Below are 115,343 nucleotides of genomic sequence, written 5' to 3'. Positions count from 1 at the left end.
ATAGGAATAACCGCACGCCGCGATAGACCATCCAACCCACTAATCCTACTAAGAGCAAGGTCGCGAACAACCCTGTCTCTGCCATCAACATCAACGGCAAACTGTGAGGATGGCCCATGAAAACTTGCCACTTGGCTTGATACAGCGGAGTAAAGTTGCGTAAGCCCCAACCTGTGAAGGGCCGCTGCTCAGCTAGAGACCAAGCAAACTGCCACTGGGTTGCTCGGAGAGTGGCGACAGGGCGATTGGGATACAACTCATCCGACAGTCTTGCCCAGAGAAACGCTGGAACAATCCGCCTGAGTGGAGCCTTGATGACCGTAGGGCCAAAAGCCGCTCCGCCAATGCCAGCAACAGCTATACCAACCGCAATCACTAGCCAGCGCCAACCGAGATACAAAGCGTAAGTTAGGCAAGCCAAGCCTGCTAAGACCCAAGCATTGCGGGAATTCGTGAGGAGTAGCGCGATCGCATTTCCCAGCACAACGGCAGCTAAAAAGCACCAACGTCCCCAAGCGATACTCGATGAAGTGGAAGCGTTTAGGGCAGGATATGGCTCCTCGGATAGTGCCGCGATCGCAGGTTCCGCAATTGATTGTAACTGGCTCCTACGGCTTGGAAACGTATCGAGCCACAGTCCAACTGCCAAAATAAACGCAATCACCAAGTAATTGGCCAAGACATTGGCATAGGCAAAAATCGAAGACATGCGACCCAAAGGATTGCCGCCTCGTTCCACACCCAGATCAACGATAATTCCCAGCAAATGTAAATGTCCTGCCCAGCCCCAAAACTGCTGCCCCAAACCAATAATGACCACGGGCACTGAGGTTAAGACCAAGACCCAAGCGATCTGTCGTAGTTGAGCAGGCGTTTGAATCAGCGTACTAAGGGCTGTAAACAAAAAGAATAGCGGCAGAAAATTGGCTAAGCCCAAGAATGCCGCAGTGCGATCGTAAGCAAAAATTGCTGCCACCACAAACCACAAGCTCAGAACCGCCAAACCCTGATTAAAAGGACGGCGTTTGATCCAAGCAGCTTGCTTAATCCAGGTAGCGATCGCGGCTCCCAACAAGCTCAAGCCACCCAACAAAGGGCTAAAAGGAAACAGGAGCAAACCAATTTGAACCCAGTGCCAAGGCATTTGCAGATGCCGTTGCGGATGAGTCTGTAAGTGGAATAACTTGTTCAAGGTTGCTTCCTACACTGGTTCCCAAGCCGCTTCAAGGCAATCGGCGCGAGTCAAGCGAATTTGCGCCAAAGCAAACACAGTGGGAATCACCCGCCCATAGTTAGTTGCGATCGCCCGCCAGCCTAAATCCGCAAAAAACAAAGCCCACATCGCTGGTCCCACAAAAGCTAAAACGCTGCGAGTCACGCCATAGCGAGCCGCACTGAGAGCCATCCCTTGTTTTGCGGTTTGTAGCGCTACATAACTTTCAAACTGAGCGGCTGCCACAGCGCCACCTTTGGCGATCGCCTGCTGGGCTACTTGGTAAGTTGCAAAGTGGTAGGCGAACTGTTTTGCGATCAATTGCATCAACATAGGACGCACAATTGAGCTAATCGCTAAAGCACTACCTCCCTTGACCAGCAATCCCATTGGATCTTGCTGCACCGCCACAGGTAGCTGATCTCGAATTTCAGAGCGAGCTAGCGATTGTTGTACCCGCAGCGTCAAAGCTCCTTTTTCTTTGGTCGATAGTTGTTTCCAGGCACGACTCAGCAGATTGAGGAACACTTCCGCTTCTAAGTCAGTGGTGGACAATTCTTCGGAGTAAGGAATTCTGAGGTAGCGGCAAACTTGAATTAAACATTGGCGATAAGTGATGCGATCGGCATGACCTTGGAGCACTGTCATGCCATCTGCTGCTAAAAACCGAAAGCGCTGCTCTAAGGCATCTAGCCAAGCTTGCCGCCCTTGGCTTTGCACATCCATCGGGTCCGGGGTATACAAGTAGTCAATTGGGTTAAACTTACGGCGAAACAAAATCTCAGTTAGCTCACCTAATTCTTCTTCAGTCGCTAACTCCAAGGCTGCTCTTAGCTCGTCCGCCATAAATTCCTCCACAACTGCACTGTTAACCCCGCTGTCCCATATTCTACTCTTAGCGATTGGCTGTTCGCTGTTGGCTGTTGGCTTGTTCCCTATTGGCCCGATGCACATTCTATTCTCTAGGAGACTCAACATTCGTGTTTGATGTTGCTGTGGTTGGAGCTGGCATTGCAGGCATTAGTTGCGCTCAGCAGTTGCGGCAATTGGGCTATCGCGTTGTCGTAGTAGAAAAGTCGCGGGGGTTGGGTGGCCGCATTGCCACTCGTCGGGTACAGGACACTTGGGCGGATCATGGAGCCCGCTATCTCAGTGCTCAAGGAGAGCATCTGGCCCAACTCATTCCAGTTTTGTGCGAAAACCAAATTCTAAGAACTTGGACAGATACTGTTTATGAACTAGGGAGCGATCGCCACCTGCATGCACCGCAACCTCAAGACATCTATCCTCGCTATACTGCCCCCGCTGGCATGAGCACGATCGCCAAATTCTTAGCAACTGGATTAGACATTCAGCGGAGCCAGCGAGTAGAAGCGATCGCCTTGACCCCAGAAAATACTTGGCAACTGACTTTGACAAACACCAGTGATCCTGCTGCAACTCTTAAAACGTTGGCTGCTCAGGCAGTGGTTGTAGCGATTCCTGCCCCGCAAGCCCTGACCTTGCTCAAGCCTTTGGAAGAAACAATACCTGCTGATGAGTTCTTCAAAACTCTACGCGCGGTCCAATATCATCCTTGCATCACTGCGATCGCAGGTTATGCTCGCGATCGCCAAGCTGATTTAGCTACTCACAACCTAGCTTGGCAAGCTGTCACCTGTCCTGATGATTCAATGATTGATTGGATTAGCCTGGAGAACAGTAAGCGCCCCACTCAAGGCTCAGAACCACAGCCGCCCACTTTTGTCATCCAAAGTAGTGCTGCCTTCGCCCAAAAAAACTTAGAAACTTCTGATTTACCAGCAGTAGGGTGTCAACTCTTAGACTATGCCGCCCAAGTTCTCTTCTCTTGGCTCGACGCCCCTGACTGGTTACAAGTTCACCGCTGGCGCTATGCCTTTCCTGATCAATTTTGGCCCGCTCCTTTCCTAGCCGCTCCAGACGCTTTACCACTCGTTTGTAGTGGCGATTGGTGTGGGGGGAGGCAGATTGAAAGTGCTTTAGAATCTGGACTGGCAGCAGCAGCCGAAATTAATCGTCAGCTTCGGAATCTACCCCTGCCAGAAACCAGCTTTTGGCATACCATTCCCAGTCACTCTGTCGATTCCACGGGCTGAAGCAAATTCAAGCAATGACCCGGAATTTCTTGCTATTGCCTTTCATACTTAGGCCCTTAGCAAGCTTGACTGCATCTCAATGGGAAACCCTGGGAGACTAGTCTGTCGCTTCAGCGCCGTCTCTTGCGCCCTCTTGATCTGTTTCAGTTTCTTCAGCCCGGTTGTCATTACCGAAGCGTCTCTTGCCAAAGCGGCCTTTGTTGGTGCGCTTACGGAATTTGCGAGCGTAAGCTTCATTACGGAGAGCTTTTTCTTTCTTTAAGTTGCGGCGTTTAGCCATGTTTACCTCTTTGAATCTATCTGCCACGCGAAAAGCGATCGCTTTTCCAAACTTTTGCGAGAAGCGATCTCAAGCCAGCGCTCTAAAAACCAGAACGCCTAAAAAAATCGGTCAGATGTTTACTCTAACCTAATCTGTGACTCTCACCCAAACAGCTCAGCCTTTAATTTTAGCTGAATTGCGGTTGACAGAGCAGTTGGCAAAGCTGTTAACCGAAAAAGGCCAAGCTTTCAAAGCCAATCAGAGTTACAGTTTGGTCATTTTGGCAGCCAATTCTAGGGCATTGGCTGGAGTAGTGATTAGTCCCTCAGCTCGTGCCAACTGAATCTCAGCTAAAAGTTGCCCAATTTGCGGGCCAGCAGCCAGCTTCAAATGCGTCATCAGGTCTTGACCACTGACAAGAGGCATAGGATGCGCGACTGGATCGTCAGGAGTTAGAAAACGCTCAATCAGCCCCAACAGCACTGATATCGGTACACCTACAGCTAAAGCCCGCACCATCAGCGCTGGGAATACAGGGCCGACCGATTGAAACAGAAAATACTGCTCTCGACAAGACAAACCATCTGTGACGCTAACTGCTTGTAACTGAGGCAAAAACTTAATAATAGTTAGGGCCGCTTGAATCTCGGCTCGGCTGTATTTCAAGTTCAATAACTCTACCTCAGCCTGCGCTAGGTCTAGAGACAGCAAACTAGCTAGCTTAGCCACCGTAATCCAAGTGCGATGATCGCCTGCAAGCTTGGCTTTAGCAGCTCCCGACTCAACACCAGAGTTGCTATTAGCAGACTTGTTGCCCGTGGCGCTAGATGAATTTTTAGTGCCTTTACGACTAGCTTTAGTTGTGTGGCGTAGGGAGGCATAAAGTTCAGCTTTGAAGCTAGGACAAGCGGCCACCAAACTAATTGCTGAGCGATCGATCGCCGCAATTTGAGCCAGACTTTGAGCAGTGGCTTGAGGAAGCCAAGCTTGGAGCAAGCCATCTTGCCAGGCGGCGGTCAACCACGGAGTTCCCTGAACGCTGCCAAATAAATAGTTGAGTTCCGACTGGATGCGCTCGGCGGCAACCTGGCTTAAGTAAGGAGAAAACTGACGAATCACAGCCCGCGTTTCCGCGTCTAGGCTAAAGCCCAACTGAGCTGCTTGGCGATAAGCCCGCAACAGACGTAGGGGGTCTTCGCGCAAGTTTTCCGAAGCTACCATGCGGATCGAGCTTTGCTTCAAATCCACAAAGCCTTCCAGTGGATCAATCAACTCTTCAGTATGCGGGTTGTAGGCGATCGCATTCACCGTAAAGTCCCGCCGCTGGAGGTCAATTTCGAGGCTAGACCCCATTTGTTGCGCGAAATCTGCGGTAGCTTGCTCAAACACCACCCGGGCAATTTGCCGCTCTGCGTCTAATAAAACAAAGCCAGCCTTGTGATGATGCGCGATCGCTTGAGCCGTTTCCACTGCCTTTTCTGGCATGACAAAGTCGAGGTCTAGGTAATCGGCATGACGACCGAGCAACGCATCACGCACCACACCTCCCACCAAATAGGCAGGCTGAGGCAACCATTGCAAACCAAAAGGCCAAGTTTGAGGCGATAAAACAGATAAAGAAATTGAAGAAGTAGCGTACATGGAAACAAAAATCAATCGAGCGGCTAGCCAAGAATTGACTCGCCTAAGCTAGAGTAACAGAAAGACATGCGGGGTCTGGTAAACCCATCTTGTCAACCTACGGAGAGGTTCTGATCATGTGCATTTGTGTGAACTGCCACTACGTAGATCGCTGCACCACGTATCATGCAGTCGAAGGGCAGCATCAACAGCCTCACCTCACAAATACACCAGATTTTGAAGCGGTTGAACCCACTATTAATGTCAATATCCGTTCCTCAGAGGATGAAATCCAAATGGAATGGGATGTAGTTGGCTGTCAGAGCTTCAAGCAAGAAACAGGTAAGTGGGCTAACTTGCGCCCAGGTGAGTTAGTTCCAACTTAACCTGGTTGCGATGTTTCCAGCCAATTTCTTGGAGTTTCTCAGGATTGCAGCTGCGATCGCCAGATAAAGCGCATTTAGCTACCTGGAAATCTGGAGGAACGGCGTAGGATAAACTCAGTGAACTTGGGTTCCTAGGGTATGCGCTACTGCCTCAATCCGGTTTGTCGAAATCCGCACCACGCAGAGCCAGCTAAGTTCTGTGAAACTTGTGGCTTTAAGCTTGTTTTGGGCGATCGCTACTGCGCCCTCGAACCCATTGGGCAGGGGGGTTTTGGCAGAACTTTTTTGGCTTTAGATGACTACAAGCCTTCCAAGCCGCGCTGTGTGATCAAGCAGTGCTTTCCCCTGCCCCAAAGCATTCGTAACCCGATTAAAGCAGCCGAGCTATTTCGGCTAGAAGCCGTTCGGCTAGAAGAATTAGGCCACCACCCTCAGATTCCAGAGCTACTGGCGTACTTTCAGCAAGACCAGTTTCAGTATCTGATTCAAGAATTTATTGACGGAGCCACGCTAGAGCAAGAAGTGGCTCAAAATGGTGTTTTTAACGAAACCCAAATTCGCCAATTGCTGAGCGATCTGCTGCCAGTGCTGCAATTTGTCCACGAACACCATGTGATTCATCGCGACATTAAACCCACAAATATTATTCGCCGCCGCACTGACCAGCAATTGGTCCTAGTGGATTTTGGCGCAGCAAAGTCGGCCAGCAGCGCCGATCTCTCTCGTACGGGCACTAGCATTGGCAGCCCCGCATTTGTATCTCCCGAGCAAGCAATGGGGAAAGCCATCTTTGCCAGCGATCTCTACAGCTTAGGAGTCACTTGTATTTACTTGTTGACTCACACCCATCCCTCAGATTTATTCGATAGCGAAGAAGGCACTTGGCTGTGGCAGCCTCACCTCAAACAACCCATTAGTGGTGATTTGGGTCAGATTCTCGATCGCCTGTTGCAAAGCGCAACGAAGAAACGCTATCAATCCGCGATCGCAGCATTACAAGATTTACAGGCTCCCGCATTATCACTCACACCAGCTTCAAACAGAGCAACCGCAGCTGATCAGGCAGATTCGGTATTACCTTCAATCTCAGAAGCTACGCCCAGTGATTTAACATCCCCAACTTGGCGTTGCGTGCGAACTTTGACTGGGCATTCTCGCTGGGTGCGATCGCTTGCCATTAGCCCAGACAGTCGAGTACTGGTGAGTGGCAGCGGCGATCGGACTGTAAAAATTTGGGATCTCACAACCGGACAGTTGTCACAAACTCTATTAGGTCATGAGCATTGGGTGCGATCGGTAGCAATTAGCCCAGATGGAGAGTTAGTCGCCAGCGCCAGCAATGACAAAACAGTAAAAATCTGGCAACTCAGTACCGGAAAGCTATTACAAACGCTGAGCGGCCACAGCGACTGGGTTCGAGCCGTAACTTTCAGCCCCGATAGTCAGTACCTGGCCAGTGGTAGTCAAGATAAAAGCATCAAGCTCTGGCAAGTGGCAACAGGTCAACTGCTCCAAACGCTGGTAGGGCATGAGCATTGGGTGTTAGCGATCGCCCTAGCCACAGGAACAGTAAATGCGTCAACTACTAAGCAACCCCTACTGGTGAGTGGTAGCCGCGACACCAGCATCAAAATTTGGCAACTAAATACCCAACGCCTGCTCCACACCCTGACAGGGCATGATGAACCCGTCACTTCCCTGGTGCTTAGTTCCAATGGACAACTACTGGTGAGCGGTAGCCAAGACAAAACTATTAAAGTTTGGCAACTCGAAAACCAAATCCTGCTCCGGACTCTAACAGGTCATGCAGACGCAGTGAATGCTGTCACTCTCAGCCCAGATGGACAGCTATTGGTGAGCGGTAGCCAAGACAAAACCATTAAAGTTTGGCAATTCGATACCGGAACCCTGCTGGAAACATTAGTAGGGCATGTTGCTTGGATTTGGTCAGTTGCGATTAGTGCCGATGGCCAAACCATCGCTAGTGCTGGTGATGATGGCAGCATCAAGATCTGGCAACGTGATTAAATGACTATTGATATTTGTGATTTCTGAATTAACTTTGACTCCTGATCCTTCCTCTTCTGCCGCCCAATACGGCTTATCGCTACATACCAGCACTCCCGAACTTGGCTTAGCTTTGGGTAACTTTGCAGGCGATCGCCGCCATCAAGTTTGGAGCTTGGATCGGGGGTTGTCTACCCATCTGCACCACTATTTGGGTGAGTTCATGGCACCTCAAACTTGGTCAGACCTCGCCTTTATCGCAGTAGCGCGAGGACCCGGCGGCTTTACGGGCACACGTATCGGCATGGTCACGGCTCGCACCCTAGCACAACAGCTAGAAATTCCTCTCTTCGCCATTTCTTCGCTAGCTGCCTACGCTTGGATTTCTGTCTCCCAGCAATCTCAACCTGTCCTTGAGCCACAGGTGATTGCGGTGCAGATGCCAGCTCAACGAGGGGAAGTGTATGGCGCTATTTACCAAGTAGGCTCGGAGACTGGTTTAACGCCTCTCTTGGCAGATACCATCCAGCCCCTAGCCAATTGGGAAGCAACTTTAGCTAGTTGGCCCACTGCCTATGAGTTGGTGAAAGCGGAAGGCGGATTGGGTAGCTCAGTTTTGGGGGTTTTAGCTTTGGCTGAACAGCATTGGCATCGAGGGGAGCGATCGCATTGGTCAGAAGCGTTGCCCTTCTATGGTCAACATCCAGTCACCAAGTAGGAATCCTAAGTGTTTGTGAGAAGTGTATCTAAGTACACCTCTCACAAATCATAAAGAAGGCATAAAAAAAGACAGGAAGTGCCTGCTTCCTGTCTTGGTTGTTCACCCAGTATTTGCCCTATCAGTCAGCTCACGAGCGTTGCAGCAATTCGTAAGGGTAGAGAGCACCAATGCTTACACAGCAGTTGTTTTTCCCACGTTACTTTTCTACTGAAGCGCTGATCTAGAGTCCTGAGGTTTTGCAACCAAATCAGTGTTATCTCCAGGAGCGTTTTGCATGACCGATACAGTCACATAGAGAATATACTGAGCTAATTCTAGGGGAACCGGGAAAGGAAATGGTAGAAATGTGACAAAAATCAAGAATGTGACGGGTCTCACCAGAGCTGCTTTTAGTCTTGATGGCTGGAAGCACTGCATACCAAAGTTTGCAGTGCTTCCAGCCATTGCCAATGCTACATTTAGTCTTTACGTAGTTCTGCTAAACTTCGCTCAGGGAAATTACTTAATCCCGTTTCTCACTAACTATCGTTGTAGGCTCCGGGGGTCCAGTGCATCTCGCAGGCCATCACCCAGCACGTTAAAAGACAGCACCGTGAGAATAATCAACAAAGCTGGAGGCCATACCAGCCAAGGTTGTAGTACCAGAATGGAGGCGTTGGTCGCCAGAGATAGCATATTGCCCCATGAGGGATCGGGCTGTTGAATGCCCAAGCCAATCAAGCTCAACACCGACTCCGCCACAATAAAGCTCGGAATGGATAGGGTAGCCGAAATAATCACATAGGTTGCGGTCTGGGGCAAGATGTGGCGCACAATAATGTAGAACGGCTGACCGCCCATCGCTGTCGCAGCTTGAACAAATTCCCGCTGTTTGATGGACAGTACTTGCCCGCGAATTACCCGCGCTAAGCCTGCCCAGCTAATAAACGACGTAATCAACACAATTAGAAGAAATCGTTGGGCACTCGTTAGCCCCGGTGGTAACACTGCCGCTAGAGCTACCAACAAATAAATGCTGGGAATCGTCATCAAAACTTCTACCAAACGCATTAAAAAGCTATCGGTGAAGCCACCAAAAAATCCCGAAATACCACCGACCAGCATACCCAGAGGAAAGGAAATGGCCACCCCCACCAAGCCAATGCTAAGGCTGATGCGTCCACCATATAGCAATCGACTAAACTGATCTCGCGCTTGCTCATCGGTACCTAGCAAGTTAAATCTAGCTGACCCAGCCGCACCGAAGAGATGCCGTTTAAACTCCAACCCCAAGATTTTGTAAGGATGCCTTGCTACAAAGAGGCGAAGTGGTGAAGGTTGGCTGCGATCAATGATTAGCTTGCGATCGCCCGTGTTGATGTCAACCGGACCTTGAATCGTGGGATAGACATGAGGCCCAATAAATTGACCCGCTTGATTGCGCCAGTAGATTTGCGTCGGGGGTAGCAGCCCGCCATCTGGCTGTGAGGCGTAGGGGTCATAGGGGGCCACAAAATCAGCAGCGAGCACTGCCAGGTAGAAAATTATCAGCACCAACGCCCCAAATCGGGCCAAAGGATTCTTTTTAAGTTTCTGCCACCAATCCATAACACTGCTACCTAATGCGAACTGACGAAAACTCTCGTACTTAGCGATCGTGCTGTGGGCCTGTACTTAGCGATCGCGCTGTGTGCCTGTGGAACTCACCATAACAGGAGGCACTTCCTCAGATCCATCTTTCAAGCCATCTCTAGAATCTGAGTTGACCAATTCTAGGGTTGTTGTATCCAGCGCCTCTGGGTTAAGAGGATTGTAGAAGAAGGAACCCGTTTGCGGAGGCAAAGTTGGGTCTAGAACAACTTCGGCAATACTTTTCACGACACCAGTTAGAGGAATTGCCAAAATCACGCCGAGTAAGCCCGCCACTTTAGCCCCAAGCAGCAACGACGTAAAAATAATCACTGGGCTAAGACCCGTCAGGTTACCCATGAGTCGGGGAGCCAACAAGTTGTCTTTGATCTGTTGGGTCGCGATCGCCACTCCTAAAACTTGCAGCGCTAACCACCAGTCGATAAATGCCACCACGACACTCACCGTGGCAATCCCCAAGGTCGCCCCAATAAATGGAATCACTTCCATCACACCGATAAACACGGCAAACAATAAGAAAAACGGCACTCGCAACCATAAAAACGCCAAAGACAGCACCACGGCCATAAATAGCCCTAGCAATAATTGGCCCGCAAAGAACTGTCGGAGATTGCGCCGTAAAGAATCCGTTAAACAAGTCCGAATTTGGGGCGAAAAAATATTGACCAGTCCCCGCCAGACACGCTCCCCATCCAGGAGCATGTAAAACGAAATCACCAAGATCAAAACCAGATCCAGTGTCCAGTTGACCGTTCCCAGGACCAAGCCAAATCCTTGAGCCGCGATCGCCTGTGCCCGTTCCCGCACCTCCGCCGATAACTGCTGCTCCAAAAGCTGCACATCAAAGGGTAGGTTGTGCGCCTCGCTCCAAAGCTGAAAATCTGCTAACTGATTCCGCCCAGACTCCATCAAACTAGGGAAATTCGTAGCTAACTGACGAGCTTGCTCTGAAACTGGAGGTGCGATCGTCAAACCAATCACTACCCCTCCCAGCCCTGCGGCCAAGTACACCAGAGCGGCTGCAACCCCACGAGGTAAAAAAGTCTGTAGCTTAGCCACTGCATAATTCAGCAGAAAGGCAATCAAACCTGCCGTCACCAAGATGCTAATGAGATCGCCAAAGTAGTTGAGGGCGTTCAGGGTCAACCAGCCCGCAACCAGCACCAGTAACCAGGTGATTAAAAGTTGTTGAACAGGAGAAAAAACACGGTTCATGAGTGTTAGCGCTATGCCGTTTTGCTAAGCAACGGGAATTGGATCTTCGTGTTCTACCACAAAAACATTAGAGTACAAGTTGGCAATAATCTGCTTACCCTGCTGAGTTAAAGACAAATAATGCAAGGCATCTTTAACGTAGGGGTGAACGCCATGCCAATAAAACTTGGGATAGTTCTTCCGCAGGTCGGCAGGGTTACGGTAACCTAACGCTTTGTTCACGCCTGTTTCTTCAAATTCATAGTACAGAGCACAGATTTTCTTTAAGTAGCGGGGGTCGCTCAGTTGACCGATTAAGTCAGAGGCTCGGATCAGCCCCGGATAGTCAACCGTATCCTGATGGTCTTCTACCGAAGGCACCGGAAAGCGAGTTAGCTCAATGTTGTACTTAATTACATCGGCATCGATCAGCTTATGTCCGCCAAAACGCTCATCAATAAAGAGCTTGGCGCGATCGACGTGGTAGGGAGTCAGGCTCGCATCAGAAGACCCAGCCGCTAAAGGCACCATTGCTCCATCTTTACCTGTGGCATAGTAACCGTCTTTGTCTTGGCGGCAAACACCTTTTACGTAGCCAATATCGTGGCAGACGAGGGAGATAATGAAGTGCAGCCAATCTTCACAGGAAACGCCGCCTTCCCGAATATGTCTGCCTCGCAAGATTTCTTGTCCTACCAAAGTGACGAGGATGGTGTGTTCGACGTTGTGGTAGAGCGCATCACTGTTCGCAATGTTCTCTAGTGCCATGCTGCCTGCCCAACCAATAATGTCTTCGTAGTCTGGCTTCCACCCGCCATAGGTACGCCGATAACCTTCTTTGAGTCTCTGAACAAAGTTATCAATCAGAATTTCCGTGGCATTAAACATGCTAAATACTCGCTTTTATGGGCTTGCAGGATAGGAATGGTGAAGGCGGGCGATCGCAGCATTACGAATGCTTATTTGTTCTAGAGAAACACAGGCAAACCAGTCATGTAACTGGGCCAAATTTTTTGTCTGATTATCACTTGAGCAGAGAAATCTAGAGAGGGGTGGCGTCAAATCACAAAATCTTGAGCGAGCGTCTAGCTGCATAAATATCTACATCTGCTAGGCATCAACCTTTAGTTTTCCCGGTTATGGTGGTGGCAGGTGAGTCTTGCTACAGACTTTCTCAATTAATTTCCCTTCAGGAGTAGGTAATCCCCATGAGGCACGCCCCAGTTCGTTACGCTAGGCAACTGCTCACCCTGGGGATGATGGGTCTAATTGGGGCTACAGTTGTAGAGCCAACTTTGGCTGCCCAAAAAAGCTCTACACCCAATCCAAACCAACAGAAGGTCCAACTGGATTCTAACAATGCTGCATCGTACTATCAGCAGGGTAATGAACTTTATCACCAAGAGAAGTTAACTGAAGCGATCGCGGCTTACCGCAAAGCGATTGAGCTTGATGGGAAGTATGTGGAAGCTTACGTCGGTCTAGGCAATGCCCTGGATGATAATGGGAACACGGATCAAGCGATCGCCGCCTATCAACAAGCGATTCGTCTCCGCCCTAATGATGCGATCGCCTACTACAACTTGGGGGTGACTCATTACCGCCTCAACAAGTACGCCGAGGCTGTAGCCGCCTTTGAGCAAACTACTAAGCTTGATCCTAAGTTTGTCTCAGGCTTTATCAGCTTAGGCAATGCCTTAGATGATATGGGAAAATTTCAGCCCGCTCTTCAAGCTTATCAACAAGCCATTCAATTAGAGCCTGACAATGCCAGTGCCTACCTGAATATGGGCATTGCTTACGCTCGCCAAAAACAAACCAAAGCCGCGATCGCTGCGCTGCAAAAGGCCAAAACTCTCCTGCAAACTGAAGGCAGCTCGGACGCAATTCAGCAAATTGAGCAAATGTTGCAGCAACTCACGACTTCCTAGCCTCTAGCGTCTCCTCTCGCGATCGGTCTATAATAAGCGTTCAGCTATTGGCTAGCTGAGCCTGCTGCGGGTGTAGTTCAGTGGTAGAACGTTAGCTTCCCAAGCTAAATGTCGTGGGTTCGAGTCCCATCACCCGCTTAAAACATAAATCCCCTAAAGTCGATATTTATAGGGGGTTTCAGTTTCTAAGAAGTTTAAAGAAAAAGCTAAATTCAGTACATAAGAACTAAAACTGGGTATTTTTGGGGTAGCTTTGGTAAATAACTGGGGTAAAATTGAGGTAGACACTTAGCTCTTACCCCAGAAAAATCATGTACTCAAAAACCACTAATCGCAAGGCTTCTAAAGGTTCTGTTCAGATCAAAAGCTCTAATGGTCGCTTACAGCTAGTCTTTAGTTTTGGGGGTAGACGGCACTATCTTTCATTAGGATTCGACGATAGTTCCCAAAATCGCAAATTAGCTGAAAAGAAGGCCAGAGAGATTGAACTAGATATACTCTCTGGTCACTTTGAAGGCGTGGAGAAGTACAAACCTAAATCAGTGCTCAGTGCCGTTGAAGCTGTTACCCCAATTTCTACCCCACAGCCGAGCCTAGCGGAGATGTGGGATAAGTTTGTTGAGTACAAACGCCCTCAATGTTCTCCAAACACAATGAAGTACGTGTACGGAGTTTATACGCGCTATCTTCAAAAGATCCCGACTCAAGAGTTAAGCCAAGCCAATGAAATGAGAGATTACGTCCTCAAAAGTTTTCCTATCGACTCAGGAAAACGTTTCATCACTCGCTTATCTGCTTGCTGCCAATGGGCTGTACAGTCTGGCATGATTTCTGAAAATCCATTCAATGGTATGGCAGCAGAAATCCAACTTCCTAAATCAAATAAAGGTGAAGGAATCCCTGAGATTAACCCGTTCACGCTAGAAGAACGAGATGCAATCATTGCAGCAATTGAAACTGATCAATTTTGTCCACTTAAATCGGGTTTCAAGCATAGCCGCTATGCCCCTCTAATTAAATTCCTGTTTATGACAGGATGTAGACCTTCAGAAGCGATCGCCTTGGAGTGGCAGCATATCTCTCCCGACTTTAGACAAATTACTTTTGAACAGGTTGTGATCAACACTGACTCAGGTAGACAGGTGAGAACAGGGCTGAAAACTCAGGAGCGGAGAAGATTTCCATGCAATAACTCACTCCAAGAAATCTTGCAATCAATTAAGCCTGAATACGCTACTCCAGATTCATTGGTATTTCCTTCACCGGAGGGCAAACCAGTTGACTTGAATAATTTTCGCAATCGGATCTGGAAAACTGTTCTTAAAGGGTTAGGAATTGAATATCGCAAGCTCTATCAAACTCGACACACCTTTATTACCCATGCCCTTGAGACAGGCAAGCTGGATGCTAAAGATGTAGGCTGTTTAGTAGGCAATTCTCCGGAAGTCATCTACAGGCATTACGCAGGCAATAAGCTCGAGTTGTTCGTCCCTGAGTTTTAGATAAGTTGCCATTTACTGTAGGGCACCTTTACCACTCAAAATTCCCTATCTACCCTATTAAACTCCATTCCTATCGAGCGATCGCCCCTTAACCACTTAAAGAGGGCGTGAGGTGCGTTCGCAAAGTTACCGCTATACGAAATGAGTCGATGAGTTGTGTAGTTCTTATTAGCGACTAACAGCTCTAGCTAATTTCCCTGCAAGCCAGTGGGGGTAAGCCATGAGCTGATGTTTTGTCGCTCAATCTTACACTTCAGCATTGCCATCAAGGACTCACTCTCACTATGCAAAAAAAGCTTGCAACCATTACGCTCTCTCTGACCTGCGCTCTAATAGGCTTAGGCACTAACTTTGCCTTGGCCATCCCTACAACCAACCAGCAAGGAGACTACCCAGCCCCACCTCCAGGGCAGCGAGGTGGTAGGCAGGTCAACTGGCAAGTTGTTGATTCAGACCCCAAGGGGCTCAACTGCCGAATGGCTAGACAATTCCAGGGTATCTCGGTAGACAGCATTGATGCACCACCCGATTTGTCTGCGCGAAACAAACACAATATCTCTCAGTGGCCTGTGGTGTTTGCCTTCAAGCGAGGGCAACGTTTACGCGCAGAGACTGGCAATTGGGATAATCAAATTATGTTGACTGATCGGCAAGGAAAACCCTGGTTGCCTGTCTCTACTAGCAAGGGTAATTGCTTTGTCCGTGCCAACAGCAATTTCATTCGACCTGTTCGAGAAGATGCCGTGACTCTAAAGCCATTGGAGTAATCCTACGCGTTGGGTTCCAATCGCTTCACAAGCTAACAATCATAAAGCTTCAAGCCCTACAGATTTTTGAAATCCATAGGGCTAATTAGCAATTCTGAGCTTTTTAGATTTATGCAATTTCGTCTGGGTTTACTCCTCGCTTTCGCAATGAGGCTAGCATTTGCTGCCTGACCTGGGCAGCCCAGGATTCAAAGCCGATCTTCTCTACATTTCTATCTACCACTACCTCATCTGGAGGAGTTTGTGGTTTCTTAGTTTTGGTTTCCATAACCGTCGGTACCTGGAGAACTGGGGAAGAGCGTGCAGCGAACTACTCACCCTGCTCACATCTTAAAAGGGTTAGCTAGGAAGCTCCACTCGGAAATGCGCTAAGTACATTGAATGCTTGCAGTTTCTGAATCGCAACCCTAAAGCTGATACATAGACAACAATTGAGCCACTTGAACCGTAACGGATCGCCCCTTGTCACTTCTGAGGCGATCGCACTCACAATCCGAGAACAATCAATATTCACCAATTTTCCTGCTTTGTCTACCAGCTCCGTTATAGAAGACATAGTTGTAGACATATGTGGACATAATTTAAACAGGCGCTTCAGGGTGTAGCCGCTTTAACCAAAGGGAACTTTATAGTAATTAAGTTACAGAGCTTCCCACACTTCTTCGTAGAGAACGAAAAAGTTATTACACAAACTTGCTTGAAGCACCATGAATCATGGCATGACTGGCAGCTATAGCCTCAGCCTAGTTGCGCTTTCGTTTGCGATCGCCGTCTTTGCTTCCTACACAGCCCTGGATTTATCTGGACGGGTGCGGCCAACCGAAAGATCAACGCGCTACCTTTGGCTGTTGGGTGGAGCTGTGGCAATGGGGACTGGCATTTGGTCGATGCACTTCGTGGCCATGTTGGCTTTTCACCTCTCCGTGCCCGTTGAATACGACCTGTTAACCACTCTGCTTTCGCTGCTCTATGCCATTATTGCCTCTGGCATTGCCCTGTGGATCTGGAGCCGTCCTAATTCAAAATTTCTGCCACTCCTTTCTGGCGGTGTCTGCATGGGTGTTGCCATTGCCTGGATGCACTACACGGGGATGGCTGCCATGCGCCTTCCTGCGAGGATTGAGTATCGCTTTGGCTTAGTGGCCCTGTCGGTGGCGATCGCCATTGCCGCCTCACTCACAGCTCTTTGGCTAGCCTTTCGACTGCAAGATAAGTCACTCAGAGCACCCTTTTGGCAGAAGTTAGGCAGTGCTTTTGTGATGGGAGTTGGCATTAGTGGCATGCACTACATGGGCATGGCAGCCAGCCGATTTGTGTCCGAACCCGTACTTGCCAACTCTTCGCCTACAGTTCACGCCCCCTTCATGGCGATCGCGGTCGCTGCTGGCGCTCTACTGCTTCTCAGCTTGATCTTGATTGCGTCTTTGATTGATCAACAATTTACGATGCAACTAAGCCGACAACAAACGTTGCTAGAAAGCGAAAAGCGGTTTCGGACCTTGATTCGTGAGATGCAGGTTGGGGTGCTGTTTCTAAATGCTGACGCAGAAATCGTCATTAGTAATCAAGCCGCGATCGCACTATTGCAGTTGGATCAAACCGAGGGTATCCGGTCTATATTTGGGACCAACCAACGTTGGCTCCGCGAAGACGGCACTTACTTTGCCACAACAGACTTACCTGTGCAGCGGGCGATCGCCCAACGCCAACCAATCCGAAATGTGGTGATGGGCATTGAGCAGACCAACAGCTCTGAGCGCACCTGGATGCTGGTCAATGCTGATCCGCAGTTTACAGAAAATGGAGTTTTAGAGCGGATTGTTTGTACCTTTAGCGATATCACTCAGCAGAAGCAAACAGAAGAAGACTTTCAACAAAGCCAAGATCAATTTGCCAAAGCTTTTCATTCCAATCCAGTCGCGAGTTGCATCACTACTGTTGCTGAAGGCCGCTTTGTCGATGCCAATAACAGTTTCCTCAAGTTGTTTGGCTACCCACGCGAACATTTGATTGGCTGTACTTCGAGAGAGCTACAAATTTGGGCCGATCTCAAAGATCGCGATCGCGTGATTCGAATGCTGCAACGCGATCGCTCAGCTCAAATGGTAGATGCCCCTTTTCGCACCAGTGCCGGTGAAATTCGAGAAGGACTCTGTTCTTTTGAAATGATTGAGGTCAGGGGGGAACCTTGTCTCCTCAGCATTGTGAATGACATTACCGAGCGCAAGCGGGCAGAGCAAGCTTTACAACAAGCAAAAGAAACAGCAGATGCCGCAAATCGCGCCAAGAGTGAATTTCTGGCCAACATGAGCCATGAGCTGCGTACGCCTCTAAATGCCATTCTTGGCTTCACGCAACTCATGAGTGGCGATAATTCTCTCTCAGCTCAAAATAAGGAGTATCTCAGCATTATTAATCGCAGCGGTGAGCATCTGTTGCGGCTGATCAACGACATTCTGGAGATGTCCAAAATTGAAGCGGGGCGATCGACACTCAATGCCAATGATTTTGATCTCCATCGTCTGCTGCAAAACCTCGAAGAGATGTTGCAACTTGCCGCGACTGCTAAAAACTTAAAACTGATTTACGACTATGACCCTCAAGTTCCGCAATGCATTAGAGCAGATGAAAGCAAACTACGTCAGGTCTTGATTAATCTCTTGGGCAATGCCATCAAGTTTACTCAGCAAGGCAGTGTGACATTGCAGGTCAAGCGAGCAGAGATCGGGCAGGAGTTAGCAGGGAAGAGACAGGAATCAGTAGCTAGCGGTCAGAAGGTTGAGGTTGCTTCCGACCTAAAATTGCTCTACGGAAATGTAGTCAGCGAGCAACTCCTAGCGCTCTCTTTTGAAATTGCCGATACAGGCCCTGGGATTGAAGCCAATGAACTGAATAATTTGTTTACAGCTTTTGCCCAAACAACTAGTGGCTTAAAATCGCAGCAAGGAACGGGCCTAGGCTTAGCCATTAGCCAGAAGTTTGTGCAACTCATGGGTGGAGAAATTGCCGTTAGTAGCACGATCGGGCAGGGTTCTCAGTTCCGCTTTACCTTACCCGTTTACCCAGTGCGAACCGCTCAGGTAGCCATCTCTCTGCCAATCCGCCATAAAGTCATTGGCATAGCACCTAATCAGCCTACTTATCGCATTTTGGTTGCCGAAGACCAACGCACCAATCGCCTTCTGCTCACCAGGCTCCTCAGTTCTGTAGGGTTTGAGGTTAGAGAAGCCACCAATGGCCAAGAAGCGATCGCTCTATGGGAAAGCTGGGCTCCACATCTGATCTGGATGGATATGCGGATGCCCGTGATGAATGGTTACGAAGCAACTCAATGTATCCGGGCTTCGCTGAAAGGAGAAGCCACGGTGATTATTGCTTTAACGGCCAGTGCCTTTGAAGAACAACGTCAGTCCATCTTATTGGCTGGATGCGATGACTTTATGGGCAAACCTTTCAACCGAGAGGAATTGTTAGGGAAAATCAGCCAGTATTTGGGCGTGCAGTACATCTACAGCGAACTAGAGGATAGCCACTCTGCAAAAATCTTTCCTCGCACTACGCAGGCAGATGGATCGCTCATTCACCGAAGTTCTCCCGAACCACTGAGTCCCAATAGCCTCAAGGTGATGCCGCCCGATTGGATAGAACAGTTGCATTTAGCGGCTTTACAAGGAAGTGATCTCCTAATCCTCAAGCTCATTCAACAAATTCCTGGAGAGCATGCTGCCCTTAGCTGTGCTTTGGTTGAACTGGTGGCAAATTTCCGCTTCGACCAGATTGTTGTTTTAGCGCGATCGCTACAAAGCGAAATTAGCTAGGGGTAACAGGGATAACAATTACTCTCCTGACTGATGCATCACCTTACCCCCTGCAGTAAGTTGATCAGTAATCAGTTCAGCAGGCTTCTCCATGTCGGTGCCATTACTTGTCGTTGATGTACAGCAAGGCTTTATCAACGAGTTTACCCATCATATTCCTCGGCGCGTGGTTCGCTTAATTCAGCAAGGAGATTATGGGCCAATTTTGTTCACTCGGTTTGTGAATCAAGATGATGGGCCTTATTGTCAGCTGCTAAATTGGCATAATTGCGATCGCGAACCCGAAACCAGCCTGGTTCCAGAACTGGAACCGTATGCCAAGCCAGAATGTGTCTATACAAAACCAGGGCTTTGTGGCTTACCCAATACTTTGATTCAATCCTTAGGTGAGCACCAAATCAAACGGATCAATGTGGTGGGTATCGACACCGATATGTGTGTGCTGAAGATTGCGATGGATTTGTTCGATCGCGGTATTGAACCAATCGTCCTTACCGACTGTTGCGCCAGTACCGCTGGACTGCAAGCTCATCTAGCAGGCTTAGCTGTGCTGAGCCGTAATATTGGAGCGCAGCGGCTCTGTGATGCGGGTCTGAGCGAGGGCATGTTAGCCGCCCCCTCAGTTTAGAGTGTGGGGTGCTCAGCCACAAACGTCTTACAGAGTTGACGAAAATGATCGCCGCGTTGCTCAAAATTGGCGTATTGATCAAAGCTGGCACAGGCAGGCGAGAGCAGCACTACTTTTGCTTGGTGCTTTTGAGCTAGTTCTGCCCCACTTATCACGGCTCGCTCCATTGTTTCCACAATCTCAAACTGGGTGTAGCCGACTTGCTTGAGGCGCTGAGCAAATGTAGGCGCAGCATTGCCAATTAGCAACACTGCCGCCGCTTTCGCGTGGATTACTTGCAACCAACCTTTGTCGTCACCTTCTTTAGCTTCGCCACCCGCAATCAAAATCGCCGGACTCTCTACCGAAGCCAATCCGACCTCTGCCGCATCATAGTTCGTGGCTTTACTGTCATTAATGAACTCAATGCCTTGCCAATCGCAGATATGTTCTAAGCGGTGAGGAACTCCAGGGAAATTCGCGATCGCCTGAGTAATGGCCTCTTTGCTAATCTTTGCTAGCCGAGCTGCTGCCACCGCCAGCAAGAGATTTTGTTGATTGTGACTTCCAGGCATCCGTAGGGTATTCGCCGGGAGGATCGCTTCTCCTTGAGCAATCACCCAACCATCCTCGATATACGTGCCCAACGTTGGATCGCCAATTAACCCAGCTTTTCCAGTCACACTTGTCCAGCCTGCATTGGGCCACTGGCTAGGCCCAATCTGTCTCAGAAAAGGATCGTCTCCGTTAAACACTTGATGCTGAGACTGACGTAGCAAGTGAGCTTTGATGTTGTAGTAGTTTTCTAAAGTCTTGTGACGCGCTAAATGGTCGGGGGTGAAGGTCGTCCAAACGCCAATCCGAGGAGCCACCCTAGGAGAAGACTCAATTTGATAACTGCTCAATTCTGCGATCGCCCAATCAGGCTGAGGCTCAGCGATCGCCACCTCACAGGCCGCATAGCCAATATTACCAAAAGCAGGCGCATCAAACCCAGCCGCTTGAAAAATAGCCGCAATCAGAGCCGTAGTGGTCGTTTTGCCATTGGTGCCCGTGACACAGACCCAAGGCTGCTTTTGCAAATATCGCCAGGCCAGCTCAATCTCGCCAATCGTGTCAATTCCTAGCTCTCGCGATCGCACCAAGCTAGGCACATCCCAAGGCACCCCAGGACTAACCACCACTAATTCAGGAGCTGCCACCTCTGGATTAAAGCTGTCTCCCAACTCAACCGCAATACCTGCACTCAGAAGCGATTGGCGCTGTTTTTGCAACTCCTCAGAATTGCCGCGATCGCTTACCGTTACTTGCCAACCTTCACGCTGTAGAAGTTTTGCTGAAGCAATTCCTGATTTTCCCAAACCAATCACATAAGCGTTAGGCATATTGGCAGTCGGTAGGCATTCCTAAAAGAGCAACCCTTATGTTACTGCGGAACGGAGTCGCACAGGCAGATTTAGCAGACCGGGAGACATAGGATATGCCGCTCAATCCTCTGGTTCTCTTCCAGGGAAAACGTCCGGAGATGAAGAGTAATATCGGCGCACCTGATACAGGCATAAGCCGAACAGCGCTCCTACCAAAACCGCTTTAGAATTCGTCAACGCGATCGCCGTCGGCACCAACACCCCGCTACTCACGATCAACACCCACAACCGCCACCGCGATCGCCTTTTACCATCCAAGCCAGAACCATCCATAAACCTACCCCACAACTCACTCCATCATTCACCACCAACCCTCAAAACCCTTTTGGAGGAGGTCTGGAGGACGCAACCGTCCTTCAGCAGGGGTTTGGGGGCGAGTGCCCCCAAGTCTCGGTTCCAGGCAAAGTAGAACCTAACCCTTCACAATCGCCCCAAAATCCGCCAGCACCCGCGCATGATTCCGCAGCAAACCCAATAGATTCAGCCGATTCCGCTTAATCTCCGGGTCAGAATCCATCACCAAAACGCTCTCCGGACCATCAAAGAAGCTGCTAACCGTCGGCGCAATCTGACTCAACCCAGCCACTAGCTTTTGGTAATCTCGCTCCGCCTGAGCCGCTTGAGTTTGAGGCACCAACTGCACCAACGCATCATAAAACGCCTGTTCAGAGGGCTGCTTAAACAAACCAGAATTAACCAAAGCTGCTGGGTCTAACGACTTCGTATCCAGATCTCCCTGAGCCGCCAACCGCGACGCTCGATTCACCGTTTCATAGATTTTCGCTAGCGTGCCATCGTTGCGAAGAGATTGCAGAAAGAGAGCGCGATCGCGAACATCCAGCAAGTCTTTCAAAGCTCGCTCTGTATACTCTGGGTCGTTTTCTCCCAGCACTGCATTCACCAAGTCGTAATCGATGTGGCGGTCTTCTTGTAGCAGCGTCCGAATTCGCTGTAAGAAAAAGTCCTTCAACTGTTGCAACAGTTCTGACACGCTCATTTTCAAAACTGCTGGATGACTGGCCGCAAAGTCAGCCGTCACTTGTCCCAGTAGTTGCAACAAGTTCAGAGGTAAGCTAGCCACCCAAGTAACGTTCACCACCGCATTCGCAGCCCGACGTAGAGCAAAGGGGTCAGAGGAACCGCTGGGCACCATGCCCAAGCTAAAAATGCCAACCAGGGTATCTAAGCGATCCGCCAAGCCCACCACCTGACCCACCAAAGTTTGCGGTAAGCGATCGCCTGCGCCCTTCGGTAAGTAATGCTCCACAATTGCTGTCGCCACAGCTTCGGGTTCACCACTAGCCAGAGCGTACTTTTGGCCCATCACTCCTTGCAGTTCCGGGAACTCACCCACCATCTGCGTCACCAAATCCGCCTTACACAGCAGCGCTGCCCGTTGGATTTGGCTGCGATCGCGCTCTGACACCTGCAACTGGTCAGCAATGCGATCGGCAATTTGACCAATTCGTGTGACTTTATCTCGCACTGACCCTAAGGCTTCTTGGAAGGTGACGGTTTCCAGACGCGGCAGATAACTCTCTAGAGAATTGGCGCGATCGGCATCAAAGAAAAACTTGCCATCGGAGAGTCGCGCTCGAATCACCCGCTGATTCCCCGCAGCAATAATGTCAGCCTTGGCAGGGTCACCATTAGAAGCAGTAATGAAATAGGGCAGGAGTTCCGCAGAGCCTTCACTTTGAAACACCGGGAAGTAGCGCTGATGGCTCTCCATTTCGGTGATGCTGACTTCCGAGGGTAGCTCCAAAAACTCCGCATCAAACTGACCGACGACAGCAGAGGGCCACTCCACCAAATTCGTCACTTCTGTCAACAAGGTGGGCGAGATTAAAGCGTAACCTCCAACCTTTTGCGCCGCCGCCTGCACCTGTGATTGAATCGTAGTTCGGCGCTGCTCTGGGTCAGGCTCTACCGAGGCTGCCCGCATGGTTGCTAAATAGTCTCCAGGCTGCTGAATGGTGACAGGTTGAGGATGCAACACCCGATGACCGCGCGAAACGCGATCGCTCGTCACCACTTCCGAACCACTCACGATTTTGAGGGGTAAAACAGTCTCGTCTAGCAAAGTCACGAGCCAACGAATTGGGCGAGGAAACTTCAGGTCGCCATCTCCCCAGCGCATAAACCGCTTTCCTTCCAAGCTGTTGATCCACTGCGGCACCAGCTCTGTGAGCAGCTCAGCCGTGGGGCGACCAGCAATCACCTTCTGAACAAAAACAAACTCTCCTTTCTCCGTCGCCCGGATTTCTAGCGCTTCCAGAGTCACACCCTGCTTCTGAGCAAATCCTTCTGCGGCTTTGGTAGGCTTCCCATCCTTAAAAGCTGCCTGAACCGGAGGGCCTTTCACCTCTTCTGTTTGGTCCGGTTGTTGAGTGGGCAAACCTTTAATCAGTACAGCTAAGCGCCGGGGGGTGCCATAGACCTCAACCGCTTCAGTCGCTCGATTTTCAGGCAATAAGTAGCGCTCAGTCAGGCTTTGAGGAATCCGCGATCGCCACTGCTCCAAAGCTGAATCCACAAAACTTGCAGGCAGTTCTTCCGTGCCTACTTCTAACAAAAACGTCGCCATAGCGCCCCATCTCAAACGTCAAGCGGCCAAGTAACAGCCAATTTCACCAGTTTACCCTGGGAAGAATCCTGGCGGACGTGTCCCCCAATGGATTTGAGGAAATCCCAACTTTGCCGCTATAGCGATCGCTGCCCCTGTCTACATCCTCAACTACATAAAGAAATCTCTTTAAAGTGCATTTAAACATCAACTTTTCATCTATAACAGTGCGGATTAGCTCTTACCATTGCGGAATCTAAAGATAGAGATTTTGTTTCGATTCCTTTGGAGCGATTCATGAAATAAAGCCCCCACGACATGACTACAGCCAGCTCATTTGGCGCAGTTCAACAGCATTACCCACTACCGATATTTCAGTACTGTCGCGTTCTTTACCTCGTGAAAATACGGAGCCTGAAAAAATAGCCTCTAAGATTCCGCAATCCTCACTAGGAAATTTAGTAGTGACTTCTGGCATGTTAATAACAACACCAAACAGCGCGGCAGAATAAAACGTTGGTATCTTCTGACACCTGCTTCATTGCCTCCGCCCTACACCTCAAGAGCACAACCCCATGAACATGAGCTTCCCCTTCTGGCAATTCCTCAATCAACCTGTTTTCTCCTCCAGCCATAAAGTGATTTTGAATCCCCAGCGCTTCTGGCACGTGCACAAAGTTGAAGTGTTAGAGCGTTGCTGGTCGAGAGCCTATGAACCCGAAGGACGCCGCTAGAAGGATTTGCTCTGAGGAATTATCCTTATTTCTGAGCAGCCATAAATTTTTACCTATGATTAAAATCACCGCATCTGCCAGATTTTGATTGTCATCATCCATACACTCCCTAGACAATGGATGCGGTTATAGATAACAACAATGCGAGCCCTGAGTCTTTAATGATCTCAAGGCTCGCATTTTGCTAGGTCGCGATCGCCAAATCTTATAGCCAAATCTCACGATAGATAATAATCTCAAGGCTTGTCCGGAATTAGTACCAGCTGAGCGAAGAAATGATTGGATAGAGGGTCGATGTACTGACACCTGTGACTGATTGAATAAACCTTTTTCAATATCACTTGTTGCCCTACAAATACCTTTTGAAAAAAGTTTAATCAACAGGACCAAGACACGGGGGCTGAGTCCCTTGCTGCATCCTGATCGCTTAGTCAGTTCAGCCCTATCTCTAGTTAAGCAAGGAGATTCGAGACATCGTGGTACTAAAACCTGTGTATTGCTCAGACGCTACTGGAAACATCGCAATTGAGATTTCCCAAGAAGAATTGCGAACCATCCTAGGCCAAATAGAGTCCGAACTCTATCACAGTGAAGTCTATCGCCGAGTGTTGGCTGGCCTACAAACCATGCTGGGCGAAACTGCTGGGGGAGCTCAGACCCTCGTCAAAGCAGTGAGCAGAGAAGCCATCCGACTCGCATTTCGGCAATTTTTTAAGCAATATCGAGCTATTTCTGCTTCGCTCAAGCAAGAGGCTGGTCAGGATGAAACTGTAGAGGCAGCAGAAGAGCTACCAGCCGCAGTTAGCTCCGCTACTCTTGACAGCCCCATCGAAACTTCAACCCCAACAACTTCTGCCTTTACCGACGAAGACACCACTAACGAAAACATGGTTGTGGTCGTAGAGGATGCTCCCTTGGAAGCAACGGCGGTTGAAGGTGTCAAATCAACTCCTGTAGAAGAGCAGCCCTTCCTTTTAGGCATGATGGGCAAGCCAACCAAGAAACTCACAAAGGCAGAGCTAGCCGCGCAGAAGTTTGCTCAAGAAAGAGAGGAAAGCCTGCGTCAAGTTGGCCAAGATATTCGGGCAGCTCGACAGGCGCGATCGCTCTCGTTGCATCAACTCCACAGCCTAACGCTGGTGCCGATTCATCAACTCCAGGCCCTCGAAGCAGGCCGCATTGAACAATTGCCAGAAGATGTCTATGTCCGGGGCTTTATCCGGCGCATTGGCAACGCTTTGGGCTTAGATGGTAATAATCTCGTGGCGGGAATCCCAGCGCCCGATCCAGTCAAATCAGTTTTACCATCCTGGTATCATCCCGAAGCTGAGTCCGGCGGATTATGCCTGCGGCCTGTCCATTTATATGTTGGTTATGCGGCTCTCATGGCGGGTGCCGTAGGTGGTTTAACCTGGCTATCACATCAACATGCACCCGAAGCTGCTACTGACACCACTCAGGTCTTTCCAGAGCAAGCCTCAATTACTCCTTCGTCACGTCAGCAAACGCCTAAGACGACCCCAGGGCTGAAAGCCAGCAAGATTGGAGCTGTAGCTGGGCCAGATATTGCCCCACCAGAGGCATTTTCTAACTAACAACTCAATCAACATTCACGACAGGGTTATGCAGGGGCGAACGGTAATTCGCCCTGATCCAGATCTCGCCTAGATGTCTTAACGGCTAAAGGGGAATATCCGGTTCTTCGACCATCACCCTGAGCGAAGGGGAGTTGGGGCTGGGTTGCCCACTCAGCACCAAATTATCTCGATGCACCACAGTCTCTGGCGCGGCATAACCCAAAATGCTAGGAATTGCTTCAGAACGGCAGCCCCGGATCCGCTGTAGTTGTGCACTGTTGTAGTTGACCAGTCCTCTGGCAATTTCGCGACCATTGCGATCGCAGAGTTGCACCGCGTCTTGGCTCTGAAACTCCCCTTCCACTTCCACAATCCCAGCTGCGAGTAAAGATTTGCCTGACTGACAAATCACTTTAACAGCACCGTCATCTAGATACAGTTTGCCAGCGGGCAGCAAACCGTGAGCAATCCAACGCTTACGAGCACTAGCCGCTTGGGGCTGAGGCTCAAAGTGAGTCCCAATTGGTTCGCCTTGCACAATTTTAAGTAGATTCTGAGGCGATCGCCCTTCCGTAATCACCGTCCGCACCCCTGCGCCTGTAGCAATGCGGGCTGCTGTAATTTTGGTGACCATGCCACCCGTGCCCCAACGGGAACCGCGATCGCCAACTTGTACTTGTAGCGATTCCAACTGTTCGATCGATTGCACTAAACTAATGGGTTGGGCGTCTGGATTACTGCGGGGATCAGCCGAGTACAGGCGATCGACATCGGTCAACAAAAATAGCCAATCTGCTTCTACCAAGCTGGCGACCAAAGCCGATAAGGTGTCGTTATCGCCAAACTTCAACTCGTCCACAGCGACGGTGTCATTTTCGTTGACAATCGGGATCACACCCAACCGCAGCAATTCCTGGAAGGTACCGTAAGCATTCAGGTAGCGACTGCGCTGCACTAAGTCAGTCCGAGTTAGTAGAACTTGAGCGATTGGCTGTTGTAGCGACGTAAAAAAGTCATCATAAACCCGCATCAATCGGCCCTGACCCACAGCAGCCACAGCTTGCTTCAGGGCGATCGTGCGGGGTCGCTCGGTCATACCTAAGCGGGCACAGCCAACCCCAACGGCTCCCGAAGACACCAAGATTACGGAATGGCCCATTTGCCTTAATTGGCTTAACGTTTCGACCAAAGCCGCGATCGTGGATAGAGCCAAATACCCAGTACTGGGATTCGTCAAGCTCGAAGTTCCAATCTTGATAACTAGGGTTTGAGGCATTGAAAACAGGCTGAATTTCGCGAGTGTCACTAGAGAAAGTGTAAAGCGCCAGACCCTCTATTGATGAGGCTGGCGCTTTACATAAGTATTCACAGCGATTTATGCGTTAGGGTCTTTATCTTCGCTGACCCCAATTGAACTTTATATAGAATGCCAGAAATTTTTAGCAGAGCTCGGATCTCATAATGCTTTCTTTATATTTTTGATTTGTTAGATTTATCACGCTCTGCGAAGACTTGTTAAGCCTATTGCTTGGAGGTTAAAGAAGCACCCAAAGCTTGGGATAGCCAAACTTCAAACGTACGGACAGGATGGCGACGGGCGACTTGAGTGGGGTCTACCATTGGTTCTACCAAAATGGTAAACATGCCAAATCGGTTCCCTGCTAGAACATCCGTGAAGAGGCGATCGCCCACCATTGCCACTTTTTCCACGGGCAGATCCATCGCAGTCACAGCTTGTCTTAATTTGCGGCGAGAGGGTTTGCCTGCTCCAAATAGGTAGGGTAAATTCAAAGACTGAGCAATGCCCCGAATGCGACTCTCGCTCAGGTTATTACTCACCAACCAGAGCGTCGCAACTTGTTTAATGTCTTCTACCCAATACAGCAATTCCGTTGAGGCTTGCGTCGTTCTAAAGGGTACTAGGGTTTCATCCACATCTAAAATCAACCCCTTCAAGTCATACTGCTGCACAATCTCTGGTGTCAGCGTTAGGATCGAGCCTTCCAAATTCAAATCAGGCTGTAATAGGGAACCCCAAGACATAAATCAAAACAGGATAGCGCTAACAAAGAGAGAAATTAACAAGGGAAAGTAGGCTGATAAAACCAGACCAGCAACTCACTCGGTCAAACCTTTACCAACCACAGGTCAGAGGTTACTCACGTTTTTGAGGAGTTTTTGAGGCATTCTCTGCTTCAGCATTACGTACAGCCGCACGCCCGTCCTGAATTTGAGCTTGGGCAGCTTCATGCTCTGCTAAGGTACGGCTGAACACATGCGTGCCATCATAGCGAGCGACAAAATAAAGGTACTCCGTTTTTTCAGGCTTCAGAGCTGCCTCTAGACTCGCTAAGCCAGGACTACCGATGGGTGTAGGGGGTAGACCTGCATTGAGATAGGTATTGTAAGGCGAGGCTGTATTGACTTGAGCCAGAGTCAAAGGTTGGTCAGGCGTTTGTTGAATTCCCAAGCCATATTCCACGGTTGGATCAGCGCCTAGGGGAATGCCTTGTTGCAGACGCTGAGTAAACACCCCAGAAATTCGGGGTCGTTCGGCAGAAATTACTGCTTCCCGCTCCACAATACTGGCTAAGGTCACCCACTCCAGCAAACTCAGTTTGGTTTGTTGCTGATTCTGTTGGTAGAGCGGTAAGGCAACTTGCTCAAAGCGGTTGAGCATTTGCTCTAACACTGCTTGAGGCGTAATTTGGCCGTCTGACAACTGATAAGTATCGGGGTACAAAAAGCCTTCCAAGTGGGGTAGCCCTGGCGGCAACCAAGCATATTGATTTTGGGGAATTTGGCTGGCAGCGGTGAGAAATTCTTGAGCTTTGAAAAAGCCCTGCGACTCAAAATAAGCCGCCATTTGTTGCAGGGACCAGCCCTCCGGAATGGTAAAGCTAGCCTGTACTACCTCTCCAGCCCAAATTTTGTCGGCGATCGCAGGCAAAGGTTGTGCGGGCGACAACTCATAAGTTCCAGCTTGAAAGCCACCCTGTCGATTCTGCAAAGATAGCCAGCGGGTCCAGAGATCCCAAGCCGTGGCCGAACGAATTAATCCCGCCCCTTCCAAATCGCGACCAATTTGCTGGGCAGGCGTGCCAGGAGGAATTTGAATCCGTACTGCTTTACTCGTAGCCGCCGCCGGTGCTGAGTTTGAGGTTGACGAAGTTACCGTCAGGGGAGGGGCACTTGCCCAACTCCACCAAGCCCAACCTTGCCAGGCCGATAGGCCCAGAGCTGCGGGTAAGAGTAATAAGTAGAACGACCACTTGGAAATACGTTGAACAGCTTTCATGGTTTAGTTGAGTGAATCACGTTTCCCGGCAGGTGCGTGCAAGGCTCAACTCAGCCTTATTCCATTTCATCAAAGAGTTGATCTTCAATCATCGGCAGCATCGGTTCAATCTTGCTCAGTTCTTCGGGTGAGAGCAATTTAGGCTGTCCATCGGCATCTAGCCTAGCCAAAATGAAGAATGGATCTAGAGGCGCATAGATAGCGTATTCTTGCTCTTCGTCGTAGAAGCTGGCGAGCAATTGCAACTCTTCATGCTCTTCCGAATCACCATCGTTGGCGACTTCTAAGTCTTCCTCGCTAACTTCTGGCAGATCACCCTCCACTGTAAGAGTGACCGCAGTCCGTTTGAGTTCCAAATTTTGCTCTTGCAGAACGGCGCGGGCGATCGGAAAAATCCGTTCAATTTCTGCTTCGTCCTCGACGGGAATGGCTTCTTCCTCATCTCCTTCTTCTTGCCAAGCAAAAATTTCGACGGGAGAGTCAACCGGGAGCAGGAATACGTAGTCTTGGCCCTCGATATCAATGGAATGCTCGATATAGCAGCTCAGCGATCGCCCTGTCTCATCGGTTAGTACTACCGTTGGGGCATCAAAATCTTCTTCGTGCATGCCTGCGCCTTCTCGATCCATATTTGACTCAGTCATCGGATTTCTCCTGCATTATTCAAGCGCTTTCCTCTGAAAAGTATCTCCTACATAGACACTTTGCGGCCTAGTTGACTGCATTTGATTCAAGCAATCTTTTGAATTCAACCTGACCAATGAGTGGATCAACGGTTGAATCAGCAAAATATCGCAACGTAGAAGCGGCGAAGCCAGCATACTACATCAATGCAGAGTTTGGGGTTGTCATGGTAGAATCCTGCATTTTTTGAGAGCGGCGCTGATCTAACCATTGTTGCAGAATTAGGGCCGCAGCTTTGCGATCGATTAACGCCTTATTCCGCGATGGGGAAATATTTTCAGCCTGCAACAACTGCTCTGCTTGGAACGAAGTAAGTCGTTCATCCATATATTCCACGGGCAGTTGCAGGGCTGCTGTTAGCCGTTTGGCGAATTTTTGTACCTGCTTAGCTTGAAAACCCAAGCTCCCATCCATCGAATAAGGCAAACCGACTACCAAAACTTGCACCTGACGCTGCTGAATCAAGTCTTTAAGTTGGTCTACTACCTGGACAAAGGATTTGTACTCAATCGTCGTTAGCCCAGTCGCAATCAGCCCAGTGCCATCACAACCCGCCACGCCGATGCGTTTTCTGCCGACATCTAAACCTAGAGCTGAAATCCTCGCCATGCTGGGTTAATTCCTATGGCAGCCGTAGCAGTGAGGCTGAGTGAACTGCATTAACTCAGCCAGCTTAGCACCAGGAATCATTTTGATGTCCCTGAGGAAAATGAATTTCTGGCACAGGGTTGAGCTTTAGCTCTTTCTTGCTGGTGAAGATGCGGCGTTTACCCCAAAAGTTACGCCCAATGGAAAAGCCTAACTTGCGGACAGGTGCTTCCGAAACAGTTGGAGATGGAGGTGTGGCGGCAGATGACTCTGGTGTGGAAAGCGATCCCGCTACTGTTTCAGCGTCGGAAGCCTCGCTATAAGCTAAAGGAGCTTCGGTTGAATCAGGAGTTTTGTCGCCTTGCCATAGGTTGGGGAGAGACATCCGACCAGGCACAGGCTTACGCGCAGGTTGGAAGCCTTGCAAAACATCGGATAGCTGCAAGCCTTCTAGTGAGACGGGCTTGGCTTCTCGCAATTTGTGCCAGACCGATCGCGACATCATTAGCGTATGCTCGGTGCGGGTTGCGCCAATGCGCTCTAAATATTCTTCTCGCTCTGGTTGATAATCTGCCGAAGACAAAAGCAGCGCCTGCGCCGGAAAATCTTGGGCAATCCGGGCCATCTGAGATAGTAGTTCTGGGTACAGCCAAGTGTAGGCAGGATGAACAGTCAACTGAGCAACATGATTTTGGGAACTATCGCGACAGAGTTGAATCTGGAAGTAACCAATCGCAGCTTTGCGTTGAGGTTCAAACACATAGCCACTAACCACTTCAGTCTGATTAACCCACTGCTTTACACCTTCTAGTAGTGCCCCAAACAAGCTGGTTTTGAAGTCGTGTAGGTGGCGATCGAATACTTGCCGTACCAAAGGGGGCATCGCTGCCGTGTCGAGCTGGTACAACAATTGTGCATCCGCATTACTCACAGGCAGCAAGTTAGGCAAATCCGGTTCGCGCTCGGCTAGTTCTTGCAGCAACTCTGGCGCGATCGCCCAGTGAGTCAGTTGGGCTAACGGCTGAAATCCATTTTGACGATAGAGGGCTAAAGCCGTTTTATTATTGACGTTGACTTCTAACAGCCAAGTTCGGGCTTCCCAAATCGCCTCAAAACAAGAGCGCAGTAACTGGGAGCCTGTGCCCTGATTTTGCGATTCAGCCTCAACCACCCCAACTCGCTCGACCCGCCAAGTACTGCGAGTGCGATTAAACGGGGAAACTTGAATTGCGCCCCGCACTTGATGATCTTGCTCTGCCACATAGGTACAGAAGCGGTATTGAAACGGATTGGGGAACAAGCTGAGAAATTTGAACAGCCCATACCAATGCCGTACTTGCTGTAAGCGTCGCTGCACGGCATCTAAGTTGCTGTGATTGTCTGCGATCGCAGCCTCCACAAACAACGGCTCAACAATGTCCAGGTCTTGGTGCTGGACTGGACGAATCACAGAGTTGGAGTTTTGGGAGACTGAAGTCATGACAGGTAAGGCTACAGTTAAGCCTAGGGTAACAGTTAAGGCCCGAAGTCTTCATCTACCCCTGTAGAGCTTTTTTATCAACCCAAACTCACGGCTCCAAGTCGTCGAGGCAACCAGACTGAACGCATAGAAGCAGTCAAAAAACCATCAATTTACTCAGCTAACTGCTGGCTTGACGCTCCCGTTGGCATCAGTGGGTCGAATCAAAACGATTGGCGTTTGTTCGTCAGAATTTCCAGCAGGATTACTGATTAATGCCTGCTCTAAAAAGGTTTGAGTTAGGCCAGGGGATGCTGCCAATATCTTAACTGCTTTTAAATCGTTCACGTCTACGATCGCAGCCAGTAACCCTGTTTCTCGATAGATCTGGTCCACCACTTGCTGCGGGTTTTCTGGCCCCATAACAATAAATTGGTCGTAAGGCGGCAGAGTGCCCGTTACATCATCAATCAGGCGAGCTTGCTCCCCAGCTAACTGGTAAAACATCCCCGGTTTACCAAAGATCTTGGCGATCGCGCCCACCACAAATGCAAAGACCACTCGCCCAGGCCCCACAATATCTACCAAGGCTTGCAAACCACAAGCGGTCGCCAAGCTGGAAGTAGGCAAGAAGAAGTAACACAATCGCTTCGCCACCCAACCAGGCTTAACTTGCGTGGGGTGCCGAAATCGCCCTTGCATAATTGCTACTGGGCTTTCTCCCAGCGTGACTACATCTCCGGGCTGCGAGTAAGGAGCCACATAGCGCTTGATCACCTCAACCGGATCATCTAAATGAGTCAGAAGATGCGTGCGGATGGGTAATACATCGGCATTGGTAGCAGGTCGCCAGCGCGAGGGAGCGGTTTCAGGGGTCGGGAATTGCAGCGGCACAATCACATGCCGCACTTTGGGAATGCGTCCCTCCGGACCATAGGTGACGTAGCGAATTTGAATCCAGGCAACCTGAAGCGGTGTTAGGTCTTCACCTTGCATCTCCACAACAACTTGCAAGCGTGTGGACTTACCAATTTTGACGATGTAGCCAAACCAGTAGTCATCAGGTCTAGCTGGGGTATCTGCATGATTAGGAATCACTCTGGTGGTGTGGGTTACACCCTCCAAGCTCGCCTTGGATAGCAGTTTTACCTGAGCCTGAACTTCTGGCACCATAATTTCCAAGCTGCGAGTACGATTGCACAGCTCTAGCTCACCGACCAGGACATACCGTTGCGGTTCGTACACCTCCAGTTGCCAGTTACCTGAGGTCAACTCCAGGTCGTTTCCCGGACGGCGACGATATTGACTCTCTAGCGCTAAGCCCCCCAGCCCGACGAGTAGCGCCGCTGCTCCCAAACCAATTCCGATACTCCCCACAGTCGCCCAACCCTCGATCAATTAACTAAAGCAATTACCTAGTGCAAATTGGTTGCAATCAAACCACTTTAAGGCAGTGTGATCTCTAACCAAGTCCAGGTACTCAAAACAATGCGTCTTTAAGTCTATAGAAGAAACGGGTGCTTGGCAGCGAGGAAAATCATGGTTTTTGTCAAGTTTCCCTCTGGGCTCAAGCGTCCAGCTAATAGCCTTATTATTCAAGCCAGTGCCAGATGTTCCGAAACGAACAGCTTTTTTCTCGCTTCAAGTTTACAAAACTTATTATGATAAGTGAATCAAGTTTGAGCGGCTGGAGATTGCTATAGCTGTCAGGGCTTGGAGTTGATCCAAATCTGTCAATATAGCTGCTCAGCTCGATCGAACCTGGCTGAACTGAGTCGGTAGATTTTTCTTAAACGTTTGTAAACTTTTAGGATGCACTCACAGAGTGCTTTGGTTTCTGAGGAGTCTGTATGAAGCAACTTTTGACTGCTGAGCGCTTCAGTTTAATTGGCCATGTGGTAGCAATGGCCTTTGGACTAGCTGGATTGCTGTTAGTTTTACCCCACCCAGAGTTTGTTCTGATGTTACCTCCAGCGGGGCAAACCCTGTTTCAGTGGAGTATGGCTGGGGGCGGCGTGGTTTACATTCTGCTAGGAGCGATCGCCGTTGCCATCTACACCTATCGGACTTTAGGCTGGCAGCGTTGGCTGGCGTTTATGGTGCCCTCTGTCTGCATTTCTCTTTCCAGCGAACTTTCGGGCACTAGCACTGGTTTCCCCTTTGGTAACTACGATTATCTGAGCGGTTTGGGTTACAAGATTGCGGGCTTGGTGCCATTCACAATTCCTTTGTCTTGGTTTTACCTCGGTTGCGCTTCTTATCTATTGGCCCGCGTGGGTCTGGAAGCTAGCCAGCAGAACAAGTTACCAGGATGGGTCCGGGGTGGCTTAGCGATCGCCTTGGGTGCTCTGCTTCTCACTTCCTGGGATTTTGTGCTAGATCCTGCCATGAGCCAAACGGCAGTTCCTTTTTGGGAGTGGAAACAACCAGGCGCTTTCTTCGGCATGCCTTACCAAAACTTTGCAGGTTGGTGGGGCACTGGTGCAGTGTTTATGAGCGTGGCCGCTTTGCTATGGGGTAAAGCGCCCATCCAACTCACTCGTCAGCAGTTGCAATTGCCTTTGGCGATTTACCTCAGCAATTTCGCCTTCGCGATGATCATGAGCTTGGCCGCAGGCATCTGGATTCCAGTGCTCTTAGGCTTGGCACTTGGCGTGGCTCCAGCGTTGATTCTGTGGCGCATGGCCCCCGCTACTAGCATTGCCTACCAAACTGGCGATACGACAGAGGCTGTGTTGCCTTTTGTGGGCGAAGTTAGTGAACCAGCAATTAATCTGGCGAGTGAACTGTCTGTTGCGCCTATGGAACTCGGCTCGAAGTGAATCTCAGTTTCGTCTTGTTGCATGAGTTCGCTCTGACTCCAGTAGCGTTCAGTGGACAAGGAGATAGTTCTGTAACAGGAGCGATCGCCCTTGTCCTACTGCTGCTACAAATTCCCGCTGTCGCGATTTTGCTGTCCCGTTTGCTGCGCGGTCCTACTCGTCACCCTCCTTTACAGCCTCAGAAACCTAGCCCAGAACTGCTGGGAAAGGTCAGTATCGTTGTACCTACGCTCAACGAAGCAGAACGAATTGGGCCTTGTCTCGCCAGTTTGAGCCAGCAAAGCTACGAAGTGCGAGAAGTTTTGGTGGTGGACAGCCGTTCCCAAGATGGCACGCCAGATCTAGTGAAACGAGCGGGACAAGCTGATCCGCGCTTCCGGTTGCTCACAGATGATCCGTTACCTCCCGGTTGGGTGGGACGGCCTTGGGCTTTACATACAGGCTTCGTCGAAAGCTCGGAGCAAAGCGACTGGGTGCTGGGCGTAGACGCTGATACTTATCTAAACCCTGGCTTAGTTAGCAGTTTGGTGAAGACTGCGATCGCGGAAGGCTACGACATTCTTTCGTTGGCCCCCCAATTCATCCTCAAGTATCCGGGAGAGCTGTGGCTACAACCCGCTCTGCTGATGACGTTGGTGTATCGCTTCGGTCCCGCTGGCGAAACTAACAACTCAGCAGAGCGGGTGATGGCGAATGGACAATGCTTCCTCAGTCGGCGCTCGGTTTTAGCGACCCTAGGCGGTTATAGTAGTGCTCGCAACTCCTTCTGTGATGATGTCACCCTGGCTCGGTATGCGGCTGCCCAAGGAGCCAAAGTGGGCTTCTTTGATGGCTCGAAGTTGCTAAAGGTACGAATGTACGAAGGAGCAGCTGAGACTTGGCGCGAATGGGGGCGATCGCTCGACCTTAAAGATGCGGCAGCCCGTGGTCAAATTTGGGGTGACCTCTGGCTACTCACTGCGGTACAAGGGCTACCAGTGCCCCTAACGCTAGTCTTGTTGAGCTGGATCGGTCTGGGGCTTGGTTCTTTGCCTGTGGTTGCAGCTTTGGGCTTAAACCTAGCCTTGCTAGCCATGCGGGTTGGGTTGCTGTGGGCGATCGCGCCGTCTTATGACCTCACTCAAGCGAAAGCGGCTTGGCTTTTCTGGCTCTCTCCTTTAGCCGATCCCTTGGCTGTACTCCGCATCTTTCTCTCGTCTACTCAAACCTCTATTCAGTGGCGAGGACGGAGCTACACCCAGGCTTAGCCCATCTCGTTAATCTTTTCTGGCTTTACCCCATGCTCCACAGCTTTGCTCAACTACCAGTGTTTTATCTGGGATTGCTCGGCAGTCTGCTCGCAGGATTGGCTACAGGAGTCGGAGCTTTACCTATTCTGTTCTTGAGCAAAGTCACCCAGAAGTTTCAGGGGGCTTTGATGGGGTTTGGAGCAGGGGTGATGCTAGCTGCGACTTCATTTTCCTTGGTAATTCCAGGGATTGAAGCTGCAACGGAGCAGACAGGTAGCGAAGTGGTAGCAGCCTCGATCGTTACCGTGGGGATGATTCTAGGTGGATTGTTTCTCTGTCTCAGCCATCGCTATTCTCCTCACGAGCATTTTATTAAGGGCCCAGAAGGTGCCAATCCGGCGAGCTTAAAGCGGATTTGGCTCTTTATTATTGCGATTACGATTCATAACTTCCCCGAAGGATTAGCGGTAGGAGTGGGTTTTGGTGGCGAAACTCTAGCCAACGGCATCACCCTCGCTACCGGAATTGGGCTGCAAAATATGCCCGAAGGCTTCGTCGTTGCCTTAGCCTTAGTTGGTGAGAAATATTCCAAATGGACGGCCCTGCTAGTGGCTCTGATGACTGGTTTAGTTGAACCTGTGGGTGGCGCGATCGGCGCGGGCCTAGTTTCTTTAGCCAAACCGATTTTGCCTTGGGCAATGGCCTTTGCCGCGGGAACCATGCTGTTTGTAATCAGCGATGAAATTATTCCAGAATCCCACCGCCTCGGCTACGAAAAAGGCGCAACCTTTGGGGTCATCCTCGGCTTCGTTTCCATGATGTTTCTAGATGTCACCTTGAGCTAACTGCTTAGGTAAAAGTCGTTAGGGCTACCTTAGCTTGGTGTTGCAGTAGCAGCCCGTACTCCAAACCTTCCACCACAGCTTGGTAAGACGCTTGCAGAATGTTGGTTGAAACGCCAACCGTAGTCCAGCGTTGGTAGCCGTTGCTAGATTCAATCAGCACGCGAGTTTTAGCAGAGGTGCCCGACCCACCATCCAAAATTCGCACCTTGTAGTCGGTGAGATAGAAACTCTCAATTTCTGGATAGAAGTTGACTAAGGCTTTACGCAGAGCTGTATCCAGTGCGGAAACTGGGCCGTTACCCTCCGCTGCTTCGAGAATGTCTTGGCCATCTACTGCCAGTTTCACCGTCGCCAAAGACAAACTCTGCGATGGGTCGGTGTCGGGCATCATGTGGTAGTGAACTTGCCAGCTTTTGAGCTCAAATGGTGGTTGCCGCTGACCCAATGCTTCGCGCATCAGCAACTCAAAGCTGGCTTCTGCCGCCTCAAATTGATAGCCTTCATGCTCCAGATTTTTCAGGTGTTGCAGAATTTGGCGATAGGTGGGGTCTTGCGGGTCGAGTTCGATACCGAGACTCCGCGCCTTTGCCAGAATATTGCTCAGACCTGCTTGGTCAGAAATCACAATTCGGCGGTTGTTGCCGACTAGCTCTGGCTGGATGTGCTCGTACGTGATGGGATTGCGTTCCACAGCGCTGACATGCAAGCCCCCTTTATGAGCAAAGGCCGAAAGTCCCACATAAGGAGCATGGTCGTCGGGAGCCAGGTTTACTACTTCACTGACATAACGGCTGAGTTGCGTTAACGTCGTCAGTTTTTCGGGAGGTAGGCAGGAGTAACCCAGCTTCAATTGCAAGTTGGGAATCAAAGAGCAAAGATTGGCATTACCACAGCGTTCGCCATAGCCGTTGATCGTGCCCTGCACCATCTGCGCCCCTTCCATTACTGCCGCGATCGCATTGGCCACCGCCATTTCTGTGTCGTTGTGGGTGTGAATACCCAAGGGGGGTAAGGGAGCGTGGAAATCCGCGTTTTGAGCGACTCGACGCTCCCTTAAGCGCTGCTTGACCTCTCGCACAATCTGACTAATTTCGTGCGGCAAGGTTCCGCCGTTGGTGTCACACAAAACTAACCACTCCGATCCTGCCGCGATCGCGGTTTCTAGCGTCTCGATCGCGTAGTCAGGGTTGTGCTTGTAGCCATCAAACCAATGCTCTGCATCGTATATCACCCGTCGCTCCTGGCTGCGAAGGTAGGCGATCGTGTCCTGAATCATCGCTAGATTTTCGGCCAGCGTGGTTTTCAGTCCTTCAGTCACATGCAAATCCCAAGATTTTCCGACGATCGTGACCCAATGGGTACCTGCGGCTAGTAAGGGTTGCAACATGGGATCAGTCGCAGCGGTTCTTCCGGGACGGCGGGTAAAACAAAACGCCACCACTTCTGCCTGAGCCAGTGGTGCTTCTCTGATTTGCCAAAAGAACTGCACATCCTTAGGATTCGCTCCGGGCCAGCCTCCCTCAATAAACGGTACTCCCAGTTGGTCGAGTTGCCGAGCAATGCGGAGTTTATCTTCTAGGGATAGAGATAACCCTTCGCGTTGGGCACCGTCCCGCAGGGTAGTGTCATAAATCCAGAGTTGGGGAGAAGGTTGTGAGGTCATGGAAGCAGCCAAAGCAGAGGAAGGATGGAATAAAAGCGTTTCAAAAAGCGTAAAGAAATTTAAACTTTAAAGCTGTAAGACAATCCGTTGGTTCGCACAGCTTAAAATCATGCCGCAGGTTACAGCTCAAGGAAAAACTTTTATCTGCGATCGCGGAGCCAATCTCCGTCAGGTTTTGCTTCAAAATAGCGTTGCTTTGCATAATGGCAACGCCAGCTTCATCAACTGTCATGGTTTAGGGAGCTGTGGTACTTGTGCCGTTGAGGTCGAGGAGGAAGTCTCAGAAGCTAACTGGCGCGATCGCACTCGGCGGTCTTTGCCACCCCATAACACTAACCAAAATCGCCGACTAGCTTGTCAAACCAAAGTGCTAGGGGATGTGCGAGTCACTAAGTTTGATGGATTTTGGGGCCAAGGCACTCAACCGCTCTGGACTCCAGAGGGATAGACTGAAGAGAGGTTTGGGGAAGAAAAACACCAATGAATGACTTACTAAAAGCTGTGATTGGACTGATAGTTTTCGCTATCTTGCTGGGAGCATTCATTGCCTTGCGCGCTCGTGACTCGACTCAACAGATTGGCGGGTCAGCAAGTCCTAGCCCCAGTGCTTCTCCTGCTACTCAGGTGCGAAGTGTGGGCCAAACCACTCAACGCTCGACCAATCAGCCTGTCACTTCTGCTCCTGCTAGCCAAACTGGTACCGCTGGCACCACAACCACCACAACCACCCAACCCAGTGGCACTTCCGTTACAGGCACCGCCGGATCGAGTGCTGGTAGCGGCACCACAACCACCGCTCCTAGCGCTACGGGCGCAGGTAGTAAGCCAGTTCCAGCGCTTTGGTAATCACGACTTAGTAATTGTGACTCAATTTCAGCTTGCATGAATACAACCAGTGACGTTCTCATCATTGGCGGCGGTATCGTCGGCCTTGCGATCGCGATTGAGCTGAAATTGCGAGGAGCTACGGTAACCATTCTCAGCCGTGATTTTAAGCAAGCCGCCGCTCACGCCGCCGCCGGGATGTTAGCGCCTCAAGCCGAAGGCATCCCCCTAGGCCCGATGCTGGAACTGTGCTTGCGATCGCGCCAACTGTATCCCAACTGGATTCGCAAGCTGGAGGAACTAACCGGAGCTTCAACAGGTTATTGGCCCTGTGGCATTTTGGCTCCAGTCTACGTAGCAGACGCTGAACGGACAGATTTAAGGGAGGCAGCCGCGATCGCTCAAGCCTCCGGAACCGAAGCTCAATGGCTAGATCAAGCTGTAATTCACCAATATCAGGCGGGGCTAGGCTCAGATGTGGTGGGTGGTTGGTGGTTTCCAGAGGATGCTCAAGTGGATAACCGCGCCCTCACCCAAACGCTATGGATTGCTGCCCAAACCCTCGGCGTGAATATTCAGGATGGCGTCAGCGTCCAAGCAATTCAGCAGCAGCAACGCCAAGTCGCCAGCGTTCAAACTTCGGTGGGAGATTGGCAAGCCAAGCATTATGTTTTAGCCATAGGGGCTTGGTCGAATGAACTGTTGCCAATTCCAGTGCAGCCTCGCAAGGGCCAAATGTTAGCTGTTCAGTCACCCGACTCAGCCTCAGGGTTACCTTTACGACGAGTTTTGTTTGGCTCCGATTTGTATATCGTGCCGCGCCAAGATGGTCGGATTATTATTGGAGCCACCAGTGAGGAGGTTGGTTTTACCCCCAACAACACCCCCGCAGGCGTTCAAGAGTTACTGGCACGAGCGATCCGGCTGTATCCAGCCCTACAAGATTTTGCTTTACAAGAGTTGTGGTGGGGCTTTCGGCCTGCAACTCTAGATGAATTGCCGATTCTAGGGGCGAGTGCTTGCGCTAACCTGCTACTCGCTACCGGGCACTACCGCAACGGCATTTTACTGGCACCAATTACAGCTCAACTGATTGCCGATGCGATCGCCCAACAACCCGATCCACTGTTGGAGCATTTTAGTTGGCAGCGCTTTCATCAAACGAAACCCTCAACTCCCCCTGCTTCGTTGGCAGCTTCCTCAACTCCTGCTGCCCTTAGTTCTTCCACCCACGTTCTCCCAAGGTCTAATTCTGTGTTGACTCACGCTGTTCCTGCCTTAGCTCAAGCCGATATCACGACGCTAGATAGCCCCTTAGTGATTGCTGGGCGATCCTTTCGCTCCCGCTTGATGACGGGGACTGGCAAATATCGCAGCATTGCCGACATGCAGCAGAGTGTCGTGGCGAGTGGTTGTGAAATTGTGACGGTGGCGGTGCGACGAGTACAAACCAAAGCCCCAGGCCATGAAGGTTTAGCTGAAGCACTGGACTGGAGCAAAATCTGGATGTTGCCCAACACCGCAGGCTGCAAAACCGCAGAAGAAGCGATCCGAGTTGCCCGCTTAGGGCGAGAAATGGCAAAACTCTTGGGCCAGGAAGATAATAATTTTGTCAAATTGGAAGTAATTCCAGACACCAAATACCTGCTACCCGACCCCATCGGCACTCTAGAAGCGGCCGAGCAACTGGTTAAAGAAGGGTTTGCCGTGTTGCCCTACATCAATGCTGACCCACTGCTAGCCAAGCGATTAGAAGAAGTAGGATGTGCGACGGTGATGCCTTTGGGTTCGCCGATTGGCTCTGGGCAGGGCATCAAAAATGCTGCCAATATCCAAATCATTATTGAGAATGCCCAAGTGCCTGTCGTCGTAGATGCAGGTTTAGGCGCACCCAGTGAAGCCGCCCAAGCAATGGAAATGGGGGCTTCAGCTTTACTAATTAATACCGCGATCGCCGAAGCGCAGAATCCGGTAGCAATGGCCAAAGCTATGGGCTTAGCAGCAGAGGCAGGTCGTCTAGCTTACCTAGCAGGTCGTATTCCGGTGAAAAGCCACGCTAGCGCTAGCTCACCCCTCACGGGCACCATTACTCAGTAAATCTAAAGTAAATTTGAGCATTTTTTAGTTTCTAACTTAGGAGCGAGAGTATCTTCCTAATTTTTGTTACAGTTAGTTAATACAAAAACTGAGGGTTTTGTTCATGCGTTATACGACCGAGGAAGGTGGACGCTTAAATAACTTCGCTGTTGAGCCGAAGATGTATCAAGCAGAACCACCCACTAAATCCCAACAAAGAAACTCCCTTATCTTGGGAGCTTTAGGAATGGTTTTAGTCGGTGGGCTCGTTTTTGTCGCCTTCTCCGTATCCAACCTAGGCTAGAAAAAATCAGCTTTAAACTTTCAAAATATAAACCTGAGTCAGGTGCTGCTTATTTTATGAGCAACCTGGCTTTTTGCTATGGTTGGCTGCGATAGGAAGACGTTTAGCGCGATCGCTCTACATTAAAAGTTCGTCAAAATCAAGCTTTAGTCCTGAATCGAGCTTGAGGAATTTGAAGAGTGTTATACCTCCAGATTTCCTCGCCACGATTAAGGGTATTGTTGGTGCAACTAGCTGATCGCCACTCCCCATTGCTCCGCATGACTGGGCCGAATCAAACCAGTTCACATTTGAATCGGCAAAGTTACCAGCGTTTAAAACGAGCGCTGAGTTTACACTTACGCCGTCAAATTTTTGTGGCGGTCTGCGATGATCTAGCCCTACGAAATCGCTTGGCGGCTCGGCTCCATGCGGAACTCGCCTATCCCGCTGCTTCGACAACCACGCGTAACCCTGAAGAGGCTGGGCTTGCTTCAGATTATCCCCGACTGGTTACACTCAACCTCAATCTCAACGATCCTAATCCGATCGCTCAAGTGACTCAGTGGTTAGCTCGTCATCCTTTACCCAAGGGATCAGGAACAGAGCCACTGACCCCTAGCTTCCAAATCTTGGGGACTGAGCGACTGACGCGACAATCGGCTGCGGTACAGCGGTTGTTTCTCAGCTATTTACAAGGGTGCGATCGCAGCTTGCCCACGTTAGAAGCAAGCTTGTTGCTGTGGGTGCCGCATCCTTGGTTTCGGGCCATTCAACAGTCTGCCCCTGAGTTTTGGGGTTGGCGCACTGGCGTGTTTGAGTTTGTCGGAGAACCTACACCACTTTCAGTCGTTTCTGAGCAACCCAAGCGCCGTCATTCAGACCAAGTAGCCTCCACCCATCAGCCAACGAAGAAGCGTCCCCAGCCAGCGATCGCGTCTACTTCTGACGTTGCCCATCCTCCAGTTACGCCTGCCAATCAGAAACCTGTAGATGTGCCCATTAGTTTACGGGATTTATTGGCTGATGAGTTGGCCTTTGGAGACTTGGTGGATGACTTAGAAACCACAGCAGCTCCAGCAGGAACAACAGAAAGTACAGGCGATCGCTTGACTGCCGACCCAGTTTCTCCTCCGCCCAACTCCTGGAGCGTTCACGTTCCGACTGCTGCCGCGCCAACCAACCAGGTTACAGCCAACAGCCTGCATGCCCGCTCTGGATTTCACTCAGAATCACCCGCCTCAGAACCGCAGCCTCTGCGTACGGTTGCTACAGAGCCTCAATCCCCATCGATTACCGCTCCAGCAGCAAACTCATCAGAGTTAGACAAGGCACCTACAGAAGCTCCTCTTCCATCAATTGCGCCGGAACTTGTCAATTTAGTTCTGACAGCGGCAATTCAAGAGGTTGGGGGGGCAACAGCGCTACGAGCCAATGCTCCGGTTCCGTCTCTCTCTCGTCTTAGTGCTACCTTGCCTGCCCCTGTAGTGGCTGCTCTGGAGGACTTTCCGCCTTTGCGGATGTTGCGGCATCTAGAGCAGTTACATCAACAGCAAGCAGAAACTACAGGGTTAGCTGTCACCTACCGAACTCTTGGTAATTTTTATCGCGATCGCATTGAGCAAGGACACAACTCTCCTCAACAATTGGCGATCGCCATTCAAGCTTATGAGCAAGCCTTAATTCACCTAGAAGAGTCTTCGGCTTTAGTTCCAGATATTCTCAATGACTTAGGCAATCTCTACTGGATGTTGTCCCGGTTTCCGCCCAACCCGGAACAACGGTTGCCTTATTTAGAGCAAGGCATCGCGGCCTATCACCTGGCGCTGACTCATGTAAGTTCTGAGCAGCAACCGCAATCCTACGCCATGATTCAGAATAATTTGGGAGCCGCCTATGGAGATTTAGCTCGTTACCGAGAGCCGATCGAGAACCTACAATGCTCGATCACAGCTTACGAGGAAGCGTTGCGACATCGCAAACGGGACGTAGAACCTTTGAAGTATGCTTCCACTCAAAATAACCTGGGTACGGCTTACTGGCACTTGGCACAACACCATCAACCTGCTCTACATCTGAAGCAAGCCATCGTTGCTTACACCGAGTCACTCAGCTTCTACAACCCAGAGCAGGAGCCGTTGCATTACGCCATGCTCCAAAACAATTTGGGCACGGCTTATTGGAATTTAGCCCAGCATGAGCAACCGGAAGAGTTTCTCAATTTGGCGATTAGTTGCTACCGCATCGCCTTGATTTACCGCACCGTAGAAGTTAATCCTGCTGCCTATGCAGCGACTCAAAACAATTTGGGCACCGCTTATTGGCACCTGGCTAGCCGTTCCAAAGAACAACCAGAAGCCCAACAACAAGCTTTACAGTGCGCGATCGCAGCCTACGAAGCAGCTTTAGCCATTGTTGAACAAATAAACCAAACGCCTAATGGTGCTGGCGCTAAACTGACCTTTGACGTGTTCGCAACTCACAACAACCTAGGTTTAGCCCACTACCAAGTAGCGACCGATCAGGCGGGCGCTATTCCGGTGCCTGCTAAGTCTGCTCATTTAGAAGCGTCTCTGCGTCACCATCTGCAAGCATTACAAGGATGGCAGCACCAACCTGATTTTCATCAAACAGCGCTAGGCTATGTCCTGCAAACGGTACGGGCTTTTTACAGCGAGTGTGGTCTGCAAGGCCAGAACTTAGCGCTATCTCTATTACCAGGTCATTTATTACCTGAAATTTTGCCACGGCTCTAAGGACAACCGCTCTAGGCCCAAGCAGGACTTAGGCATCAAAGTAGCGATCGGGATGGAGAGAAGAGGGTACGCCCAAGACGGGACAAGGGCTATTAGCGCTCAAGGTTCGGACAATGGAGTTCTTGGGAGAGTCACAACCCAACCACAACAGCACTGCCGATTCTGCTTTAGCAACACTCCGCAATTCCTGAGCGACTTGCCCAAATCGTAGGTGCGTTTTCAGGGAACCACGCCACTCGTTAGCTAGACAGCGGGCTTGCCACAAAATTCGGTCTGCCTGCTCAAATTGGTCTACTTGGCAAAGGGGATAATTGCCGAATGGTAGCCCGGTATCTTCTAGGGTTGGTTCAGCTAGAGTTGCGATCGCGCCTTCCCGCTCCGAAGTGGCATTAGAGGTTGCGCTAGAGGCCGCACTATAAGTATCAGGTGCCACCAGTGCCTTAGCTAGCTGCGCCTGGCGCTGAGAAGATTTCTTGCCAGTTCTGACTGGGCGAAAATCGGTTGTAGTGGGAATGCTATCTAGACAGTCAGTGGGATTGATGACATAGACCACCTGCACGGTCACTTGGCGACGAGTCGCTAAACGAGTTTGGTGAGCAATCCACAGGGTCAAATCCAAAGCGGTCTGACTCTTCGGGGAGCTGTTGTAGCCCACCACCAAATTAATTTCAGCATCAGCTCCAGACGCTGCTTCTGGACGGTTAGCCTGGAGGTGCCGTTTAGTAGCCCGCCGAGCCTGGCCTGGCAAATGCAATTTACCGGAAGAGCGATCGCCCTTGGGCCGCTGAGGCAACAGCAGAATTTGCTCGATTAAGTCAGTTGAACCCAGTGCGCCCTGTAGCCGCACCAACATTGGCATAATATTCACGATAAAAACCTCTCCAGACTACTTGTTTCGAGAGGTGGGCCAGGAAACAGACATCATCAACTCTGAGAGAAATCTCTTAGGGGAATCTGATATCTGCTAGGAGACCGCAATGACCGTTGCTATCAAAAGCCTGCGTCCTAGGTACTCCTCCCACTGCCGACGGAGTTAGCTGACGGGCTAAGACTGGAAGGTGTCTCTCTCAAATTAATCTTTGAGATTAGCCCCAAAAATCGGTTCCTCCGTTCCAGACGAAACAGCATTCAAGTTTTCACCTTGATGCCTATTAATCCGGATTAGGCTACCCACTGAATGTTTTAATGAACGCCTTTTTGATGTAAGAAATGCCATCAAAAGACGGTTCTATTTCAGAGCAAAGATTGTGCTCAGATGTGATTTAAATAACGTTAAGAAATCCTTCACCAACACGGTTGTATGAGGAATTCCTTATCCGAGGTTGATTGAACCCTTCATCCTTGAGACAATATAGCTCACGTTAAACCGCATGGTCATCTACCTAAAAGCAGTAGCCAAGTTTACGATCAATCAGATATTTGCCGCTGTATCCTCGGTTGCTATTCGCCAGAAATGTATGTATAAAGTGGCGATCGCGGTCTGATTGGCCCTAGATTAAGCTGAAAAATAGTCAAGCTTTAATCACAATCAATTATTAAGATTCTTGAATGCAATAACTGACTTGGCTCAACCTCCTCGTAAGGTGACGAGGTTGATCTTAGCAAACAGCTTTAGTAGCTGCGGTTTACAATTGAAAAGATGAATTGTAGGCCAATTTCTCGCGAAATTTTGCCTCTTGAGTATAGATCTCAACCTGATTGGAACTTAGTGCGTGAACGTTTCCTCTACTCTGCCAGAACTAAATTTACGAGAGCTGTTTCCCTTTGAATTAGATGCGTTTCAGTATCAAGCGATCGCGGCTCTGAATGCGGGGCGATCGGTCGTAGTCTGTGCGCCAACGGGGTCAGGCAAAACGTTAATTGGCGAGTATGCCATCTATCGCGCTCTGGCTCAGGGGCGACGAGTGTTCTACACCACTCCGCTCAAAGCATTATCCAATCAAAAGTTACGAGATTTTCGCGATCGCTTTGGCTCTGAGCAAGTCGGGCTGCTGACAGGAGATGTATCGATCAACCGGGAAGCACCCATTTTGGTCATGACGACCGAAATCTTCCGCAACATGCTTTACGGCACCCCGATCGGTGAAGTTGGCACCTCAATGGTTGGTGTAGAAGCGGTGGTTTTAGACGAATGCCACTACATGAACGATCGCCAGCGGGGCACCGTTTGGGAAGAATCGATTATCTACTGCCCACCAGATGTGCAGCTAGTCGCGCTGTCAGCCACCGTTGCCAACAGCGATCAGCTTACGGATTGGATCGGTCGAGTTCATGGCCCCACAGAGCTGATCTATTCAGATTTCCGACCCGTTCCTTTGCGCTTTCACTTCTGTAACCCCAAAGGCTTATTTCCTCTACTCAGCCAAGATCAAAAAAAGATCAACGCCCGCCTCAAACCTAAAGGAGGCCGAGGCCAACGCAAGCGGGAAGACGAGCCTGGGCTGGCTTATGTGGTCAGCCAGTTGCAGCAACGGGATATGCTCCCAGCCATTTATTTCATCTTCAGCCGTCGTAATTGCGATCGCGCCATTACCCAAGTCGAGCATTTATCCTTGGTCAACGAGGCGGAAGCGGCAAAGCTGAAACACCTGATTGATGAGTTTTTGATGCGACACCCTGACGCTGGGCGGGCTGGGCAGATTGAGCCGCTCTACCGGGGTATTGCCGCCCACCACGCTGGAATTTTGCCTGCCTGGAAAGGCTTAGTTGAAGAACTCTTTCAGCAAGGGCTGATCAAGGTGGTCTTTGCCACTGAAACCTTGGCCGCTGGCATCAACATGCCTGCCCGGACCACAGTGGTTTCTAGCCTCTCCAAGCGCACCGATTTGGGACATCGCCTCCTCAATCCCTCAGAATTTCTCCAGATGTCGGGTCGAGCGGGCCGACGAGGAATGGATGAGTTAGGGCATGTCGTCACGGTGCAAACTCCCTTTGAGGGGGCCAAAGAAGCCGCATACTTAGCCACAGTCGGAGCTGATCCGTTGATCAGCCAATTTACTCCCAGCTATGGCATGGTCCTAAACTTGCTGCAAACTCACACCTTAGAAGAAGCGCAAGAGCTGGTTGAGCGCAGTTTTGGGCAATATCTCGCCACGCTGTCTTTGCGGCCCCAACAGCAGGCGATCGCTGATCTAACTAAAGAGCTTGAGCAACTTCAAGCTCAGCTCGAACTGGTTGATCCACAACTATTTTCGAGTTACGAAAAGCTACAAGAGCGCCTGAAAGAAGAACGCCGCCTACTGAAAATTTTGCAGCACCAAGCCCAGGAGATGCAGTCGGGTGACATTGCTGTAGCACTCTCATTTGCGATCGCGGGCACCGTACTGGGGCTGAAGGGAGAGAACGTCCCTACCGCCGACCCAATCCCAGCGGCTCTGGTGATGAAAACTCCAGGTTCTGGCCAATTTCCTTATCTCGTTTGCTTGGGTCAAGATAATCGCTGGTATGTCGTAGCGGTGGGAGATGTCGTCAGCTTGCGAGCCGAGATTCCTCGCATTAAGGCAGTAGACAACCTCACCCCCCCGGCTGAGATGCCCCTGAAACCAGGACAATGCCGCAAAGGCAGCGAAGAAACAGGAGCGATCGCCCGACAAATTCCTCCTGTGCCTTCGCTCCTCGAAACTGCCCCAGAAGTCCAAGCCCAACTCGAACGCTTGCAAGCGGTGCAAACCCAACTAGAGGCGCATCCCCTACATCAATGGGGCAATTCTGCCACGCTCTTAAAGCGGCAGCGCCGAGTCCAGAATTTGCAAGAAGATATTGCTCAACGCCAAGCCAAGTTAGAGCAGCTATCCCACCAGCATTGGGAAGAGTTTGTTCACTTGATTGAGATTTTGCAGACGTTTGGCGGCTTGGATGGCTTAACTCCGACTGTTCTGGGCCAAGCAGCAGCAGCCATTCGTGGAGATAACGAGTTATGGCTGGGCATCTCCCTCATGTCGGGAGAACTCGATGATCTGGACCCGCACCATTTGGCCGCCGCTTGTGCTGCTTTGGTCACAGAGGTCTCGCGTCCTGACAGTTGGACTCGCTACCAAGCTTCCTCGGCAGTTGAAGAAGCGCTGGGTGGTTTACGGGGTTTACGACGGCAGTTATTCCAGGTGCAACGACGGCATCAAGTGGCTTTACCCGTTTGGCTAGAAGACGAGCTGATTGCTTTAGTCGAGCAGTGGGCTCTGGGAGTGGAATGGGCGGAACTGGGAGAAAACACCAGTTTGGATGAAGGAGACGTAGTACGAATTTTGCGGCGGACTTTAGATTTCCTTTCGCAAATTCCCCATGTCCCACATCTGCCAAATTCGCTGCGCCAGAATGCCTACCGAGCTATCCAGTTAATCGATCGCTTCCCAGTCAATGAGGCGGTTGAGTAGGAGATACTGCAACCCTGAGTGTTGGATGTCAAGGTCTACTTGAGCGATGCCACGGTTTGCACTCAGGAACTAGCAAGGGTAGGATGAACAACGGGGTAAAGCTCTACACAGAATTTAATCGGGCAGGGGTGCAGAGATCGTTGAGCTTTTGAGCCTATTTAGGGAACCCTTCAAATTGAAATAAGTCTTAAAGTCTTGCTCCTAGAAGGCTCCAGTTTCTCCCTGGCAATAGCTGTGGGAAGTCGCTTGTGGCTGTTATAGCCGCTTTAGGAGCTGGTTTTTTCGCATGCATGGTTTTCATAGCAATTTGCAACAGAAGCTGTGGCCCTGGTTCCAGCGATCGCTTTGCTCTCAGTCAGTTATTTTGGATGTTGCCGATCTAGTGATGCATCAAAGGCGCTCAACTCGTTCAACTCGTTTACTTTTGAATCTGATGAGCAAGAGTCGGCTAGCGACTAGTGTTTGTTTAGGCTTGTTGCTGCAATGTCTCGTGTTGCTCTCCCCAGCAGTTGCCGAGCGGGTATCCCTAGGAGTGGCACGCAGCTCAGATAATGCGGCTGACTGGGAAAGTATTACCACTCGGCTGCAAGCTGCTAAAGTCGGTTATCGCGTGATTGATTTCCAACAGGTACAGCGAGCCGCTGACCTCAACGGCATCAGCGTGCTATTTCTGCCCAATGTGGAAACAGTTACAGAAGCGCAAGCGATCGCCTTAGAAGAGTGGATGAGTCGAGGCGGACGGGTGGTCGTTAGTGGCCCGGTCGGTCGGTTGTCGCCTTTAGGGGTACGGCAAGCCCTGCGATCGCTCTTGGGTGCTTACTGGGCCTATCCTCTTTCGGAACCCACGGGTTTGCAAACCATCACGAGGCAACCCCAGTCTTGGGCGCGCAAAGGTCAAGCGGCCAGTAGCCTCTGGGGAGGTGTGATTATGCCTTCTAGCCTCAGCAGCCAAACGATTGCGACTTGGAAAAGTGCTACAGGAGTTAATCCTGCTGTCACTGCCACTGGAGCGCCCAGTGACAACCCACCTGCGATCGTGACCACGGAGCGATCCACTTTCTTTGGTTGGAATTGGGGTCGGCGCTCTTCAGGCTCTGCTGAGTTTGATGGTACTTGGCTCCGGGCCGCTTTGAGCCGCTATGGTGAGGTGCCAGTCGTTATAGTTCCTATCGCAGCAGCGCCACCGCCTGCAACTCCAACTAACAGCACAGCCCCACAACCCACGGTAGGTAACAGCACTCTCAGCCTTCCTCTCACCTCCACACCACCAACAGGCTCCACGGCGTTGCGTCAGGCACCTACCCAGTCAGGCAACGACCCCGCCGAGCAGGTAGCGCCCCCAGGTATAGAAGTTGAGCCAGGGGCACTCCCCATCGCCACGCTCGAAGCGATCGCAATGCGCCAAGAGCTAGAGAATTTGATCGGCAGAGTGGCAAGCGCTCTCCTCACTGCCAATGCCGCTAACAGCTCTGCTCAGACAGCTAGCTCAATCTCTACATCCAATAACACAACCGCATCCAGCTTAGTTGCCAGTAGCAAGGAGTTTGTTGCCGCTACGCCTACTGAAACTTCAGCCACGGCTGCTTCCTCTGACCCGGTTCAAGTTGTAGCCACGGCTCGCCAAGGGCTGCAAAAATTTTCTCAATTAGTAGCACAAGGAGATTACCGCAAAGCTCGTAGCCAGTGGATTCAAACTCGACGATTCCTTTGGGATAACTATCCCACTGAACGGTTACGGGCTCAACCGGAAATTCGTGCTATATGGCTGGACCGAGGCACCATTGTCCGAGCGGGCTCCGAGCAAGGACTCGCAGCTTTATTCGATCGCTTGGCAGCATCGGGCATTAACACAGTTTTCTTTGAAACCGTTAATGCAGGCTATACCATTTATCCCAGCCAAGTAGCACCACAACAGAACCCGCTCACCCGTGGCTGGGACCCGCTAGCCGCTGCCGTCAAGCTGGCTCATGCTAGAGGCATGGAGCTCCATGCCTGGGTTTGGGCCTTTGCTGCTGGCAACGAGCGCCACAACTTGCTGCTAAATCTTCCTAAGGATTACCCAGGGCCAGTCATTTCAGCCCATCCAGACTGGGCCAACTACGACAACCGGGGTCGCATCATCCCAGCGGGCCAAGAGAAACCATTTCTTGATCCAGCTAATCCTGAAGTACGGCGTTATTTGCAGCAACTCCTCAACGAGATTGCTAGCCGCTATCAAGTTGATGGCATTCAGTTAGACTACATTCGCTATCCTTTCCAAGATCCAGCGGCTGGTCGCACTTACGGTTATGGCAAAGCCGCTCGTCAGCAATTTCAGCAATTTGCTGGCGCTGACCCTCTCAAAATCTCTCCTAGCGATCGCAACCTATGGCAGCGCTGGACTAACTTCCGCACCCAACAAATCGACAGCTTTGTAGCCGAAACCTCACAGCAATTACGTCGAGCAAAACCTAATTTGGTCATGTCAGTCGCGGTGTTTCCCCTACCGCAGCACGAACGCATCCAGAAGCTGCAACAGCATTGGGAAACTTGGGCAGAGCGGGGAGATATTGATTTGGTCGTGCCGATGGCGTACGCAATGGATACCAATCGCTTCCAACGCTTAGTCCAGCCTTACCTAACTTCCAGCAAGCTCAATTCAACCTTGATCATGCCAGGAATCCGGCTGTTGAACCTGCCCGAAGCGGTGGCGATCGATCAAATTCAGGCGCTACGAGACTTGCCCTCTGGGGGTTATGCTCTATTTGCAGCTGAGAACTTCAACGATCGCTTGCAAACCATCTTTCAAAAAACTCAAGGACCCATTCAACGAACTCCCAAAGAGCCTGTCCCTTATCGTCAACCTTTTGCGGCGGCAGCGGTACGTTACACAGCTCTGCAACGTGAGTGGAATTTCCTTCAAGGGCAAAAGCAACTTTGGATGCGGGAACCTGCTTTAAGCCGTTGGCAAAATCAATCAAAAGCCTTAGACCAAGCGCTCCAAGCTCTAGCCGAACGTCCCGGACGCGATCGCTTAAAAACTGCCAAACGAGAATTGACTAACTTCCGGGCTCAATTTAGCAGTTGGATGAACTTATACGCCCTAGAGCATCGTTACCAAGTAGACGCTTGGGAACACCGTCTAGACACCATCGACACCCTATTGAACTACGGCGATCGCGTGACGCTTAACTCAACGCCCAACCGCTCTGCTAATAGGTAAACCCATTACTACTCCTTGAGTCGGCTGAGAAGCAAAAGCTTGGTTTCAACTGAGGGGCAAGGCGATCGCAAACTTCGTTCCTTGACCAGGTTCAGAGGTGAAACTCAAATGGCCTGCGTGTTTTTCCTCGACAATTTGTCGAGCGATCGACAATCCTAAGCCTGTACCCTTACCCACGGCTTTGGTCGTGAAAAATGTCTGAAAAGCTCTTGGCTGCAACTCTGACGGCATCCCCGCTCCGTTGTCAGAGATATAAACAACAATCTGCTGATCAACCAGAACGGTTTGAATCAAGATCTGAGGTGTAGCAGGCAGCGCTTCCTCCAAAGCATCAATTGCATTGGCCAGAATGTTCATAAACACTTGGTTAAGTAGCCCTAGATAACATTCCACCGGAGGTAATTCACCATAGTGCTTAACCACCTCAATGGCAGGACGGTGCTGCTCCTTACCCGCTACTCGCACACTCCCAGCCTTCAAGCGGTGGCGCAAAATCGTTAAGGTGCTCTCTAAGCCATCATGTAAATCAGCTCGCATTTTCACGGTGGCATCCGAGCGAGAAAAAGTTCTCAAAGAAATTGAGATGTCTTTAATTCTCTCTGTACTCAATTTCATAGAATGGAGCAGCTTCGGCAAATCCTCTAATGCAAACTCAACGTCAATATCGCCTAAGGTTTGCTTCAACTGCAAAGCCGCTTCAGGACAAGCCTGCTGATAAAACTCAATAACCTTCGTGATCTCAGTGACATACTCAAACGCTGGTGCCAAGTTGCTGACAATACAGCCGATGGGGTTGTTCAGTTCGTGAGCAATACCCGCAACTAGTTGTCCCAAGGCAGACATTTTTTCGCTCTGCACCAGTTGCACTTGGGAGCGTTGCAAATCTTGTAAAGCATTAGAGAGTTCAGCAGTCCGCTCTGTTACTCGCTCTTCTAGGACTGCCGCCGAGTGCTGAAGTTGAGCATTTTTCTCTTCTAAAGCTTTCGTCAGTTGCCGCAGTTGTAAATGAATATTGACCCTAGCCATCACCTCCTGCTCTTCAAAGGGTTTGGTGATGTAGTCTACTGCTCCTAATGACAAACCTTTCACCTTGCTTTCACTATCCGCCAGAGCCGTCATAAAAATCACGGGAATCGCTTGGGTGGATGAATCAGCTTTCAAGCGAGTACAAGTTTCAAAGCCGTCTATCCCTGGCATTTGAATATCTAGCAAAATGAGTTCGGGTAATTGTTGCTGAGCAATATTAATGGCGCTGACTCCATCCATTGCTACCCGCACTTTTAGACCTACTTGTTTGAGTGCTTGAGACAACACCGACAAGTTGGTGGAGTTGTCATCCACAATCAAAATAAATCCGGTCGATTGGTCATACATAGCTGATAAGCAGTGTTTGTTAAAAGTGAAGCTGTTAAAGCGGCAAAATAGATTTAAGTCAGCAGTCTGGGGCATCACTCTGGCATGGACTGCTTGAGCAAAGTCGTAAGTGCGTTTAGTTCACAGCCTTCAGCTAGCTCCGTTACTTTGCGGGCAAAGGGAACCAGTTGAGGATCGGCCTGTTCTAGTCGCTGAGCTGTCTCTATAATGCCGTCCAGATCTCCCATCGCTAACAGTTGGTGTAGGTGTTGCAATTCTTCTGCGGCTGGGAGTTTCCAGGTTGAATCTATACTCTCAGCTGGATCGACGGTTGCACCTAGCTGATCCAGCTTATGGTCATAAATCCATTCCAGTTGTAGGTAGTGTTGCATCCATTGCAATAAGGTTTCAGTCTGAATCGGCTTGGGTAAAAATTCATTGGCACCCGCTGTCATGCTCCTATATTCGTCTGTCTCAAAAGCACTCGCGGAAGAAGCAATCACAGCCGTATTTCTGAACTGAGAGAGCTGCCGTAAATGTCTAAGCATTTCAAAGCCATCCATGACTGGCATGACTAAGTCGGTGACGATCAGGTCAGGGCGTATAGCAACTGCTGTATCTAATCCTTCTTGGCCATTGTTTGCTTCAATCACCTCGAAACCGATTGGTTCTAGTAGGCTCGCTAAAACAGAACGATTTTCCCAGCGATCGTCAATGACTAAGATTTTGCGTCTGGCTCCCTGATAACCTACAATCGTGCCTTGCTGAGCTGTCCTAGCGGCAGCAGCCCAATTTTCCGCTTCTGGCAGATCTGCATCGAACCAAAATTTGCTGCCTCGGCCAAAGTTGCTTTGTACTTCCAGGCTGCTACCCATCAATCCCACAATTTTTTGGCTGATTGCCAAGCCTAGTCCAGTTCCTTCAGATTGCCTTCTGACATCTCCCACTTGCTCGAAGGGTAGGAAGATTTTCTTCACTTGCTCTAGTGTCATTCCTACGCCTGTGTCTTCTACGAGGAAGCGAATTCGCCAAGGAGAGGCATCTGTCTCGAGTTTGGCCTTCTGGCTATTGGTTCCTGGTACGGCTTGCACTTCCACCCGAAAAGTCACCTTGCCGCTATCAGTAAACTTGATGGCATTTCCCAACAGGTTGATCAGTACTTGGCGCAGTCGCTTTTCATCAGCTCGAATCCCAGTTGGCAACTCTGCATCTGGCTGATAAACAAAAGTGATCTGTTTCTGCTCTGCTCGAATTCGACAAATTTCGGCAATGCTTTGGAGGAAGGACGGAAAATGGAATTCGCTATGACTCAAATCCATTTTTCGAGCTTCAATTTTGGCTAAATCGAGGATGTCGTTGATTAGCATCAACAAGTGAGAGCCACACTGATGAATGATGCTGATGCCTTTGCGCCCCTTATCGGTCATGGATTCGGTGCGCTGGAGGATCTGGGTGTAGCCGAGAATGCCATTGAGAGGAGTGCGTAACTCGTGGCTCATGTTGGTGAGGAACTCGCTCTTGGCTTTGTTGGCGCTATCGGCGACTTCTTTGGCATTTTTAAGTTCTGCGGTGCGCTCTTCCACTCGCTGTTCTAAGGCTTGGTTGGTATTTTCTAGCGCTGTAAAGGAGTCTCGTAGTTGTTGGGCCATGCGATTGAAAGATTGAGCCAGAACAGTAAGTTCTTTGACTCCAGAAACCTCGATTTTTTGGTCAAGTTCACCCTGGGCGATCGCCTCTGAAGCCTGACTGAGCCGCAAAATCGGTCGGGTGATCCAGCGAGAGGTGTAGATCCCCAGGAGCGTAGCCAACCCCAACGCACCAAGGCAAAGCCAAATCGTGTTGATGGTATTGGCGTTAATCTGGCCCATGAAATCTGATTCGGGCATGGCAACTACGACGAGCCAATCTAAGCCCCACTCATCCTGCCAGCGGTTCACCTGGACAAACTGACGCTGGCCGTTTAGTCGGAAGTCTAGCTGATGCTGATTTTGAATTGTTTTCAGGTCACCAAAGCGATCGCCTAAATATTTAGAGGTGGCTTGAATTAAAGCATCTTGGCTTTCTACCCCTCGGAGTCTTTGCGGCTTCTCATTTACCACGGAGAAGACTGGGCGATCGCTGGAACTCGCAACCAAAAAGCCATCACGCTCCAAGATAAAAATTTTGCTGGACTGGCTGACTTGGATTTGTCGTAGGAAATCTCCAATTTGAGATAACCTCTGCTCTACGCCAACACTGCCAATCAGCTGGCCTGTTTTGTCATAAATCGGACGACTGGTCGCGATCGACAGGGGATACGAGTTAGTTTCCCATTGGTAAATTTCACTCCATCCTGGCTTACCCGTTTCAACGCCTTTGGCATACCAGCCTTCTTTTTGATATTGGTAATCTTTAGTGCCCGGAAAGGATTGGACTGGTTGACCCTGGTCATTCGTCGCATAGTTATACAGGTCTGTGCTGCCGTAGCGCTTTGGCAAAACTAGACTGATATCGGGGTTGCCATGCTTCGGAATTGAAGACTCGCGATAGTAACCAGAGGCGATGAATTCTCCTGTTTTAGAACCGTACAGAATGTAGCCAACGTTATAGATTTTTACCTGTTTAGAGAAAAATTGCGCCAAGCGGTCAGCGTCTGCTGGATTCAGCAAACCTAAATCAATTTGCTCGCCATCGATTTGGGTCAGATACCGAGTGGTGGCCGCATAATTATCGAGGTGCTGATTGACGCGATTACTTACCTCTGTTTCTAATCGGGTTGCCAACTCATTCACCGCTTTTTGTCCGTTTCGCAGTGATAAGTAGCCTGTCAGCCCCACCGCTACAAAAATCTGTAGGATGAATGGAACTACTAAAACTGTCCTGAGCGGAACTTTTCCAGAGGCTTTAACTACGGCACTCGGTATAGAATTAGACAACATAGCTCAGCGATCACTGAAGTCAGGATATGTTTCTATAGTTCCCACCCTGTCAAAAAACACCCTCACCATTAAGAAAATCTGTATTTATTGTTACTTTCTAGTTTTGAAAAAACCTGTGTCCTAACCGTTTTACCCAAAGCTTAGACTTCCTTTCATAACCATGGCCGATCAAGCTGATATCCGAATTTGTTTTGTCGGAGACTCCTTCGTCAATGGCACTGGCGACCCAGAATGCCTAGGTTGGACGGGTAGAATCTGCGCTGCGGCTAGTCATAATAACTACAACGTCACTTACTACAACCTAGGGATTCGGCGTGAGACTAGTGCGGATATTCGCGATCGCTGGCAGCAAGAAGTAGAGCGTCGTCTTCCAGCAAGTTGCGATCGCCGAGTTGTGTTTTCGTTCGGGGTGAACGATACCACGATCGAAGATGGCAAGCCGCGCGTTGACCCCAAGGATTCGATCAAAAATGCGCGTCAGATTTTGGCTGAAGCACGGCGATCGCTGCCTGTGTTGATGGTAGGGCCACCCCCTGTGGCTGATGCTGAGCAAAATCAAAGAATTATTGATCTGTCAGGGCAGTTAGGTGCGCTTTGTCAGGGGCTTGAGGTGCCGTTTTTGGAAATTGCGGGTCCACTGCGAAATTCTGAGGTTTGGATTTCAGAGGCGATCGTCAATGATGGGGCACATCCGAGAGCGGCGGGTTATGCGGAGTTGGCGGAGTTGGTGCAGAGTTGGTCGGCTTGGCGGGGTTGGTTTCCTGATCGGGGCTAAACATTGGTTTATGACACGATTCTCTGTGACACGCTCAGGATCTCTGAAACCGACCCTTGGGAGATTCTCCCCCAAACCCCCAATTGAGGGACAGCTGCGTCCCCCAAACCCCCTCCAGAGTGCAAGGCTGTCTCAAGCTAGACTTAGTTCTCTGAGCTTGAGCCGAAGCGGTAGCCTCGACCGTAGACGGTGTGGATGAGGGGGGTTTCGTTTTCGGCTTCGATTTTGCGGCGGAGGAGGCGAATCTGAGCGGCTAGGACGTTGCTGCCTGGTTTTTGGTCGGTGTCACCCCAGAGATATTCGTGGATTTGTTGGTGGGTGAGCAATTGGCCTGGATGCCGCATCAGGTATTCCAACAATTGGCTTTCCTTTTCGGAGAGATCGATCGAGCGACCTTGGCGGTACGCTAACTGGTTTTCGCGATCGAGTTCTAAATCTTCGACTCGCAGGCGGGAGGGTGCGGTGGTGGGTTCTAGGGTGGCGGGGCGACGGAGTAGAGCCCGTACGCGAGCTAGCAGTTCTCGCAGTTCAAAGGGTTTGATTAGATAGTCATCGGCTCCTGCATCTAAGCCTTGAACGCGATCGTCTAGGGTGTCTTTAGCCGTGAGAAACAAAACTGGGGTGGTGTCGCCTTGCGATCGCAACTTCTGGCAAATCTCTAAGCCCGTTTGCTGTGGCAACATCCAGTCCAGAATCAGCAAATCGTAGTGCCCCTGCGTTGCCAAATTTCCTCCTGCGGCTCCGTCATAGGCTACATCAACACCGTATCCTTCTCGTCGCAAAACATGGCTCAGCGGATCGGTAAGTTCTACTTCATCATCTACTAATAGAATTCGCATGAGCAACCAACAGCAATTCGCGATCAGCTTTCAGCTATTATTATCCTGCTGACCGCTGCACGCTGAACGTTTCTATGATTACCGTCGCATTACCCAAAGGTGCCCTGCTCAAGGATGCTATCCGTCTGCTGCAATCGGTTGGACTCGACTTTAGTGCTTTTCTGGACTCGGCCAATCGCCAATTGCAAATTTCAGACCCAACAAACACCGCCAAAGCATTATTGGTCCGGGCGCAGGATGTTCCGGTGTATGTGGAGTATGGGCAGGCACACTTAGGCATTGTGGGTTATGACGTGCTACGTGAGAAAAAGCCGCAGGTGGCTCAACTAATTGACTTGAAGTTTGGCTATTGCCGCCTCTCGGTAGCGGTGAAAGCATCGAGTCCTTACCGTTCGGCTTTGGAGTTGTCACCTAACAGCCGGGTTGCGTCTAAGTTTGTCCACTGCGCCCACGATTATTTCCAAAGTTTAGATTTGCCCGTAGAGATCATTCCGCTGTACGGTTCGGTAGAGCTAGGACCGATTACAGGCATGTCTGAGGCGATCGTAGATTTGGTTTCTAGTGGCAAGACGCTGCGCGAAAACGGCTTGATTGAAACCAATATTTTGTTTGAGAGTACCGCCCGACTGATCGCCCATCCTCTCAGCTACCGCACCAATACAGGCAACCTCCACGATTGGATTGAGAAGTTGCGGGCTGCCAGCTTAGTTAGCGCTTAGCCTCTGGGTTCATTGCCTCGGCTAAATTTGTGGCAGGCTCGACCGCGCTACATTGGAGGGACTTGCCCTTTTCTGGAACTTAACGTTTAGGTCTTAGCATGGCTGGTTCATTGCCTCGGACGGAACAGCGGCGATCGCGCGAAAATGACTGGCGGCTGTTTCTCAGATTAGTGCCTTATGCTCGGCGCAGCGGTCGGTTGCTCGCCACCTCTACGGTACTTTTGGTGCCGCTGGCGATCGCGGGAGCCATTCAACCCATCATTATTGGGCAGGCTATTTCCTTTATTAAGCAAGAACCAGCCACTTTTGATTTTCTACAGAAACAGCCACTTCTCGATGGCATCAATATCCTGGCGGGTTTGCTGCTCCTGACGATTGTGGTGCGGCTGGTTTTGGACTCGATCCAAGGCTATTTAGTGCAGAACTTGGGCCAGCAGATTACGGCTGATATCCGGAATGACCTGTTCGATCATGTCACATCGTTAGCGGTGCGCTTCTTTGATCGCACTCCCGTAGGTCGCTTAATCACCCGCCTGACCAGCGACGTGGAAGCCTTGGGCGACGTGTTCGCCACCGGTGCGGTGGGGATTGTCAGCGATCTGTTCAATATGGTCGCGATCGCGATCGCCATGTTCAGCTTGCAGTGGCAACTAGCATCAATTTTGGTGGTGATGCTGTTGCCCGTGACGGGACTGATTATTTACTTTCAGAAAGAGTATCGCCAAGCCAACTACAAAGCCCGGGAAGAACTCTCAGCCCTCAACTCCACCCTACAAGAAAATATTGTCGGTATCGGCGTGGTGCAACTGTTCCGCCGGGAAAAATTCAACTCGGAATTGTTCCGCAATATTAACCAACGATATGTCAAAGAAGTCGATCGCACCATTTTTTACGACTCGGCAGTTTCGGCCACCTTGGAATGGGTCTCACTGGTGGCGATCGCGGCAGTGCTTTGGTTGGGTGGCACCTTGATTCTGCAAGGCAATTTAGCCCTAGGTACGCTTTCGGCTTTCGTGATCTTTGCCCAGCGCCTCTTCGACCCACTACGACAATTTGCCGAAAAATTCACAGCAATTCAATCGGGTTTTACTGCAGTTGAACGGATTAGCGACATCTTGAATGAACCCATCGAGATTCGTGATCCTGTCGGAGTCACACCCAAACTCCCCGATGCTGCCACTAGAGGGGAAATTCGTTTCGAGCACGTCTGGTTTGCTTACAAAAACGATGAGTACGTGCTCAAAGACCTGGACTTCACGATTCGTCCTGGAGAGAAAATTGCTCTAGTCGGCCCAACTGGAGCCGGAAAAAGCTCGATTATTCGGCTGCTGTGCCGCTTATATGAACCCACTCAAGGCCGCATCTTAGTCGATGGCATTGACGTCCGAAATTTGCCCCAACACGAGTTGCGTCAGCACATTGGCGTGATTCTGCAAGACGGCTTCCTCTTCGCCGGAGATGTCAAAGGCAATATTTCTCTGGGCGAAGATTATCCTTTTGCAGATATCCAAGATGCCGCCGAGCGAACCAATGTCGCCAAACTAATTGAGCAATTGCCTCAAGGCTACGACACCATTTTGAGAGAACGGGGCACCAACTTATCGGGAGGCCAGAAACAGCTCCTAGCCTTTGCCCGCGTGGCTATTCGGAGCCCTCAAATCTTGGTGCTAGACGAAGCGACTGCTAGTTTAGATGTCAGCACCGAAGCTTTGATTCAAGAAGCACTAGACCGTTTGCTCGTAGGCCGTACCGCCATTATCATCGCTCACCGACTCTCCACCATTCGCAACGTCGATCGCATCTTTGTACTCAAACGCGGTCAGCTAGTAGAATCCGGTAGTCATGACGAATTACTCGAACTCAGCGGTTTATACGCTAGCCTCTACCGACTCCAAATGCTGGAGTCCTAACACTATTGATACTCTTGAAGATTTTGTCTAAGTAATGTGTTCCCTAAAAGTTGAGACGGTGTAGGGAAGTCGGCCGATGCGGCGGCGATCGATCGCGCTGGGGGAGCGAGAAACTCCAACTCACAGGCCGCAAAAAGCATCAGCCTGGAGTTATAAGTGCTAGAACAGGCTACCAGTTCCGCTTCCCAGGTCTTTTCTAGCAGAGATAGGTCTTCTAGGCCAGTTAAGCGCTGACTAACTGCGGTCGGCTCTAAGGATTGAAGCCAATCCACATCAACCAAATCGTCAATTTGCAAAGGTTCTAGCGCTACCGTAGCGGTCTCAAGCTGAGTGACTGCCCCTGCCTCTACTACAGGCAACCCCAACGAAAGCGAAATGCGCTGAGGGGCAATATCAGATTGGAGAGCGATCGCGAGCATGGCAGTGATTGAAACGGTGCAGCCGAGACAAGCTCCGACTGTTAACCACTGCTCCAATTTCATGTTCATTCTGACTTCCCAATCGCAGGTTGATATCTATTGTAGATACAACACCCGATCCGAGAATTCTGTATTCAAACGCCTTAATTTTGTAAAGTTTTTGCCAGTCTAGCGATCGCGCCTGCGTTACAATGTTTTTTCACTCGCCGAGGGATAAGCCAAACCCTGACGGAGCAAAGGTCAGCAGTCATCTAACCTCGGTGTTTCCGGCTCTGCTTTTCTGCTTCACCGATGAGCCAGTAACCATAGGAAGTGGTAGCAAAGAAGGTAATCAACAAGAGCCAGTTGGTCGAATTAAATGCGAAGTCCATAGGATTTTCCTAGAGTTTAAGTTTCGGAGAGAATGACCGCTCATTGCAGTAATGTCTGTAAGCCTGCCACTCATCGTTAAGCGAAGTTAACTACCTCAGTTTTTTCCCGACCTGCCTCTAACAGGTATTCGCCTGCAACACCCAAAAAGTCTAGGCTGACGGGTGCAACTAGCATGACTGCTTCTAGGATTAACTCCACAAATAGCCGTTTCCAATGCTTACGTTGCAATTTCATGGCCTACCTACCTTCTGGGGGTTAGAGTGGGTGGGAGGAGAGCAGGCTTGAGAAGATCGTTATCTGCATCAAGTTGGGTTCATATTAAAAATTCCAGCTCTAGGTTGAATGCGAACCCTTACTGAAATCTTTGTCTTCCCCAAATTAGCTCCAGTAAAATCACGAGCCGTATTCTCCGCAGCCTTCACTCAAGAAAAATACCAAAGGCGATCGCTATTACTGAAATACCTTGGATAGCGAAGCCCTTAATTAAGACAACAAACGGGCTGCCAGAATTCCGCCCACAAAACCAAACAAATGCCCCAGCCAAGACACACCACGGCGTGAGGGCAAAATGCCCCAAATCAAGCCACCATAAAACAGGCCCACAAAGAGCGAAATCATGCCAGTCCAAAGACTGCGCTCAAAGTAGCCGTATAAAAGTAAAAACCCCAAGTAACCAAAGATTAAGCCACTCGCTCCTAAATGCACTGAGCGGGTCGCACCAAACAGCCAAACTCCCAACCCACTGACGAGCACGGTTACGGCGCTCACCACAAAGAAGTAGTGAATATCTTGGAGCATCACCAGCCAACCTAGAGTCACAAGGGGCATGCTGTTAGCCGCTAAGTGCTTAAAACTGCCATGCAGGAACGGAGCTAGAATAATGCCACTTAGTCCTCTGAGGCTACGGGGTCGAATGCCAAACCGATTCAAGGCTCCTTGAAAAATCAAAAAGTCAATGATTTCCAAGGCCCAAATTAACAGCAGTAGCCCTCCTAGAATGGTGGCTTGAGTTTCAAAGTTCTGTTCTAAGTCAGGCAGTTGTTCTGAAATTCGATTAATCTCCTGCGTCCAGGCTGGGAGACTGGTGTCAGTAGTAATTAAGTTCAGTTTTAACTCCATGCCATCCGCTGCTACTCTACCTTTCCATAGCTTCTACCTAATATCTCACCACGCTAATTTCGTTGCTAGGGCTGCTGTGCGCAATGTAGCCCTGCAAACTTAATCTAGTTCAGGGTTAGGGAACTCCGCCTATCGACCAATTTCCTTAGGTGGAAGAAAACAGAAACCAGCCAAGCTACAGTGTATTCAACAAGGGAACGGGAAGCGAGCCCAGTCCTCCTCTTACTAGATACTCAGTTAGCCAGATTTCTCCAATACAAAACTTATTAACCTCTAGACGCCAATCTAGAGGTTATTTTTTGCTCATTTCTTCTGCGACGGCCCGACTGCATCAAAAGAAAAACCCCGGTCCCTGCCGAGGTTTTAGAGAGGAGAAAAATCCGAAATGTTAAATACTTTATTCATTGATACAAGCTCAGGTTGGCCAATTCCTGGAAGATTTCTCTAGTTTTAGGGTAATGGCTCTAGCAGCAAAAGTAGGCAAATGGGGAACTCAGCTTAGTGGAGCTTTATTGTCTTTTTGTGCTAACTTCATCCGGACTAGCCCACCTACAAACCGAATCTTCATTATGAAGATGAAGAATTTATTGACCCCCGGTTCAGCCTACAGGTCTGGGGGCTTTTTTACCGAAACTGTTGATGCTCAACCCGCTAAGGTGAAAGACGCTATAGCTATGGCTACTCTTACCTAAAACTTCTCTAGTTAAGAAAAAGTTAAGGGAAAGGCGATCGCTTGAATGCTCATTGCCCAAAATTAACCCTGTGAAATAGGGTTTGCCTCATCTGTTGAAATTAGGCTAGTCTCTATGCTTGCTATGCCCCTCTATACCTAGCTTGACGATACATTTTGTGAAACATCGGCAGAAATTCTTTAATCCACAGGCGGGGATGGCGTCTGTAATACCGTAAAACCAGTGGCATAGACAAAGCTGCTTTGAGTTTTTCTTGGACAGATAGTTCACGTCCCAGAGCAGACTGCCACTTGCGAACGTAAATGTTCCACTCTAGAGATACTAAGTCATCTTGTAAGAAGCACCATTTTTGAGCATGAGCTTTGGCAAAGGATTGAAAATGGTGGTCTTCTAACAAAAAGCGCATAAATTGCTGAGTGGCTACAGTTAAATCCTGCACATTGGTAGTGTCTCCATTACTCGTTCCATGCACTCGCCAGCGAAACGTACACGCCTTGCTCACAATCACATCACGCCCTAAACACAATTTCATCAACAAACCACTGTCGCTATGAAATCCCCGAGGGAAGTCAGGATAACCACCGAGGGTGCGAATTTCACTGGTTCGGGCCAAATTAGTGACGAAGCACTTAAAGCCATGCTGGCCTAAGCTCCAGCGACGGATAAAATCTTGCCCTGTCATTAATCCCAGCAGCTTATCGGTGGATGTTGAAATCACTTGACTAGCGCGATCGATCACCTCTTGGTGGGAAATGGCTACCGATGCACTAGGATGAGCTTCTAAAGCACTGACCAACTCTGAGACATAATTCGGGCTAATTTCATCATCATCACAGAGCAAAACAAAATACTCTCCAGAAGCGGCTTGTATTAATTGGTTAAAGTGTTCTACAACAGGCACGCTGGTGGGATTCTGCCGAAATTTATAAGGCTTGAAGTAGTGCTGACAGACCAGGTCACGAACCTTTGAACCATTCATGCCATTGTCAGAAACAATTAATTCGATATAAGGATAGTCTTGTAAATTGACTGACTTTAAGGCTTCAGACAAATATGCAAGAGACTTATAAACAGGGATTGCAACCGTAACTAATTTGGCTACTGATTGAGACATTGAACAAACTTTAAAGCTTGAGGTAGGTAAGCAAAAGACTTAATTAGGGATTGTAACTACGACTAATTTGGCCTCCGATTAGAACGTTGAAATATCCCCATAGAGTTTTTGCAAAACTCTAGAGTTTCCAATCGAAAAACTGCTAAGTATAGTCTCCACTTAACAGTGGTCTAAGGACTCAATAGACCACGTTTCATCTAGAGCCTTGTGTTCCTTATACAGTACTTCTCAAACACCAGGCTATGGAAGCTCAGATATTTTACAAAATCCTTACTGACTTAGATACATCGTTTTATAAAGCCCAAACCCGATATTTAATCGAGCCTTCAATTCTACCAATGCACCTAGCTAGATCACCCAACCAGCGCACTCGTGAACCTTTCTGATAAAGCTGACGAGAGCGTTTCAACAAACGGACCCATTCTAAAAGACCAGATTGCCAAGGTAACGCAGGCATACCCAAAGGTCGATATTTCTTGTAGAGCAAGACGTTGTAGACTCCCCAGAGCCGAGCTTGCTGAAACCGTTTGGCTAAAGAATCACGGAGACGGTACTGAATCACCACCGTATCCACAAACTTCAGCTCAGTTCCTGCTAGTTGGACTCGCCAGCAGTAATCAGTGTCTTGCAGGCGTAGCATTGTTTCGTCATACCCACCAACAGCTTCGTGAATGGCACGTTTAATGCCCAAATTGCTGCTAGCAGCATGAGGTAAGAACGGAGGATACTTATAGTCCTGCAAGCCTTTTTGCTGCAAAAGAGTACGAGATTTGAGAAGCCAAGGTTCATTAAGCTTGTCAAATTCATGGCGACCGGCAACAAAGTCGTGCTCAGCCAAGGCCTGCCCCATTGCCGCCACCCAACTTTCGGCAACTTCGTCATCCGCATCACAGAAGGCAAGAAACTCTCCTTGAGCCACTTTGGCTCCTGTGTTGCGAGCATGAGCAGCACCAGGTTGATCAGATGCATCAACAATTCGTAGATTTGGAACACGATCTTTGAATTGTTTGGCGATCGCTAGTGAGCTATCGGTTGAGCCATTATCTGCAACAATTACTTCCCACAGTTCTGACCACTCTTGCTTTGCCAGTGCCTCTAATTGCACTCCGATCGTATCAGCCGCATTGAAGCAAGGAACAATTACACTCAGCTTCATAGAAAAATCTTTTAAGGAAATAATTAGGAGGTGGATTGCCAGAGCCAATAGACCTTTTGCAGATTAGCTTCTCGAGAGGGTTGCCAGGGCTCTGAAAATGAGAAAAATCAGGACATTACCATCGAAAAGCGTCCTGACGATGAACTACACGATAGCGCAAACTCTGTCCCCTAAGCACTTTAAGCGTCGTTTTGGGGTTCAACGAAGCACCTTTCGTCAAATGGTGAATACCCGCCACCCCTTGTGGCGGCCTGTTCCTAAATTAGGTGCTAAGCCCAAGCTAGGGATTGAGGCTCGGGTGCTGGTGGCGTTGGAGTATTGGCGAGAGTATCGCACCTACTTCCACATTGGCAGCAGTTGGGGTGAGCGAAGCAAGTGTTTGCCGCATTGTGCACTGGGTTGAGGACGCCTTGATGCGCTCTGGTCGGTTCCGCTTACCTGGCAAGAAACAACTGCTGCAGGACTTTGCCAAACCGCAGGTGGTCATGCTCGATGTGACTGAAACTCCCATTGAGCGACCGCAGCACCGTCAGCAGTGGTTCCACTCAGGCAAAAAGAAGAGACACACCCTCAAATGCCAACTGGTCGTTGAGCCAGCGACAGGTCGCATCCTCTGCACCTTTTTTGGCAAGGGACGTCGTCACGATTTCAAGTTGTTCCAAGCCTCAGGGGTTCATTTTCATCCTCAAACACAAAGTTTGCAGGATAAGGGCTATCAGGGGATGCAGAAACTTCATCTCAACAGTTGCTTACCCAAAAAGAAACCAAGAGGCGGGCAACCGAGTTGTGAGGACAAAGCTTACAATCGCACCTTAGCTCGCGATCGGGTCGTGATTGAGCAGGTCAATCGCTGCTTGAAGATTTTTAGAATCTTGGCTGAGTGCTATCGCAATCGCTGTCGTCGCTTTGGGCTGCGATGCAATTTGATTGCTGCTTTGTACAACTATGAGCAGTCTCAAGCTCAGTGATTGGTTCTAATCTACAAGAGGTCTATTGTCAAACGACTCAAAGGTAAAACTTCACGTCTGCTGCAACAGGAGTACCTAGAGTTAGAGAAGCAATACTGGGGCAAACATTTTTGGGCCATTGGGTATGAAGCGTGGAGTACAGGGAACTTGACGGAGGAACTCGTAGCTGAGTACCTGGAGCACCATCGGCAACCGTCGAATTAGGATAACGACAACTTTTTGCTGGAGTAGTTAACGGGGACTTTCAGTCCCGTCTAACCTCTGCACTGCAAGTGCAGAGTGGGTGAGTTTAAGCAGTCTCTCAAAACCCATCGGAAACACAACCTGCTAGAGTGATGCAGCGTCTCTCTTTGCACCAATGACTCATGCCTGATTCTGCCAAAATTCAAAGCATTTACACCGATGGAGCCTGCTCTGGCAATCCTGGCCCCGGTGGGTGGGGAGTCGTCGTTTACTTCACCGATGGTTCCAGGCAGGAATTAGGCGGTGGCGCAGCAGCGACCACCAACAACCGCATGGAAATGCAAGCCGCGATCGCTGCGTTAGAGTTTCTTGCCACTGCTAAACAAAGCGAACCAATTAGCCTTTACACCGACAGCGAGTATGTCAAAAATGGCGTAACTAAATGGGTCGCGGGTTGGAAGAAAAAAGGGTGGAAAACCGCGCAGGGCAAAGCCGTTTTGAACCAAGATTTGTGGCAAACCCTAGATGAACTGAACTCGAAACAGGTAGAGTGGCGATATGTTCGCGGCCATGCGGGAGATGTGGGGAACGAACGCTGCGATGCGATCGCTCGTAGCTTTTCCCTGAGCAGACCTATAGCCTTGAAGCAACGCTCGCCCCAAACAGCAAACTCTAAAAATTCTCTAGAGCCAGAGTTAGCCTTAGTCGCGAATACACCCTCAGGGTTGCCCACAACTGCCACATCTGAATCAGACACAACTGACATTGCTAGCACTAACGCCGTACAATCCAGTGTCAATCTTGCTGAGCTTTCCACGATGGATGTGACTATGACAGATTCCATTGCCCCCGCCCCTTTAGAAAACCTCGATAATTTGCCTCGCGAGGTTCGTGTTGCCCAACTCCGCAACTTAATTGAAACGCTCCGCATCTCGGATGAGATTGCCAAGCAGGGATATTTAATTAGTAGTTCCGAATTAGCTGATTTGATGGATGTCAACGCTAGCGCCGTGACCAGCCGAGGTGACAATTGGGTTTGGCGCAACTGGGTCGTCTCGCGAGTACGCCGTGAAGGCAACCAGATCCTCTGGCAGCTAGAACGGGTAGACTAGCTGCAAGTAACGTTCAAATATTCAAGCTGCATGGTAATGGAAAAACGACGTTGGCTACAAATGGCTTTGCAGCTAAAAGGCTCAGTCATTCCGTCTGTATTTCCTCGAACCCTGTTATGTGGTTTTTTTGGCGTTTTTATTTCCATTCTGTTCCACTTCGGCTTACCAGTTGCGCAGCCAATTTTCGCAAATGTGATTCCTAGCATCGTCCTAGGTTTACTGCTCGTTTTTCGGACCAACACTGCTTACGAGCGCTTTTGGGAAGGTCGTAAGTGCTGGGGACACTTAGTTAACACGGTACGGAACCTCGCCCGCCAGATTTGGATTGGGGTCGTAGAGCAAAGCCCCCAAGACCGCACCAATAAAATTGCTGCCCTACGTTTACTCGTTGCCTTTGCGGTTGCTACCAAGCTGCATCTGCGCCAAGAACCCGTTAATAGTGAACTCGAACCCTTGGTGCAGCGATCGCAATATTTCAAGCTTCAGGAAATGAACCACCCACCGTTAGAAATCGCCTTCTGGATTGGGGATTATCTTCAGGAGCAATATAGTCGCGATCGTCTCAACCCCTACCAACTTTCAGGCATGCTCCACCTCCTCGATGAAATGGTCAACGCTTTGGGTGGGTGCGAGCGGATTCTCAAAACTCCGATGCCGATGGCTTACGCTATTCACCTCAAACAGTTGCTCTTGATTTATTGCCTCCTATTGCCTTTTCCCCTGGTGGCTGAAATCGCTTGGTTTACGGGGCCAGTGGTAGCGCTGGTTAGCTTTACCTTGTTTGGCATCGAAGAAATTGGAATTGAAATTGAAAATCCCTTCGGTCGCGATCCCAACGATTTACCGCTAGATGCCATTTGCAGCACCATGCTCCGCAACATCGAAGATCTAATCACTTTGGCTCCTTGCACTCGTTCTTACTCAGACGGCTCTGCGATCGCACCTCTAGAATCACCGACCTCTTGAAATGTTGCTCAAACTCAGAAATTTTTATTGGGGACTGGCGCTTTCAAATACTTGTGCTATATTAAGAAGTTGGAACAAGACTTCCCGTCAGCACAGAGATCTACGCGTAGGTGCTGAATCTACCTGGGAAGTTGGTCAGTAGAAGTATTTGCAAAATTTATCGATGACGAAAGTTGTTATGAACCAACAGGTTATTCACCCAATGGTGAAGCTGCAGCGTCAGGTGCGATCGCTGGTTGACTCAAATTTGATCAAGCCAACCGACAGCATCTGGAAAATCGCCTTTCTATATGGCGATGAGTGGCCCCATTGGAAGCAAGAACTGCAAGCTTACGATTTCACAATGCAAGATCCAGTTATTGACCTCTTAGAGGTTGAGGCTTGGGAAGACGAAGAGTAATTCACGAAAATAACCATAGATTGAGGGCAATCTTGGGCGATTGCCTTCATAGTTCTAGTTCACCAACGTGTAAGCCCAGCCTTTGAATTAAAGACAACTAGCCAGTGCCTGAGCTAATTCTTGGGCTGTTTGGTAGCGCTCGCCCACTTGCGGATGGGTAACTCGCTCTAGCACCGCTTGTAACCTTGGTGTAATGGTGGGAATTCCTTCTGGGCGAAAGCGATACTCAGCCCCCCGCTTTCGATAGAACTTATAAGGAGTTTCCCCAGTCACGAGAAATACTAAAGTAGGGGCGATCGCATATAAATCAGACTGCGTGACAGGTTGGCCTTGCTCTTGTTCAGGAGCGCTGTATCCTTCTGCCCCAATGCGGGTGCCCAACGGAGTGCCAAATTCCTTGACTGCTCCAAAATCCAGCACCACAATTTGCTGATTGCGGTGGCGCACCATCAAGTTTGCAGGTTTAATGTCTCGGTGAATCACAGGAGGGTGTTGCCTGTGCATGTAATCCAGCACCTGACAAGCCTGAACCATCCATTTCAGAGCTAGTTTAAGTCCTACAGGGCCTTGCTGGTAAATCCGCTTTTCCAAGTCCTGCCCCTGGATCATTTCCATCACCAGGTACTTCTTGCCATCCTCAACAAAGTAGTCAAAGAACTGAGGAATGCCAGGGTGCTGCAAAGTCTGCAAAATTCGAGCTTCCCGCTCAAATAATTCTTGCGCCTTTGCCACTGTAGCCATATCAGCATTCATTTCTTTCAACACCCGGAGTGGCGACCTTCCTAGCTGCTGCGGAGCGGTTTGTGCTGTTGAGGCGTGGGCCGCATCCCAAGCCAAATAAGTTGTACCCATGCCACCTTGCCCCAAAGCCCGGAGAATTTGGTACTGACGGATCTGCCGCTCCACTCTTAAGGGTTGACCACAATGAAGGCAAAAGAGATTGTCTGGTGGATTGCCCAGATGTGGGCATCCCGCCACCGGAAGTTGATAACTCTGAACTATGGTGGTTTGAACTTGGAACTTGAGCGTAGGACCACCTTGAGCTAACTGCAACAAGGCTCCGTCCAACAGCAACCCTTGGCTAACCAAGATCCCATTCAGAAACGTACCGTTTCTACCTTGGTTCACCATCTCCCAAGGACTTTCGAGATCGGTCGCATCGGTCTGTCGCAGTTCTACATGGTAGCGAGAGACAAGGGTGCTATTAAGCACTATGTGGTTGTCAGGAGAGCGACCAATGCGAATAATTGGCTCGTTCTCAAAACACCAACGCTGAGGGGGAATCAGGGCTTGAGGGTCTAATAAGGTCAAGGTAACCACATCGGGAAATCCTTGCCACGATAGGTATCAATCTAGCCTCTTATTGTAAGGGAGTGACTGGGCTTTCGGCTTGCCACTTAAGCAGCAGATTGGCGCAGTTGGGCTAGATTGGGCCGTACTCTGACTCGAATTGCGATCGCCGTAATGTTGTCATGCCCGTTGTATTGGTTTGCTAAATCAATCAATTGATTGACGCCCCGCTCTAAGTTGGATTGAGAACTCAGTAAGGGTTCTAAGTGAGTACGCCAGTGGGTTTCTAGCAAGTCATGGTCTGATAAGCCATCGGAGCAAAGTAGCAGCAGCGTATCCTCAGTCAAATCGATAAATTGTACGTCGGGATTAATAAAGTTTTCGTCCCGTGGCCCTAGCGCTTGGGTGAGTTGATAAGCATCTGGGCGAGCATAAGCAATTTCGGGTTCAACGCCTCGTTGAATTTCTCGTTGGCCGACTTCATGATCAACCGTCACTTGCTCTAAACCTTGACGACGGCTGAGACGATACAGGCGGCTGTCACCCACATGGGCCACGACAGCAGTGGTGCCTTGAATTAAGACCAAGACTAAGGTGGTTCCCATTCGTCCACTACCAGAACGAGCATCTTCTTGATTGATGTCGTAAATGGCTAGATTGGCTAGACGGACGGCCTCCCGAATCTCTGCTTCTGAAGGGAGAGGCGGTTCGCGCCGCTCTGAGTTGTCTGAGTTCTGCGGTTCTAGCCAACGAGTTTGAAAATAATGCCGTAGCGTATCTACAGCCATCGCACTAGCCACTTCACCGCCTGCATGACCCCCCATGCCATCGCAGAGAATATATAGACCTTTCCCCTGCATCGTTCGTCCCTGAGGGCTTTCAATCTTCTTGAGTTCGGTGTGAATGCCAAAATAGTCTTCGTTGTGCTCGCGTTGTCGTCCAATGTCGGTGCGGCCCGCATCTTCAAGATTGACTAACTGCATTGGTAGGACAACTGTGGGTGCATCGTCGGCACTACTGTCATCTGTATCTGACAGAGTTGACAACTGGATAAGAGGATTGTTAGAACTCTCTGACGAGCTATTGGTGGCTACAGTTGTAGTCTGGGCTGGGGCGTGACTCACTGGACCCACTTTGCCAGCATCCATGAAGTTAGGGTCAGAGAATTCAGGATTCATCATAGGGGCTGTGAAAGTGCTTTGAAGTTCCTGGGCGATCGCTTGCAAGCGAGAACGGAGCTGATCCGTCGTCTGAATACTACCTTCCTGTAAGTCGCGGATTAGCAGAGCCAGTGCAGCGATCTGGGTCCGTTGTGACTGCTCAAACAACCCTTGCCAGAGTTTGCCTAAATCCTGCAAGGTAGGCAATGAGCCTTCAAGGTCTCCATACAAGCGTTGCAAACAAAAGACTTGGTCTTCATCGACCCGCAAGTTGCTTATCTCTAACAAGCTTTGACAACAGTTCCAAGCGGCTAAGACATCCCAAATCTCGGAGATTTCTCGGAGCCAATATAAAATCTGCAACGGCGAAATTGCACTATCTCGCCATAAGTCAGCCAAGAGTGGCAAGTGAGAACGGTCCTCTAGCAGTAAGACTGATTGGTGGTCTTGTTGCCAAGCATCGTGAACTCCTGGCAACGTGTGGTAAAACTCTGCTTGCAAAGCTAAATAAGGCTCCGCGATCGCTGGAATGGCTAGAGCCGCTGCGTCTTCTGAGGGAATTGCATTGGTTGCGGCACTTGTTGCGATCGCCTCTGCATCTATCATTTCCTGAAGATTGGTCTCAGAAGTTGCTTCAGAAGTGATTGGGGACGAGGCTATTATTTCTGCTGTTGTCTCTGAAGGAGGCTGGGCATCACTGCCGCTGTAGACTTGGTAGAACAGAGTCTCCAAAAGCGACATCTGAAACGGCTGGCAATCCAACACTTTAATCGCTAAGCCCTGCTGTGCACCGTCTTGGGTTGGCCAAGGCTCTAGCAATTGGTAACGCTGGTTGGAGTCTAAGTAGCCCCAAGTCGAAACGCTATCCACTTGAATCGCTGTTTGCCCACAAACAATCGCTTGCCACACGGTTGCCGTCGTCGCGCCGCAGCTTTGGCATTGCTTAAGCTCAAATGGCACTGAATTACCACAGTCTGGGCAAATTTTCTGGGTCAGAGAAGTGCCACATTTCTGACAAAAATTATTGGTATCTGAATTTTCGAATTGACATTGGGGACAAACAAGCATGATCAAACTGCCTCAAATTCCCGTCATTGCTGCCAAGCCCTAGGATGGCGTGATTGTAATTGCGAACTCAGTGGTCTAAGTCAAGTTTCCGTTGGCTCTATCAATATCCAGACCTGCTATCAGTGATCCTCAAAGGTTGAATGAAAAAGTTGTTCAGGAACCAAACTTGGAGCTAAGGCGGGTGACGAATTCTTAGCAAGTTGACTTGTGTATAGGGTACCTAAAATTTCTAACCCTTCCTACCTGGGTTACAACCCCTATGGTTAGAAATATTACGCTTGAAAGTGGAAAGTAACTTTATCTCCTTTGCCTAGTGAGATGCGATCGCCGGGACGTAACCGATGGCGATCGCCGGGACGCAAGGGCAGGTTGTTAACATAAGTACCGTTGGAACTGCCTATATCTTCTATATAGTAGGCACCCGCTTCAGCTCGGATATCCGCATGAATACGGGACACAATATCAGAATCTGCAAAACCTGACACATCCAGATCCGGAGGCACGCGATCATTGGGTTTACCGATATGAATCACATCCAAATGCGGGGGTAGTTCCAGAACCGTATTGCTTTGCACATGCAGTAGGCGAGCTGTAAATTGCTGTAACTGCGTTTTAGCTGCGGTTGGCGATGGTGGTAGCGGGGCTGGTGCTACGGTTGCATCAGGCATGACGGCGATCGGTGGCGGTGGCGTTATGGCAGGCTCAACAGGGCTGGGCTGCACTTCGGCTTGGAGGTTGGAGGCTGCGGTGGGAGGATTCACGATGGTTTGGGGTACAGGGCTATGGACAGACTTAACACTTTGCATGGCATAGCCACACTGGCCACAATATTCAGCTCCAGCCGAAACAGCAGCCTTACAGTTGGGACAGGCTACGGTTTCAGGCAAGGGTGTGTAGCAAGCCTCGCACTGAGTGGCTCCCTCTGGATTAGGATGAGCACAATTTGGACAAGTAATCATAAGTTGCAGGAGCAAATTAAAAGTAATGATTAATATGATTTACGCAAAGGTTGGCAGAGGAGCCTGAAATTGAGAGAAGTCACAGCTGGGCTGATCTGTAATTTTGCCAGATTTAGAATGCCTTAGGATACTTTACGAATACACCTACACGCAGAGAGATTCGCTCCCTAAAGTGCCATTGGCATGCTTATAGTTCCTTGGCTCGAGTGTTTAGCAGCCTTAAGGGGACTCAGCTAAACAGATTTGGTCCCAACTGAATTTCGGTTCCAGCCTAGTTATAGATACACACTTTTAGGGAGTGACTTCCGGAGAGAGCTAACTCGAAACTGTACGCGAAAATACGGAATTAGTTGTACTAAACGACTCTTAGATAACTTAATTGCACGGTTGTTGACACCACCAAAAGGTAGAGTTTGCTGAAAACTCATGCAGTCATTCGTTAAGTTATGAGTAGCCTGAAGACGATTCTGGTAATCCCATATCTGGTAATCCCATGACAGAGCGATAACGAGCTTCAACCTGCCGCAATTCCTGCGATCGCCGTTGAGTAACCCATTCGCTTTGCTGGAATAGTTCTTGGCGTAAGTGATTCACATCAATGGTGGTAACTTGACCCGCCGACACAATGCGATCGCCTCTCACCCAAACGCTATCCACTGCATTGGTGGGTCGCCCTAAGATCAATAAACCGATGGGATCAGTGCGGGGCAGTAAAGACAAACTGGTGAGGTCATACATTACTAAGTCTGCTTGTTTGCCAACGCTCAGAGAACCCAATTGATCACTGACATTCAAGCCTTTGGCACCTCCCAAGGAAGCCATTTCCACTGATTGACGGGGGGTAATCCAGTGTTGGTAGTCCAGATCGGTGACGTTGTGTAGAAGTGAACCAATTTTGATTGCTTCTAACAAATCTTGCGAGTCGTTGCTGGCTGCACCATCGCAACCAAACGTGACGTTGACTCCAGCCTGACGATATTTCAGCAGGGGGGCAATGCCGCTACCTAAACGTAAGTTGCTCAAAGGGTTGTGCACCACAGTCGATCGCGTCTCGGCCAGAATTTCAATATCGGCATCGTCTAACCAGACACAGTGGGCCAGAGAAGTGCGATCGCTGAGATAACCAATCTGCTGCAAATGTTCGACCGCACTACAGCCGTATTTTTCTTGGGCTAATAGCTTTTGGGCTTTGGTTTCGAGTAGGTGAGCATGGCGGCAGAGATTATAGCGATCGCTCAGCTCAATACAGCCCTTAAACAAGGCATCCGAACAAAGTTGGATTCCGGTTGGTGCCACCAAAATATTCACCCCTTCAGTAGGACGGTGAAATTGCTGCACCATGTCTTCAACTAGGTTTAGAGTAGCTGTGGTTGAGCGCAGGTAAGGGTCATGGTCGATGGCTGCACCACCAGAAGGCACCCCAGCGCTGAGAGCTTCATCTTGAATCAGAGGCGCGACAAAAGCTCGAATACCAATCTCTCGATAAGCTCGGACTGCCGCAGCTACGGTTTCTAGTTCTTGTCCCGGAATTAAAACTAGATGGTCAACCACACTAGTACCGCCAGAAAGTAGGGTTTCTACCGCAGTGCCCAACGCACTGAGATAAATTTGCTCCGGGTTGAGCGGCGAAAACTCGTACAGTTCAGCAATCCATAGCTCTAAGGGAACGGGCGGAATGATGCCGCGCTGCCACATTTCCGAGGAGTGGGTATGAGCATTGAAAAAACCTGGTAACAGCAGCTTATTCTGACCGTCTACTGCTGTCCCAACCACTTCTAGCTGAGAACCGACCGCTGCAATTTGTCCTGGGTTAATTTGGACATCAACCGTCTCGTAAGTTTGGTCAACCGGGATTAAAACATTCTGAATTGTAAAGCTCACAAACCTGACCCAAGTGATGTTTTGAGGGGGCTCGACTCTGCCTTGATCTTAGGGAATGGGGAGTAGGAACGTATCGTTCTCACTGCTGATTGAGGCTTTGAAGCTGTATTAAAAAGTGCTGTCTCAACTGCAAAAGCCGTTTAAGGTGAAGCTGTAAACACTTGGTTCATCCTAGGTTGCTTGAACTGTTGGCAAACTATTTTGATAGCTTTTTATGAATCATCCCTCGTTGCGATCGCTCGGAGTCCCACCCAATGCTTGGTACGTAGACGCTGCGATCGCCGATCTTACCCGTCCACCCCTTGATCCCCAACTCATTACACTAGCTACCGAAACTAAAACTTTACGCCTAGACCTGGCTAAAGCGGCGATCTTGGTGATCGACATGCAAAATGACTTTTGTCATCCAGACGGTTGGTTGGCTTCCATTGGCGTCGATGTCAGCCCAGCGCGGCAACCGATCGCACCTTTGCAAGGGTTGTTGCCTGTGCTCCGCAACGCTCAGGTTCCAGTTATTTGGCTCAACTGGGGCAATCGACCTGACTTGATGAACATTAGCCCCGCCACTCGCCACGTCTATAACGCTACGGGTGACGGGGTGGGATTAGGCGATCGCCTGCCAAATGGTGCCTTAGTGCTGATGAAAGACAGTTGGGCTGCAGCAGTGGTCGATGAACTAGAACTTAAGCCAGAAGATATTGCCGTTGATAAGTACCGCATGAGTGGCTTTTGGGATACCCCGCTCGATAGTATCTTGCGAAACTTGAGTCGAACTACTCTATTTTTTACTGGCGTCAATGCTGATCAATGTGTCATGGCAACGCTGCAAGATGCCAACTTCCTCGGCTACGATTGCATCTTGCTGCAAGACTGTACCGCGACTACCTCTCCAGAATTTTGCTGGCAAGCCACACTCTATAACGTCAAGCAGTGCTTTGGTTTTGTTAGTAATTCCCATGCCCTGATAGATGGCATTAAAACCATTAGCCCTAGCAACTAGTCAATAGCTACCTTCCCCCTCAACCTTGGAGTCTAATGTCATGAATGCTTGTGTGATTCCGGTTGCTAAAACTCCCAACGATTATCAAGCTTTTCGCATCAGCCCTCAAGATACAAATCGTTTGGCGATCGTATTTGATCCCAATATTGCCAATGCATCGGTCACCATGTGTGTCGAGATTTTTGATATTGGTGGCAAAACCCCACCTAACCGACATCAATTTGCCGTGGAAATGTTTTTTATCTTGAAAGGGGAAGGGCTAGCTCATTGTGATGGCAAAGTCGTCGCGATTCGGACGGGTGATAGTATTTTGGTCCCGCCTACAGGCACCCACGCCATTGAAAATATAGGCATGGGTCGTCTGTACGCCCTCTGTGTCATGGTACCTAACGAGGATTTTGCCGAACTGATTCGCAGCGGCACCTCGGTTGAATTGGACGAGGAGGATTTGGCCGTTTTGCAGCGATCGGATGGGTGGGGGGCACGTTAGGTTCCCTATGTTTTCTGTTCGTCCTAAAGAAACCGTTTCAATGCTGACTCGCGATCGCGTCCGTTTAGATGCGGATGTGTATCGACCCGATGCGGTGGGTGAGTTTCCGGTTTTATTGATGCGGCAACCCTATGGGCGGGCGATCGCTTCGACCGTGGTGTATGCCCATCCCACTTGGTATGCGGCCCACGGGTACATCGTGGTGATTCAGGATGTGCGGGGACGTGGCACGTCAGAAGGTGAGTTTGATTTGTTTGCCCACGAAATTGAGGATGGCTTTGACGCCGTCAATTGGGCGGTAGAATTACCTGGCAGCAACGGCCAAGTGGGGATGTATGGCTTTTCCTATCAGGGCATGACCCAGTTATATGCAGCGATCGCTCGTCCTCCTGCCTTGAAAGCGCTTTGCCCCAGCATGATTGGCTACGACCTCTACAGCGATTGGGCCTATGAAAATGGGGCATTTTGCTTGCAGGCAAACATGAGTTGGGCGATTCAACTCGCTGCCGAAACTGCCCGATTGCGCGGCGATGAATCAGCCTTTCAAAAGCTTTATGCTGCCGCTCGAAATTTACCTTTGCATGATCCGATTCCAGCGCGTCCCCATATTCTGAAAGACTTAGCGTCAGATTCTTTTTACCACGATTGGTTAGAGCACCCCACACCAGACGATTATTGGGCCAAGGTGTCGCCGAAAAACTATATGCAAAATCAGAATATTGATTTGCCGATGTTGCATATCGGTGGCTGGTTTGACCCCTATCTGCGCGGAACCCTCCACCTCTATCAAGATTTAGCGGCTCGCAGTCAATATCCTCAGTATTTGGTCGTGGGGCCGTGGGCACATTTGCCTTGGGGCCGCAAGTTGGGCGCGATCGATTATGGCCCAGAAGCCAATAGCCCGATTGACACACTACAAATTCGCTGGTTCGACCAATTCCTCAAAGGCATCGATACAGGATTACAGGACGAACTACCCGTCCGCCTCTTTGAGATGGGCAGCAACGAATGGAGCTTTTTTGAGCAATGGCCTGAAGGCAAACCCAAAGCCTATTTTCTTGCCAGTAATGGCCTCACTAGCCTGGATGACCAAGCAGGTACTTTGTTGGAAATCCCTCCAGAAGCGATCGCCCCCGATGTCTTTGTGCATGATCCTTGGCGACCTGTCCCAGCATTAGGGGGTCATGCCTCGTTGCCTGCGGGTTTGTGCGATCGCTCTGCTCTTGATTGCCGTACCGATATCGTCACCTACACCTCTGCCCCTTTAACTGAAGTTTTGCATTTGGTTGGGCAGGCGATCGCAGAAATCCATTGCACCGCTGACCAACCTAGTTTTGATCTGTGTGTCGTGCTCTCGGAAATCAAACCGAATGGCCGTATCTACAACCTGACTCAAGGCTACATCCGGGTAAATCAGGGCCAAACGACTTCCCCCCTCACAATTCCGCTGCAAGCGACTTGTGTGCAAATCGCTCAAGGTAATGCTCTCCGCCTCAGCATTAGTGGAGCTTGCTTCCCCGCCTATCCGGTCAATCCTGGTACAGGTGCCTTTCCTGCCAAAACCCGTTTGATTGATTCGCAAATTATTACAGTGGCGATCGCGTCAGGTAGTCTCACTATCCTTACCACTGAATAAAATCCTGTGCTCAATTGCTGTTGCCCATCAACGCCACATCTTCATAGAGAGTTGCGATCGGACTTTGGAAATTAACGCTAGCTAGGTGAATTTCGGCGCTATTGGTATAAGGAGTTAGCACCCACTGATCGGCTTGGTTGCGACGAAACACATCTACACTCATCCGTTTTTGGCTCACCAAAACATATTCCTAAAGGCTCTCAAGCTGGCGGTAATCGGCAAATTTATCAACTCGATCAAAAGCTTTAGTCGTGTCTGATAGAACTTCCACAATCAAGCAGGGGTAGCACACAAAGTTGTTGAAGGCGCGATCGCGCTCATCGCAAGTAACGATTACATCTGGGTAATAGTACGTGTTGATTGCCTCAATATGCACTTTGGTATCCGAAGCAAAGGTGAGGCAGCCTTTTCCACGCAAATGCGTTCTTAAAGCTGTGGCGAAGTTGACAGCAATCAGGACATGAGCATTACTCGCTCCTGCTATTCTGTAGCTTTATTCTGCCTTGAGGGGAAGGAAATCAAGCTCTGCCAACGGATTTGCGCGATCGTCACAGCTTACCGATCTGGTGCAGAAGGCGATCGCTATACTTTGTTTCCCAGCCTACCTACTCCCTTCTGATAGGGCTAATTTCGTGCCTTTGGTTTGGCTAATTGTCCGCAGAAGAGATAGAACAGAACTAACCAACCTATCGACCTACGAGTGTGGGCCAAAACTATGGTGCAGGAACCACAGCCGATCCCAACTTCTGAGTTTGCTGATGTTGAGTCCGTGGACAGCATCATTAGCGCACTTTACAATTCGATTTCTTTTGGTGCTGGAGAGCAGCCTGACTCGAATCGGCTACGCTCTCTGTTTATGCCTGGAGCCCACCTGATTCACGTCAAAACGGATGCTGCGGACACGATGGATGTGGAAACCTTTATCGATCGCTTGGTTCAGCAGATTCAAGCTGGCATCTTGACTGAGTTTATCGAAGCAGAGCTAGCTCGTCACACTAAAAGCTTTGGCAATATTGCTCAAGTATTCAGTACGTTTGAAACCCGCTTGGTCACCGATTACCGCTCGTCCTCGGCTCGTGGTATCCATAGCATTCAACTAATGCGCTACGGCGATCGCTGGTGGATTACGAACCTGCTTTGGGACGATGAGCAGAGCGACAAACCCATTCCAGCCAAGTATCTACCAGAGCAGCAATTTCCAGAATCATCTGAGTGATTCCCCCATTCAGATGAAGGCGTTGCCCCTAACGAATTTCTAGGATCAGAGATAGTTCTCTCTCCAGCATTGTTCGCTGGTATGGAATTCGAGTCATGGTGTATTTCACATTTCTCATGGAACTGGTGGTCCTGTTCGTGCTGACTTGCTTGCTATGTTGGCTGGTGAATGCCTTGTGGATCTTTAATCCCTTGTTCACCCTGGTGTTGTTGCTGGTGGGAGTTTTGGGTTTGGGTTACGGCGCTTTAGTTGTGGTGGATAATATTTAGGCCAATTGTTTAGGAAAGCGTTTAACCGCGATCGCAATGCCATTCATTTTCCACATCACCTCAGCGCCCCAGTGGGAGCAAGACCAACTGGCGGGAATTTACCAAGGCGACACCTTAGCATCAGAAGGATTTATCCACTGCTCTACACTTCAGCAGGTTGAGGGAGTGGCGAATCGTTACTTTACAGGACAAACTGATTTACTACTGCTCTGCATTAATTCTGATCAAGTTCAAGCCGAAATTAAATACGAAGCGCTGGTCGGCGATGAAGAATACCCTCACATTTACGGCCCTCTCAATTTAGATGCCGTCACTGAAGTTGCTCCCTGGGCACCTCAACCAGATGGCACCTTTGCGCTACCCGCCGCGATCGCCAACTCATAGAACCACATTTACTGAGGCTGCCTACGCAGCCTTTGTTGCAATAGCCGCACCCTTGAGGGTGTCGGTTCCTTAGAGCGACAAGTGGAGTTGGGAGCCTGACTCGGTTTTGTGGACTTCAATTCGAGCTTGGAAGGCTTCCTTAAAGTGGGGCATGTGGGTAACGGTCAAGATGCAAGAAAAGTCAGAGGCGATCGCATTAATCGCGGCAATTAAGCGATCGCAACCTTCACTGTCCTGAGTACCAAAGCCTTCATCCACAATCAACATCTGCAAAGCCGTGCCAGAGCGTTGCGCCAGCAGTTTTGCGAGGGCGAGGCGAATCGCAAAGTTAACCCGGAAGGCTTCGCCCCCCGAATAAGTTTCGTAGGGACGCGTACCTCGAATATCAGCAATCAAAATATCCAGGGTATCGATCAGCCTAGAGCTAGCCTTCGTGCCTTTACCGCGTCCTGCCCGCTGGGTGACAAACTGCACGTGTAACTGATTGGCGCTGAGGCGAGCCAGAATTTGGTTGGTTTCTGCTTCCAACTGGGGCAAAACATTCTCAATCATCAACGCCTGAATGCCGTTCTTGCCAAAAGCTTGGGATAGCTCGTGATAGACCCGATATTGCCGTCGCGCGGTTTGAAGCTGCTGCTGTTGCGCTTCTGCCTGAACTTGCAACGTTTCTAAGTGCTGCTGTTGTTGTTGCAAGCGGCCCAAACGAGCTAATTGACCGTTGAGTTGGGCTTGCTGCTGTTGAATCTGTTGCTCCAAACTACGAATTTGCTCTGCTGGATCAGCCATTTGCTCTAGCTGCTGGATCAGTTGCTCCAGTTGAGTAGTGGCTTGCTGGAGATGTTGCGATCGCACTTCTAGCAATTCGCTCAATTCAGCAATGCGTTGTTGCACTTGGGGATACTGCTGCTGCGCTTGGCACAGAGATTGATAGCGAAACTGCCACGCTTGAGCTTGGCGCACCTGAGTCCGCAAAGCGTTGTGATGATCCAAGTTGTAATCGATTTCCGCGATCGCTTGATCGAGGTCATTAATCAACTGTTGTAGTGGCGAGTCGGTTTGCTGTTGCTCTAGTTGCTGTTGTATGGCCGCAATTTGGGCTTCTAGCTCTGGTTGGCGAGCCGCTAAGTTAGCCTGTCGTCGTTGGGCTTGCTTAATCTCGGCTTGTTTGATTTCCGCCCAACGCCAGCGTTCTGCCTCTCCCTTGGCTAAAGCATGGTTGCGATCGTCATAGTTAAGCTGCTGTAAGCTCTGCACCAATGTCGTTAATTCTTCCTGAAGTTCCGTGGCGTAGTGACCAGCACTGAGGGCTTGTTGCAGCTTTTCCTGCTCCGCTAGCACCTGTTGCAGCTTTTCCTGCATCTCTAAGCTGACCTGCAATTGCTCTTGCAATTGGCCCCGCCGCTCTAGCAAACTCTTGTGCTCCGCCAATTCTCGGTCTAAGTCGCGATATTCTTGCCGTAGCACGTGAATTTCACGGTCTGAGACGGCGAGCTGCTCCCGCACCACCCAAAGCTGATCAATAATTTCCTGGTGCTCCGCTTCGTTTTTCTGTTGCACCAACTGCCAGTGATGCTCATCCAAAGGGCGATCGCAGAGAGGGCAAGCCGCATTAGGTTGCTGCAACAGTTGGACTTTGTTTTCGAGTTCTGCCAGTTGCGCTTCGTAGTCGCGCTGATGCACCTGCAACCGCTCCAAAAAACTGCGCCGTTCCAGTCCCTTTTCCCGCACCCGTTGCTGGTAAACTTGCCGTTTCTCCAGATGCTCAATCTGCTCCGCTACTTCCAGCGCTGCCTGTTGTAACTTGGGTTGACGAGCTTGCTGCGCTTGCAATTGTCGCACTGTGGTTCGCAACTCTTCCAAGCGAGCGGTGAGGCGATCTTGGGCCCGCTCAATTTGGCTTTGTAGCTGGTGTTGGCGCTGAAGTAGCGGTGCCACTTGAGTTTGCAGCTGATCCAGTTCTGTCAACCGAGCACGAGCTTGCCGTAACCGCTCCATCGCAGTTTCTACCTCAGCCGCCTTACTCAAGGTATGCTGCACATCTTGCTCTTGTTGCCGCAACGCCTCTAGCTGAGCTTCCAGGTGGCGCAATTGGTCTTTAATTTCACCAATCTGCTGCGCTTGCTGTTGCTGCAACCGTTGCCGTTGGGTCTGAGCCGATTGGTACGACTGAAACTTAGTTGATTGCTCCTCCTCTTGCGCCTGCAAACTTTGAAACTGCGCGTAACCTGCCGCGATCGCCTCTTCTTGCCCGAGAAGCGCCGCCAACTCCTGCTCCTGATGCTGAGCACTGGCTAGATCCTGTTGTAACCGCCGATAATCCTGGCTGAGGTTGCGCTGTTGCTGCTGCTGCCAAGTCAGTTGTTGCTCCCAAGTGCGGCGCTGGTGCTGCATCGCCTGCAATTGCTGCAACTGCTCCTGGTTCGCCGTTTGCGTCGTTTGCATCGCCGCTAAATCTGCTTCCAGCAACGCTTGTTCCTGAGCGATCGCCTCTCGTTGCTGCAACTGCTCCTGAATGGACTCCAAACTGCGCTCTAGCAGGTCAATTTGCCCTTTCGCCTGCCGCGATAAATCCTTCGATTGCTCCGCTAACTCATCATACTGATCCAGCTTCAGCAAGTCCGCCAAAATCTGCTTGCGTTCACTGGGCCGTTTCAGCATAAATTCATCAGCTCGACCCTGACGTAAATAAGCCGAATTCACAAACGTCTCATAGTCCAGCTTCAGATGATCCAAAATCAACTGTTGCGTCGCCCGCATCCCCCGCTCCGTCAGAGGCCGAAACGTCGGTGCGACACTGCCACCATTCAACCCCGCGATCGCCACCTGAAACTCCAGAGAACTCGCCTGTCCCCGCGATCGCGTCCGAATCACCCGATAGATCTGCTGGTGACTCTGAAACGTGAAATCCACCTGAGCTTCCTTCGCGCCCAAGTGAATAATGTCATCCTCCGAGCTAGCGCGACTCTGTCCCCATAGCGACCAAGCGATCGCCTCCAATAGCGACGATTTCCCCGACCCATTCGGGCCACAGACACAAGCCGTATGCAGACCCCGAAAATCCAGAGTTGCTTCGCGGTAACTGAGAAAGTTTTTGAGACTAAGTTGCAGCGGAATCATTCAAACGGCAATGCAACACTCATTTACTGGAGAGTCAGAGTACATTTGCACTGTCTCATAGTCTAGCGGTTGCCCAAGCAGTTCTGTCTACTTTTTGCAGTAAAGGTGGATTTCGGAGTTGGGATTCAAATTACGGTTGAAATTTCCAAAGACATAAGCTTGATAGTTTGTTTTGACAAACCAGTCAGATGAACGCTTCAAAAAAGCGTTGTTTAGCTCCGGGAAAACAACAATGCATTGAACTTGGTGCTTATTTGAAATCTGCTCCAGGCTTTTTTGCTCATATATCTCTAACGCCTTCCTAAAATATTGGTCTTTTTGGGGGCTATAGGTCCCTAAATATAGATTATCGTGGTGAGCAATGTAGCTGAGATACCGCTTAATCGACAAGTTCCATTCTACATATACTAAGGGATGCGTAATTAATAGAATTGGTTGATTAACTTCAGTATTTTCTGTAATTGTTTTTAGGAGTACTTGAGTAGAGCGGCCTTCAGCGGCAAATACACAAGCTGCGTTCCAAGCCAAGCTAAGATTGATTGCAAGGCTAAGTGTAATCAAACCCAAGACGATATTGTCTAGAGCTTTATAGTTATCTTTAGCGTGCTGATAAAGTAATGAGATTAAGACTGAGTAGCCAAAAACGGCGGGTAGTAAATAGCGTTGGGAAATATCAGATTTTGCATAAACAACTAGCTGAGGCAAAATCAGAAGTATAAATAAGAAAAACGGGTAGTAGATTGTTTTTAGCAAGAGTCGAGCAGATTGCTTAAGATTGGTTTTGTAGTTTATAGTAAAGATTAAAACAATTGCAGATAAAATGATCCACCCTGAACTGTAGTGACTTAGTGTTTTAGTAACTAATAAAATTCTAGAAAAGTTAATTTTCTCAACACCAGCATATCCTGTTCCTCTAAGACCCAAAAAATATTTAATAAAAAGAAGCTCTGCTAAGCAAACTAAGCCCAAAACTGCCAGGGAAAACTGATTGTCTTTGATGGCTTGTAGCCACGTTTTACTACCGTTGGTTCGAGACAGCCAAACTTGAATGAAGGCGATCGCTGGGATAGCTACTACTAAATTTTCCTTACATAGAGACATCAAAATAGTAGAAACCAAAAAACCGCTTTGATAAAGCATTTTTTGTTGGCTCTTGGCTGCACTCAACCCTGCAAAAGGCAGAGCAACTGACAATAAAAAAAATCCAATTGTTTCAGCGGGTCCAAGCTGCCACCAAATTGCAGACTGAGCACCTAAAGTAGTTAAAAAAGCCAGTACGATTGCTGCCGAAAACGAGAGCTTCAGAAATTTCCCGAAGACAAACAAAAGAAAGGTTGTCAGGGCAGCTAGTATCCCTGTATATAGTGACCACAGAAAAAAGTTGATTCCAAAAATTCTAGTTTCAATAATGCGATGAATATAGTACAAAGGCCGAAATCTTCCGGATAGGTGGTCTGCTACAAGCCACTGCTTTATAACTTCAAACAAGTCAGACTGATGATGCACAAAGCTATAGTGAATTGCAGTAATCTCATGGTCATCAGTGAAGTGATAGCCTGAAAACAACGAGCCACTACTCATGAAAAGTGAAAACCAAACCACCAAGGCGATGAGCAGTGCAGTTACGTACTCGTGTTTTTTAGAACTAAGTTGAAGCATTTATCTAGGACTGAATACGGTTTTGCTTGCAGTATCAACTTCTGTCGGTACATAGTCTACCCACTCTCACGCGATCGCTCTCCCTCATGGCGTTAGTCTAGAGGCATGAAGATTCATCACCTCAACTGTGCAACACAATGCATTCTGGGTGGGGGATTGGTTGGTGGCAAAGGCAGTTTATTCCACCGCGTCCCCATTGTGAGCCACTGCCTGTTGATTGAAACCGAAGCTGGCTTAGTTTTAGTCGATACTGGCTTAGGCTTACAAGACATTGCCCAAACTCAACAGCGACTGAGCAGTGGCTTCCTTTTTCTAGCAGGCCCACAGCTCATCCCAGAAGAAACAGCAGTCTATCAAGTAGAGCAATTAGGTTTCTCCCGCCATGACGTGCGGCATATTATCCTCACCCATTTAGACCTCGACCATGCAGGTGGCATCGCAGACTTTCCTCAAGCCAAAGTGCATTTATTGGATGCCGAATATCGCGCCGCCACCCAACCTAAAACCAGACGCGATCGCTATCGTTACCGACCCCTACAATGGCAGCATGAGCCAGACTGGGTGCGTTATCAAGTGCAAGGCGATCGCTGGTTCAGCTTCAAGTGCATCCAACAACTCACCGGATTACCCCCAGAAATTCTCCTTGTCCCCCTCCTCGGCCACACCCACGGCCATACAGGAGTAGCCATCCAAATCCCCACAGGTTGGTTATTACATGCAGGCGACGCCTACTACTTCCACCAAGAAATGCACCCCACTCATCCTTATTGCCCATTCGGCCTAGCCGTAGTGCAGCGAGTCGGTGCAGTCGATAACCCAACCCGTCTCCACAACCAAGAGCGCCTACGACAACTGAAACAGCAACAAGCAGGAACAGTAGAAATTATTTGTGCTCACGATCCGATGGAGTTAAGGGGAAGGAGGAAGGAGGAGGGATGAAAAGTGAGAACCAAAAGCTAATAGCCAACTACCCACCCCAAAACTCGAAACACCCACACTTAAACTCGTTTGGAGGGGGTCTGGGGGACGCAACCGTCCCTCAGCGGGGGTTTGGGGGCGAGTGCCCCCAAGGCTCGGATTTCAACAAATTCAACACCTAGCACCCCAAAGTTCCACCCTGCAAATCCCCAGATACAATAGTCAACAAACCCTGAACTGACGCAAACCCATGACGGCTCCCTCAGAACTAGAGACTGCATCCGAGCAGCGTTTGGACCCTAATTCAGACCCCGCAGCCTCACAGGATCTGAGCGTTGCACCCAAAACTCCTATTAGTGAAGACGAAACCGAATACTTCGACGAGTTACCCGATGAAGTCGAAATGTCTTTGTTCGATCACTTAGAAGAGTTGCGGCAACGGATCTTCTACTCCTTAATTGCAGCAGTTATCGGGATTATTGGTTGCTTCGTCTTCGTTAAACCCATCGTCCAGCTACTAGAAGTTCCCGCCCAAGGTGTTAAATTTCTGCAACTGGCCCCAGGTGAATACTTTTTTGTCTCGATCAAAGTCGCGGGTTATAGCGGGCTACTAGTTGCGAGTCCCTTCATCCTCTACCAAATCATCCAGTTTGTTCTGCCCGGTTTAACGCGACGTGAACGCCGATTCATCGGACCCATTGTGCTGGGTTCCAGTGTGCTATTTGCTGCGGGTTTGGCTTTTGCGTATGTTGCCCTCATCCCTGCTGCTCTCAACTTCTTCATTACCTACGGCGAAGATGTAGTTGAGCAGCTTTGGTCCATCGATCGCTACTTCGAGTTTGTCCTGCTGCTTCTGTTTAGCACTGGCCTAGCCTTTCAGATTCCCGTAATTCAATTGTTGCTGGGTCTAATCGGCATCGTCTCCTCAGCTCAAATGCTTTCAGGTTGGCGATATGTCATTCTAGGCGCTGCCATTCTAGGTGCAGTGCTGACCCCCTCCACCGATCCTTTGACTCAGAGCCTCTTAGGAGGAGCAGTTGTAGGGCTTTACTTTGGTGGCATCGGTTGTGTGAAACTGCTTGGTCGTTAGAGATGGATTTGTGAAGCTTGAGTAAGCGCGATCGCCCCTAAAGCAGCGGCATTACCCTTGACTAACCTGGAATTGATGAGTTAGCACTGTGCCGTCGATTCTATTGGTGCGATCGTTTTGAATTCAAAATTATCTCAGCTTCATAAATTAGAGCAGCTAGCTCAGCGACTACACCGACAATTGACATTTCTGTGCCTTTCCCAACGACCCATTACCCTCGGTACAGTCTTAGCCATTTCCGTACTGAGCGGTTGTGCCATCCTCGACCCCATCCAAGTAGACTCCTCACCCGTACCAACCGATATTGCTCAAACCAGACCAGAGCAGGTTGCCACAAACTCTAGCAATCTTCTTTGGTCTAGTAGCTTTGACGAAGCCGACTGGCAGCAGCATTGGGGCACCAGCAAGCGCAAAGATTGGGGACTCGAAAACGTCGAAATTATTCCAGACCCAACCGGAAAGTTTAGCAAAGTGCTGCGCGTGAACTATCCTGCTCGTTCTGCCAGCCCCACCGTCGCCCGCAAATACAAAGCTCCGTTGGGTGGTTGCCAGTTTCTTGCCGATCTCAACCTGCAACCTAGAGACACCTTGCGGCTTAGCTACTACGTCCGCTTCTCAGAAAATTTCGATTACATTCGGGGAGGCAAACTTCCCGGCTTATTTGGGGGTGACAGCAACAGCGGTGGCGATACTCCTGATGGTACCGATGGCTTTTCCACCCGCTTCATGTGGCGCAAAAACGGAGCGGGAGAACTGTACGCCTACCTCCCAACCAGCGACGAATATGGCACCTCCATCGGGCGCGGCCAATGGCGCTTTAAGCCAGGAGTTTGGTATCGCCTAGAGCAAGAAGTGGTGCTGAATCAACCTGGTCAACAAGATGGGCGAGTTCGCGTGTGGCTCGATGGCCAACAAGTGCTTGACCAGGATGGGCTTACCTTCCGCTCCACCGACAAACTTAAAATTGACGGTATCTTCTTCTCCACCTTCTTCGGCGGCAACGATCCCTCCTGGGCTACCCGCAAAGATGTATACGTAGACTTCGCCGACTTTGCAGTCGCAGCCGTCAACTAACCTTCGCTCTTAAAGCAGTGGGCGAAGCGATCGCTAACCTACTGGACTAAACCTACTTTTGGAGGGAGTTTGAGGGACGCAACCGTCCCTCAGCGGGGGTTTGGGGGCAAGCGCCCTCAAGGACTTGGTTTTAGCAAATGAAATCTAAGCCCCCTGAGATAACGAAGTCGGCAAAGTCACCCCTTTCGTTTGGGTATTGACCGCATCCTCCATCACAATCTCACCCCGGTTCAAACTGCCATCTACCGCCACATATTCCACCGTTACATCTTGCGTTGAGTTCAGCACTAGGGGATTGCGACCACTCCGCTCCAGATGCAGATTCTTCACAGTGGCTTGCTCAACTTGGCGTAAGTAAATACTATCGATCGCATATTCGGCAACAACCGCAGACTTGGGCAAAATCTGCCGCATCGTAAAGCCACTTAACTCCACATTTCTTAGCTTGTCTACAACGGCCTTAGCGGTATGAGAGACAGGCTGAGCTGTAGCTTTCGTGACGCGATCGCCTTGTCCCTTAGGCTGAATAGAAAGCACCGCTTCTCCAGCTTCGCGATCGAAATGAGCCTGCAAAATCGTTCGCGACATGCCTTGGCCCTTGAGCTTAATGTCGCTGCGATTAATTTCTACAGGTTGGAATAAATCAATTTCACCAATGGGCAAATTAATTTGCACCTGGCTGGATTGCGGCAAGCGAGCAATTAACGCCTGTAAAGCGGCAGAATCGTCTCGATTATCGTTAGGAATCACCCCGCGATCGATCGCCTCCACAATTTCCAACGGCATTTGCTGCGCTACCGCTTGACGGTTGAGCCACCAGCCCTCCAAATCCCAAATGGGGCTCAGGGAACCAGATAACCATAAGAGGAAAATAATGAAACTAAAAGCTTGAGCCCCCAGCAAAAATCGAGAAGTACCTAGCTTGGCGGCTCTTTCCAAACCAGAGCCTTCTGCTGAGATACTTTGATTCCCCCGGTTCGACCAGTTTTGCTTGGCTAGATTCATCAGCGTCCACACCTTGACTAAAGCCGATGCCCACTGCGACAGCAGCAAAATAGGGAAGTGAATTGGGCGCAGCTCAGAACTCCGACCCCAGAAAATCAGCAGCAACATCAGTGGACGGCTAAAGCAAATCCAGGACGAAATGATCCCAACCGCAACCCAATTGCCTTGCAGAAACGAAATGACTAGTAGACCAGGGGTAATCAGAGAAGTCCAAATACTAATGCGTTGGTCGAGCAAGCTGTACCAGGCAGTCCAGCCGATGCGATGAGGGCCAAGCGCGATCGCTCGGTTGTTGTTCCGGAGCATGTTGCCGTACCAGCGCCGCATGTTCTGGTAAGCGCGATCGACAAAGGAACCCGAAATTGTCTCAATCGAGTAGACAACTACATCGGGGATGTAGAGCATTTCATAGCCACGTTGCAGCAGCCAGAACCAAGTACTCTTATCGTCTCCAGACAGAAACTTAAACTGTCCCCAGAGCCAATCATCCAGTGTGTCGTTTTCCAACTGCATCGCAAATGTGGGATGCAACGCCGCCTCTGCTCGAAATAGAGAAAATCGCCCTGTCAAGCACATCACCTTGCGCGACAGCGAGTCCGAGCACATTTGGCTGTGGCGTTGGGCAAACCGCAGGTGAAACCATTCAGAAAACAGATAAGAACCTTGAACCACTGGTAACTCGTCGGTGGTTAAGGCTCCCATTTTGGGGAACATGAGGAAAAAAGGTAGACACTGGCGCAGCGTGCCGGGAGCTAGTTCTGAGTCACCATCCATCAACGCCACAATCGTATCCGCAGGCAAATTCAGTTGTGCGAGTTCCCGCAGACCATCGGCCATCGCTTTGCGCTTACCGTCTTTCTGCGTCATTAAAACCAGGCGAACGGTTTTGAGTTCTGGATCTTCGGCTTTGAGGATCTCTACAATCGAGGCATTTTCTTCGTCGCTGCTGCTACTGACCAGAACAGTAATCGGGTGCACCAAATCTCTAGCTTCTCGCGCGATCGCTCGAAAGACCCGCTCGGTAATCCAGGGTTTCTCTTTATAAGTTGGGACGAGCAAACAAACGTGAGGCAAATGCTCAACCGGAACTTTATTGGCCCAGCGCCGCCACTTAGGAAAGACCCAGTGCAGGTAAATCCGCGATCGCAACAGGCGTAAGAGAAACCAAGCCCAGCGCCATACACCCACTACGCCCAAGCTAATCAGGCCAAACACATCCCAAATGGCTAAGTTGCCAGGGTTTTGTAGGACGTAGAGACCTGTCAAACCCAAGACTGGAAAAAACAGGAATGCCAACAAGTTAAGTTGGGCGCTCAGGGGTTTAGAAGAGGCTGATGCAGTAGATTTCATAATGACTCAAATAATTCCTGAGTAAGCAGCACAAAGCATGAGAGAGACTGACTCGTTGCACCCTGATGCCTGGACGGAAGGAATTGAAAGTTGCGGCAGCAGGCGATCGCCCATTGCAACCCGAAGCAACCCAAAACTACTTACCTGCGAACAGTTTGGTGCCAAAGGTCATGCGAGCTGATTGGCCCACGCCACAAAACTGGTTGGTCTGAGACTGCTGAGGCGCAGGAGGAATACGTACAGTCACCTTGGCTAAGGGTTGGCCAACTAAATTAGAGGCGACCGCAGGCACTAAAGCCTGGGCCTGGTCTTTTGCCAATTCAGCGCGGTTCACTGCCTCAATCAGCTCCACTTCGCCGACGAAGGTGTCTTCAGCTCCAGCAAGTTGCACTCGCACTGGCTTAGTACTATCAATCTGATTGGCTTGTTGAGCAGAGACCAAAGTTTCTACCCAGAGGTCGTTACAGTCCAACAAGGTAATCAGGGTGTCGGGGCGGTTTACTTGCTCGCCTTGGTCGTGCTCAGTGCTGTAGACCACACCCGTAAAAGGAGCTGAAATTTCAATGTCTTGGCGATCGCTAAACTCTGCCTGGGCCTTTTTCAGTTGCTTTTGGCTGCTGTCCAACTCAGCTTCGAGGGTTTCAATTTGAGCTGCTTGGCCTTGAACGGTCCGCATCAAGTTCATGCGTTGGTCGGCCAAGGTTGCACCAGGAGTCAGCGCCACACCGTCTTGCAAAGCACCTAAAGAAGCTTGAGCTGCAGACAACTCAGCCTGGGCTTGCTTGACTTCTGCTTCAGCCGATTTCCAGATGAACTCTAGTTGGTCCACCTTCTGACGAGAAATCGCACCTTCCTGCAATAACTGCTGGTAGCGCTGGTAATCCAGGCGCGCCGCTTTTTCCTGGGCCATTGCTGCCTCAACGGCTGCTTGTTGGTGCGTAACCTCCTTCGCAGAGAGACCTGTATTGACTCTTTGTAAGGTTTTATCTTGAATTTCTAAACTGCTTAGCTGTTGCTGCAAAAAGACTAAGGATTGTTTGGCCGCAACCAACTGTGCCGTCTTGGTTTGGACTTCACCTTGCAACTGCAACAAGTTTTGTTCTACCTGGGCTGTGCTTTCCAGCCGAGCCAGAATCTGGCCTGATTTGACTGGGGCACCGGGACGAGCGTAAAAAGCTTTCAATTTGCCATCAATGGGAGCGCGTAACCGCACAGTTCGACCGCTAATCAGCCCACCATCTACAGTGGCATGGGTCAGTCGATAGGTGATGGAGGACAGGCCAAAGGCGATCGCCGCCCCTCCTAACCCCAGACAAGTCATCCCGACAAGTAATCTTTGCCAAATCTGCTTTTTCTTAAAATCGGGCAACCGATAGTCAGCTTCAGGGGGAACTGCAACAAACTCTTGGAAGCCAAGGGGCTTAGTTGGGGTCTTTACCATGGAGGCTCTTTGAGTGACGAAAGGGCAGGACTGGGTGAGCAAACGACTACCAAGGGGTCCTGAGTGTAAGGATTCAGGTTGTCCGTAAGTAGCTCGAAATACAAATCAACAGGGGCTTTTGTTGGTTCTGAAGTGAGCTAGATAGCACCATTGGGCAGCAGAAACAGGCAGCTAAACCTGAAGAGGTTTGCTGAAATTGGGTCAAGTTTTGATCTCAGAAAGATGGTGGCTGATTAGCCTGGATTGCTTAGTTTTGAAAATCTAGACTTTAGGGTTATTTGCTGAAGAGAAGATTTACTATTTACAAACTCTAATGGCAATGCCTGTAAATTTTCGTATAGAGCCGATAAAGTGTAGAGTCTAATCTTTAAAGGAAGTGTGAATTTACGAATATGAGATCGAGCCTAAAGTGATTGTGAGGCAAATAAGACCATTCCCTGAAATACTTGCTGAAAAGAAGTTTCAGAGTGTCTCCAAGTCTTTTGCTCGAATTAAGATAATGCGGCTATGTAAGAATTGGTACTCTACTAATACCGAAGTTCTTATTAGCACTAGCTGTAATTTAAATAACTATAAGAACGGCTAAAAAGAAGTTGTATTTTACTGAAGCCAACTGAAATATCTGGCATCCTAAAGCTTTAAGTTCCAAGCCAGAACCTGCCTCGATACCTAGAATGTTGGTTTTAGAAAAACTCTAGAAACTTCCAACACTTAGCCCTTAGTAATTGAGAATACAAACCAATATTCATCAACTACTATTTGCTTATAGTGTTTCGCGATCGCCTAAATCAGCCATCTGTCCAGAGAGCGATCGAATATCACCCAAAAGAGGGAGATTAAACCAGTGACCTTAAAACTCTTCTAGCAACCACTCGGAAGCGCGATCGCCCAGATCCAGCGGGATGCTCACAGCCTTACCCAAGCGAGGCCGTTCCTTAGTCTGCTCAACAAACTGCTGCACCTGGCTAAAGCCACCCCAAGCATCTAAGTAGCTGCTGATGGTTTCTAGATGGGCGAAATATTCGGCTTCCGTGAGGGGAAAAGAAGCCTGCTCCAAATACTTCCACATGACTTGAACAAAGATTTTGCCCTGGGTCCGTCGCACTTGAACATCGTAGGAACGGCCCCATTTATGGAGAATGAGTTGATGTAAGTCTCGTCCTGTCATGACTCACTCTGGATCAACCGATTTAGAATCAAGCATTTTGTTTACATTTCGTATAGCTATCAGGCTCCCCGACTCAGATATGATGCTAGCGTCAAGAAATGTAATAATACCCATGAGGCGCTAAAAACCGCTTCTTTCAAGGGACTGTAACGCCCTGCCTGTTGCATTAGACTCACTTTAGCTATGGTTGCTGTCTAGGCGTACAGACTTAAATATGCGGGGTTAACAGGGTTCTAAGATTAGCCCAAACTGTTGGCTAAGACACATAACTTAACACATACGTAAGCATAGGTCATGGCTCAAGTCTCTGGATCTGCAGACGTACCTAGCATGGGTCGTCGCCAATTTATGAATTTCCTCACGTTTGGTGCGGTCACAGGCACAGCCTTGGGCGCACTATATCCTGTGGTCAAATACTTTATCCCGCCGTCTAGTGGAAGCGGTAGCGGTGGGGTTACTGCGAAGGATGCGCTCGGTAATGACATCCTCGTGAGTGACTTTCTGGCCAGTCACAAAACTGGCGAGCGCTCTTTGGCTCAGGGGCTCAAAGGCGACCCCACCTACATCGTGGTAGAAGGCGAGCAAGCCCTTGCCAGCTACGGCATTAATGCGGTCTGCACTCACTTGGGCTGTGTCGTGCCCTGGAATAGTGGCGAGAATAAGTTCATCTGTCCCTGTCATGGTTCGCAGTATGACAACACTGGCAAGGTAGTCCGGGGGCCAGCACCGCTGTCCCTCGCCCTAGTTCACGCAACTGTCCAAGAGGACAAAGTCTCCTTTACACCTTGGACTGAAACTGACTTCCGCACAGGTGATGACCCTTGGTGGTCCTAGGAATTGATCATTTTTACCAATCGTGAGACGTTGCATCCTGTCTTGTGTATTGACTGCCTGATCCTTTGCTATTGAAGACTCATTACAGATGAAGAAAACTTTTTTGTCAGCGATATTCGCTCCGCGATACCTCTGGCGCGTTACGCTTGCCGCTATCAGCGCGATCGCCATTTTGCTCGGTAGCGATCTAATGCTGCCTCAATCTGCTGCTGCTTATCCGGTCTATGCTCAGCAAGCTTACGAGAATCCTCGTGAGGCCACAGGTCGGATTGTTTGCGCCAACTGTCACTTAGGCGCTAAGCGGACTGAAATAGAAGTACCTCAAGCCGTTCTTCCAGATACGGTGTTTGAAGCAGTCGTCAAGATTCCTTACGACACCAACGTACAGCAGGTGTTGGGCAATGGTGAAAAAGGTCCTCTGAACGTTGGTGCGGTCCTGATCCTGCCTAAGGGCTTTAAGATCGCTCCTGAGGACAGAATTCCTGAAGAAATGAAGGAAAAAATTGGCGGTCTGTATTTCCAACCCTACAGTGCTGACAAGGACAATATCGTGGTAGTGGGTCCGTTACCTGGAGAGCAGTATCAAGAGCTGACCTTCCCAGTCCTCTCCCCCGACCCTAACGCCGATAAGTCTGTGAAATTTGGTAAATACCCAATCAACGTGGGTGGTAATCGTGGTCGTGGCCAGGTTTATCCTACTGGTGACAAGAGCAACAACACGATTTACAACGCTTCTGCTGCTGGGAAAATTACCCAAATTACTAAAGCCGAAAGTGGTGGTTATGCTGTCACCATTCAATCTGCTGACGGTGGCACCGCTGTAGACAACATTCCAGCGGGTCCTGAGCTAGTAGTCGCGGAAGGCCAAGAAGTGAAAGCGGGTGAAGCGCTCACGACTGATCCTAACGTGGGTGGCTTCGGTCAGGTTGATACAGAAATCGTGCTGCAAAGCCCTGCTCGCATCCAAGGCTTGGTTGCCTTCTTCGCTGCAATCACTCTCTCTCAGATCATGCTTGTCCTGAAGAAGAAGCAGGTTGAGAAAGTGCAAGCTGCTGAAATGAACTTCTAAAACAGCCCTCGTCCATCATGGCTGTAAGACACCTTTGTTGAGTATTTCAACAGAGGTGTCTTTTTTATGTTAAGTATCCCAATTAGAACTTAATTAAAACTTGAAGGCGGATTGGTAACTGTTGGAAGCTTGGGCGACCTGTTCGACCTGTTGGGAAACTTCTGGATTGTAGAGGCGTAGATAGTTCCAGTAGTTTTCAAACACCGACTTCACGTAGCCTTTGGTTTCGCCGTAGGGGATTGCTTCCACAAATTGATCAAGATCGCTGAAAGTGTTTTTATCTACCCAACCCGCTACAGCACCGGGACCTGCATTGTAACTGGCAACCGCAAAGAGAGAGTTATTGTCGTACTCGCGGTGGGTGTAGGCTAAATACCAGGTGCCAAGCTTGATGTTGTCTTCCGGTTTGTCCAGTTTGTACTGCTTCAGCTTAATTTGCGAGGCGATCCAAGAAGCTGTTTCGGGCATGACTTGCATCAGTCCAGTTGCTCCCACAACAGAGCGAATTTGCGGCTGAAACCGGGATTCCTGGCGGATTAAGGCTGTGACAAGTAGGGGATTGAGTTGCCGTTCTTGCGACCAAGCCTCGATGGGTTGCAGAAAGGGAAAAGGATATAGCGCTTGCCAGAAAGCAGGTTGTTGCTTGAGGGTTTGGTACTGCGATCGCTCCTCAGTTTTTTCGCGCCAAGCCAAGCTCGACAACATAAAAATGCCATCGAGATGATCGCCCACTCCTACTCGCAACACCCCATCGGTAAACTGCTCCGCTACCGTTGGCTTAGTGGGATTTTTGAATTCTACTTGCCAGAGCGCCCAAGCATCTTGGCTTTGCCCCAACTGATACAGCTCTTGCAAGGTGGCAGAACCCGTGGGTAATGGACTGGAGTGACCAGAGCGCACAACTTGCGGTTGGAGTTGACGGACGCTATCAAAATCGCCTACGTTCCAGCCTAGCTGTACAGCCGAGCGCCAAGCATAATAAGACTCTGGATATTTCGCCAAGACATACTCAAAGGCGCTTGTAGCATCTTGCTCACGCCCAATTTGGCTCGCCCATTTACCCACCCAATAAGCGGCTTCTGGGGCGAATTCACTCTCAGAGTTTTGCTTGGTAATCGGTTCTGCCCACTGCCAAGCAGCCAAAAAGTTTCCGGTGTTGGCTTGACGCTGGGCTTGTTTCCAGCGAATTTCGGCGGCAGCATCTGATTTGGGGTACTGGCTCAAAACCGATTGGCGAGATTGCGCGGCTGATTTGCCACTACCTAATCCTTCTAGGATGTCAGCCTTGACCATCAGGGCTTCTGCTGCCTGGTCGGGAAATTGGCTAATGACTCGATCTAGATAGGGAATGCCATTAATCGGTTTAGGCGTAAGCTGAGCCATGCGAATTAGAGCCGTGGCCGTTTCCTCAGCTTGGGGGAAAGCGGCAGCTAACAGTTGGTAAGCTCGGTAGGCTTGAGAATTTAAGCCGCTGAGTTGCAACCCGCGCCCAATCCGATATGTGTTGAGGGAATTACGAGGGGCACGGGCATAAGCTTCTGCAGCTTTGCCATATTCCTGGTGCTCCCAGTAGTTAAAGGCGATCGCCTCCCAATCTTCGGGCTGGAGTGTAGCGGTAAAGCTGGCGTTTTCGGTTAGCCGATTCAGCACCGGGACAATGCCTGGAGCATTAATGCCATACTTAGCCAAAATCAAGAGCAATTTTGGCTGATTTGGGTTCTGGCGCAGGCGTTGCTGAATGATGTCTTGAGTGCGAGGATAAGTTGGAAACTTGGCGATCGCTTGGTCCCAATACTGCCGATCTTGGCGGCCTAGCACGAATAAAGCTTCGGCAGCGACGGGGTGATCCGGATATTGTCGCAGCAGACTTTTCCAAGCGGCTGCTGCCTCGGCTGTTTTGCCACTAACCGTATAGGCTTGGGCCTGCTTAAAAGCAACGTAGGCAGCAAGCTCCGGGTAATCTGACTCTAAACCCTTGAGCCACTGGAGCGCTTTTTCTCCTTGGCGTTGCCGAATTGCATCACTTGCTAGCAAATAGCGAGCGCGGTTGCGGTCTGCTCCTTGTTTGCCTTGGGCGATCGCTGCTAGTTTAGTGGCTCGTTGCTCGGGAGATAGGTCTGCTAAAGCCGCAACGGCAGAGTCAGCAGCTTGGCTTTGGCTGGGCAGAGATGACGGCTGTGGTTGAATCCAGCTTTGCCATTTGCGAGTGAAACCGCTGGTTGTAACCGACAACGTTGCCCCTAAGAGTAAGGCACACAGCCCTGCTCCAATGGCCAAAGAAACTTGCGTGCCTCGTCGCTTCAGCATGCGTCCTCGCTCGAAGATTTGGACCGAATCCCATGAGACTCTAGCATTTTTAATTCCGTTTCCGCCCTAGGTCTTGCTCCTTTAAACAGGGAATTCTAGCTAGATCCGACAATAGTTGAAAAGTGATCAGGCTGGTACTTCCATTTGGTGCGCTAGTTCGTAGGAGAGAATCAGCGAAAAATCGTCACTTTTTTGGAGTTAATCCGAAAAATTTTCTCTTGCAACTAGTAGCCTGAAGAAATAGAGAAGTCTTTGATTTAGAAGGACAAGAAGGGATGGATGTTCGCGCGACAGATACCTCATGCCTAAACTGGGCGGGAGACATTTTAGCTCTAGGGTTGTTTGAAGATGGGGTGGAACTGACGGGTGATCTAGCGACCTTGGATGGGAAACTCGCAGGCACCTTAAAAGAGTTAATGGCTGAGGCTGAGTTTAAGGGGAAAGAAGGCAGCAGTGCTCTTGCCCGTGTAGGCGGCGGCAGTGCCATTCGCAAAGTGCTTTTAGTTGGTTTAGGCAAACCCGACTCGCTAAAACTAGAAAGTTTAAGACGGGCCGCAGCTTTGAGTATGCGACAAGCGAAAAAAGAAAAAGGCAAGACCTTGGCTATTCAGTTCCCGGTATGGAATAGCCAGCCTGAAGCTACTGTGCAAGCGATCGCCGAAGGGGCAGAGTTAGCCGCCTATCAGGACACCCGCTTCAAGTCAGAGTCGGAAGACAAAAACTCCCAGCTAGAACAAATTGAGATTTTAGGTGTCGGCGACCAAAGCGCTGCTATTCAGAGGGCGCGGCAGATTTGTTCTGGAGTAATTTTGGCGCGAGAACTGGTGGCTGCCCCTCCCAACGTGGTCACTTCACTGACGATGGCAGAAACGGCTGAAGCGATCGCCCAAGAACACGGCTTAGAAATTGAGATTCTGGAGCAAGAAGACTGCGAAAAGCTGGGCATGGGAGCTTTCCTGGGCGTGGCTAGAGCTTCTGATATTCCGCCCAAGTTTATCCACATCACTTACAAGCCCAACGGCACTCCCCGGCGCAAAGTTGCGATCGTAGGGAAAGGACTCACCTTTGACTCTGGTGGCCTCAATATCAAAGGGGCAGGCAGCGGCATCGAGATGATGAAAACCGACATGGGGGGTGCCGCTGCAACCTTGGGTGCTGCTAAGGCGATCGCACAAATTAAACCTGATGTAGAAGTGCATTTCATCAGCGCCGCAACTGAGAACATGATCAGCGGTCGAGCCTTGCGTCCTGGCGATGTACTGACTGCTTCCAACGGCAAAACCATCGAAGTGAATAACACCGACGCGGAAGGTCGTCTTACCTTAGCTGACGCCTTGGTGTTTACGGAAAAACTCGGTGTCGATGCGATCGTAGATTTGGCCACCCTCACCGGAGCCTGTGTCGTTGCCTTAGGTGATGATATTGCGGGTCTCTGGAGTAGTGACGATACCTTGGCTGCGGAGTTACTAAATGCGGCTGAATCCGCAGGCGAAAAGCTCTGGCAAATGCCAATGGAAGAAAAATACTTTGACGGTCTGAAATCGATGATCGCAGACATGAAAAATACTGGTCCTCGTCCTGGTGGTTCCATTACTGCGGCTCTCTTCTTAAAACAGTTTGTGAAAGAAACGCCGTGGGCTCATCTTGATGTCGCTGGCCCAGTTTGGGCAGACAAGGAAAATGGCTATAACAGTGCTGGAGCCACGGGCTACGGGGTCCGCACCTTGGTCAACTGGGTCGTTGCTTAACCTAGCTACCTTAGTCGCAGTCTAGAATACCGAGTGCTATTCAAACCCTCGCTAAACTCCAGTTAACCTCAGTAGTCCCGATGAGAGTTTTTTAGATCGCGTCTAAAGAACTCTCACCCCCTCGGGGTAGGCTTTGTACGGCTAGCAACCTGCCTCAGAGGAGCGTTTACTAACCATATTTATGACTGAAAATCTGCCAGGAACTGGTTACTATAAGAACCAATAACGCGCGTCAACCTAAGGAATTTCACTTAAGCTTTATATGGCTGCTGGAACCCTGCACCTAGTTTAAAGTTGGTATGAAGATGCCAACCTATGAATAGCAGCGCTTAAGACATCCGGAATATAGTGCAGTTATGCTCCGCAAATTTACATAAGCTCGACTTTCCTTTTAGAGGAACCTTGAGTAATTTAAACAGATCTAGAATCTGTTTAGCCGAATGGACCATCCAACTGTAAACCTTAGCTTCGTGTTTCCCGCAAATCGGTATTTAATTACACAGGCTTAATTCATTCTTACTTCGGGTCACGGTTTTGGGGAGCAACGTCCAAGACAGGAATACTGAGAGCGATCGCAAACATATGATTGACTTTACTGTCGCCATACGTACTTATAACGGGGAAAAGCGTCTACCTGCTGTTTTGGATCGGTTGCGATCGCAGGTGGGAACGGAGGGGTTCTCTTGGGAAGTGCTGATTGTCGATAACAAAAGCACTGATAATACTAAAAAGGTCGTTGAAGCTTACCAAGCCAACTGGCCCCAAGCTTATCCCATCCGATACACCTTTGAAGGGGAGCAAGGGGCAGCGTTTGCCAGACAGCGGGCGATTCGCGAGGCCCAAGGTATCTTCATTGGGTTTTTAGATGACGATAACTTACCCACTCCAGATTGGGTTGCGAAAGCCTGTGCCTTTGGCCAACAGCATCCCGAAGCAGGGGCTTATGGTAGTCAGATTCGGGGAAACTTTGAAGTTGCACCCCCCCAGAACTTTGAGCGAATTGCTGCATTCCTAGCAATTATTGATCGCGGTCAGCAGGTATTCCGGTATGACACCAAGGTACTGCCTCCTGGTGCAGGCCTGGTGGTCCGTAAGCAAGCTTGGTTGGAGAATGTGCCTTCTCGCCTTCTGTTACGGGGCCCTGTCGGAACGTCCCTATCTGCCAAAAGTGAAGATATTGAAGCTTTGGCTTACCTCAAACGTGGGGGCTGGGAAATTTGGCATAACCCAGCCATGTGTATTTATCACGAAATTCCCAAGTCCCGTCTAGAAAAAGCTTATTTGCTCAACTTGTGTCGAGGCGCGGGGCTAGGTCGTCACCACATTCGGATGATTGGCTTCAAGCCGTGGCAAAGACCTTTCGCCTTTCCAATCTACCTAGCCAATGATGTTCGTAAGGTGCTGCTGCACTTCATCAAGTACTACTCAGTGATTAAAACTGATGTGGTTGCCGCTTGCGAAATGGAGCTACTGCTAGGAATTCTGATTAGTCCTTTCTTCCTTTGGCGGGAAAAGTACTTAGAGGTGAAAGCAGCAAGTAGATACCCTGACTCTCTTTCTACCTCGGTCTAACTGAAGCCACACTTCAAAGTGCAGGGGGTTAATCTGCTTCAACGGAGTTCTGTGAAGCGGTAAAGTGGTGCTGCTTAGCCTAAGCTAACAACTTGGCGATCGCTTTGGGCAAATTTGAAGTGGCGATCGCTAACCCGCTTCACGCAAACCTGACAGAGAAGGTCTGTTTTGTTAAAAATTGTCAGGTTGATGGGTCGAGTCATAGCTACTTGCTCAAGGTTGCCGATTTAATTGCAGAGGAGGAGTCTGTGACTTGGAGCCCACGTAATGCAGAGAAGAGTAATCATCTATCGGGATCTGTTACTTCCCTACTCGGAAACCTTTATTCCTGCTCAAGTGGAGAGTTTGACTGCTTATACAGGGTTCTACGTAGGCACCTCGCGTACTGCTAATGCCACATCTTTAATTCCAGCTGATAGAAGTCTCACCTTGAGCGACTTTGTTCAATCAGCGGGTGTCTGGAAAATGGCCTTTAAGCTAGGGGGTGTAGTTCACCCTCAATGGCTACAGAGCCTACAAGCGTTATCGCCCAGCTTGATCCATGCTCATTTTGGACTAGATGGAATCTGGGGAATGCGGTTGGCTCGGCGGCTACAGTTGCCCCTAGTTGTGACATTTCGCGGCAATGACATCACAGGCATGGATCTGAAGCCAGGACAAAGGGCACCGTCAGTCCTTGATTTTTGGCATCGCCGTGGACAGTTCTTCCGAGACTATTACGTACAGCGACGGCCTCAACTCTTTCAAACAGCTCGTTATTGCATTGGTGTGTCCGATTTTATTCGCCGCAAGGTGGTAGAAAAGGGTTGCCCACCTGAGAAAGCGGTGGTCATCTATAACGGCGTAAATCTCGACAAGTTCCGCTTTGACCCCACCTTAACCCGTGAGCCAGCAGTCTTGTTTGTCGGGCGGTTGGTTGAGAAAAAAGGCTGTGAATACTTGATCCGGGCAATGGCTGCGGTACAAGCAGCTCGACCTGATGTAGAACTGGTGTTGATTGGGGATGGACCGCAAAGAACTGAGTTAGAGGACTTAGCTCAGAGTATCTTGAAGCAATATCGTTTTTTGGGGCCCCAGCCTCATCCCACCGTGAAAGAGTGGATGAATCGGGCCAGTGTGCTTTGTGCGCCTAGCATCACTGCGGCCACGGGCGATTCTGAAGGCTTACCAAATGTGGTCACAGAAGCACTGGCTATGCAACTACCTGTGATAGGGTCAATTCATGCGGGAATTCCCGAAGCGGTGGTTCATGGACAGACAGGTTTCTTGACGGCAGAACGAGACTGGGAGGCGATCGCAGAGCATTTGCTGGTTATTTTTAACAATCCTGAAATGCGAAATCAGATGGCGATCGCGGGCCGTCAGAGGATTGAGCAACAGTTTGATCAAAAACACAGTATTGCCAAGCTTGAAGCGCTGTATAGCGAGATTTTGGCTGAATCTGGTGTAGTCACGAAACATCCCCTTTAAGCGCCCGCTTGAGATTAATGCAGGAATGAGGACATGACGGATTGGCAACTCAAAACCCCAGTCGCTCTATTGATTTTTAGACGACCCGATACAACTGAAAAAGTCTTTGAAGCGATTCGTCAGGCTAAACCTCCCAAGCTCTTAGTAGTTTCGAATATGGGTCGCCCCACCCATCCAGAAGAAGTTGCGAAATGCAAGGCTGCCCGCTCCATCATTGAGCGAGTTGACTGGGATTGTGAGGTTTTGACGAACTACGCAGATACTTATTTGGGTTGCAAGGAGCGGATTTACAGCGGCTTGGATTGGGTGTTCCAAAATGTCGAAGAGGCAATAGTTTTTGAGGACGACTGCGTGCCTCATCCCAGCTTTTTTCGCTTCTGTGAAGAAATGCTTGAGCGCTATCGGCAGGATGACCGAATCATGGCTGTGACGGGAGATAACTTCCAAACTGATCACCAACGCAATGACGCGAGTTATTACTTTTCTCGCTACACTCATTTTTGGGGTTGGGCGACTTGGCGACGGGCTTGGCAGCACTACGACGTGAATATGAAGGTGTGGCCTGAAATTCGTGACAATGGCTGGCTGCTGGATTGGCTAGGTGACCCCAAAATGGTTGATTGGTGGGCAGCCCGGTTTGAAGAGGTGTACAGCGATCGCAAAGATACTTGGGACTACCAGTGGATTTTTTCCTGCTGGGTGCAAAGTGGTCTGTGCATTGTGCCTAAAGTCAATATGGTTTCAAATCTTGGTTTTGGCTCCGAATCAACCCATACCCGTGATAGCTACGATTGGCGGGCAGGGCTACCTGTGAACGAGTTGTCATTTCCTCTCATTCATCCTCGATTTATCTTGCAAGATGAGCAAGCCGATGCCTTCACTCAAGATAGATACTATTACTTCATCACTAACCAACGTACTTTGACTCAACGGGCCAAACGCAAGATCTATCGCGCCAAAAAGCTGTTGCAAGAGTTTCAGTCGGGCGATCGCAGTGGCAGTGTTTGGAGCCTAGTCAATCAAATCCTGAAGGAAAAAAATAATTGAAGCAGAGATCACCATGACTTCGGAAACTGTCACGCCGTCCAGTCGCTCCTCTCAGCGTCTAGAAGCGCTACTGTTAGTTTTGGCAGGATGGGTTCCTCTCTCGCCCGGTTTTGCCCTCCGCAGAATTCTGTATCGCTTTGTATTTCAGCAATTGGGCTCATCAGTTCAGCTGCAGCCAGGGGTGGAATTTTTAGGCGCTCATCAGATTGAGCTTGGGAATCAAGTGACGATCAATCGAGGCGCTCGCCTGAACGCCAGTGGGTCTCATAGCAAAATCACTCTGGGCGATCGCGTGCAAATAGATATTGGCGTTGACATTCGTGTTAGTCGGGGGGATTGCCTAATTGAGATTGGTCCACGCACCTCGATCGGTCCCTACACCTGTATTGCTGGTCCCGGAAACATTAAAGTCGGTCAGGATTGCCTAATTGCAGCGCATGTTGGCATTTTTGCCAATAATCATGAATTTGCTGAGCGCGATCGCAAAATTCGTGAGCAGGGTGTCAGCCGCAAAGGAATTACGATCGGAGATGACTGCTGGCTTGGTAGTGGCGTGAAGGTGCTAGATGGCGTCACTATTGGCGAAGGCAGCGTCATTGGTGCTGGAGCAGTAGTCACCAAAGATATCCCACCCTATTCTGTTGCGGTTGGTGTTCCTGCCCGGATTGTGGCTCAGCGGGGCACTGTTGAACTCGCCAAAGATCTGATCTCTTAGAAGTTCAAGAGCCCGAGATCGAGGAAAGTAAATCTAGGGTCAACAAGACAATTCACAAACTAAATTTACATCAGGCAGTTGGCCACACGTACGAGGTACACTGCCTGATGGTGAAAAGAGAATGATTCGAGTTAGGCCGTAATCATAAATTGATTCGCCGATAGAGAGGGGAGTGTGTTGAACGTAGCGATCGCGACAGCCGTACCGCTTCCTATGCCGTCTTGGTCAAAGCTCAGAACCCCATTCGTTGCGTTGTAAAGGAAGTTAGCACTGCTACCGATCGCCGTCGGATTACTTCCACTGACAAAGACACCAGTTGCAGCCTCCGCCGCACTCAAAGCTACACCTGCCACTAACCCGCCGCCAAAGCCCGCCGCAGAAACTTGTAGTAGATCATTCGCTGCAAAGTCAGTAATTATGTCCCCAGCCTCCAAAAGGTTTCGGTAGGCAAAGGTATCCGCACCACTCATACCTGTGAGCTGATCTTTGCCATTGCTACCTTCCAGAACATTGGCCTCATTGTTGCCGACAAGGATATCGTCAAAGTCACTGCCAGTCAGATTTTCGATGCTGTTGAGGGTGTCGCGATCGATCGTGACATTCTTGAAGATGGCGTCATACCAGGTATTGGCAATCTTGTTATAGCCGCCCTCATTGGGATGTAAGCCATCTGAGACCAGATCGCTCACCACTAAGTCGTCAGCAGTTCCACTCTGCCCATCATTGCCCTTAATTGTGTCCACCAGCGCTACCTTCTTGCCCGCAGCCGCTTTGGTGCTGATGATTGTCGGCAAACTGTTGTTAAAAGCGATCGCTTTTTGAGCTGCGGTAGAACTGCGACTTGGGTTAATCGGGGGAATAGTAGAAACCAACAACTGCACATCAGGACGCTGGCTTGTAATTTGGTCAATGAGCTTGCCCAGATCGCTCTTCATCTGATCAACCGAACGTGTAGACATGGCGTCATTCGTTCCGATCGTCAGCAAAATTACATTTGGCTTCAGCTCTTGTAAGCGTGGATTCAGATTGACCTGGGTGGACGTGGCAATCTCACTAATTTTCTTTCCAGGGTATCCTTCATGGTCTTGGTCAAAGCCACTAGGACTATCAGGGTTTTCGCTCAGACTACCGTTGCGCTGAGACCCAACGAAATCCAGAGGAATTGAGTCTGTCTTGAATCGCTCCCATAAGGGAATTCGGTAAGCCCCTGGATAAGCAAGTGGGTTAGAAGGAGGCATCCCGTGAGTAATGGAGTCGCCTAGAGGCATAATCCGCAGAATGGCACTAGCCAGCCCGGTCGCCAAATTGGCGCTAATACCGCTACTGGATTGAGCATAACTGGCTGTGTCGTTCCCCAAACCGCCATCTAGCGCATCACTACCGAAACCACCATTCAGGAGATCGTTGCCCTCCCCGCCATTGAGAATGTCGTTGCCCGCAAAAGCACTAATGATATTGTCAAGCGCATCCCCATTGAGGGTTTCTGCCGAGTTAGTACCATTGATGCGTCCCACTGGAACTGGGGTAAAGTCGATGTAATTGAGGTTCAGGCTATCGGTTAGCATCTCAACCCGCAATTGGTGACGACCAGCCGTCAAATTGACATTTGCTTTAGTAATGTTCTGCCAAGACTGCCACCCAGACGCATCTGTAAGACTCAGTGTCCCCATATCCTGCCCATCAATTTTGATGCGAAGAGATTTGGTCCCTACAGCCGCAGAAGCGACACGAGCAGTGAGGTCATAAAATCCAGTTTGAGCCACATTAATGTCGTAGGTCAGCCACTCTCCAGCCTTGACCCAGCCAATGTTATAACCACCACCGATATCTGCCGTTGCTTCAATGTCTACGTTGTCGTTGCGGTAAACTGCCCCTGAGTTACCAGTTGTGGTATCAGAGGAGCTGACATAGTCCTCGGCTTGGACTCGACCTGGTAGCGCAATCCCACCGGTCTGAGCGGCTACAGTCGCTTGAAAGCTGCCTAAGTTGCTGGCAATTACAGCGTTGCCGCTGGTATCGCGGACCTGATTACTTTGAACTGCGATCGCGTAGGTGCCATTGTCAGCGTCATCCCAGGAACCGCCTGGAGCCGTGATTCGATAGGTGGCAGTGCGGGGACTTCCATTCCCTGTGGTATTGACGCTGACAAGAGTCGGTGCTTGCTGAAATCCGTTGGGTCCCGTAACAATGACATCACCATCGCTCAAGCTGGACAGGTCAATCGCTTGGTTATCTTGATAAGTAACCGTAAAGGTGTAATCAGCAGCTCCCGCCGTAGTGACGTTGGTTGCAGTCAAACTGGCAGTTGGAGCGATCGCATCGGTAACACTAACAGCAGGGGTAAGTTCGATGTAGTTGAAATTGAGATTACCAGTCACCATTTCAACTCGCATTTCGTGCTGACCAGCACTCAAGTTAAGCCCTTGCTTGGTGAGGTCACGCCAAGATTGCCAGCCAGAGGCATCTGTAAAACTGAGGCTGCCAGTTACGTCTACACCGTCAATGAGAATTCGTAATGTTTTGGTGCCGCTTGTACCAGAGGCAACCCGAGTCGTTAGATCATAGAACCCAGCTTCTGTTAGCTCAAAGTTATAGGTCAGCCATTCGCCAGATTTAGTCCAGCCAACGTTGTAACCACCTCCCACATCAGTGGTAGCTTGAATATCAACATTGTCAGTGCGATAGACACTACCGGAGTTGCCAGTTGTGGTGTCGTAATAACCCGTGTAGTTTTCAGCTTCAATTCGAATGGGTGGCATGTGAAAATCTCCGAAATAATGGTTGTCAGTTAGCCTAAGTCTCAGTATTCTCAGCAGCTCTATCGGCGATCGCCTTTGATATCTGAGACTGCAAGCAGAGACTAAAAGAGGGATGAGTTGGCTCTCTTAGCCTTGATTCGTCTTTATGCGGTTGTGAAGTCAGTAGTCGTAATATTGGTAGCCTGCACACCCATTAAGGAAGCTAACAATTGGCCGTTTGAAGTCAGGCTAATCAGGGTGTGATTAGCGTTATCCCCTAGGCCCTGCGCGATCGTGAGTTGACTGAACTGGAGGCCATTTGTTAAGCCCAGCAAGTCTTGATCATTCTGGAAATCGAGAATGGTCGGTTTGCCATTTATCCCAACACCATATACATCGCTCCCTGCACCGCCGATAAAGGTGTCATCACCACCCCCGCCCAGAATCTTGTCGTTGCCCGCTCCTCCGTTGAGCACATTGGTACCAGAACTGCCGACCAAGACATCATCAAAGTCACTACCGAGGAGATTCTCGACACTTTTGAAGGTGTCGCGATCGATCGTGATGTTGTCGGAAAGTGCTTCATACCAAGTATTGGCGGTTTTGTTGTAGCCTCCCTCATTAGGATGGAGGCCATCCGCGACAATGTCAGAGAGTTTCAAGTCATCTGAGGTGCCACTGCGACCATCGACACCCTTAACGGTGTCTACAAAAAGGACATTTTTGCCAGCAGCAGCTTTAGCACTGATTAAACTCGGAAGATCTCTGTTAAAGGCGATCGCTTTTTCTGCCGCAGTTGAGCTGCGCTCCGGATTGATAGGCGGAATCGTTGCGACAAACAACTGAGCATTGGGCTGCTGGGTGGTAATCTGATCAATCAAATTACTCAAGTCATTTTTCATTTGATTGACGCTGCGATTAGACATGGCGTCATTCGTTCCGATCGTCAGCAAGATTACATTTGGCTTCAGCTCTTGTAAGCGTGGATTCAGATTGACCTGGGTGGACGTGGCAATCTCATTAATTTTCTTTCCAGGGTAGCCTTCGTGGTCTTGGTCAAAGCCTGTGGGACTATCTGAGTTCTCACTCTTGCCCCCATTCTTTTGAGAGCCCACAAAATCTATCAAGATGGAGTCTGCTTGAAACCTTCTCCAGAGCGGAATTCGGTAAGCCCCTGGGTAAGCCAAAGGGTTAGAAGTCGGCATCCCGTGAGTGATGGAATCACCCAACGGCATAATCCGCAGAATCGTAGTGGCAGTTCCCTGCCGCAGGTTGGCACTAATGCCGCTGGTTGATAGGGCATAGCTGACGGTATCAATGCCGTCGCCACCGTCGAATGTGTCACTACCAGCGCCGCCATCGAGCAAATCATCGCCCTTATTCCCATTAAGGATGTCGTCCCCTGCCAAACCATTGATGATGTTGTTGAAAATATTTCCGTTGAGCTTGTTGTTGGCTGGGGTGCCATTGATCGGGCCATTATCAATCGCGATCGCTGCTAGCCCAGCAGGTTGAACAAAATTACCGTTGATATCAGCAACTTGACCGGGTTGAACGCTAAAGCTGTAGATACCACTATCAGCAGCATCCCAGATGCCTCCGGGGGTCATAAATTGATAAGTAGCCCTCGCAGAACTATCATTATCCGCAGCATCAACACTTACCAGCGTTGCCAATTGTTCGAAACCGTTGGGGCCAACAACTCGAATGTCACTTCCATCAATGCTGGCTACATCGATTGCGACATTATCGGTATAGGTGACTGTAAAAGTGTTAGTAAGATTAATGGTGATATCGTCAGATGATAGATTGGCCGTCGGAGCAGTGACCTCAATAGGGTTCTTTGGTTGAGTACCCAGTCGATTCTCTTCAAAACCGAATATGACAAAGTGATCTAAGGCACTACCAATCTCGCCGTTTTCAACTGCTGCCTTAACATCAGGGTTTTGTTCTAAATAGAAGGTGGGGTCAAACAAGGTGCTGGGAGCCCGCTCCTCGTACTGGCCGAATGAGACGAAGTGGTGCCAGGCGCTTGTGAATATGTTGTTTTCAACTGCTGCCTTAACATCAGGGTTTTGTTCTAGATAGAAGGTGGGGTCAAACAAGGTGCTGGGAGCCCGCTCCTCGTACTGGCCGAACGAAACGAAGTGGTGCCAGGCGCTTGTGAATATGTTGTTTTCAACTGCTGCCTTAACATCAAGGTTTTGTTCTAGATAGAAGGTGGGGTCAAATAAGGCGCTGGCATTGCGGTTTTCATACTGACCAAAATTCACAAAATGATCCCAAGCGCTTTTTATAGCACCGCTGGCAATGGCTGCTCTAACATCTGCATTTTGCTTAAGGTAAAAAAACGAATCGAATAAGAGGTTAGAAAGGGGCGGTTCACCCTGACTTGCTTGAGTCGTTTCCTCGTTCGTAATGTTCCAAGAATCAGATGCCATAAGTTCGGAATTCCCCCTGTTAACCCACCACACATGGACACGTTTAAACGTGTTTAACTGACTGCATTAAAGATGTCTCAATCACGTGTAAGAGCAGTGCAACGTTGCGCTTCTAGGTTTTAGTAGCGCTAGCTCTATAAATGTGAAGCTGTGTTTATATGTGTACGGACTAGCACCCAGACTTATAGCCAAGTTCATAAAATTCATATGGATGCTTCAGTAGATTTTTGAAGCATTCCGCTCATCCAATCTCTAGACTTATGCCGCTTCTGAAATATATGTCTTCGTCCTTGAGTTTGCTCGCTGTGCGGTTTACCTGCTATATGCTAGTTTTGTCTACGCGATTATAACTAGTGCAAATCGTATAAATTTATTCTTTCTTTGCGATCGCCTAATACTTTTTACTGAGCCTTCATACTTTTAGCGTAAGGTTACGCAAAACTGGCAAGGCTAGCTGGCTAATCTGAAAAATACAAATTGCCCTTCTCTATTGGATTCTTTGAGGAGAGGTGTGATCAACCACTTGCAATCCTCGCCTGGGAACAGAGTTGCAAGGTTGGCCAACCTATAGGTTCTCTAAGAGGGCGAACCTGTGTAAATGGTTTCTTTGAGTTTTCACACAAAACCCTAATGAATTCACCAGATTTTTACAGTAGATCGCTTCACCTTTGGCTAGTATTACTACGCAGAGGTATAGTGCTTCGGTTTGTGTTCCCGTCTCAACGCTCATCGGTCTACGTGAAAGCACAAAAACGCACCAACTGGTCTTCTTGAAAACTACGGGGTTACCCTATGAAAGCCGTGATCTTGGCTGGCGGACTCGGAACTCGTCTCAGCGAGGAAACGACCATTAAGCCTAAACCAATGGTGGAAATTGGCGGTCGGCCGATCCTTTGGCACATTATGAAGACTTACTCGGCTCATGGCATCACCGACTTCATTATTTGTTGCGGTTACAAAGGCTACGTCATTAAAGAATATTTTGCTAACTACTTTTTGCACATGTCTGATGTCACGTTTGACATGCGCTTTAACCAAATGAACGTGCATTGCGGTTATGCCGAGCCTTGGCGGGTGACCCTAGTAGATACCGGAGAAGACACCCTTACGGGTGGTCGGCTAAGACGGGTGAGAGAGCATATTGGCAACGAAACCTTTTGCTTTACCTATGGCGACGGCGTTAGTAATGTTAATGTTCAGGAGTTAGTAGAGTTCCATAAATCTCAGAAAACTCTGGCGACTCTAACCGCAACCCAACCACCTGGACGTTTTGGTGCCATTTGCTTGGGCTCAGAGCAAAACAAAATCGAAAATTTCCAAGAAAAGCCGGAAGGGGATGGCGCTTGGATCAACGGTGGCTACTTTGTTTTAGAGCCGGAAGTGATTGACTACATCGCAGGCGACTCGACAATTTGGGAAAAAGAGCCGCTTCAGAAGTTAGCTTCCGATGGCGAGCTTTCGGCCTATAGACACAATGGCTTTTGGCAGCCGATGGATACGTTGCGAGACAAGCAATATCTAGAAGAGCTGTGGAAGAGTGGTAAGGCTCCTTGGAAAGTGTGGTAGCCACTCCTTACCTTACAGATGCAAACGTTAAAGGCTCAGCTCAGGGGCAAATAGCTTTATGTATGATTTCGCGATAATTGGCGGCGGTATTGCTGGCCTTTCCACTGGGATGGCGTTAGGCCGCAAATATCCAGATGCCAAGATTTTGGTCCTAGAGAAGGAAAGTAATTGGGCCTTTCACCAAACGGGCAATAACAGTGGTGTGATCCACTCCGGGATTTATTACAAACCAGGCAGCTTCAAGGCGAAGTTCTGTCGCGATGGCAGTCGCTCAATGGTGGAATTTTGCCAAGAGCACGGCATCGCTCACGAAGTCTGTGGCAAGGTCATTGTTGCAACAGACGAGAGCGAACTATCCCGCCTGGAAAATCTTTATCAGCGCGGTTTAGAGAATGGCTTGAACGTTACCAAAATCAGCGCTGAAGAAGTCCGGGAAGTTGAGCCTCACGTGAGCTGCATCGCTGGGATTCGCGTTTCCACGACAGGCATTGTCAACTATAAACAGGTTTGCCTCAAGTATGTCGATCTAATTCGGCTTCAGGGTGGTGACTTGCGGCTGAATACGAAAGTCACCAAGATTGTCCAGAAAGGCGATCGCCAGGTGCTCGAAACCAATCAAGGCGAATTTGAAACGCGGTTTGTAGTGAATTGTGCGGGGTTGCACAGCGATCGCGTGGCTAAAATGGGCCAAGCTGATCCGAAAGCTAAGATTGTGCCCTTCCGGGGTGAGTACTACGAACTGGTGCCCGAAAAGCGCTACTTGGTTAAAACGCTGATCTATCCTGTGCCCAACCCTGCCTTTCCCTTCTTGGGCGTTCACTTCACCAAGATGATCGACGGTACGGTGCATGCGGGTCCTAACGCGGTTCTCAGCCTCAAGCGCGAAGGATATAAGAAAACCGATTTTGACTTGCGAGACTTTGCTGAAGTCATGACTTATCCTGCTTTCTGGAAGCTCGCCGCTAAACATGCGGACGAAGGCATCCAGGAGATTATTCGCTCCTTTAGTAAAGCTGCCTTTGTTCGCAGTTTGCAAAAGCTAATTCCGGAAGTGCGCTCTGAGGATCTGATTCCTACCCATGCAGGCGTGCGGGCACAAGCCCTGATGAATGACGGGAAACTAGTGGATGATTTTCTGATTGTCCCTGGTCCCAATTCCATCCATGTCTGCAATGCTCCTTCTCCGGCGGCCACCTCTTCTCTCGAAATTGGCAAAGCGATCGCCGCTCAAATTCCCCAACCGCAACATCTTCAGGCAGCCTTAAGCGTATAGGATTTTGACACCCATGAAAGTATTGGTTACTGGCACAGAAGGATATCTCGGCTCTCTGTTTGCGCCGCTGTTAATGAAGCACGGTCACGAGGTGATTGGGGTAGACACCGGATATTACAAAGTTGGCTGGCTCTACAACGCCACCGACCTCACCGCTAAAACGCTCAACAAAGATATTCGTCACATCACCGCTGAAGATTTGCAAGGCGTCGATGCGATCGTTCACATGGCGGAACTGTCGAACGACCCCACCGGACAGCTCTCCCCCAACATCACCTACGACATCAACCACAAAGGCTCGGTACGCCTGGCAGAATTGGCAAAAGCTGCTGGCGTGCGTCGCTTTGTCTATATGTCTTCTTGCAGCGTCTACGGCGTGGCAACGGGTCAAGATGTCACGGAGGAATCAGAAGTCAATCCTCAAACCGCTTATGCCATCTGCAAAACTTTGGTAGAGCGCGACTTGCAGCCGATGGCAGACGACAACTTCTCCCCCACCTTCATGCGGAACGCCACCGCTTTTGGGGCTTCGCCACGGATGCGCTTCGACATCGTGCTGAACAACCTGGCGGGTCTGGCTTGGACAACCAAAGAAATCAAGATGATCAGCGATGGGACTCCTTGGCGGCCTCTGGTTCACGCCTTGGATATTGCTAAAGCTCTTCTCTGCGTCCTGGAAGCTCCCCGCGATATCATCCACAACCAAATCTTCAACGTTGGGGATACGGCGCATAACTATCGCGTCAAAGAGATTGCGGAAATCGTCGCGGATATCTTCACCGGATGTCAGCTCAGCTTTGGTGCGAATGTTGCGGATAATCGCAGCTATCGCGTTTCTTTCGAGAAGATCAACACCATCCTGCCTGGCTTTAAGTGTGAGTGGGATGCCCGACGCGGTGCTCAACAATTGTTTGATTTGTTTAACCAAATCGACATGGATGAAGCCACCTTCCTATCTAGAGGCTTCACCCGCCTAAAACAGTTGGAATATCTCCTGCGGACGCAGCAAATTGACCAAGATTTCTTCTGGAGACAGTAATGTTATTCACCGAAACGCCACTCAAGGGTGCCTTTGTCATTGACCTAGAACACCGCAACGACCATCGCGGTTTCTTTGCTCGTACCTTCTGTGCCAAAGAGTTTGAAGACCACGGCCTCAAGCCCACCGTGGCACAGTGCAATCTCTCCTATAACCATAAGCAGGGGACGTTGCGCGGGATGCATTATCAAACTCCTCCCGCCGCTGAAACCAAACTGATTCGCTGCACCCAGGGGGGAATCTATGACGTGATCATTGATATGCGTCCAGACTCTCCCACCTATTTGGTACACTTTGGCATTGAGCTAACCGCAGAAAACCGTCGAGCGCTGTATGTGCCTGAAATGTTTGCTCACGGCTATCAGGCGCTGACCGATGGAGCAGAAGTGATTTACCAAGTAGGGGAATTCTACACTCCTGGCTACGAGAGGGGTTTGCGGTATAACGACCCATTTTTCAAAATTGCATGGCCTTTGCCCGTCACAGAAATTTCGGAAAAAGACCAATCTTGGCCCTTGTTTGAAACGGTAATGGTAGGAGCACAGGCATGATTATTGTCGATCGCGCGTTACAAGCCCGCGCTGAAGCAGGCAACCCCGTCCGAGTCGGCATGATCGGCGCTGGATTCATGGGCCGAGGCATTGCCAACCAAATTGCTAACTCCGTGCCAGGAATGGAGTTGGTCGCCATCTTTAACCGCAACCTGGATGGAGCCAAACGGGCTTACACCGAAGCAGGCATCACCGATGTCCGTGTGGTGAACACGGTCGCTGATTTAGAGGCTGCGATCGCCCAAGGTCAGTATGCCGTCACCGATGACGCGATGCTGTTGTGCCAAGCGGAAGGCATTGACGCACTGATTGAAGTTACAGGCACGATCGAATTTGGTGCCCAAGTGGTACTAGAAGCGATCGCCCACCACAAGCATGTGATCTTGATGAATGCCGAGCTCGACGGTACCATCGGCCCCATCCTCAAAGTCTATGCTGACCGGGAAGGTGTGATTCTCTCCGCCTGTGATGGCGACCAACCAGGCGTGCAGATGAACCTGTACCGCTTCGTCAAGAGCATTGGCTTAACTCCCCTGCTGTGCGGCAACATCAAAGGTTTGCAAGACCCCTACCGCAACCCCACCACTCAAGAAGGCTTTGCCAAGCGCTGGGGCCAAAAAGCCCATATGGTGACTAGTTTCGCCGACGGTAGCAAGATCTCCTTTGAGCAGGCGATCGTTGCCAACGCAACGGGCATGAAAGTTGCTAAGCGGGGTATGTTGGGCTACGACTATACCGGTCATGTCGATGAAATGACCCACATGTACGACGTAGATCAACTGAAAGAGCTGGGCGGCATTGTGGACTATGTAGTTGGCACTAAACCAGGTCCTGGTGTCTTTGTCTTCGGCACCCACGATGACCCCAAACAGCAGCACTACCTCAACCTCTACAAGCTGGGTGAAGGCCCCCTCTACAGCTTCTACACGCCCTACCACCTCTGCCACTTTGAAGTGCCTCTCTCCGTGGCTCGCGCCGTACTGTTCCAAGATCCAGTCATGGCTCCGTTGGGTGGTCCTGTCGTGGATGTGGTCACAACTGCCAAGATTGACCTGAAAGCAGGAGAAACCCTGGATGGTATCGGCTTCTACATGACCTACGGCCAGTGCGAGAACTCCGATGTCACCCAAGCCCAAAACCTCTTACCAATGGGCTTGGCCGAAGGCTGCCGTCTGAAGCGGGATGTGCCCAAAGACCAAGTGCTCACCTACGATGACGTAGAACTGCCCGAAGGTCGCCTCTCTGACAAGCTCCGAGCCGAGCAGAACGCTTACTTTGGGGCCGCTGCTAAGGTACCTGCGGCAGTTTAGTAAACCAAATCGGCAAAACCCTGCATGCCTCAAGACGTGAAATCTAGAGGCATGCGCTCAAAAATAGGTGTACCTGCGGGCGATCGCGATTCACTAACTTCTGCAATACCTACACCACCAATGGTCTTTGCCTGGACACTAACCCTGCTGATGCTTGTTGAAGGTGCTTTGCAGTAACAACTAAACCTTATCGGAAATAGAAAGGGATGTTGATTAAGTCACTCCTTGCCCTCTGGATCTGCAACTAAACCGCTTGGAGCTTCTGCTTCGCTTTTTGAGAGCGGTAGGTGAGTCG

The 115,343-nt window shown here is 49.8% G+C and carries 93 protein-coding genes, 1 tRNA gene, 3 pseudogenes and 1 riboswitch (1 of these 98 running past the window's edge); of the genes and pseudogenes, 54 read left to right on the top strand and 43 right to left on the bottom strand.

Features of this window, described 5'->3' with window-relative positions:
* Nucleotides 1-1,192, bottom strand: partial view of an O-antigen ligase gene (locus H6F90_RS20595; protein ID WP_242024561.1) — the 5' portion only. 218 nt of this gene lie to the left of the window's left edge; 1,192 of the gene's 1,410 nt are visible here — the first part of the coding sequence; its start codon is at nt 1,190-1,192; its stop codon lies beyond the left edge, outside the window.
* Nucleotides 1,193-1,201: 9 nt separating this feature from the next.
* Complete coding sequence (locus tag H6F90_RS20590) at nt 1,202-2,059, bottom strand: YaaW family protein (RefSeq protein ID WP_190554123.1); 858 nt, start codon at nt 2,057-2,059, stop codon at nt 1,202-1,204.
* Between the two features lie 134 nt (nt 2,060-2,193).
* On the opposite strand from H6F90_RS20590, the gene H6F90_RS20585 reads away from it, so the two are divergent.
* On the top strand, nt 2,194-3,330 hold the full coding sequence (locus H6F90_RS20585) for an FAD-dependent oxidoreductase (protein WP_190554122.1): 1,137 nt from the start codon (nt 2,194-2,196) through the stop codon (nt 3,328-3,330).
* 97 nt (nt 3,331-3,427) lie between these two features.
* On the opposite strand, the gene H6F90_RS20580 is transcribed toward H6F90_RS20585, so the two are convergent.
* Nucleotides 3,428-3,610, bottom strand: a complete 183-nt coding sequence (locus H6F90_RS20580) for a hypothetical protein (RefSeq protein ID WP_190431357.1) — start codon at nt 3,608-3,610, stop codon at nt 3,428-3,430.
* A 246-nt stretch (nt 3,611-3,856) separates the two neighbouring features.
* The gene (locus tag H6F90_RS20575; protein ID WP_190554121.1) at nt 3,857-5,233 is read right to left on the bottom strand and encodes a CCA tRNA nucleotidyltransferase; all 1,377 of its coding nucleotides are present in this window, start codon (nt 5,231-5,233) and stop codon (nt 3,857-3,859) included.
* A 116-nt stretch (nt 5,234-5,349) separates the two neighbouring features.
* Between H6F90_RS20575 and H6F90_RS20570 the strand changes: the two genes are divergently transcribed.
* The 3 genes from H6F90_RS20570 to tsaB all read left to right on the top strand — a co-directional run bounded on the left by H6F90_RS20570 (nt 5,350) and on the right by tsaB (nt 8,323).
* On the top strand, nt 5,350-5,598 hold the full coding sequence (locus H6F90_RS20570) for a Ycf34 family protein (RefSeq protein WP_190431355.1): 249 nt from the start codon (nt 5,350-5,352) through the stop codon (nt 5,596-5,598).
* Nucleotides 5,599-5,736: 138 nt separating this feature from the next.
* Entirely contained in the window at nt 5,737-7,626 is a 1,890-nt protein-coding gene (locus H6F90_RS20565) for a serine/threonine-protein kinase (RefSeq protein ID WP_190554120.1), read from the top strand.
* A 34-nt stretch (nt 7,627-7,660) separates the two neighbouring features.
* Complete coding sequence (gene tsaB / locus H6F90_RS20560; protein ID WP_190554119.1) at nt 7,661-8,323, top strand: tRNA (adenosine(37)-N6)-threonylcarbamoyltransferase complex dimerization subunit type 1 TsaB; 663 nt, start codon at nt 7,661-7,663, stop codon at nt 8,321-8,323.
* Between the two features lie 525 nt (nt 8,324-8,848).
* Here the strand turns inward: tsaB and H6F90_RS20555 are convergent.
* The 3 genes from H6F90_RS20555 to H6F90_RS20545 all read right to left on the bottom strand — a co-directional run bounded on the left by H6F90_RS20555 (nt 8,849) and on the right by H6F90_RS20545 (nt 12,037).
* Nucleotides 8,849-9,913: an ABC transporter permease gene (locus tag H6F90_RS20555; protein WP_190554118.1), complete on the bottom strand. Its 1,065-nt coding sequence runs from the start codon at nt 9,911-9,913 to the stop codon at nt 8,849-8,851.
* A 66-nt stretch (nt 9,914-9,979) separates the two neighbouring features.
* Nucleotides 9,980-11,170 carry an AI-2E family transporter gene (locus H6F90_RS20550; protein WP_190554117.1) on the bottom strand — a complete coding sequence of 397 codons (1,191 nt, stop codon included), beginning with the start codon at nt 11,168-11,170 and terminating at the stop codon, nt 9,980-9,982.
* A gap of 24 nt (nt 11,171-11,194) precedes the next feature.
* Nucleotides 11,195-12,037 carry an Npun_R2479 family HD domain-containing metalloprotein gene (locus H6F90_RS20545; RefSeq protein WP_190431350.1) on the bottom strand — a complete coding sequence of 281 codons (843 nt, stop codon included), beginning with the start codon at nt 12,035-12,037 and terminating at the stop codon, nt 11,195-11,197.
* A gap of 320 nt (nt 12,038-12,357) precedes the next feature.
* On the opposite strand from H6F90_RS20545, the gene H6F90_RS20540 reads away from it, so the two are divergent.
* From H6F90_RS20540 to H6F90_RS20525, 4 genes are all read left to right on the top strand, one after another.
* Nucleotides 12,358-13,080 (top strand): tetratricopeptide repeat protein, encoded by a 723-nt coding sequence (locus tag H6F90_RS20540; protein WP_190554116.1) that lies wholly within the window; start codon nt 12,358-12,360, stop codon nt 13,078-13,080.
* Nucleotides 13,081-13,146: 66 nt separating this feature from the next.
* Nucleotides 13,147-13,218: transfer RNA gene (locus H6F90_RS20535), tRNA-Gly, on the top strand.
* A 173-nt stretch (nt 13,219-13,391) separates the two neighbouring features.
* Nucleotides 13,392-14,582, top strand: a complete 1,191-nt coding sequence (locus H6F90_RS20530; protein ID WP_190554115.1) for an Arm DNA-binding domain-containing protein — start codon at nt 13,392-13,394, stop codon at nt 14,580-14,582.
* A 284-nt stretch (nt 14,583-14,866) separates the two neighbouring features.
* Complete coding sequence (locus tag H6F90_RS20525; RefSeq protein WP_190554114.1) at nt 14,867-15,349, top strand: hypothetical protein; 483 nt, start codon at nt 14,867-14,869, stop codon at nt 15,347-15,349.
* A gap of 343 nt (nt 15,350-15,692) precedes the next feature.
* Here H6F90_RS20525 and H6F90_RS20520 read toward each other — a convergent pair whose 3' ends face one another.
* Nucleotides 15,693-15,905 (bottom strand): hypothetical protein, encoded by a 213-nt coding sequence (locus tag H6F90_RS20520; RefSeq protein WP_190554113.1) that lies wholly within the window; start codon nt 15,903-15,905, stop codon nt 15,693-15,695.
* Nucleotides 15,906-16,056: 151 nt separating this feature from the next.
* On the opposite strand from H6F90_RS20520, the gene H6F90_RS20515 reads away from it, so the two are divergent.
* Nucleotides 16,057-19,167 carry an MHYT domain-containing protein gene (locus tag H6F90_RS20515; protein WP_190554112.1) on the top strand — a complete coding sequence of 1,037 codons (3,111 nt, stop codon included), beginning with the start codon at nt 16,057-16,059 and terminating at the stop codon, nt 19,165-19,167.
* 91 nt (nt 19,168-19,258) lie between these two features.
* The gene (locus H6F90_RS20510; RefSeq protein WP_190554111.1) at nt 19,259-19,795 is read left to right on the top strand and encodes a cysteine hydrolase family protein; all 537 of its coding nucleotides are present in this window, start codon (nt 19,259-19,261) and stop codon (nt 19,793-19,795) included.
* On the opposite strand, the gene murD is transcribed toward H6F90_RS20510, so the two are convergent.
* The 3 genes from murD to glyS all read right to left on the bottom strand — a co-directional run bounded on the left by murD (nt 19,792) and on the right by glyS (nt 23,788).
* Nucleotides 19,792-21,159, bottom strand: a complete 1,368-nt coding sequence (gene murD / locus H6F90_RS20505) for a UDP-N-acetylmuramoyl-L-alanine--D-glutamate ligase (RefSeq protein ID WP_190554110.1) — start codon at nt 21,157-21,159, stop codon at nt 19,792-19,794. The genes H6F90_RS20510 and murD overlap by 4 nt on opposite strands.
* Before the next feature lie 102 nt (nt 21,160-21,261).
* Complete coding sequence (locus H6F90_RS20500) at nt 21,262-21,474, bottom strand: hypothetical protein (RefSeq protein ID WP_190554109.1); 213 nt, start codon at nt 21,472-21,474, stop codon at nt 21,262-21,264.
* Nucleotides 21,475-21,613: 139 nt separating this feature from the next.
* The gene (gene glyS, locus H6F90_RS20495; protein ID WP_190554108.1) at nt 21,614-23,788 is read right to left on the bottom strand and encodes a glycine--tRNA ligase subunit beta; all 2,175 of its coding nucleotides are present in this window, start codon (nt 23,786-23,788) and stop codon (nt 21,614-21,616) included.
* A gap of 554 nt (nt 23,789-24,342) precedes the next feature.
* On the opposite strand from glyS, the gene H6F90_RS20490 reads away from it, so the two are divergent.
* Together H6F90_RS20490 and H6F90_RS31610 are read left to right on the top strand one after the other, a co-directional pair.
* Nucleotides 24,343-24,501: a hypothetical protein gene (locus H6F90_RS20490; RefSeq protein ID WP_190431340.1), complete on the top strand. Its 159-nt coding sequence runs from the start codon at nt 24,343-24,345 to the stop codon at nt 24,499-24,501.
* 476 nt (nt 24,502-24,977) lie between these two features.
* Nucleotides 24,978-26,096, top strand: coding sequence for a helix-turn-helix domain-containing protein (locus H6F90_RS31610; RefSeq protein WP_190554107.1), 1,119 nt, complete (start codon nt 24,978-24,980; stop codon nt 26,094-26,096).
* 85 nt (nt 26,097-26,181) lie between these two features.
* On the opposite strand, the gene proB is transcribed toward H6F90_RS31610, so the two are convergent.
* From proB to H6F90_RS20450, 7 genes are all read right to left on the bottom strand, one after another.
* Entirely contained in the window at nt 26,182-27,354 is a 1,173-nt protein-coding gene (gene proB, locus H6F90_RS20480; protein WP_190554106.1) for a glutamate 5-kinase, read from the bottom strand.
* Between the two features lie 245 nt (nt 27,355-27,599).
* The gene (locus H6F90_RS20475; RefSeq protein WP_190554105.1) at nt 27,600-28,121 is read right to left on the bottom strand and encodes a YqeG family HAD IIIA-type phosphatase; all 522 of its coding nucleotides are present in this window, start codon (nt 28,119-28,121) and stop codon (nt 27,600-27,602) included.
* A gap of 112 nt (nt 28,122-28,233) precedes the next feature.
* A complete protein-coding gene (gene mltG / locus H6F90_RS20470) occupies nt 28,234-29,376 on the bottom strand; it encodes an endolytic transglycosylase MltG (RefSeq protein ID WP_190554104.1) in 1,143 nt (380 codons plus the stop codon).
* 56 nt (nt 29,377-29,432) lie between these two features.
* Nucleotides 29,433-30,020 (bottom strand): DUF3727 domain-containing protein, encoded by a 588-nt coding sequence (locus H6F90_RS20465; protein WP_242024560.1) that lies wholly within the window; start codon nt 30,018-30,020, stop codon nt 29,433-29,435.
* Nucleotides 30,021-30,198: 178 nt separating this feature from the next.
* Nucleotides 30,199-30,669 carry a Holliday junction resolvase RuvX gene (gene ruvX / locus H6F90_RS20460; RefSeq protein WP_190554103.1) on the bottom strand — a complete coding sequence of 157 codons (471 nt, stop codon included), beginning with the start codon at nt 30,667-30,669 and terminating at the stop codon, nt 30,199-30,201.
* A 64-nt stretch (nt 30,670-30,733) separates the two neighbouring features.
* The gene (locus tag H6F90_RS20455; protein ID WP_190554102.1) at nt 30,734-32,128 is read right to left on the bottom strand and encodes a GNAT family N-acetyltransferase; all 1,395 of its coding nucleotides are present in this window, start codon (nt 32,126-32,128) and stop codon (nt 30,734-30,736) included.
* Between the two features lie 156 nt (nt 32,129-32,284).
* Nucleotides 32,285-33,484, bottom strand: coding sequence for a F420-0:Gamma-glutamyl ligase (locus tag H6F90_RS20450; RefSeq protein WP_190431333.1), 1,200 nt, complete (start codon nt 33,482-33,484; stop codon nt 32,285-32,287).
* A gap of 473 nt (nt 33,485-33,957) precedes the next feature.
* Here H6F90_RS20450 and cruF point away from each other — a divergent pair, with 473 nt between their 5' ends.
* Genes cruF through H6F90_RS20435 form a run of 3 tightly spaced genes read left to right on the top strand, consistent with a single transcriptional unit; the run spans nt 33,958 to nt 37,003 of the window.
* Nucleotides 33,958-34,929 carry a gamma-carotene 1'-hydroxylase CruF gene (gene cruF / locus H6F90_RS20445; protein WP_190554101.1) on the top strand — a complete coding sequence of 324 codons (972 nt, stop codon included), beginning with the start codon at nt 33,958-33,960 and terminating at the stop codon, nt 34,927-34,929.
* Nucleotides 34,926-36,176 carry a 2'-O-glycosyltransferase CruG gene (gene cruG, locus H6F90_RS20440; RefSeq protein WP_370588056.1) on the top strand — a complete coding sequence of 417 codons (1,251 nt, stop codon included), beginning with the start codon at nt 34,926-34,928 and terminating at the stop codon, nt 36,174-36,176. Before cruF ends, cruG begins: the two co-directional genes overlap by 4 nt.
* 32 nt (nt 36,177-36,208) lie before the next feature.
* On the top strand, nt 36,209-37,003 hold the full coding sequence (locus tag H6F90_RS20435; RefSeq protein WP_190554100.1) for a ZIP family metal transporter: 795 nt from the start codon (nt 36,209-36,211) through the stop codon (nt 37,001-37,003).
* Between the two features lie 4 nt (nt 37,004-37,007).
* Here the strand turns inward: H6F90_RS20435 and cimA are convergent, their stop codons facing one another.
* Nucleotides 37,008-38,666 (bottom strand): citramalate synthase, encoded by a 1,659-nt coding sequence (cimA, locus tag H6F90_RS20430; protein WP_190554099.1) that lies wholly within the window; start codon nt 38,664-38,666, stop codon nt 37,008-37,010.
* A 109-nt stretch (nt 38,667-38,775) separates the two neighbouring features.
* Between cimA and H6F90_RS20425 the strand changes: the two genes are divergently transcribed.
* The 6 genes and pseudogenes from H6F90_RS20425 to H6F90_RS20405 all read left to right on the top strand — a co-directional run bounded on the left by H6F90_RS20425 (nt 38,776) and on the right by H6F90_RS20405 (nt 44,606).
* Complete coding sequence (locus H6F90_RS20425; RefSeq protein ID WP_190554098.1) at nt 38,776-39,114, top strand: 2Fe-2S iron-sulfur cluster-binding protein; 339 nt, start codon at nt 38,776-38,778, stop codon at nt 39,112-39,114.
* A gap of 32 nt (nt 39,115-39,146) precedes the next feature.
* Nucleotides 39,147-39,512, top strand: coding sequence for a hypothetical protein (locus H6F90_RS20420; protein ID WP_190554097.1), 366 nt, complete (start codon nt 39,147-39,149; stop codon nt 39,510-39,512).
* Nucleotides 39,513-39,548: 36 nt separating this feature from the next.
* Nucleotides 39,549-40,547: pseudogene (gene thiO / locus H6F90_RS30825) on the top strand (glycine oxidase ThiO); the annotation flags it as partial.
* A gap of 237 nt (nt 40,548-40,784) precedes the next feature.
* Entirely contained in the window at nt 40,785-41,588 is an 804-nt protein-coding gene (locus tag H6F90_RS30820) for a thiazole synthase (protein WP_370588065.1), read from the top strand.
* 103 nt (nt 41,589-41,691) lie between these two features.
* The gene (gene psb34, locus H6F90_RS20410; protein ID WP_190431326.1) at nt 41,692-41,871 is read left to right on the top strand and encodes a photosystem II assembly protein Psb34; all 180 of its coding nucleotides are present in this window, start codon (nt 41,692-41,694) and stop codon (nt 41,869-41,871) included.
* A gap of 224 nt (nt 41,872-42,095) precedes the next feature.
* Nucleotides 42,096-44,606: a tetratricopeptide repeat protein gene (locus H6F90_RS20405; RefSeq protein WP_190554095.1), complete on the top strand. Its 2,511-nt coding sequence runs from the start codon at nt 42,096-42,098 to the stop codon at nt 44,604-44,606.
* Between the two features lie 28 nt (nt 44,607-44,634).
* On the opposite strand, the gene H6F90_RS20400 is transcribed toward H6F90_RS20405, so the two are convergent.
* Complete coding sequence (locus H6F90_RS20400) at nt 44,635-45,465, bottom strand: universal stress protein (protein ID WP_370588064.1); 831 nt, start codon at nt 45,463-45,465, stop codon at nt 44,635-44,637.
* Nucleotides 45,466-45,613: 148 nt separating this feature from the next.
* Nucleotides 45,614-45,743: riboswitch (cyclic di-AMP (ydaO/yuaA leader) on the bottom strand.
* A gap of 575 nt (nt 45,744-46,318) precedes the next feature.
* Here H6F90_RS20400 and H6F90_RS20395 point away from each other — a divergent pair.
* Together H6F90_RS20395 and H6F90_RS20390 are read left to right on the top strand one after the other, a co-directional pair.
* The gene (locus tag H6F90_RS20395) at nt 46,319-48,976 is read left to right on the top strand and encodes a DEAD/DEAH box helicase (protein ID WP_190554094.1); all 2,658 of its coding nucleotides are present in this window, start codon (nt 46,319-46,321) and stop codon (nt 48,974-48,976) included.
* Nucleotides 48,977-49,262: 286 nt separating this feature from the next.
* Nucleotides 49,263-52,178: a glycoside hydrolase family 10 protein gene (locus H6F90_RS20390; RefSeq protein WP_242024559.1), complete on the top strand. Its 2,916-nt coding sequence runs from the start codon at nt 49,263-49,265 to the stop codon at nt 52,176-52,178.
* A 45-nt stretch (nt 52,179-52,223) separates the two neighbouring features.
* On the opposite strand, the gene H6F90_RS20385 is transcribed toward H6F90_RS20390, so the two are convergent.
* Together H6F90_RS20385 and H6F90_RS20380 are read right to left on the bottom strand one after the other, a co-directional pair.
* Nucleotides 52,224-53,627, bottom strand: a complete 1,404-nt coding sequence (locus H6F90_RS20385; protein ID WP_242024558.1) for a response regulator — start codon at nt 53,625-53,627, stop codon at nt 52,224-52,226.
* A complete protein-coding gene (locus tag H6F90_RS20380) occupies nt 53,627-56,449 on the bottom strand; it encodes a hybrid sensor histidine kinase/response regulator (protein ID WP_190554092.1) in 2,823 nt (940 codons plus the stop codon). Before H6F90_RS20380 ends, H6F90_RS20385 begins: the two co-directional genes overlap by 1 nt.
* Before the next feature lie 160 nt (nt 56,450-56,609).
* Here H6F90_RS20380 and H6F90_RS20375 point away from each other — a divergent pair, with 160 nt between their 5' ends.
* On the top strand, nt 56,610-57,224 hold the full coding sequence (locus tag H6F90_RS20375; RefSeq protein ID WP_190554091.1) for a GDSL-type esterase/lipase family protein: 615 nt from the start codon (nt 56,610-56,612) through the stop codon (nt 57,222-57,224).
* A 143-nt stretch (nt 57,225-57,367) separates the two neighbouring features.
* Here the strand turns inward: H6F90_RS20375 and rppA are convergent, their stop codons facing one another.
* Nucleotides 57,368-58,063, bottom strand: coding sequence for a two-component system response regulator RppA (gene rppA / locus H6F90_RS20370; RefSeq protein ID WP_190554090.1), 696 nt, complete (start codon nt 58,061-58,063; stop codon nt 57,368-57,370).
* Between the two features lie 74 nt (nt 58,064-58,137).
* Between rppA and hisG the strand changes: the two genes are divergently transcribed.
* Entirely contained in the window at nt 58,138-58,782 is a 645-nt protein-coding gene (hisG, locus tag H6F90_RS20365) for an ATP phosphoribosyltransferase (RefSeq protein WP_190554089.1), read from the top strand.
* A 98-nt stretch (nt 58,783-58,880) separates the two neighbouring features.
* Entirely contained in the window at nt 58,881-60,692 is a 1,812-nt protein-coding gene (locus H6F90_RS20360) for an ABC transporter ATP-binding protein (RefSeq protein ID WP_190554088.1), read from the top strand.
* Nucleotides 60,693-60,694: 2 nt separating this feature from the next.
* Here H6F90_RS20360 and H6F90_RS20355 read toward each other — a convergent pair whose 3' ends face one another.
* The 5 genes from H6F90_RS20355 to H6F90_RS20335 all read right to left on the bottom strand — a co-directional run bounded on the left by H6F90_RS20355 (nt 60,695) and on the right by H6F90_RS20335 (nt 65,564).
* Nucleotides 60,695-61,180 (bottom strand): hypothetical protein, encoded by a 486-nt coding sequence (locus H6F90_RS20355; RefSeq protein WP_190554087.1) that lies wholly within the window; start codon nt 61,178-61,180, stop codon nt 60,695-60,697.
* Nucleotides 61,181-61,558: 378 nt separating this feature from the next.
* On the bottom strand, nt 61,559-61,717 hold the full coding sequence (locus tag H6F90_RS20350; protein ID WP_190554086.1) for a hypothetical protein: 159 nt from the start codon (nt 61,715-61,717) through the stop codon (nt 61,559-61,561).
* Between the two features lie 249 nt (nt 61,718-61,966).
* Nucleotides 61,967-62,602: a rhomboid family intramembrane serine protease gene (locus H6F90_RS20345; RefSeq protein WP_190554085.1), complete on the bottom strand. Its 636-nt coding sequence runs from the start codon at nt 62,600-62,602 to the stop codon at nt 61,967-61,969.
* 813 nt (nt 62,603-63,415) lie between these two features.
* A complete protein-coding gene (locus H6F90_RS20340; protein ID WP_190554084.1) occupies nt 63,416-64,408 on the bottom strand; it encodes a glycosyltransferase family A protein in 993 nt (330 codons plus the stop codon).
* A gap of 292 nt (nt 64,409-64,700) precedes the next feature.
* Nucleotides 64,701-65,564, bottom strand: coding sequence for a glycosyltransferase family 2 protein (locus H6F90_RS20335; RefSeq protein WP_190554083.1), 864 nt, complete (start codon nt 65,562-65,564; stop codon nt 64,701-64,703).
* Nucleotides 65,565-65,703: 139 nt separating this feature from the next.
* Here H6F90_RS20335 and H6F90_RS20330 point away from each other — a divergent pair.
* The 5 genes and pseudogenes from H6F90_RS20330 to H6F90_RS20310 all read left to right on the top strand — a co-directional run bounded on the left by H6F90_RS20330 (nt 65,704) and on the right by H6F90_RS20310 (nt 69,193).
* A protein-coding gene (locus H6F90_RS20330; protein ID WP_242024557.1) for an IS5 family transposase occupies nt 65,704-66,532 on the top strand; the annotation gives its coding sequence in 2 pieces (ribosomal slippage) (nt 65,704-65,927 and nt 65,926-66,532; 831 coding nt in all).
* Nucleotides 66,533-66,556: 24 nt separating this feature from the next.
* Nucleotides 66,557-66,736: pseudogene (locus tag H6F90_RS20325) on the top strand (transposase); the annotation flags it as partial.
* 161 nt (nt 66,737-66,897) lie between these two features.
* Nucleotides 66,898-67,326 (top strand): annotated as a pseudogene (rnhA, locus tag H6F90_RS31605) (ribonuclease HI); the annotation flags it as partial.
* Between the two features lie 537 nt (nt 67,327-67,863).
* Nucleotides 67,864-68,793, top strand: a complete 930-nt coding sequence (locus H6F90_RS20315; RefSeq protein ID WP_304941009.1) for a bestrophin family protein — start codon at nt 67,864-67,866, stop codon at nt 68,791-68,793.
* Between the two features lie 163 nt (nt 68,794-68,956).
* Nucleotides 68,957-69,193 carry a DUF4327 family protein gene (locus H6F90_RS20310; RefSeq protein ID WP_242016726.1) on the top strand — a complete coding sequence of 79 codons (237 nt, stop codon included), beginning with the start codon at nt 68,957-68,959 and terminating at the stop codon, nt 69,191-69,193.
* Nucleotides 69,194-69,280: 87 nt separating this feature from the next.
* Here H6F90_RS20310 and H6F90_RS20305 read toward each other — a convergent pair whose 3' ends face one another.
* The 4 genes from H6F90_RS20305 to H6F90_RS20290 form a co-directional block, all read right to left on the bottom strand.
* Nucleotides 69,281-70,513: a protein kinase gene (locus H6F90_RS20305; protein ID WP_190554080.1), complete on the bottom strand. Its 1,233-nt coding sequence runs from the start codon at nt 70,511-70,513 to the stop codon at nt 69,281-69,283.
* A gap of 77 nt (nt 70,514-70,590) precedes the next feature.
* Nucleotides 70,591-72,711: a serine/threonine phosphatase gene (locus H6F90_RS20300; protein ID WP_190554079.1), complete on the bottom strand. Its 2,121-nt coding sequence runs from the start codon at nt 72,709-72,711 to the stop codon at nt 70,591-70,593.
* Nucleotides 72,712-72,983: 272 nt separating this feature from the next.
* On the bottom strand, nt 72,984-73,670 hold the full coding sequence (locus tag H6F90_RS20295) for an FHA domain-containing protein (protein WP_190554078.1): 687 nt from the start codon (nt 73,668-73,670) through the stop codon (nt 72,984-72,986).
* Between the two features lie 444 nt (nt 73,671-74,114).
* Complete coding sequence (locus H6F90_RS20290; RefSeq protein ID WP_190554077.1) at nt 74,115-75,551, bottom strand: amidohydrolase family protein; 1,437 nt, start codon at nt 75,549-75,551, stop codon at nt 74,115-74,117.
* A 214-nt stretch (nt 75,552-75,765) separates the two neighbouring features.
* Here H6F90_RS20290 and H6F90_RS20285 point away from each other — a divergent pair, with 214 nt between their 5' ends.
* The 3 genes from H6F90_RS20285 to H6F90_RS20275 are packed head-to-tail and all read left to right on the top strand — an operon-like array spanning nt 75,766 to nt 78,677.
* A complete protein-coding gene (locus H6F90_RS20285) occupies nt 75,766-76,551 on the top strand; it encodes a cysteine hydrolase family protein (protein ID WP_190554076.1) in 786 nt (261 codons plus the stop codon).
* 40 nt (nt 76,552-76,591) lie between these two features.
* Complete coding sequence (locus H6F90_RS20280) at nt 76,592-77,041, top strand: cupin domain-containing protein (RefSeq protein WP_190431286.1); 450 nt, start codon at nt 76,592-76,594, stop codon at nt 77,039-77,041.
* Nucleotides 77,042-77,048: 7 nt separating this feature from the next.
* On the top strand, nt 77,049-78,677 hold the full coding sequence (locus H6F90_RS20275; RefSeq protein WP_190554075.1) for a CocE/NonD family hydrolase: 1,629 nt from the start codon (nt 77,049-77,051) through the stop codon (nt 78,675-78,677).
* 10 nt (nt 78,678-78,687) lie between these two features.
* Here the strand turns inward: H6F90_RS20275 and H6F90_RS30200 are convergent, their stop codons facing one another.
* Together H6F90_RS30200 and H6F90_RS30195 are read right to left on the bottom strand one after the other, a co-directional pair.
* Nucleotides 78,688-78,858: a hypothetical protein gene (locus H6F90_RS30200; RefSeq protein ID WP_206756197.1), complete on the bottom strand. Its 171-nt coding sequence runs from the start codon at nt 78,856-78,858 to the stop codon at nt 78,688-78,690.
* 9 nt (nt 78,859-78,867) lie between these two features.
* A complete protein-coding gene (locus H6F90_RS30195) occupies nt 78,868-79,131 on the bottom strand; it encodes a Uma2 family endonuclease (protein WP_370588063.1) in 264 nt (87 codons plus the stop codon).
* A 6-nt stretch (nt 79,132-79,137) separates the two neighbouring features.
* Here H6F90_RS30195 and H6F90_RS20265 point away from each other — a divergent pair, with 6 nt between their 5' ends.
* From H6F90_RS20265 to H6F90_RS20250, 4 genes are all read left to right on the top strand, one after another.
* Nucleotides 79,138-79,296: a hypothetical protein gene (locus H6F90_RS20265; protein WP_190554074.1), complete on the top strand. Its 159-nt coding sequence runs from the start codon at nt 79,138-79,140 to the stop codon at nt 79,294-79,296.
* 96 nt (nt 79,297-79,392) lie between these two features.
* Complete coding sequence (locus H6F90_RS20260; RefSeq protein WP_190431288.1) at nt 79,393-79,893, top strand: hypothetical protein; 501 nt, start codon at nt 79,393-79,395, stop codon at nt 79,891-79,893.
* 95 nt (nt 79,894-79,988) lie between these two features.
* Complete coding sequence (locus H6F90_RS20255) at nt 79,989-80,162, top strand: hypothetical protein (RefSeq protein ID WP_190431289.1); 174 nt, start codon at nt 79,989-79,991, stop codon at nt 80,160-80,162.
* Between the two features lie 36 nt (nt 80,163-80,198).
* Nucleotides 80,199-80,546, top strand: coding sequence for a DUF952 domain-containing protein (locus tag H6F90_RS20250; RefSeq protein WP_190554073.1), 348 nt, complete (start codon nt 80,199-80,201; stop codon nt 80,544-80,546).
* 69 nt (nt 80,547-80,615) lie between these two features.
* Here the strand turns inward: H6F90_RS20250 and sbcC are convergent, their stop codons facing one another.
* A complete protein-coding gene (gene sbcC / locus H6F90_RS20245; RefSeq protein WP_190554072.1) occupies nt 80,616-83,663 on the bottom strand; it encodes an exonuclease subunit SbcC in 3,048 nt (1,015 codons plus the stop codon).
* Between the two features lie 87 nt (nt 83,664-83,750).
* Nucleotides 83,751-85,322 carry a hypothetical protein gene (locus H6F90_RS20240; RefSeq protein ID WP_190554071.1) on the bottom strand — a complete coding sequence of 524 codons (1,572 nt, stop codon included), beginning with the start codon at nt 85,320-85,322 and terminating at the stop codon, nt 83,751-83,753.
* A gap of 105 nt (nt 85,323-85,427) precedes the next feature.
* On the opposite strand from H6F90_RS20240, the gene H6F90_RS20235 reads away from it, so the two are divergent.
* From H6F90_RS20235 to H6F90_RS20225, 3 genes are all read left to right on the top strand, one after another.
* Nucleotides 85,428-86,261, top strand: a complete 834-nt coding sequence (locus H6F90_RS20235; RefSeq protein ID WP_190554070.1) for an MBL fold metallo-hydrolase — start codon at nt 85,428-85,430, stop codon at nt 86,259-86,261.
* A gap of 229 nt (nt 86,262-86,490) precedes the next feature.
* Complete coding sequence (gene tatC, locus H6F90_RS20230; protein WP_190554069.1) at nt 86,491-87,330, top strand: twin-arginine translocase subunit TatC; 840 nt, start codon at nt 86,491-86,493, stop codon at nt 87,328-87,330.
* A gap of 117 nt (nt 87,331-87,447) precedes the next feature.
* Complete coding sequence (locus H6F90_RS20225) at nt 87,448-88,404, top strand: polysaccharide lyase (protein ID WP_190554068.1); 957 nt, start codon at nt 87,448-87,450, stop codon at nt 88,402-88,404.
* 144 nt (nt 88,405-88,548) lie between these two features.
* Here H6F90_RS20225 and H6F90_RS20220 read toward each other — a convergent pair whose 3' ends face one another.
* The 3 genes from H6F90_RS20220 to H6F90_RS20210 form a co-directional block, all read right to left on the bottom strand.
* Nucleotides 88,549-90,759, bottom strand: a complete 2,211-nt coding sequence (locus H6F90_RS20220) for a glycosyltransferase (protein ID WP_190554067.1) — start codon at nt 90,757-90,759, stop codon at nt 88,549-88,551.
* Between the two features lie 136 nt (nt 90,760-90,895).
* Complete coding sequence (locus H6F90_RS20215; RefSeq protein WP_190554066.1) at nt 90,896-92,200, bottom strand: HlyD family secretion protein; 1,305 nt, start codon at nt 92,198-92,200, stop codon at nt 90,896-90,898.
* Between the two features lie 850 nt (nt 92,201-93,050).
* Nucleotides 93,051-93,368, bottom strand: a complete 318-nt coding sequence (locus H6F90_RS20210; protein WP_190554065.1) for a DUF3067 family protein — start codon at nt 93,366-93,368, stop codon at nt 93,051-93,053.
* A 294-nt stretch (nt 93,369-93,662) separates the two neighbouring features.
* On the opposite strand from H6F90_RS20210, the gene petC reads away from it, so the two are divergent.
* Nucleotides 93,663-94,202, top strand: coding sequence for a cytochrome b6-f complex iron-sulfur subunit (petC, locus tag H6F90_RS20205; protein WP_190431298.1), 540 nt, complete (start codon nt 93,663-93,665; stop codon nt 94,200-94,202).
* A gap of 88 nt (nt 94,203-94,290) precedes the next feature.
* Complete coding sequence (gene petA, locus H6F90_RS20200) at nt 94,291-95,271, top strand: cytochrome f (RefSeq protein WP_190554064.1); 981 nt, start codon at nt 94,291-94,293, stop codon at nt 95,269-95,271.
* 93 nt (nt 95,272-95,364) lie between these two features.
* Here the strand turns inward: petA and H6F90_RS20195 are convergent, their stop codons facing one another.
* Nucleotides 95,365-97,578, bottom strand: a complete 2,214-nt coding sequence (locus H6F90_RS20195; RefSeq protein ID WP_190554063.1) for a transglycosylase SLT domain-containing protein — start codon at nt 97,576-97,578, stop codon at nt 95,365-95,367.
* 275 nt (nt 97,579-97,853) lie between these two features.
* On the opposite strand from H6F90_RS20195, the gene H6F90_RS20190 reads away from it, so the two are divergent.
* Together H6F90_RS20190 and hpsE are read left to right on the top strand one after the other, a co-directional pair.
* Nucleotides 97,854-99,326, top strand: a complete 1,473-nt coding sequence (locus H6F90_RS20190; RefSeq protein WP_190554062.1) for a leucyl aminopeptidase — start codon at nt 97,854-97,856, stop codon at nt 99,324-99,326.
* Between the two features lie 582 nt (nt 99,327-99,908).
* Nucleotides 99,909-100,898, top strand: coding sequence for a hormogonium polysaccharide biosynthesis glycosyltransferase HpsE (hpsE, locus tag H6F90_RS20185; RefSeq protein WP_190554217.1), 990 nt, complete (start codon nt 99,909-99,911; stop codon nt 100,896-100,898).
* 74 nt (nt 100,899-100,972) lie between these two features.
* Here the strand turns inward: hpsE and H6F90_RS31205 are convergent, their stop codons facing one another.
* Entirely contained in the window at nt 100,973-101,101 is a 129-nt protein-coding gene (locus H6F90_RS31205; RefSeq protein ID WP_255525026.1) for a hypothetical protein, read from the bottom strand.
* A 64-nt stretch (nt 101,102-101,165) separates the two neighbouring features.
* Between H6F90_RS31205 and H6F90_RS20180 the strand changes: the two genes are divergently transcribed.
* From H6F90_RS20180 to H6F90_RS31200, 3 genes are read left to right on the top strand one after another with little or no spacing between them, the layout of a single operon-like run.
* Nucleotides 101,166-102,368, top strand: coding sequence for a glycosyltransferase (locus H6F90_RS20180; protein ID WP_190554061.1), 1,203 nt, complete (start codon nt 101,166-101,168; stop codon nt 102,366-102,368).
* 33 nt (nt 102,369-102,401) lie between these two features.
* Nucleotides 102,402-103,415 (top strand): glycosyltransferase family 2 protein, encoded by a 1,014-nt coding sequence (locus H6F90_RS20175; RefSeq protein ID WP_190554060.1) that lies wholly within the window; start codon nt 102,402-102,404, stop codon nt 103,413-103,415.
* A 13-nt stretch (nt 103,416-103,428) separates the two neighbouring features.
* Nucleotides 103,429-104,130, top strand: coding sequence for an acyltransferase (locus H6F90_RS31200; RefSeq protein WP_190554059.1), 702 nt, complete (start codon nt 103,429-103,431; stop codon nt 104,128-104,130).
* A gap of 131 nt (nt 104,131-104,261) precedes the next feature.
* On the opposite strand, the gene H6F90_RS31305 is transcribed toward H6F90_RS31200, so the two are convergent.
* Both H6F90_RS31305 and H6F90_RS20160 read right to left on the bottom strand, forming a co-directional pair.
* The gene (locus H6F90_RS31305) at nt 104,262-106,889 is read right to left on the bottom strand and encodes a carbohydrate-binding domain-containing protein (protein WP_190554058.1); all 2,628 of its coding nucleotides are present in this window, start codon (nt 106,887-106,889) and stop codon (nt 104,262-104,264) included.
* A gap of 143 nt (nt 106,890-107,032) precedes the next feature.
* Nucleotides 107,033-109,309, bottom strand: coding sequence for a GDSL-type esterase/lipase family protein (locus tag H6F90_RS20160; protein ID WP_190554057.1), 2,277 nt, complete (start codon nt 109,307-109,309; stop codon nt 107,033-107,035).
* A 792-nt stretch (nt 109,310-110,101) separates the two neighbouring features.
* Here H6F90_RS20160 and rfbF point away from each other — a divergent pair.
* Genes rfbF through H6F90_RS31190 form a run of 6 tightly spaced genes read left to right on the top strand, consistent with a single transcriptional unit; the run spans nt 110,102 to nt 115,225 of the window.
* Complete coding sequence (gene rfbF, locus H6F90_RS20155) at nt 110,102-110,875, top strand: glucose-1-phosphate cytidylyltransferase (RefSeq protein WP_190554056.1); 774 nt, start codon at nt 110,102-110,104, stop codon at nt 110,873-110,875.
* Nucleotides 110,876-110,933: 58 nt separating this feature from the next.
* Nucleotides 110,934-112,148, top strand: a complete 1,215-nt coding sequence (lhgO, locus tag H6F90_RS20150) for an L-2-hydroxyglutarate oxidase (protein ID WP_190431309.1) — start codon at nt 110,934-110,936, stop codon at nt 112,146-112,148.
* Between the two features lie 13 nt (nt 112,149-112,161).
* Nucleotides 112,162-113,187, top strand: a complete 1,026-nt coding sequence (locus H6F90_RS20145) for an NAD(P)-dependent oxidoreductase (RefSeq protein WP_190431310.1) — start codon at nt 112,162-112,164, stop codon at nt 113,185-113,187.
* The gene (gene rfbC / locus H6F90_RS20140; protein ID WP_190554055.1) at nt 113,187-113,738 is read left to right on the top strand and encodes a dTDP-4-dehydrorhamnose 3,5-epimerase; all 552 of its coding nucleotides are present in this window, start codon (nt 113,187-113,189) and stop codon (nt 113,736-113,738) included. Before H6F90_RS20145 ends, rfbC begins: the two co-directional genes overlap by 1 nt.
* Nucleotides 113,735-115,048: an NAD(P)H-dependent oxidoreductase gene (locus tag H6F90_RS20135; protein ID WP_190554054.1), complete on the top strand. Its 1,314-nt coding sequence runs from the start codon at nt 113,735-113,737 to the stop codon at nt 115,046-115,048. Before rfbC ends, H6F90_RS20135 begins: the two co-directional genes overlap by 4 nt.
* Nucleotides 115,049-115,099: 51 nt before the next feature.
* On the top strand, nt 115,100-115,225 hold the full coding sequence (locus H6F90_RS31190; RefSeq protein WP_255525025.1) for a hypothetical protein: 126 nt from the start codon (nt 115,100-115,102) through the stop codon (nt 115,223-115,225).
* Nucleotides 115,226-115,343 lie beyond the last annotated feature (118 nt).

The organism is Trichocoleus sp. FACHB-591, assembly GCF_014695845.1.
Taxonomy (GTDB): domain Bacteria; phylum Cyanobacteriota; class Cyanobacteriia; order FACHB-46; family FACHB-46; genus Trichocoleus.
Note: the sequence above shows the minus strand (reverse complement) of the source record. Positions and strands in the feature narration are given on the sequence as shown.

Excerpts from the sequence above, each read along its gene's own strand:
- H6F90_RS20250 (WP_190554073.1), top strand. The coding sequence starts at position 80,199 with ATGCCATTCATTTTCCACATCACCTCAGCGCCCCAGTGGGAGCAAGAC.
- H6F90_RS20145 (WP_190431310.1), top strand. The coding sequence starts at position 112,162 with ATGAAAGTATTGGTTACTGGCACAGAAGGATATCTCGGCTCTCTGTTT.
- H6F90_RS20195 (WP_190554063.1), bottom strand. The coding sequence starts at position 97,578 with ATGCTGAAGCGACGAGGCACGCAAGTTTCTTTGGCCATTGGAGCAGGG.
- rppA (WP_190554090.1), bottom strand. The coding sequence starts at position 58,063 with ATGCGAATTCTATTAGTAGATGATGAAGTAGAACTTACCGATCCGCTG.
- H6F90_RS20520 (WP_190554113.1), bottom strand. The coding sequence starts at position 15,905 with ATGTCTTCTATAACGGAGCTGGTAGACAAAGCAGGAAAATTGGTGAAT.
- H6F90_RS20500 (WP_190554109.1), bottom strand. The coding sequence starts at position 21,474 with ATGGATGGTTCTGGCTTGGATGGTAAAAGGCGATCGCGGTGGCGGTTG.
- H6F90_RS20580 (WP_190431357.1), bottom strand. The coding sequence starts at position 3,610 with ATGGCTAAACGCCGCAACTTAAAGAAAGAAAAAGCTCTCCGTAATGAA.
- H6F90_RS20425 (WP_190554098.1), top strand. The coding sequence starts at position 38,776 with ATGCCGCAGGTTACAGCTCAAGGAAAAACTTTTATCTGCGATCGCGGA.
- H6F90_RS20275 (WP_190554075.1), top strand. The coding sequence starts at position 77,049 with ATGTTTTCTGTTCGTCCTAAAGAAACCGTTTCAATGCTGACTCGCGAT.
- H6F90_RS20435 (WP_190554100.1), top strand. The coding sequence starts at position 36,209 with ATGCTCCACAGCTTTGCTCAACTACCAGTGTTTTATCTGGGATTGCTC.
- H6F90_RS31305 (WP_190554058.1), bottom strand. The coding sequence starts at position 106,889 with ATGCCACCCATTCGAATTGAAGCTGAAAACTACACGGGTTATTACGAC.
- H6F90_RS20555 (WP_190554118.1), bottom strand. The coding sequence starts at position 9,913 with ATGGATTGGTGGCAGAAACTTAAAAAGAATCCTTTGGCCCGATTTGGG.
- petC (WP_190431298.1), top strand. The coding sequence starts at position 93,663 with ATGGCTCAAGTCTCTGGATCTGCAGACGTACCTAGCATGGGTCGTCGC.
- H6F90_RS20355 (WP_190554087.1), bottom strand. The coding sequence starts at position 61,180 with ATGAACATGAAATTGGAGCAGTGGTTAACAGTCGGAGCTTGTCTCGGC.
- H6F90_RS20340 (WP_190554084.1), bottom strand. The coding sequence starts at position 64,408 with ATGTCTCAATCAGTAGCCAAATTAGTTACGGTTGCAATCCCTGTTTAT.
- H6F90_RS20160 (WP_190554057.1), bottom strand. The coding sequence starts at position 109,309 with ATGGCATCTGATTCTTGGAACATTACGAACGAGGAAACGACTCAAGCA.
- H6F90_RS20345 (WP_190554085.1), bottom strand. The coding sequence starts at position 62,602 with ATGGAGTTAAAACTGAACTTAATTACTACTGACACCAGTCTCCCAGCC.
- rfbC (WP_190554055.1), top strand. The coding sequence starts at position 113,187 with ATGTTATTCACCGAAACGCCACTCAAGGGTGCCTTTGTCATTGACCTA.
- H6F90_RS20475 (WP_190554105.1), bottom strand. The coding sequence starts at position 28,121 with ATGTCTTGGGGTTCCCTATTACAGCCTGATTTGAATTTGGAAGGCTCG.
- H6F90_RS20510 (WP_190554111.1), top strand. The coding sequence starts at position 19,259 with ATGTCGGTGCCATTACTTGTCGTTGATGTACAGCAAGGCTTTATCAAC.
- H6F90_RS20540 (WP_190554116.1), top strand. The coding sequence starts at position 12,358 with ATGAGGCACGCCCCAGTTCGTTACGCTAGGCAACTGCTCACCCTGGGG.
- H6F90_RS20550 (WP_190554117.1), bottom strand. The coding sequence starts at position 11,170 with ATGAACCGTGTTTTTTCTCCTGTTCAACAACTTTTAATCACCTGGTTA.
- H6F90_RS20525 (WP_190554114.1), top strand. The coding sequence starts at position 14,867 with ATGCAAAAAAAGCTTGCAACCATTACGCTCTCTCTGACCTGCGCTCTA.
- H6F90_RS31200 (WP_190554059.1), top strand. The coding sequence starts at position 103,429 with ATGACTTCGGAAACTGTCACGCCGTCCAGTCGCTCCTCTCAGCGTCTA.
- H6F90_RS20220 (WP_190554067.1), bottom strand. The coding sequence starts at position 90,759 with ATGAAATCTACTGCATCAGCCTCTTCTAAACCCCTGAGCGCCCAACTT.
- H6F90_RS20240 (WP_190554071.1), bottom strand. The coding sequence starts at position 85,322 with ATGCTTCAACTTAGTTCTAAAAAACACGAGTACGTAACTGCACTGCTC.
- H6F90_RS20360 (WP_190554088.1), top strand. The coding sequence starts at position 58,881 with ATGGCTGGTTCATTGCCTCGGACGGAACAGCGGCGATCGCGCGAAAAT.
- H6F90_RS20260 (WP_190431288.1), top strand. The coding sequence starts at position 79,393 with ATGGTGCAGGAACCACAGCCGATCCCAACTTCTGAGTTTGCTGATGTT.
- H6F90_RS20265 (WP_190554074.1), top strand. The coding sequence starts at position 79,138 with ATGAGCATTACTCGCTCCTGCTATTCTGTAGCTTTATTCTGCCTTGAG.
- rfbF (WP_190554056.1), top strand. The coding sequence starts at position 110,102 with ATGAAAGCCGTGATCTTGGCTGGCGGACTCGGAACTCGTCTCAGCGAG.
- H6F90_RS20465 (WP_242024560.1), bottom strand. The coding sequence starts at position 30,020 with ATGACTGAGTCAAATATGGATCGAGAAGGCGCAGGCATGCACGAAGAA.
- H6F90_RS20210 (WP_190554065.1), bottom strand. The coding sequence starts at position 93,368 with ATGACAGGACGAGACTTACATCAACTCATTCTCCATAAATGGGGCCGT.
- H6F90_RS20175 (WP_190554060.1), top strand. The coding sequence starts at position 102,402 with ATGACGGATTGGCAACTCAAAACCCCAGTCGCTCTATTGATTTTTAGA.
- H6F90_RS20280 (WP_190431286.1), top strand. The coding sequence starts at position 76,592 with ATGAATGCTTGTGTGATTCCGGTTGCTAAAACTCCCAACGATTATCAA.
- H6F90_RS20385 (WP_242024558.1), bottom strand. The coding sequence starts at position 53,627 with ATGCCCCAGACTGCTGACTTAAATCTATTTTGCCGCTTTAACAGCTTC.
- H6F90_RS20400 (WP_370588064.1), bottom strand. The coding sequence starts at position 45,465 with ATGCCAATGTTGGTGCGGCTACAGGGCGCACTGGGTTCAACTGACTTA.
- H6F90_RS20420 (WP_190554097.1), top strand. The coding sequence starts at position 39,147 with ATGAATGACTTACTAAAAGCTGTGATTGGACTGATAGTTTTCGCTATC.
- hpsE (WP_190554217.1), top strand. The coding sequence starts at position 99,909 with ATGATTGACTTTACTGTCGCCATACGTACTTATAACGGGGAAAAGCGT.
- H6F90_RS20590 (WP_190554123.1), bottom strand. The coding sequence starts at position 2,059 with ATGGCGGACGAGCTAAGAGCAGCCTTGGAGTTAGCGACTGAAGAAGAA.
- murD (WP_190554110.1), bottom strand. The coding sequence starts at position 21,159 with ATGCCTAACGCTTATGTGATTGGTTTGGGAAAATCAGGAATTGCTTCA.
- H6F90_RS20255 (WP_190431289.1), top strand. The coding sequence starts at position 79,989 with ATGGTGTATTTCACATTTCTCATGGAACTGGTGGTCCTGTTCGTGCTG.
- hisG (WP_190554089.1), top strand. The coding sequence starts at position 58,138 with ATGATTACCGTCGCATTACCCAAAGGTGCCCTGCTCAAGGATGCTATC.
- H6F90_RS20570 (WP_190431355.1), top strand. The coding sequence starts at position 5,350 with ATGTGCATTTGTGTGAACTGCCACTACGTAGATCGCTGCACCACGTAT.
- H6F90_RS20335 (WP_190554083.1), bottom strand. The coding sequence starts at position 65,564 with ATGAAGCTGAGTGTAATTGTTCCTTGCTTCAATGCGGCTGATACGATC.
- H6F90_RS20515 (WP_190554112.1), top strand. The coding sequence starts at position 16,057 with ATGAATCATGGCATGACTGGCAGCTATAGCCTCAGCCTAGTTGCGCTT.
- H6F90_RS20380 (WP_190554092.1), bottom strand. The coding sequence starts at position 56,449 with ATGTTGTCTAATTCTATACCGAGTGCCGTAGTTAAAGCCTCTGGAAAA.
- H6F90_RS20235 (WP_190554070.1), top strand. The coding sequence starts at position 85,428 with ATGAAGATTCATCACCTCAACTGTGCAACACAATGCATTCTGGGTGGG.
- glyS (WP_190554108.1), bottom strand. The coding sequence starts at position 23,788 with ATGGCGACGTTTTTGTTAGAAGTAGGCACGGAAGAACTGCCTGCAAGT.
- H6F90_RS20135 (WP_190554054.1), top strand. The coding sequence starts at position 113,735 with ATGATTATTGTCGATCGCGCGTTACAAGCCCGCGCTGAAGCAGGCAAC.
- ruvX (WP_190554103.1), bottom strand. The coding sequence starts at position 30,669 with ATGGCGAGGATTTCAGCTCTAGGTTTAGATGTCGGCAGAAAACGCATC.
- lhgO (WP_190431309.1), top strand. The coding sequence starts at position 110,934 with ATGTATGATTTCGCGATAATTGGCGGCGGTATTGCTGGCCTTTCCACT.
- cruF (WP_190554101.1), top strand. The coding sequence starts at position 33,958 with ATGAAGCAACTTTTGACTGCTGAGCGCTTCAGTTTAATTGGCCATGTG.
- cimA (WP_190554099.1), bottom strand. The coding sequence starts at position 38,666 with ATGACCTCACAACCTTCTCCCCAACTCTGGATTTATGACACTACCCTG.
- H6F90_RS20295 (WP_190554078.1), bottom strand. The coding sequence starts at position 73,670 with ATGATTACTTGTCCAAATTGTGCTCATCCTAATCCAGAGGGAGCCACT.
- mltG (WP_190554104.1), bottom strand. The coding sequence starts at position 29,376 with ATGAAAGCTGTTCAACGTATTTCCAAGTGGTCGTTCTACTTATTACTC.
- H6F90_RS20350 (WP_190554086.1), bottom strand. The coding sequence starts at position 61,717 with ATGAAATTGCAACGTAAGCATTGGAAACGGCTATTTGTGGAGTTAATC.
- H6F90_RS20565 (WP_190554120.1), top strand. The coding sequence starts at position 5,737 with ATGCGCTACTGCCTCAATCCGGTTTGTCGAAATCCGCACCACGCAGAG.
- H6F90_RS31190 (WP_255525025.1), top strand. The coding sequence starts at position 115,100 with ATGCGCTCAAAAATAGGTGTACCTGCGGGCGATCGCGATTCACTAACT.
- H6F90_RS20190 (WP_190554062.1), top strand. The coding sequence starts at position 97,854 with ATGGATGTTCGCGCGACAGATACCTCATGCCTAAACTGGGCGGGAGAC.
- H6F90_RS20215 (WP_190554066.1), bottom strand. The coding sequence starts at position 92,200 with ATGGTAAAGACCCCAACTAAGCCCCTTGGCTTCCAAGAGTTTGTTGCA.
- H6F90_RS20390 (WP_242024559.1), top strand. The coding sequence starts at position 49,263 with ATGCATGGTTTTCATAGCAATTTGCAACAGAAGCTGTGGCCCTGGTTC.
- petA (WP_190554064.1), top strand. The coding sequence starts at position 94,291 with ATGAAGAAAACTTTTTTGTCAGCGATATTCGCTCCGCGATACCTCTGG.
- H6F90_RS20310 (WP_242016726.1), top strand. The coding sequence starts at position 68,957 with ATGACGAAAGTTGTTATGAACCAACAGGTTATTCACCCAATGGTGAAG.
- H6F90_RS20375 (WP_190554091.1), top strand. The coding sequence starts at position 56,610 with ATGGCCGATCAAGCTGATATCCGAATTTGTTTTGTCGGAGACTCCTTC.
- tatC (WP_190554069.1), top strand. The coding sequence starts at position 86,491 with ATGACGGCTCCCTCAGAACTAGAGACTGCATCCGAGCAGCGTTTGGAC.
- H6F90_RS20530 (WP_190554115.1), top strand. The coding sequence starts at position 13,392 with ATGTACTCAAAAACCACTAATCGCAAGGCTTCTAAAGGTTCTGTTCAG.
- H6F90_RS20180 (WP_190554061.1), top strand. The coding sequence starts at position 101,166 with ATGCAGAGAAGAGTAATCATCTATCGGGATCTGTTACTTCCCTACTCG.
- H6F90_RS20575 (WP_190554121.1), bottom strand. The coding sequence starts at position 5,233 with ATGTACGCTACTTCTTCAATTTCTTTATCTGTTTTATCGCCTCAAACT.
- psb34 (WP_190431326.1), top strand. The coding sequence starts at position 41,692 with ATGCGTTATACGACCGAGGAAGGTGGACGCTTAAATAACTTCGCTGTT.
- H6F90_RS20545 (WP_190431350.1), bottom strand. The coding sequence starts at position 12,037 with ATGTTTAATGCCACGGAAATTCTGATTGATAACTTTGTTCAGAGACTC.
- H6F90_RS20455 (WP_190554102.1), bottom strand. The coding sequence starts at position 32,128 with ATGACTTCAGTCTCCCAAAACTCCAACTCTGTGATTCGTCCAGTCCAG.
- H6F90_RS20300 (WP_190554079.1), bottom strand. The coding sequence starts at position 72,711 with ATGCTTGTTTGTCCCCAATGTCAATTCGAAAATTCAGATACCAATAAT.
- H6F90_RS31205 (WP_255525026.1), bottom strand. The coding sequence starts at position 101,101 with ATGACTCGACCCATCAACCTGACAATTTTTAACAAAACAGACCTTCTC.
- H6F90_RS20490 (WP_190431340.1), top strand. The coding sequence starts at position 24,343 with ATGAACATGAGCTTCCCCTTCTGGCAATTCCTCAATCAACCTGTTTTC.
- H6F90_RS20315 (WP_304941009.1), top strand. The coding sequence starts at position 67,864 with ATGGAAAAACGACGTTGGCTACAAATGGCTTTGCAGCTAAAAGGCTCA.
- H6F90_RS20285 (WP_190554076.1), top strand. The coding sequence starts at position 75,766 with ATGAATCATCCCTCGTTGCGATCGCTCGGAGTCCCACCCAATGCTTGG.
- proB (WP_190554106.1), bottom strand. The coding sequence starts at position 27,354 with ATGCCTCAAACCCTAGTTATCAAGATTGGAACTTCGAGCTTGACGAAT.
- sbcC (WP_190554072.1), bottom strand. The coding sequence starts at position 83,663 with ATGATTCCGCTGCAACTTAGTCTCAAAAACTTTCTCAGTTACCGCGAA.